The organism is Pseudomonas sp. P65(2024) (assembly GCF_057480955.1).
Genome location: NZ_JBLIYX010000003.1, coordinates 330,658 through 443,241 on the forward strand (window position 1 = coordinate 330,658; position 112,584 = coordinate 443,241).

The following is a 112,584-nucleotide window of genomic DNA, read 5'->3' on the forward strand; positions in this document are numbered from 1 at the left end:
CCTGGTCATGGCCGTGCCGTTCGCCTACGACGCACTGCGCATCGGCGGTGCGCTGTACCTGCTGTACCTGGCCTGGCAGGCGCTGCGCCCGGGTGGACGCTCGCCGTTCCAAGTCCGCGACCTGCCGGCGGACAGCCCGCGCCGGCTGTTCATGATGGGCTTTCTGACCAACCTGCTGAACCCCAAGATCGCGGTCATGTACCTGTCGCTGATGCCGCAGTTCATCGAGCCCGGCCACGGCAGCGTGCTGGCGCAGTCGCTGGTGCTGGGCGGCACGCAGATCGCCATCAGTGTCACGGTCAACGCGCTGATTGCGTTGATGGCCGGCTCCATTGCCGTGTTCCTGGCCGGCAGGCCGGTGTGGCAGCAGGTCCAGCGCTGGCTGATGGGCACGGTGCTGGCGGCGCTGGCGCTGCGCATGCTGGCCGAAGGGCGCCGCTGATCGTCGGCGTCAATCTGATGGAACGTTTTGCCAGCGGGCGATTTCTTACCCTCATAGGAAAGAAAACGTGCCCGGGACTGCCGAGACATGAAAGTGCGCCAGCAGAGCAAGACCGTCAACCTGCAAGCACTGCCGAGCTTTCTGGACGGCGGTGGCGAAGTCAGCTGCCTGTTGCAGGCGATGGACTGGCGGCAATCCCCGCTCGGGGCGCCGGACAGCTGGTCGCCCGTGCTGCAGTCGGTGGTGGCCATGCTGCTGCCGGCGCAGGCGCAGATTGTGTTGTTCTGGGGGCCGCAGTACATCGCGCTGTACAACGATGCCTACGGGCCAACCATCGGCAGCAAGCATCCCGGGGCGCTGGGCCGGCCTGGGCAGGAGCATTGGAGCGAACTGTGGGACGATCTCGAGCCGCTGTTGCGCGGGGTGCGTGAAACCGGCATAACCTTTTCGGCGCGGGACCGGCCGTTCTATATCGAACGGCATGGGTTGGGTGAAACCGCCTTTTTCGACGTCTCCTACTCCGCTGTGCGCGAGGCTGACGGTGGGGTGGGTGGTGTATTGTGCATCGTCACCGACACCACGGAGCGGGTACGTTTCCAGCAACGCCAAGCGTTTCTCCAGGAGCTGCGCCAGGCCTTGCCAGGCCTGGGCGAGGCCGAGCGCATCGAGGCCCACGCGGTGCGCCGGCTGGGTGAGGAGTTGGGCGCGGCGCGGGTCTGTTTCGGTGAGGACCTGGGCGATGGCCGGCGCTACCGGGTCGCCCAGGAGTGGGCCACCGAGGTGCCCTCGATGGTCGGCTTGAACCGGTATTCGGCCCTGGACCCGGTGTTGCACGAGGCGCTGCTGGCCGGTCAGGCGGTGCAGCGCAGCTATGAGCCAAGCAAGAGCGCACCGGCACGGTTCAAGGGCTTGTGTGCGACACTGCACGTGCCGGTGCTGCGCGCCGAGCGCCTGGAGGCGGTGCTCGCGGTGCATTTCCATACCCCCCATGCCTGGGCCGAGAGCGAGTGCCTGCTGGTCCAGGAGGCCGCCCGCCAAGTCTGGTCGGCGGTCACCCATGCCCGCGCCGAGCGCGCCTTGCATGCACTCAACGAAAACCTGGAAGACCGGGTGGCCAAGATGCTTGCCCAGCGCGAAGCGTCGCTGTCGCTACTGCACGAAGCGCGCAAGATGGAGATGATTGGCCAGCTCTCCGGGGGCATCGCCCACGACCTCAACAACATGTTGACGCCGATCATCGCCTCCCTCGAACTGCTGCGCCGCCATCCTCAGTCGGAGCGCGCCGAGCGCCTGATCGATGGCGGCCTGCAGGCGGCCGAGCGGGCGCGCAACCTGGTCGGGCGCCTGCTCAGCTTTGCCCGGCGCCAGACCCTCAAGCCCACGACGGTATCGCTGGCGGCGCTGGTGGAGGAAATGCGAGAGCTGATCGTCCGCTCGTTGGGGCCTACCATTGCCATCGAGGTCAGTGTCGAGGCGGCGTTGCCAGGCGTGCTGGTGGATCCGCACCAGCTGGAGCTGGCGTTGCTGAACCTGGTGGTCAACGCCCGCGATGCCATGGGCGAGGGTGGCAAACTGACCATACGTGCCGGTCTCGACGGCGACGGTACGCCGAGGCCACCCGGCCTGCAGACAGGCCCGTTGGTGTGGCTGCAGGTTGCCGATAACGGCTGCGGCATGAGCGAGGACGTGCTGACGCATTGCATCGAGCCATTCTATTCGACCAAGGGCGTCGGCCGCGGCACCGGGCTGGGGCTGCCCATGGTGCAGGGCCTGGCGTTGCAGTCCGGTGGTGGCTTTGGCATTCGCTCGCGGGTAGGCGGGGGCACCGAAGCGACCCTGTGGCTGCCGGCCAGCGAGCAGGACGCGGTAGATGAAGTGGCCATGCCGGTCGAGGTCTCGCGGGCGCGACGCCCGACGCGCGTGCTGCTGGTGGATGACGAGCCGCTGGTGCGCCAGGCCACGCTCCTGCAACTGCGTGCCCTGGGGTACGAGGTGACCGAGGCCGAGGGCCCGGCCCAGGCCCTGGCGTTGCTGGACAAGGGGCTGTTGCCCGATGTGCTGCTGACCGACCATGTCATGGCCGAAACCACCGGCGTGCGTTTCGCCCAGCAGGTGCGCGAGCGGCTGGCGCAACTGCCGGTGTTGATCATCACCGGCTACGCCAACCTGACGCCACACGAGCTGCATGGCTTCGAGGTGCTGCGCAAGCCATTTCGCCAGGACGAGCTGGGACAGAGCCTGGCGCGACTGCTCAAGTCCTAGCCAACACATCCCCGAGCATCTGGCACACCTGTTCGGCCGAATAGGGCTTGGCCAGGAAGGCGAAACCCTGGTGGCCACCCTCGGCGATCGCCTCGCTGTAGCCGGAGGTGAGGATCACCGGTAGCTGCGGCTGGCTGTGACGCAGCTCCCTGGCCAGGGCAAGGCCGCCCATGCCCGGCATGACCACGTCGGAGAACACCGCATCGAATCCGCCCCGGGCGGCCGCGAGCTGGGCCAGCGCGTCCTCGGCCGAGGTCGCCCAACTGATCTGGTAGCCATGGTCGCGCAGGATCTGCGCGGTGAAACTGCCGACATCCGGGTTGTCCTCCACCACCAGGATGCGCTTGCGGTCGCCCTGTGGCGCCAGCTGCGCGGTCACGCCGGGCTCCTCGGTGTCAGGCTGGGACACCTGTGGCAGGTACAGGGTGAAGGTGGTGCCTTGTCCTTCGACGCTGACCACCCGCACATCGCCACCGGACTGCTTGACGAAGCCGAACACCTGCGACAGGCCCAGGCCGGTGCCCTGTCCGGAGGCCTTGGTGGTGAAGAACGGGTCGAAGATGCGCTCAAGCAGGTGCGGGGCGATGCCCACGCCGCCGTCGATCACCGAGATCGCCGCGAAGCGGTCGTCCTGTGCCGGCTGGCCGCGAATCTCAGGCAAATGCTGGTCGCCTTCAAGGCGCAGGCGCAAGGTGCCGACCCCGGCCATGGCGTCGCGGGCATTGATCATCAGGTTGATTACCGCGGTTTCCAGTTGGCCGAGATCGGCATGCACATGGCAGGGCGTGTCGGGCAACTCCAGGCTGACCTGGATACGTGCGCCAGTGGCGGTGTCGAGCATCTCGGCCATGGCCTTGAGCTGTGGGCCAGCATCGAACACCTGCGGGCTGAGGGCCTGGCGCCGGGCAAAGGCGAGCAGTTGCCCGGTGAGCTTGGCGCCGCGGTCGACGGTGTCGGACACGATCTTGAAATAGCGGCTGCGGCGCGTTTCGTCGAGATCCGGGCGCTGCAGGAAGTGGAGGGAAGAGCGAATGATGGTCAGCAGGTTATTGAAATCGTGGGCCACGCCTCCGGTCAGCTGGCCGATGGCCTCGAGCTTCTGGGCCTGGCGCAGCACGGCCTCGGTGTGCAGGAGCTGCTCGGTACGCTCCTCCACACGTTGTTCGAGGGTGGCGTTGAGCGCCTCCAGGGCCGTCAGCGCCTCGCGCACCTGTGCGTTGGCCTGGACTCGCTGGATATGTGCCCAGCAGCGTCCGGTCACCTCGTTGAGCAGGGTCTGTTCGTAGCGGGTCCAGGTCCTTGGCAGCTTGTCGTGGATGGCCATCAGTGCGGTCAGGCGGCCTTCCTTGATCAATGGCATGCAAAGTGTCGCGGTGATGCCGATGGCCTGGAACGTCGCCGATTCGCAGGCCGGCAACTGCGTGAGGTTGTCGTTGATCACCAGCCCCAGTCCGGCGCGCAGGCGGCTGACGGCCAGCTCGCCGAAGTCGCCCAGGCGATATCGGCCGAGCTGGCGTGGTGAGCCAGGCGCGACCCAGTCGCCGCAGATGGTGAAGCCGTCCTGGTCAGGGTCCATAACGGCGTAGGCGCAGCTTGAAAGGTGCAGGTGCTCGCCCAGCAGGCGCGTGGTGATAGCCATGATCCGCTCCGGATCTGTGGCATTGGCCGCCGCTCGGCTGAGGGTGTCAAGAAAGTTCAGGCGTTGGTTGGCGACCACGCTGGCGGTGGTCTCGGTGACCGTGTCGATCATGCCGACCACCTGGCCGTCATGGTCGCGAATGGGGCTGTAGCAGAACGTGAAGTAGGCGCGCTCCGGGCTGCCGTGGCGCTCGATCAGCAGGGGAAAGTCCTCTATGTACACGGCTTCGCCATCGAGGGCGCGTTGTGCCAGGTGGCGGATATCGCTCCAGGCTTCCTGCCAGACCGCGCTGAAGGGGCGGCCCAGGGCCGAGGGCTTGTTGCCGAGGATCTCGCTGAAAGCATCGTTGTGCAGGGTGATCAGCTCGTCGCCCCAGAGCACGGCCTGGGGAAAGCGCGAGGCCAGGCACAGGGCGACCGTGGTCTTGAGCACGTCAGGCCAGCTGGCCAGGGGGCCCAGGGGGGTAGACGACCAGTCGTGGTTGCGGATGCGCTCGGCCATGAGGCCGCCGCCGTCGAGCCATTTCGCCATGTGCGGTGCGGGTCCTTGTGCGTGAGAGCATCAGGGTGCACCGAGACGCGGCGCTTGGCGAGGGATTTTGTATGGGCCGTGCTGGCCCGCTTCCACTGATGCCGGCGTTCAATTGTGGGAGCGGGCTTGACCCAAGAGGCTATTCAGACCTTGAACTGCGCGATCAGGCCGTTCAGCTCCAGCGCCAATTGCGACAGGTCCTGGGCCGAGGCGCTGGTCTGGTTGGCCCCGGTCGTTGTCTGCAGCGCCAGGTCGCGGATGTTCACCAGGTTGCGATCCACTTCGCGCGCCACCTGGGCCTGTTGCTCCGTGGCACTGGCGATCACCAGGTTGCGCTGGTTGATCGAGGCGATGGTCCGGGCGATGAGCTCCAGGGCCTGACCGGCCGCTTGCGCCACCTCCAGGGTACCGCTGGCGCGGCCCTGGCTGCTGTGCATGGCGCTGACCGCACGCTCGGTGCCGCCCTGGATACCCCCGATCATCTGCTCGATTTCGGCGGTCGACTGTTGGGTGCGATGTGCCAAGGCACGCACCTCGTCGGCAACCACCGCAAAACCACGACCGGCCTCACCGGCGCGAGCGGCTTCGATGGCGGCGTTGAGGGCCAGCAGGTTGGTCTGTCCGGCGATCGAACCGATCACATCCAGTACCCGGGTAATCTCGTTGGCGCTGTTGGCCAATTGTTCGATCTCTTCCGCCGTGCCGGTGACATCGTCGACCAGGTGCTGGATCGAGGCGAGTGCCTGGTTGACCTGGTCTCGGCCTTCACGGGTGGCCTGGTCGGCGCCCTGTGAGGCCTCGGCAGTGCTCACGGCATTGCTTGCCACTTCCTCGACGGCGCTGGTCATCTGATTGACCGCTGTGGCGGCCTGGTCTATCTCGGTGCTTTGCTGCTGCAGGCCGCGGCTTGTGTCCTCGGTGACGGTGTGCAGCTCTTCGGAGGCCGAAGCCAGACGATCGGAGGACGCGGCGATCTTGCCGATGGTCTCGCGCAGGCTCTGTTGCATGCGCCGCAGGGCGTGCAGCAGCATCGCCGGCTCGTCGTGGCCGACCACCGCGATCTTTTGGGTCAGGTCACCGGTGGCGATACCCTCGGCCACGGCAACGGCCTCGGTCAGGGGCGCAACCAAACTGCGGGTGAACAGCACGGCGATGACGACCAGTACCAGGATGATCAGCACCAGTGAAACGACGAGTACGCGGAAGGCATCGTCGCCGACATCGCTGCTTCGCTGTGAGGCGGCTTGCGCACCTCGGTAGTTGAAGGCCACCAATGCCGCCATTGTCTCCATCATCTGGTCGGCCCGCTGGAGCAGCGGGCCGCTGATCTGCCGCCTGGCTTCAGCCATGCGGCCCTCGCTGATGTGTCCCAGTACCTGCTGCTGCAGGTCGGCGTACCGTTTGCGCGCCGCGATGAAGGCATTGAACAGGGCACGGTCCTCTTCGCCGTCGATAGTCGCCTCGTACGCCCGCAGGCTCTGGCGCAAAGCCTCGTCGATGCGGTTGAGCAACTGGATGCTAGCCCCCTCGCTGGTGCCATCCTCCAAGGCTGTGCGCAGGGTGGCGGCGCGTTCCTGGGTGAGGCTGGCGCCGACCTCGTTGAGTGCGATCACGGCCGGAAGCCAGTTGATACGGATTTCGTCGGTGGCGCTGTCCATCTGCTGGGTCTCATAGAGCGCGACGCTTCCCATGGACAGGACGAGAGCAGCCAGTAGGGTGAACAGGCAGGCTGCCCGTTTGCCGATTTTCATGTCTCGTAGAAGCATTGATGTTCCTTGATGTAAGAGAAATGCGTACATCAAGAGCATGATGGGATCTTGTGGGGGGCGAGTAGTCGGCGGGTATCACACCGTGTAACGGTTTTTTCCTATTTCTCACTCGCGTGAAACCCGCTGTGGGCGTGATCGCGGGACCCGCCGTCGGGGCCCGCGATGCTGTCCGAGACGCTTCAGACCTTGAACTGCGCCACCATCGCGTTCAGTTCCACCGCCAGGCGCGACAGGTCCTGTGCCGCCGCGCTGGTCTGGTTGGCGCCGGCCGAGGTCTGCATTGCCAGGTCGCGGATGTTCACCAGGTTGCGGTCCACCTCCCGCGCCACCTGGGCCTGCTGCTCGGAGGCGGTGGCGATGACCAGGTTGCGCTGGTTGATGGTGGCGATCGCTTCGGCGATCAGCTCCAGCGCCTGACCGGCCGACTGCGCCACGGCCAGGGTGCCGCTGGCGCGACCCTGGCTGTTGTGCATGGCGCTGACTGCGCGTTCGGTGCCAGTCTGGATGCCGTCGATCATCTGTTCGATTTCAGCGGTGGACTGCTGGGTGCGATGGGCCAAGGCGCGCACCTCGTCGGCGACCACGGCGAAGCCGCGGCCGGCCTCACCGGCGCGTGCAGCCTCGATGGCAGCGTTGAGTGCCAGCAGGTTGGTCTGCCCGGCGATGGCGCCGATTACATCCAGCACCTGGCTGATCTGGTTGGCGTGGCTGGCCAGTTGCTCGATCTCCCCGGAGGTACCGGTTACGTCATCGACCAAGTGCTGGATCGAGGCCAGCGCCTGGTTGACCTGGTCGCGACCATCACGAGTGGTGCGATCTGCGCCCTGGGAGGCGTCGGCGGTGCTCACGGCGTTGCTCGCTACTTCTTCGACGGCGGCGGTCATCTGGTTGACCGCGGTGGCGGCCTGGTCGATCTCGGCGCTCTGCTGGTGCAGGCCGCGGCTGGTGTCTTCGGTGACGGTGTGCAGCTCTTCGGAGGCCGAGGCCAGCTGATCGGAAGACGCGGCAATCCTGCGCAGGGTGTCGCGCAGGCTATGCTGCATGCGGCTCAGGGCGCCCAGCAGCAAGGCCGGCTCGTCGCGGCCGAGCACGACGATCTCGCGGGTCAGGTCGCCGGTGGCGACCCGCTCGGCCACGGCAACGGCGTCGGCCAGGGGCACGACGATACTGCGGGTGAGCAGGGTGGCGATGCCGATCAGCGCCAGGGAAATCACGGCAATGGCGGCGATGATCAGGCTGAAGGCTTCGTCGGAGGCCGCGCTGCTGCGCAGCGAGGCTTGCTCGGCGCCCTTGGTGTTGTAGTCGACCAGCGCGGCCAGGGCTTTCATCATGCTGTCGGCGTACTCGGCCAGCGGGCCGTTGACCAGGCGTCGGGCCTCGTCCAGTCGGTCATTGCCGGCGGCGGCGCGGATGGCTTGCTGCAATGCGTGATAGCGTTCGCTCAGGCCCATGAAGGTGTCGAACAGGGCGCGGTCATCCGCAGCGTTGATGGTGCGCTCGTAAGCCTTGAGGTCGCTCTCGAGCTGCTGGTTGATCTGGACGATCTTGTCCAGGGTGGCGTGGCGGGCGCTGCTGCTGTCCTCCAGGACACTGCGCAGGGTCAGGGCGCGGGCCCGGCCGAGGTTGCTGCTGACCTCGCCCAAGGCGAGTACGGAGGGCATCCAGGTGAGACGGATTTCGTCGGTGGCGCTGTCCATCCGCCGGGTTTCGTAGAGGGCGATCAGGCCCAGGGCCAGGACCAGGACCCCGAGCAGGGTGAACATTCCTGCTGCCCGAATACCGATCTTCATGTTCCGTAACTGCATGCGACGCTCCTTGACGGTGGCTGGCAGGCGTCAAGAGCGCGGACTGACCGGGCTCGGCTGGAAAGGCTCTCGATGCACTGCGAAAGGGGTTATATCCTCACGGTTCATGTTGTTTTTTCTGAATGATGACATAACGCCACTATTATTGACCAGTCGTTCAATGTAATGACGCATGCAGACAGGCCCGTCACTTCTGGGACGGGCCTATTATTTTCGTTCATGCGACGATCGGAATCAGCGGGTCAGCCGCCGCCAGGGCCTGGGCGCGGTCAGCGGCTGGTGGGTAGATCCATACCGAGTTGATCTGGCGCTTTAGGTCCTTGCCTTCCTGGCCCTGCAGCTTCAGTTCGCGGGTCCAGCCTTCGCTGTACGCGGCGCCCCAGTCGCCAAGATCCAGGCAGGTGACGTACTTGGGCTGGCGGTACGCCACCGGCGCCACGCCCAGCAGGTCGGCCATGGCGTTGTTGCCGCTGTGGCGGCCCATGGGGATGGCGTGCTGGCAGGTCATCAGGGCGTGGTTGCCCAGTTCGTCCACCGCGGCCCAGGCCATGTCGCCGGTGGCGTAGATGTGCGTCTGGCCGATCACCTTGAGGTGTTCGTCGACCCGCAGGCGACCGAAACCGTCACGCTCGCCGGCCACCTGCGCGGTCAGCGGGCTGGCCTTGACGCCGGCAGTCCAGATCACGGTCTTGCTGGCGATGTACTCGCCGTTGTCCAGGGTCACGCCGCCAGCATCCACCGCCATCACCGAGGTGCCGGTCAGCCATTCGACACCCGCCTGTTCGCTGGCGGCGACAATGGCCGGGGTGATTCCGGCGCCGAGGGCGGCACCGACGCTGGCGCCACGGTCGATCAGCACCACGCGGGCATTGCCTTCACCGAGGATGGCGCGCAGGCGCGACGGCATCTCGGTGGCGGTCTCGATGCCAGTGAAGCCGCCGCCGCAGACCACCACGGTGTTGCGTGCCGGCGAGGCGGGGAGGCTGGCCAGGCCGTGCAGGTGCTGTTCCAGGCGCATGGCCGATTCCATCTGGTCGACATCAAAGCTGTGCTCGGCCAGGCCCGGCACGGCGGGGCGGGCCACCTGGCTGCCGGCGGCGAGAATCAGACGGTCGTAGGCGAGCTGCTGCGGCAGGCCATCGGCATCGCGATAGCCGACCTGGCGGGCAGCACTGTCGATGCTGTCGGCGGTGCCATGGATGAATTCCACGCCCACCACGTCGAACAGTGCCTCCAGCGGTGCCTGCATGGCGTGGACAGCGGCTTCGTAGAAGCGTGGACGGATGCGCAGTTGCGGCTGTGGGGCGAGCACGCTGATGCGCACGTCGTCGCGCTGGGCCTGGTCAAGCAGGCGGGCGGCGCTCAGGGCGCTCCAGACACCGGCAAAGCCGGCACCGATGATCAGGATACGAGAGGTCATGTAGGTGCTCCGCAAGGGTAGGAAAAAGGGCTTCGATGAGGCGTTCACTGCCCGCCGCATAACTACGACTTTATTGGTCGTAGTTTGATTCGGCAAGTGTTTTTTCCCGGGGCGTGTTTTCGCAAGCGTTGATGTATCGGCTGTAGCTAGCGTGTTTATTGGCTTATGTGGGGGTGTTGATGTACTTGCGCGGCGACGACCGGCTTTGCCTGTCATCAATGAAGAGCGTACTATTTGCGACAGATTTGGTCGGAGATTGATATGTCCCTTTACAGCGCCGGCGTCGAATACGGCATCCACTGCCTGCTATTTTTGGTGGACGAGCGCGGCGATAGTCGCGAGTCCAGCGTGCGCGACCTGGCTGAGTTGCAGGGCGTACCCCAGGAATACCTGGCCAAGGTTTTTACCAAGCTGGCTCGTGCCGGACTGGTGGCGGCGACCGAAGGCGTGCGCGGTGGCTTCCGTCTGGCGCGACCCTCCGACGAGATCACCGTGCTGGATATCGTCACGGCTATCGACGGGCCGAAGAAACTCTTCGATTGCCGGGAGATCCGCGAGCGTTGCGCGGTGTTCGAAGGCACCGCGCCGACCTGGGCCACCGAAGGCACCTGCGCGATCCATGCGGTGATGCTGGGGGCGCAGAAGCGCATGGAGGAGGCGCTGGCCCAGCAGACCATCCTCGACCTGGCGCGGCGTTTCGGGCGCAAGGCGCCCGCCGAGTTCGGGCAGAAGGTCAATGACTGGATGAGCGAGCGGCGCGACGGCAAGGGCGGTGCCGGGGAGATTCCGTTGCAGACCGTCTGACGACTGGGGTCGGTTTGGCGGCGCAACGGAAAATTATACTCAACCTCAAGGTAAATCCTTGGCTGGGCGATCGGCGCGTAGGCGTCAAGCCGAGGTAAGCTGGCAGAAAAGATCCCGCGAGAGGTCAACGTGGCTTCCTATACCTTGCGCCAACTCAGATACTTCGTCACCACGGTGGAGGCCGGCAGCGTCGCCGAGGCCTCGCGCCAGCTGTATATCGCCCAGCCGTCGATTTCCACTGCGATCAAGAGCCTGGAGGAGAGCTTCGGCGTGCAGCTGTTTATCCGCCATCACGCCCAGGGCGTGTCGCTGACGCCCAGCGGCAAGCGCTTCTACGCCAAGACCCGGGCCCTGCTGCAAATGGCCCATGAGTTCGAGCAGAACGCCTTGGCCGACAACGACACGGTGGCCGGGCAGATCGACATCGGCTGTTTCGAGACCGTGGCGCCTTTGTACCTGCCGCGGCTGATCGCCGGTTTCCGCCAGCGTTATCCGGGGGTGGATATCCGCCTGCGCGACGGCGAACAGCAGGACCTGATCCAGGGCTTGACGGCGGGCACTTTCGATCTGGCGTTCCTCTACGACCATGATCTGGACGGCACCATCGAAACCGAGCCGCTGATGCCGGCGCAGAAACCCTATGTGCTGCTGCCGGAAAAGCACCGTTTTGCAGGGCAAACCCAGGTATCGCTGCGCGACCTGTGCCCGGAGCCGATGATCCTGCTCGATGTGGCACCAAGCCGCACCTACTTCGTCAGTCTGTTCAATGAGCTGGGACTGACGCCGAACATTGTCTTCAGTTCGCCGTCCATCGAAATGGTCCGGGGCATGGTGGGGCAGGGCTTCGGCTTCTCGTTGCTGGTGACCCGGCCGCACTCCGAGTTTACCTATGACGGGCAGCGCCTGGTGACCCTCGACATCACCGAGCCCGTGGCCCTGTCGGGCTTGGCGGCGGCGCACCTCAAGCGGGTGCAGCTGACCAAACCGGCGCAATTGTTCGTGGAGTTCTGCCGTGAGGAGCTGGCGCAGCTGTAGGTGGCGACCACCCGTCGCGAAATTGACGTTGACGATCGAACGTCGACCTGCCGGTGCTTTCTTCCACTAAGGTGCTAGAGGTACTTCGACGAAGTCATTGCCTGGGCGAATGGACCTGTACCCAGGCATGGGCAATATCAATTGGCGACACGCTAGTCGAGGGCGTACCACACCCAACAGGCCATCCAGTACAGAGAGGGTCGTACCATGTCGTTGATTGGCGTTTCAATGCTTGAGATGCGGCAGATGATCGAACAGGCCTGCCTGCCTGACCGCTGCGAGGTGAGCTGCCCGGACGGCGAACACCTTACCATTCGCCTGGGACAGGGCGAGAGCCTGGACAGCTGCCTGACCGTGACCGGCGTGCCTGTGGCCAGTCTCAATTCCTGCCATGATTTGTTGGGATTGGTCGCTCGTGTGAAAGCACAGCGTGACGTTCAGCCAAGTGTGCGTAAGGCTATCGCTTAGCGTAAGGTTTATTGCAGCTCAAGTAGCAGGTTGATTCCGCCATCGCCGCATTTGACGGAGTCGCGGACCAATCCGCGGTAGCTACGCCCCTCCCAGGCGAAGGCGACACTGTGGGCCTTTTCCATCTTCACCGGCAAAGGTGGTTGGATATGCAGGCGCAAAGCTGCGCGGCCTTGTAGATTGATGGCCGCCAACTGAACCTGGCATTCGGCGCGCTGGGCCATCGGTCCGAACAGGGTATCGCGGACGAAGTCCAGTTCCAGCAAGACGCAGGGGGCGCGGCAGGGCATCTTCATGGTGGCTTTCCGGGGGCAGAGGCATACCTCGAACGTTGGAAGCTTAAAAGCACAAGACGTTCAAAATATTTCAGCCTGTGCCTTTGCTGGACGCCGAGGAGCGGCCTTTTGCCGACGGCGATCCGCTATGGCGCGCCGAGAATCTCCAGCACTTTATCGCGCAGCTGATCGATGCTGAACGGCTTGCCAATCAGGTGCATGCCCTCGGGCACAGTAAAGCTCTCGGCATAGCCGCTGGCGAACAGCACCGGCAGCAGGGGCCGGACCTCGCGCACCTTGGCGGCCAGTTCCTCGCCGCGCAGGTCGGGCAGGCCGACGTCGGTCATCAACAGGGCCAGGGGCTGGTCGGGATCCTCGATGATCTTAAGGGCCGCGCCGGCGCTGTCGGCCTCGATGGCGGTGTAGCCCAGTTCGTCGAGCACTTCGACTATCAGCATACGTACGATGTCGTCGTCTTCGACTACCAGAAGGTGCATGGTGCGGGTCCTGTTTCGATGGATTGTCTCTACTCTGTGCGCAAGGCGATGGCAGAAGTTCCCAAGCTTAACGGCATGGGCAAATAGATGGAACGATTGCTGCAGACAGGCTTCAAATACTGGCTAAATGCCCTGCCAGATCCACCAAAGCTGGTTAGACTCGCTGTATTCTCCGGCCAGTCTGGCACAGGCAGTATTTACAAGACGTAGCCGTCGGACTGTTCAATGGATTTTTTTCACTCGGGCACTTTCAGATGATTCAAGCAGCCTCGATGGACCAACGCAGCTTTCGCAAACTGCTGAGCCGCAACGTCGGCCTGCCCCTGGGCGTGGGGCTACTCGGTGCCGTGGCGTTTGTCGCGGTGATCAACTACCTGCTCTCGGCCATGCAGTGGGTCGAGCACACCGACCGGGTGATCGGCAATGCCAACGAGGCGATCAAGCTGTCGATCGACATGGAGACCGGCATGCGCGGCTTCCTGCTGACCGGCGAGGAGCGCTTTCTGGACCCTTACGAGGTGGCCAAGCCACGTATCCTGGGTAGCCTGGACACGTTGAAGGTGATGGTGGCGGACAACCCTCAGCAAGTCGACCGTATCGACCGCATCGCGGCCTTGCAGCGCGAGTGGAACACCTTCGGCAACGAAATGATCAGTCAGCGCCGCAACCAGGGCGACGTAACGTCGTCGATCGGTCGTGGGCGGGGCAAGCGCCTGACTGACGAGATCCGCAGTGAATTCGACGCCTTCATCAACTCCGAGCAGCAATTGCGCACGACGCGCAACGAGACGGTGAGCACGGTTACGGTCACGGCGATCTCGGCCTTCATATTGTTCATCGTCACGCTCAGCGCCTTGCTCGCCTACCTGGGGCGGCGCGACCTGCTGGCATTGTCGTCCAACTACGTGGCGAACCTGGAGGCCCAGCAACGCGCCGCCGAGCGCCTGGAACACCAGGCCTGGCTGCGCGCCGGACAGACCCAGCTGGCCGAGCAGGTACTGGGGCAACTGACGTTGCCCATGCTCGGCGACAATATCCTGCGCTTCTTCGCCGGCTATCTGGGCAGCGTGGTCGGCGCACTGTACGTACGCGACGAACATGGCCAGTTGGTGCGCGTCGCCACCTATGGCCTGGACGCCGAACAGCAGGGTAGCGAGCCGCGCCTGGGCGATCATGCCGGCTTGTTGGGCGAGGCGGTGGTTCAAGGGCGCATGATGCGCCTGGACGCGTTGCCCGAGGACTACTACCGTTTGAGCTCGGGCCTGGGCCAGGGCCTGCCACGCAGCGGCGTGCTGGTGCCGTCCCACGACGATGGGCGGGTCAATGGTGTATTGGAACTGGGCTTCCTGCGCGCGCTGCAGGACCGAGACGTGGAGCTGCTGGAGCGGATCACCGAGAACCTGGGTATCTCCATCGAGAGCGCGCGCTACCGCCAGCGCCTGCAAGAGGTGCTGGCCGAGACCCAGCAGCTCAACGAGGAACTGCAGGTGCAGCAGGAGGAGCTCAAGACCGCCAACGAAGAGCTCGAGGAGCAGTCGCGGGTGCTCAAGGAGTCCCAGGCGCACCTGGAAACCCAGCAGGCGGAACTGGAGCAGACCAACGAGAAATTGGCCGAGCGCACCGAGGCCCTGGACCGCAAGAACAGTGAGCTCAACCAGGCCCAGGTCGAACTGCAGGCCCGTGCCGACGACCTGCAGCGTTCGAGCAAGTACAAGTCTGAGTTCCTCGCCAACATGTCCCATGAGCTGCGCACGCCGCTCAACAGCTCGCTGATCCTGGCCAAGCTGCTGGCCGAGAACGCCGAGGGCAATCTCAGCGGGGAGCAGGTCAAGTTTGCCGAGTCGATCTATTCGGCCGGCAACGACCTGCTGAACCTGATCAACGATATCCTCGATATCGCCAAGGTCGAGGCCGGCAAGATGGAGGTGCGCGCAGAGAGCACCCCGCTGGAACGCCTGGTCGAAGGCCTGCGGGGCATGTTCCAGCCGTTGGCCCAGGACAAGGGCCTGGGCTTCGAGGTGAAGCTCGAGCAACCTTTGCCGGCGACCTTGTTCACCGATCGCCAGCGCCTGGAGCAGATTCTGAAGAACCTGCTGTCCAACGCCATCAAGTTCACCGAGCGCGGCCAGGTCAGCCTGGACATCAGCCACCAGGCCGGCCTGGGCATCGTCTTCGCGGTGCGCGATACCGGTATTGGCATCGCCGCCGACCAGCAGAAGGCGATCTTCGGCGCCTTCCACCAGGTCGACGGCACCAGCAACCGTCGTTACGGCGGCACCGGGCTGGGCCTGTCGATCTCCCGCGACCTGGCGCACCTTTTGGGCGGGCAGATCAACGTCGACAGCAGCCCGGGGCAGGGCAGCGTGTTCAGCCTGATCCTGCCCGAGCACTTCGAACCGTCGGCGCAGCAGGTCGAGGTGCACAGCCTGCGTCCGGCGGTCGATGAACTGCCGCCGGCACCGCCGGTACCGGCGCCGGTGCACACCGAGCGTCCGGCCCCGACCTTCGCCGACGACCGCGCCCAGGCGCCGTTCGACAACCGCTGCATCCTGGTGATCGAGGACGAGCCGAACTTTGCCCGCATCCTTTTCGACCTGGCCCACGAACTGGGCTATAGCTGCCTGGTCGCCCATGCCGCCGATGAAGGCTTCGAGCTGGCCGCGCAGTACCTGCCCGACGCCATCCTGCTGGACATGCGCCTGCCCGACCATTCCGGGCTCACCGTGCTGCAGCGCCTGAAGGAACAGGCCGCTACCCGGCATATCCCGGTGCATATCATCTCGGTCGAGGACCGCGTCGAGGCGGCCATGCACATGGGCGCGGTGGGCTACGCGGTCAAGCCCACCAGCCGTGAGGAGCTCAAGGCGGTGTTCGGTCGCCTGGAGGCCAAGCTCACGCAGAAGCTCAAGCACATCCTGCTGGTGGAGGACGATGACCTGCAGCGCGAGAGCATTGCCCGCCTAATCGGCGACGACGATATCCAGATCACCGCGGTGGCCATGGCCCAGGACGCCCTCGCATTGCTGCGCGAGAACATCTACGACTGCATGATCATCGACCTCAAGCTGCCTGACATGCTCGGCAACGAGCTGCTCAAGCGCATGACCGCCGAGGATATCCGCAGCTTCCCGCCGGTGATCGTCTATACCGGGCGCAACCTCACCCGCGAGGAGGAGGCCGACCTGCTCAAGTACTCGCGCTCGATCATCATCAAGGGCGCCCGTTCGCCCGAGCGCCTGCTCGATGAGGTGACGCTGTTCCTGCACAAGGTCGAGTCGCAGCTGTCCAACGAGCGCCAGCGCATGCTCAAGACCGCGCGCAGTCGCGACAAGGTGTTCGAGGGGCGCAAGATCCTGCTGGTGGACGACGACGTGCGCAACATCTTTGCCCTGACCAGCGCCCTGGAGCACAAGGGCGCCATCGTTGAGATCGGCCGTAATGGGCGCGAGGCCATCGAGTGCCTGGAGGCCAACGACGACATCGACCTGGTGCTGATGGACGTGATGATGCCGGAGATGGACGGTTACGAGGCCACCCGCCTGATCCGCCAACAGCCACGCTGGCGCAAGCTGCCGATCATCGCCGTGACCGCCAAGGCGATGAAGGACGACCAGCAGCGCTGCCTGCAGGCCGGGGCCAACGACTACCTGGCCAAACCGATCGACCTGGACCGCCTGTTCTCGCTGATCCGGGTTTGGCTGCCGCAATTGGAGCGAATCTGAAATCTTGACCAGTGAACGCAACACCGATATCGAGATCCGGCTGCTGATCGAGGCGATCTACCTCAAGTACAGCTATGATTTTCGCGATTACTCCGGCGCCTCAATCAAGCGCCGGATTCTCCACGCCGTGCGCCAGTTCGACTGCCGCACGGTGTCGGCGCTGCAGGAGCGGGTGCTGCACGACCCGGGCATGTTCCTCGAGCTGCTGCAATACCTGACGATCCCGGTCAGCGAGATGTTCCGAGACCCTGGTCATTTCCTCGCCCTGCGCAACGAAGTGGTGCCATTGCTGCGCACCTGGCCGTCGCTGAAGATCTGGATCGCCGGCTGCAGTACCGGCGAGGAAGTGTACTCAATGGCTATCCTGCTGCGTGAGGAGGGCCTGCTGGAACGCACCATCCTTTACGCCACCGACATCAATCCGCACTCGCTGGAGCGCGCCAAGCAGGGCATCTACTCGATGCAGGTCATGAGCGAGTATGAGGAGAACTACCGCAAGGCCGGTGGTCGACGGGATTTCTCCGAGTACTACACCGCCGCCTATGGCAACGCCATCATGGACTCCAGCCTGCGTGACAACGTGACCTTCGCCGACCACAGCCTGGCCACCGATAGCGTGTTCTCCGAGACCCAGCTGGTGTCGTGCCGCAACGTGCTGATCTACTTCAACAAGGGCCTGCAGGACCGTGCCCTGGGCCTGTTCCACGAGTCGCTGTGCCACCGCGGCTTCCTGGTGCTGGGGAGCAAGGAGTCGGTGGACTTCTCGGCCTACAGTGAAGGCTTCGAGCCGCTGGTGCGGCCCGAGCGGATTTACCGCAAGACATGAACGGTGTGCGCGCAATCGTCATCGGCGCCTCGGCGGGCGGCGTCACGGCGCTGTTCAGCGTGCTTGGCGCGTTGCCGGCGGATTTCGCCATTCCGGTGCTGTGCGTCTTGCACCTGCCGGACGACCGCCACAGCCAGCTCGCCGAGGTGCTGCAGCGGCGTCTGCAGCGGCCGGTGCACGAAGCCCTCGACAAGGCGCGGATCGAACCGGGCCAGATCTACGTGGCGGGACCGGGCTATCACTTGTCGGTCGAGCGCGACTTCAGTTTCTCGCTCAGCCAGGAAGCGCCAGTGCATTTTTCGCGTCCGGCGATCGATTTTCTTTTCGAGTCGGCCGCCGATGCCTATGGCACGGGCCTGCTTGGCGTGCTGTTGACCGGGGCCAACGAAGACGGCGCCCGCGGACTGTTGCACATCAGACAAAGCGGAGGCCGGACAGTTGTCCAGGACCCCCGCGACGCACAGGTCGCGTTGATGCCGGAAGCCGCACTGGCCCTGCACGACCCCGACCATATCCTTTCCCTTGGCGGTATCGGGCAGCTGCTCGCTACCCTGGAATCCAGCGCATGCTAAGCCACATTACCGCGAAACTGCTGATCGTCGACGACCTGCCGGAGAACCTGCTGGCCCTCGACGCCCTGATCCAGGGCGAGGACCGCGAGGTGCACCAGGCGCAGTCAGCCGAGCAGGCCTTGTCGCTGCTGCTCGAACACGAATTCGCCCTCGCCATTCTCGATGTGCAGATGCCGGGCATGAATGGCTTCGAGCTGGCCGAGCTGATGCGCGGCACGGAAAAGACCCGCAACATCCCCATCGTCTTCGTCAGCGCCGCCGGGCGCGAGATGAACTATGCCTTCAAGGGTTACGAGAGCGGCGCCGTGGACTTCCTGCACAAACCGCTGGAACCCCTGGCGGTGAAGAGCAAGGTATCGGTGTTCGTCGACCTGTTCCGCCAGCGCAAGGCCCTGGATCGCCAGTTGCAGGCCCTGGAGCAGAGCCGCCAGGAGCAGGAGCTGCTGCTGGCCCAGCTGCAGCTGGCGCGTGGCGAGCTTGAGCGCGCGGTGCGCATGCGTGATGACTTCATGTCGATCGTCTCCCACGAGGTGCGCACGCCGCTCAACGGCTTGATCCTGGAAACCCAGCTGCGCCGCCTGCACTTGTCCCGTGGCAACTTGGCGGCGTTCAGCGAGGACAAGCTCAAGGCCATGGTCGAGCGCGACGAGCGCCAGATCAACAGCCTGATCCGCCTGGTCGAGGACATGCTCGATGTCTCGCGGATCCGTACCGGCAAGCTGTCGATCCGCCCCCGGACCTTCGACCTCGGTCAGCTTGTACGGGGGCTGGTGGAGAACTTCGCCGCCCAGGCTGGCGCGGTGAACACCCCTCTCGAACTGCAGCGCTGTGACGCCCTGCAGGGCGAGTGGGACGAGTTTCGGATTGAACAAGTGGTGGCCAACCTGTTGTCCAATGCCTTGCGCTATGGCGATCGCAAACCGGTACAGGTGCGGGTGTTCGAAGAAGCCGACATGGCCTGTGTGCAGGTGCAGGACCATGGCATCGGCATCGATGCCCAGCACCTGCAGCGGATCTTCCAGCAGTTCGAGCGCGTCGCCGCGCAGCAGGCCACGGGCGGTCTGGGCCTGGGCCTGTACATCTCCGAGCAGATCGTCCTGGCCCATGGCGGGCGGATCCAGGTCGACAGTCAGGCCGGTGTCGGCTCGACCTTCACCGTGCATCTGCCGCTGTCGGCACAGTCGCAACAATGTGACCCCGCCCGCGCAACCTCTGCGTAGCGCTGGGGTCTGATGGCCAACCTGTTGAATTTGAAGGCGTTGTCATGAGTGAAGATGCACAAGATGTAGTACTGGTGGTCGAGGATGAGCCGGCTATCCGCATGATCCTGCGCGATTACCTGGCCGGCGAGGGCTACCACGTGCTGGTGGCCGAGGACGGGGAGGAGGCGTTCGCGATCCTGGCGAGCAAGCCGCACCTGGACCTGATGGTCACCGACTTCCGCTTGCCTGGCGGGATTTCCGGGGTCGAGATCGCCGAGCCTGCGGTGAAGCTGCGCCCGGACCTGAAGGTGATCTTCATCAGTGGCTACCCGGCGGAGATCGCCGAGTCGGGCAGCCCGATCGCGCGCCAGGCACCGATCCTGGCCAAACCGTTCGACCTTGATACCTTGCACGAGCAGATTCAGGCGTTGTTGCGCTAGGCCAGGCACTGGGCATCGGCGTTGCCGGTGTTCGCGGGCAAGTCTGCTGCAACGGGGAGCGTAGGACAGCCGCCCTCAGGCGAAAATGCATGCGTCTGGGGGAGCCGGCTTGCCGGCGAAAGGGCCGCAGAGCGGCCCCATTGCGACAAGTGGTGCCTCAACCAACCTGCGTGCGCAACAGCGCCATGGCCCGGTCGACCTGCTGCTCGTCATTGAGCAGGCTCGGCGCAAAGCGGATTACCGGCCCGACATCGCGGTCCACGGCATCGACCATGACCTTGTTGGCGTTGAGATAAGCCGCCACGGCGTCGGGGTCGCGGTCCTTGATACGGAAAAAGGTGAAGCCGGCGGAGAACTCGCGGCTGGTAGGCGTCACCAGCTCGATGGCGCGGTGCTCGGCCAGGCGCGCCTTGAGGTAGTCGTTGAGCTGGTGGATGCGCGCCTGGATATCGGCCTTGCCAAGCGCCAGGTGCAGCTTGAAGGCCTCGCCTAGCGCCCAGCGGTGCTCGAAGGCGTGATAGCCGCCCGGCGTCATGATGGTGCCGAAGTCTTCGTTGCGCGAGAAGGTGGCGAAGGTCGGCGTCAGGTGCTGCATCTGCTCCGAGGCTGCGCAGATGATTCCCGTGCCCCGCGGGCCAAACATCCACTTGTGGGTGCCGGCGATAAACCAGTCGCAGTTGAAGTCGGCAAAGCGCACGTTTTCCACGCCAAAACCATGCACGCCATCGACCACGTAGAGGATGCGCTCGGCCTCGTCGCGGTTGCGGTTGTGCTGGCGTACCAGCTCGCCGATGGCGCCCACCGGCAGCTTGACGCCGCTGCCCGAATGTACCCAGGTCATGCCCAGCACCCGAGTCTCGGGGCGGATGCTGCGGTCGATCAGGCTCAGTACGCGGTCGGTGGAAACCTCGCCGGGCTTGTCGAACAGGCGCAGCTTGCGCACCTGGGTACCGTGCTGGCGCTGGCGAAACGCCAGGCAGTTGTGGGTCGAGTAGTGCTCGTGCTCGGTGGTGAGGATCTCCTGGTGCGGCGCCACGTGCAGGCCGCCGTAGATCATGCCGAGGCCCTCGGTGGTGCTGCCGGTCAGGGCGATCTGGCGCGGGCGCACCTCCAGGTAGCGGCCTGCCCATTCACGGACCTCATCCTCGCGCTGCCATTCGTACTGGCTTTCCCAGTCCATGCACAGGGCCGGGTTGCGGTCCAGGGTGGCGCGATGACGGTTGATCGCCTCCTGCACCGGGCGTGGGTGGGCGGTGATCAGGAAGTTGGCGAAGTGCGCGACATCGGGCGCCAGGGGGAACAGTTGGCGCAGTTGGCGCCATTTGTCCGGGCCTTGCAGTGTCGGTGACGTCGGATCGGCGGCCAGGGCGCTGGGCAGCAAGGGCAGGCTGGCCGCCAGGGCGGCGGCCTGCTTGAGGAAGGCGCGCCGGTCAGTCATGGCGGGCTTCCCGGTTTTTGTCAAGCAGGGCCACCGGGTTGGCGGCTTTTTGCACCTGCCCCCACACACGCAGGAAGTTGCCCGCCCAGAGCTTGGCGATATCGGTTTCGGAGTAGCCGCGGGTCAGCAGCTCCGCGGTCACGTTGCGGATCTCGCCGACATTCATGAAGCCTGTGACGCCGCCGCCATCGTTGAAGTCGGAGCTGATGCCGACATGGTCGATGCCCATCTTCTTCACGGCGTAGTCGATGGCGTCGACGTATTCCTTGAGGCCGGCGCGGGGCTCCTCGTCGACGATGGCGTAGAGGCTGCTGGCATATTCGCCGAAGCGCGCCTCGGGCCAGATGGCGATGATCGGATCGCCCGGCATCAGCGCGTTGGTCAGGCCTTGCAGCGGTTGCAGGTCGAAGCGTGCGCGCAGGGCCTCGAGTTTTTCCAAGGTCGGCTTGCTCAGCGGCTTGAGGTAGGTGGTGAAGGCCACGACTTGCAGCACGCCGCCGCTGTCCTTGATCAGCTGCATCTCCTTGTCGGAGAGGTTGCGAGGGATGTCCACCAGCGCCCGCGGCGCCGAATGCGAGGCGACGAACGGCGCGCGGCTCAGGCGGGCCACATCTTCCAGGGCAAGGGTGGACATCTGCGAGACGTCGATGATCACGCCCAGGTCGTTGAGCCGCTTGACCGCCTGTTCGCCCAGGGGTGACAAGCCGCCGAGGGCGTCGGGGGTGTCGTTGAAGAACGGTAGCGGGCGCGACGAGTCGGCCCAGGCGTTGTTGCCGGTGTAGCTGAAGCCGAACATGCGCATGCCGCGCTTGCTCCACAGGTCGAGCTGAGACAGGTCGCTGCCTAGCGGGTAGGCGTTGAGCATGCTGATGAAGATGGCGAACTTGCCTTCGCCGTTCAGGCGGCGGAAGTCGTCGGGGGTGTAGGCGATGCCGACCTGATTGGGGAAGTCGCGCACGATTCCGCTGATGATCTTGTAGCGCACTTCCTGCTGGTTGCGGGCCTCGTCGACGAAGCCCGGGGTTGGGCGGTGCGGCGCGTTCGGGCCGTTCCACAGCTCGGGCCAGCCGAAGATGGTCAGTGCCGCGCCCGACAGCCGACCCTTGGCCGCTTTGGCCAGGTCGAACTGGCCACGACCGTCCTTGTCTGCCTCGTAGCCGTCGCTGCCGTAGCCCAGCGGCACGGTGACATGGCTGTCGAAGGAAAGCATATGTTCGTGCAGGTCGTTGGCTTGCTGCACGATCGCACGGGGATAGCCGCTGTCCTGCTTCCAGAAGTAGTAGCCGGCGGCTGCGCCCAGGGCGGCCACCAGGGCCAGGGGCAGGCCGATGTACAGGGCTTTGCGGGAACGGGTCTTGGTCATTGCCATCTCGTTGCGGGGCTGATCGGGTCGGTCTGCCGGCGGGGCAGGGCCTGGGTATCAGGTGGACGAACGAGTGGTGGGCAAATTTACTTCGAGAGGTGAGCGCCGCAGGTCAGGCCTGTTTTCACTGATTGATGATTTAAGAACGAGGAGGCCTGGCCGATAACTGTCATGTAAGAATTCACCTCAAGGAAGGTAAGAAATGGTTGGAATAACCGCAGCCAATCTCAACATCCCCAGCGTTGCTGGCGCCACGTCTTCGGGCGCATCGGCCAACTCGAACGCCTCGCCCGGCACACCCTCGGTCGACGAGCGGGGCGGCCTGGTGTTCAAGGGCGACACATTCAAGAACGAGACCAAGGCCGCAGAGATCGAAAGCAGCCTGGAAAGTAATGAAGATCCGGCCATCAAGGAGCAGCGCGAACAGATCAAGCGCCTGCAGAAGCAGCTGGCCGAAGAGCAGAAACAACTGGCCCAGTTGATGGAACAAGCCAGGCGCGACCCGTCCAAGATGGCGGCGGTCACGGCCAAGCAGGCCAGTATCGCCACCCTCACCGGACTGATCATGGCGGCTACCGCGCAACTGCTCGAAGCGCTGCGCCAAGCCGGGGGCACCAGCGCCGGCGGCTCGGTCGACACCAGCGCCTGAGGCGAGGGTCAACGCTACAGGGGCTGCCTTGCAGCCCCCTGGTCAGGTCTTCAGTCCACCGCCACGCGGGCGCGGTTCTGTCGCTCGCTTTTGTACTGCATGGCCACTGCCGGCGCCGGCTTGGCCGCGCCGGTCTCCAGCCACTGACGCATGCGGCTGGCGTCGGCGAAGTGGGTGTACTTGCCGTAGGCGTCGAGAATCACCATGGCCACCGGACGGTTGTCCATCTTCGTCAGCAGCACCAGGCAATGCCCCGCTTCGTTGGTGAAGCCGGTCTTGGTCAGGGCGATGTCCCAGTTGCTCTTGTTCACCAGATGGTCGGTGTTACGGAAGCCCAGGGTGTAGTTAGGCTTACGGAACGCCACGGTCTTCTCGCGGGTGGTCGACAGCTCGCTGAGCATCGGGTACTTGCGCGAGGCCATCAGCAGCTTGGCCAGGTCCTGGGCGGTGGACACGTTCAGGGTCGACAGGCCGGTCGGCTCGACGTAGCGGGTGTGGCTCATGCCCAGGCTGCGGGCCTTGGCGTTCATCGCCTTGATAAACGCGCCATAGCCGCCGGGGTAGTGGTTGGCCAGGGTATTGGCCGCGCGGTTTTCCGACGACATCAGGGTAATCAGCAACGTCTCGCGACGGTTCAGCTCACTGCCAAGGCGCACCCGCGAGTACACGCCCTTCATCTCCGGGTTGTTGGCGATGGTCATGCTGAGCATTTCGTCCATGGGCAGCTTGGCGTCAAGCACGACCATCGCGGTCATCAGCTTGGTGACCGAGGCGATGGGCCGCACGCGATCGGCGTGGCTGGCGTACAGCTCCTTGTTGGTGTTGAGGTCGATCAACAGGGCGCTGCCGGAGGCCAGGTGCAGCTTGCTGGGGTCGCGCTGGACCTGGGCCGGGGGTTGTGCAGCAGCGGTCGACGGTAGGGTCGCGGTTCCTGTGAGCAACAGCAGCAGGCTGAGGATGGACAGGGAAGTTTTCACGTTGAGGCTCACTAAATGTTGGTATGTCGTTGGCTGTGCAAGGGTTTTCCCCCAAAAAACCGTTGCATTCTGGAGTATGGCTCAGCGGCTGTCGAATGCCTTATATCTAAAGGGCGCAACGTGAACGAAATTTAATCCTGTACCAATTACCGCTGCCTCAAGCTTGGCCAGCTCGGACCAATCATTCGCTGAATTCAGCCACTTCGCGTAAGTGGTGAGTAGGACCTGGACAGAGTGCCCGAGCTGTCCGGCGATGAAGGCCGGGTTCATTCGCTTTTTAGAAGGCAATCGCTGAGGTAGTTGCTACCGCTCGGTGGTGGAGATCGGACTGAACTGCACACTAATCAAATGCGTCCGCTCCTCATCGTTCCTATCGGCCAAGGCAACAGATGCACCTCCACCCATTTTTTTGGCTTTGATCGAGAGCTCGACTGTTTTGTCTTCGGAGAAGGAGGTATTTTCCTTGAGCTCAATCGATGCCTCGGTGCATCCACCGTGCTCTCTCGCAAAAACGACTGCTCGCCAGGAAGGCTCAAACGCTAGCCAGAAAAATGCGTTGCGATCAACTTGCTGTGATGCATTCCAAGGGCATCCGCTAAGAGTGAATACTCTTGTGTCGGTAGTTGCAGCTGTCAGTTGGGAATTGGCTTTGTAGCCTGCTTCAGCAGATGCTATCGGACCCACGTTCAGGGAGCCGCCTGCCTCAGAGCGAGTTCCTTGGCTACCGGAGGTCATTTTGGTGATGCTGATCCGAGTCGCGCCGAGGGAGACCAGAAGCCTGATCAGCTCCGATTCGCGCTCTTCCATGACATGTGAGTCATAGCTTTCGCTTGGTATGTAGAGATTTTCCGTTTCCGTGATCGGAAAGTCGGCCAGGGGGTGGCGTCTGTACGACTTTCCCGCCATCGGATGCCCAGGTTGGAATCGATATCCAGAATCTTTGGCCTGCTTCGGCGAGAAAGTCGCACGTTCTACAAAAGCGGCAAGCAGACGTTCTTTGTCAGCTCGATCATTCTGATCTTCTCCACTTTCACCGGTTACTAAGCTAGCCAAGGAAGGGATGTTGGTGATGGCGGCCTGGACAAGGGAGGTTGGTAAAAACCAAAGAGCTTCCTCTGTGACAGCGACTGCTATAGCCCCCACCGGATTTCCAGCGGAACCACGCCCCGGCATCGTGAAGTTTTGACCGGTGGACTGATCCTCCTTCTGCTTTGGTTTGGCTAGGTACTCATCGATGATGTGAATGGTGTCAAGCACAGTAACACTCCAATTCGATTGACGAGGTTGCAGGCCAGAGGGCCGGATCGCTAGCTGGTATTGTGTTGCAATGATATCGGCAGCAAAGGCATGGCCTTGATGCCGGCCTTCATCAGCCCGTATCGCTGGCTACAAAAAATTATCCTCGCTAGCTGCCTTTATGCGCAGCTAGGCGCAAGAACATCTTCGGGCTGCGTCGAATAACTCGACTAGGAATTTGCAGGCCTCAATCTGGCCTTTTCTTCTAGGAACCACTCATGGCCGAACCAGCAAGCACGACTGCCGGCGTCCTGCTGGTGAAGTACGGCGTGATCATTGGTGGCTTCGCAGGAGCGATTCTCTCGCTTACCTTCCTCCGCGGGCTCACCCTTCGCCAGGCAGTCGCCGCCTTCTTCAATGGACTTTCCACCGCAGTATTCTGCACCCCGGGAGCTCTGGCAGAAGAAGTTGAGCGCTTGCGGCTAATTGCGCAGCCCTCATTCAAGGCTGTTTCTGATTACCAGCTCTACGCGCTTGGGCATCAGCCTCTGATTCGTCACTGAGCCGGCTCTATCAGCGTTGCTCCCTGGTTTCGCACGTTGCCCACGGCTGTTCCAACGCGGTACCACTCGAACGTCTCTGCCGGTTCACCCAGGTTCAGCACCAATTGTTCCGCGTGCTCGCTGGGCATGCCTGCTGCGATCCACTCGACCGCCAGAGCAGGCGACAGCACAACCGGTCGGCGGTCGTGCACATCGACCAGGCCGCCCTGGGCGTCTGCAGTGATCATCACGAACCCGTCGTGCTCATTGCCGGCGAACTGACCTATCGAGGCGCACAGGGCAGGGCGCCCATCTCGCCGGCGGATGTAATACGGCTGCTTCTTCTGACCGCCTTCATCCGCCCACTCATACCAGCCATCCACGGGGGTGATAGCCCGGTGTGGCCAGATCGCCCGGAAGAAGGGGCCGTGAGCCACCTTCTCGACGCGGGCGTTAATCGGCGCGGCACGGTCGGTCGCCCAATGCGGCCGCCATCCCCATTTCACCAGGTCTGCCCTCGGGCCTGCGTCATCTACCCGGAGCACGGCGACCTGCGTGGTCGGCGCGACATTGTACCGCCCCAGGTCCTGGTCCCCGACGTTGTTACGCCAGGCCTCCGGCATGCTCAGGGCCTCCACGAAGTCATGGATACCGCGGTACTGGCTCAGCCTACCGCACATTTCCCATCCCTCCCGCTCGAACTGAAAGGATAGCCCGCCAAGCGGTACTGGCCTGACCATCCGTTTGGATGCTCAAATACTGTATCAATATACAGTATTGGTGCCGTATGTACTTCCTTCTCTGCCGCCGCCGTGAGCTCGGCGTAGCCATCCCCAACGAAAAGCTCGCGAAGGTCACATCGGGCTGCTCACGGATGAATCTGCAGAGGAGTGGGAGAGGGACGAGCCAGGACGGATCGGGGTCGGTAGATCGCCGCATGGCTCAGCGGCTGTCGAATGCCTTATATCTAAAGGGCGCAGCGTGAAGTAAATTTAATCCGGCGCGTTTTGCGCCTCCTTCCTACGTGGTCAACCGGACGACCTGTCATGACGCTCACGATCGATTTCACCGACCAGGCCACCAGCCTGCATTACGATGCGATTCTCAAGCCTTTGCGCGCTTTCAACGACACTGTGATCGGCTCCCCCGAAGCGGCTACCGTCGCCTGGACGCTGCGCGATCCCGCCAGCGATGAAATCGTCGGCGGGCTGTATGCCAGGCTTGGCGGGCGCTGGTTATTCGTCGAGCTGCTGGTGGTGCCCGAGCGGATGCGCGGGCAGGGCACCGGGCGCGAGCTGATGGCCCAGGCCGAGGCGCTGGCGAGGGAGAAGGGCTGCTGCGGAATCTGGCTGGATACCTTCAGCTTCCAGGCGCCGGACTTCTATCGCAAGCTGGGGTTCGAGGTGTTTGGCGAGCTGGCCGACTTTCCGCCTGGGCATACCCGCCATTTCCTGCGCAAGCGGCTGGCTTAGCAACTTTAGACGCAGGCCTGCCCTGGCGTTGCGAGCTGAGGGGGGGCTCAGCCAACCCGCAACCAGATCGCCGAGGCATCGTCGCTCATCTTGAACCGCGGGTAGCGCAGGCACGCGGCATCGTCCTGCTCGATACCGCGCAGTGTCCGTGCCAGGTCATCCAGGCCGTGGCTTTGCAGGCGCTTGAAGAAACCTGCCGGCTCATAGGCCCGATAGGTGTCGAACAACGCCGCGAAGCCATCGCTCATCAGCAGGACATCATCCCCCACGGCCACCGGCGCATGGCTATAGAGGGTGCCCTCGCGGGACAGGTCGGCATCGACGCCGAGCACGGCCCGGGGGCGCTCGCGGGAGGCGCGGCGATCGGCCAGCACGGCCGGGGTACGTACGCCATGGGCACCGGTACCAGGACCGAGGGCGGCGGCCTCGGCTTGCTCGGCCTCGCGGTCCGGCTCTGGGGTGAGGAAGCGGATACCTTGCGCGCCGCGATGCAGCACCACGCAGTCGGCCAAGTGCGCGCAGACCAGTTCCTCGCCCTCGATGGCCACCGCGGCAAAGGCGGCGCGCGGCAGTTCCCAGGTGGCCACGGGCTCGCGTCGGCGATCCTGCCGGTAGGCCTGGGCGATTGTGTCGAAGACCGTCTCGCAGACCTCGCGCAGTGGCCCCGAGGCATTGGCGAAGGCGCGCTGGGCCGTGGCCGAGAGCCAGGCGGCGCCGCCGCGCTCACCCAGCAGGCCGGGGGCGCCGAGGTCGGTGGCGCCGTCGATGACCCAGGCGTGGCGGTCGGCACTGCCGATACGATCGTCATTGGGCACATCGTGCTTGCCGGCCAGGCTCAGGGACTGGATCAGGTCGAAATGCATGTCGGGCTCCGGTTCGGTGGGATTCACCGACCTTGACCGTTGCGGCGCCCGGCGTCAAATGTCACGGCTTGGGTGCGCGGTCCCAGCAGTCACTGTCCAGGGCGCAGACACCGAATTGCCGATCCATCAGCGCCATGCGCCGCAGGTGGGCGTCGATGATGTCGCGGTTCACTTCGCTGTCGATGATGTAGCGGCTGTAGCGGTCGATCAGGCGGACCTTCCAGGCCTCGCGGGTGGCCGCATCCAGGGCGTCGGGCGCATTTGCCAGGCGTTGCAGGGTCAGGTCGTCGGCGCGCTTGAGCTGATCGGTGAAGGTGGTGATGTAGTGGGCACGCTGCGCTTCCTTGTGGCGCGCGGCGTCGGCATCGAAGGCGTCGAGGTTGTGTTGCCATTGCGCCCAGTAGGCGTCCGGCAACTGAAGATCGCGCTGCTGGCGCAGCTTGGCGACGACTTGCGCGTTGCTCTGACGCGGTGGTGGCTGGCGGTTCTGGCTGGCCAGCGGGTCCAGGGCGAGGGCCTGGGCGATCCAGGCATTGCGCGCCTCGCTGTCCGGCAGGATCGGGCCCAGCGGCGGGGCGTCTTCGCTGGTCGAGCGGGGCAGGCCCTTGCAGCCGGTGAGCGAAAGGAGCACTGACAGCACCAGCAGCGCAGGGAGGTTGTGACGCGGCATAAGTCTTCCTTGAGTAACTGCACAAGCGTGCATCCGGATGGATGCATGAGGGCTATCGGCGCTCGCGCGGCTGACTTGAACGCTCAGCCGAGTGTCTTGGCCATTTCCGCGGTCGGCGCCCAACCCAGGCCGGCATATACCGGTTGCCCAGCCTCGGTGGCGTGCAGCACCGCGAAGGCCAGGCCGCGCCGGGTGAACTCCGACTCGGCCAGACGCATCAGTTTCGAAGCCAGGCCCTGGCGGCGATGGGACGGCTCGACATAGACATTGAGCACATAGCCGCGCTGGTCCTGGCAGGGGTGGGCCGGATGCGGCGGCCAGTCGATCGCCATCAGGCCGATTGCCGCCACCGGCAGCGCGTCGTCCAGCAGCACGAAGCCGTAGTAGCGACCGTCCGCCAGTCTTGGCCGCAGCCAGGGGCCGAAGTGCTCGGTCATGCTTATGAGCCGCTGCGGGTCGCCGCCGGCTTCAAGGAACATGGCCTCGCGGTGGGCGCAGACCATGGCGTGGTCGCCCGGCAGCAGGCGGCGCAGGGTCAGGCCGGGAAAGTCGATCGCAGCTGGCAGGTCGTTCATGACGGGTCTCGTTGATCCAAGGCCTTGATCCTAGGGCCGCGCGGCGTCGGCGGTTAGATACAGATGGCCCGCAAACGCGGCATACAGCCCCTTGTCGCTCCCCAGGATTACGGCGATGATCCGCGGCAACCCGTTTGCCGACGAGGAGGCTTCGCATGCCCATTGCCCCGCTTTTGCGCTGCACCGACCTTGACGCCACCCGCCGTCATTACCGCGATGTGCTGCAGTTCACGGTCACCGACACCACGCAGTCGACCCTGACCGTGCAGTTGCGCGATTGCAGCCTGCTGTTCACCGAACAGGACCTGTGGCGCCTGCCGCCGGGGTGCGCCGGAACCTTCTACCTGGTGGTCGAGGACGTTGACGGCTATTACGCGCAAGTCCGCGAACTGGCGGATATCGCCTGGCCGTTGCACGACACGGAGTATGGTTCGCGGGAATTCGGCGTGCGTGATTGCAACGGCTATTACCTGGCCTTCAGCCAGCGGCATGGCGACGCCGTGCAAGCCGCACGGGTCGCCTCGTGATCCTGCGCGGCCCTGCGCTCCTGGCGATGTTGCTGCTTGCCGGCCCGGCCGTGGCCATGGACGGCAAGGGCAACTCGACCGATCACTTCACCGTCGGCTCGAGCCTCGCCACCGCCGCGGTGAGCGGCTCCACCAGCCATCCGGCGCGTACTTACCAGGCCGCCCGCGACGATGCGTTGCTGTTCATCGCCAGCGACGGGCGCCTGCGCGGCGCGCGACTGGAGCAGGCACTGGGCGAATACCGCCAACAGCACCCGAACAGTTCGCTGAACGACCGTGACCTGGCCCAGGCAATCGCCTGCCGCTGATCGCGCGTTTGCGGGCATGCCAGGACAGGGGGCTAGACTCGTGGTCAACGAGCTGGTTCCCAGGAGTCTGACATGACCGCCAAGAACACCATTTGCCTGTGGTATGACCACGATGCCGAGGACGCGGCGAACTTCTATGCCAGCATATTCCCCGACAGCCGGGTGACCGCCGTGCACACGGCGCCCGCCGACTATCCCTCGGGCAAGGCAGGCGATGTGATCACGGTGGAGTTCACCGTGATGGGCATCCCCTGCATCGGCCTCAATGGCGGCAAGGCGTTCAGCCACAGCGAGGCGTTCTCGTTCCAGGTGGCGACCGACAGCCAGGAGGAGACCGACCGCTACTGGGATGCCATCGTTGGCAACGGTGGCAGCGAGAGCGTGTGTGGCTGGTGCAAGGACAGGTGGGGCCTGTCCTGGCAGATCAGTCCGCGGGTACTGACCCAGGCGGTCGCCAGCCCCGATCGTGCCGTGGCGAAGCGGGCGTTCGAGGCGATGCTGCAGATGGGCAGGATCGACATCGCCTCCATCGAGAAGGCCATCAAGGGCTGAAGGCGAGAGGCCTCAATGCACGGTCTTGCGTTCCCTGACGCACACCCGTGCCTGCTCCGTCAGCGTGTCCAGTCGCTCGTCGCGCAGGCGCTCGGCGTCCATCATCGCAGCCTCGCCCTGTTGCTTGAGCAGGTAGGCATGGATCTGCCGGACCTCCACGGTCTGGTAGATCGGTGCGATATCCAGCCGCCCGATCAACGCACCGCTGGCTTGGCCGGTGCTGCTCATCAGTACCTGCGGTCCGGTGCTGGCGACCACCTGCAGGCCCATGTTCTCGAACCACGGCACCTGCTGGGCGAAGGTGCTCAGCTCGACGCAGGCATAGCGTTCACGGGCTGCATTTAGCAGGCCACGGGCAATGCCCTGGCGGCGGTGGTCGGGAGACACTGCAAGGTAGGCCAGGGCACAGGCCTGCGGGTTGTCCTGGGCTGGCAGCACCAGGGCGAAGCCGAGCAACTGGTCCGGCGCCTCGGCATCCAGGGCCAGGGTCAACTCGACGGCCAGGCCGCGGGTGCCGTCGAGCGCCATCAGGTACTGGTGCACCTCCAGGCCGACGCCGTACTGGTACAGCGGGTAGAGCGGATTGTCCGGGCTGATGGCGACGCTGCTGAGCTGGCCGACATGGTCGATCACCAGCTGGCGAATCTGGTTCTGGAAGGATTCGGGCGGCACGCCGTCGAGGCGGCGGAGGATGAACATCGCGGGTCGGGCTCCGGCAGGATTGAAACACACGCCCCGGAACGAGGCGGGTGATCATTCTACCCGGTGAGGCTAGCGCAGCCCAGCCAGCATCAGGTCGAGGTTCTGCACGGCGGCGCCCGAGGCGCCCTTGCCCAGGTTGTCGAACACTGCGGTGAGCAGCACCTGGCCGTGCTCGGGGTTGGCGTACAGGGCCAGGCGCAGGTCGTTGCTGTCGTTCAGCGCCTGCGGATCCAGCGCCGCCGCCGGGCCGTGCTGGTGCAGGGGCATCACTTGCACATGGCGGGCGCCCTGATAGTGCCGCTCGAGGCAGGCCTGCAACTGATCGGCGTCGACCCCGGGCAACAGGCGCAGTTGCAGCGGGATGCTCAGCACAATGCCCTGGCGGTAGTCGCCGTAACCGGGCACGAATACCGGGCGCGCGCTGAGCCCGGCGTGCTGCTGGATCTCCGGCACATGCTTGTGCGCCAGTTCCAGGCCATACAGCTGGAGGGTCGGCAGGTAGGCGTCGCTGCGCTGCTCATGGCGCTCGACGGCGGCCCGGCCACCCCCGGAGTAGCCGGAGATGGCGTGGATGCTGAGCGGGTAGTCGGCCGGCACCAGGCCGGCCTTGACCAGCGGATGCAGCAGGGCGATGGCGCCGGTGGGGTAGCAGCCGGGGTTGCTCACCCGGGTGGCCCGGGCGATGTGCTCGGCCTGTTGTTCGTTCAGTTCCGGCAGGCCGTAGACCCAGTCGGGCGCGGTGCGGTGCGCGGAGCTGGCGTCGATCACACGTACCGCCGGATTGTGCAGGGTGGCCACGGCCTCGCGGGCGGCGTCGTCGGGTAGGCAGAGCACGGCGATATCGGCGCTGTTGATCGCCTCGCTGCGCCGTGCCGGGTCCTTGCGCTCGGCCTCGGGCAGGGTGAGCAGGCGCAGGTCCTGGCGGCCTTGCAGGCGGGCGTGGATCTGCAGGCCGGTGGTGCCTTGGTCGCCGTCGATGAATACGAGGGGGTGGTGCATGTCGGTGGTCCGCTGATGGGGAAGGATTGCCGTATCCTCGTCGTTCGCTGGGCGAAATAAAATTTGAATATAATGATCGCCGTATTCAGGAATTCTGAACTTGAGCGCATTGTCCCATGGGAGATCGCCCAGCCCTGTGGGAGCGGCCTTGCGTCGCGAAAGGCTGCTCCCACAGGGTCCAGCTAAACCCGTGAGTTACCGAGATCCCATGCGAGAAATCAGCCTCGACCGCTTGCGCACCCTGGTGGTGATCGCCGAACGTGCCTCTTTCGCCGATGCCGCCCGCCAGCTCAACCTGGCGCCCCCCACCATCAGCCTGCACGTGGCCGAGCTGGAGGCGCGCATCGGCGCGCCCTTGCTCACCCGCACCCGCGGCCAGGTGCGGCCCACCGCAATCGGCGAGACCTTGCTGACCCGCGCCCGGCGTCTGCTGGTCGACGCCGACCAGGCCCTGGACGAGGTGCGCCGCCAGGTCGAGGGCCTGACCGGCCGGGTGCGGCTGGGCGCCTCGACCGGCGCCATCGCCCACCTGTTGCCCCAGGCCCTGGAAACGCTGCGGGTTGATCATCCGGGGATCGACGTGCAGGTCCAGGTGCTCACTTCGCAGGCATCCCTGGCGCGGTTGCGTGAAGGCACCCTGGACATCGGCCTGGTGGCGCTGCCGCAGGTGGCGGGCAAGGGCTTGCGGATCACCCCGTGGCGGCGCGACCCGATCATGGCCTACATCCCTGCCGACTGGCAGCCACCGGCACGGGTGACGCCGGCCTGGCTCGCCGGACGGGCGCTGATCCTCAACGACAGCACCACGCAACTGTCGCGGGTGACCTCGGAGTGGTTCGCGGCAGCAGGGCTGTACCCTGAACCGCGGATCGAGCTGAACTACAACGATGCGATCAAGCGCCTGGTGGCCGCCGGCTACGGCGCCACCTTGCTGCCGCAGGAAGGCGAGGTTCATCCGCCATCGCCGCGTATCACCCGGCGGCCGTTGCGGCCGGGGTTGTGGCGTCAGTTGGGGATCGCCTGTCGCGAGGGGGCGCTGGAACGGGCGACGGGGCATGTGCTGGAAGCGTTGGGAAGGTTGCGGCAATAGACGGGGCTGAGCCTGTGGGAGCGATGCTGGCCCACTCCCACGGCGTCTGTCATTGGTTGCGTTCGCGTGCGCGCAAGGCTGTCACCGTCTCGCCGCCGACACCCCAGTTGTCAGTGGCTACTTCCTCGATCACCACGAAGGTGCTTGCTGGCGGTTTGTTCAGTACCTGCTCCAGCAGGCGGGTGGTGCCTTCGATCAACTGACGCTTGTGTTCTGCCGTGACCCCTTCATCGGTCACGCGGATATGGACATAAGGCATGTGCGTCGCTCCAGGTTCAGTGCCAGGTGCCGGCGGTGCTGCCACCGTCGACGGGCAGGATGACACCGCTGACGAAACGGGCGTCGGTCAGGTACAGCACGGCGTCCACCACATCCTCGGGCGTGCCGGTGCGCCCGCTTGGCGACAGCGCGCCGAGCCCTTCGGTGTGGCCGCCGTGCAGCGGGGTGTCGATGATGCCAGGGGCCACCGCGTTGACCTGCACGCCGCTTGCTGCCAGCTCCAGGGCCAGGCCCTTGACCGCCTGGTTGAGCCCGCCCTTGACCAGCACCGGTAGAAGTGCCGGGACGCGGGTGTCCGGCTGCAGGGCCACCGAGGCGGTGATGGCGACGATATGCCCGTGCCCTTGGGCCTTCATGACCCGGGCTGCGGCCTGGGCGGGGTAGAAAAAGCCCTTGAGGTTGGTGCCGACCAGCGCGTCGACATCGGCCTCGGTGTAGTCGGTCACCGGCTTGGGAATGAAGATGCCGGCGTTGTTGACCAAGATGTCGACCCGGCCGAAGGCCTCCAGGGCGGTGGCGAACAGCCGTTCGGCGGTGGCTTTCTCGGCGATGTCGCCAGCCACGCCGATGAAGCCGGCCGGGTTGCCCAGGCGGGCGGCGGCCTCGTCGAGGCGGGCCTGGGTGCGGGCATTGCCGACCACGTTGTCGCCACGCTCGAGGTAGGTCTGGGCCAGGGCGAAGCCCAGGCCGCTGGAGGCGCCGGTGATGATGACGGTTCTTGCGTTGCTCATGGGAGGATCTCCGATCGTGCGAGGTGTTGCTCGGGTATGGAGTCACTGTAAGTTGCAACGACAGCTTGAAAAATGAGGCGTATGGCATTTCAATCAATACATCATGTAATTAATCGAGCCCGCCATGACCCGCCATTTCGATGACCTGCAACTGGGCAGCCTGGAGCTGTTCTGTCTCGCCGCCGATGCTGGCAGCTTTACCGAGGCGGCCACCCTGGCGGGCGTCACGCCAGCGGCGGTGAGCCGCTCGGTGGCGCGCCTGGAGGAACGTCTGGGCGTACGCCTGTTCGTGCGCACCACCCGGCAGATGCGCCTGAGCGAGGCCGGCCAGGCCTATTACCAGCATTGTCGCCAGGCGCTGGGCCAACTGGTCGAGGCCGAGCGCCAGGTCACCGGTGGCCAGCTCGAGCCCGCTGGCCGCTTGCGCATCAGCGCGCCGACGCCCTATGCCCATCACCGCCTGTTGCCGCTGCTGCCACGTTTTCGCCAGCGTTATCCCGGGGTGCAGGTGGATGTGCATGTCAGCAACCGCAACGTCGATTTCGCCGACGAACACTTCGACCTGGCGATTCGCGGCCGGGCGCCGGCCGATTCGCGCCTGGTGGCCCGGCGCCTGGAGGACGCCGAGCTGGTGGTGGTTGCCACACCCGGCTACCTGGCCCGTGCCGGTACGCCACGGACCCTGGAGGACCTGGCTGGGCACGAGTGCATCCAGTTCGAGTTGCCCAGCAGCGGCAGGCGGCCGACCTGGAGCTTTCGCCGTGACGGACAGCTGGTCGAGTTGCAGACCCAGGGTGCGTTCACCTGTCTGGGTGATTTCCTCGCCACCACGACCCTGGCGCGCCACGGTGGCGGCCTGATGCAGGCCTACCGTTTCACCGTGCAGGATGCGCTGGACAGTGGTGAGCTGGTCGAGGTGCTGGCCGGGCATGGCGGGACGTCGCGGCCTTTCATGCTGGTGTATCCGCAGGTCTGGCACATGCCGTTGAAGGTGCGGGTGTTCATCGACTTCCTGGTCGGCGAAGTTGCACTACCGTTGGGCTGAAGCCCCGGCGGGCGCGCGCTGGCGAACTATGCTCTGTGCTGCATCGGTTTCCCAGGAGAGCACGCCATGAAATCCATGACATTGTTAGCGATCACCTGCGTACTGAGTTTTGCCGCCCACGCCGAGGATGGCCCGGCGACCAACTGCGATGCCAAGATCAATGATCTGGAGAGCATCAGCAAGACCGATGGCCAGGCGTTGCACGGCGGCATGGCCCACGACTATCACGAGCTGCTCAAGCAGGCCAAGGACGCCCGGGACAAAGGTGACATGGCCAAGTGCCAAGCCTCGGCCGACCGCGCCAAGACCATCTACAACAAGGCGCGGGGCAAGTAACGCCCGGTACAGCTTTGCAGGACCGGGCTTGCCCGCTCCCTGAGGTATTACCCAGCGCTCTGGTGTAAGCTCTTGCGGACCTTTCCACGAGACCGCCGCATGACCTCGCCCAGCCCGCGCCTCGACAGCCTGCTCACCGGCTGCGCCCGACCGTTTACCCGCCCGGGTTCGCACAGCGCCATCGACAAGCAACCTCGTCAAGGCCCGTTGGCGGTGACCTTCCTCGGCATCGCCGGCGACGAACAGGGCGATCTGCGCGTACACGGTGGCGTCGAGAAGGCCATCCACCATTATCCCCTTGAGCACTATTCGGACTGGGCCGCCGAACTGGGCGAGCACCCCTTGCTGACCCGGCCCGGCGCGTTTGGCGAGAACTTCAGCAGCTTCGGTTGGCGTGAAGCCGATGTCTGCCTGGGCGACCGGATCCGCGTCGGCACGGCATTGCTGGAAATCTCCCAGGGGCGGATGCCGTGCTGGAAGCTCAATGACCGCTTCGACGTGGCGCAGATGGCGTTGCGCGTGCAGCAGAGCGGGCGCACTGGCTGGTACTACCGGGTGCTGGAGGAGGGCGTGGTCGAGGCGGGCGATGCCCTGCATCTGGTCGAGCGTCCCCACGCCCAGTGGTCGGTGGCACGGCTCTCGGCGGTCCTGTTCGACAAGCGGCTGGAGCCCGAGCTGTTGCGCGAATGCCTGGCGCTGCCGCTGGTGCCGAACTGGCGCAGGACACTGGAAAAGCGCCTGGAGCAACACCAGGTCGAGGACTGGACCTCGCGCCTGCAGGGCCGCAGCGAAGGCTGACCGGCGTCGCGTTCAACATTTATCAAGACAAGGAAAGCCCCATGGCCTTCGAACTGGATGATCGCCTGGTCATCGGTGTCGCCTCCAGCGCCGTGTTCGACCTCAGCGAATCGGACGCGGTGTTCCGTCGCGAGGGCGAGGCGCAGTACCGCAAGTATCAGGAGCAGCACTTGGACGTGCCGCTGGGAAAAGGCATCGCCTATCCCTTCATCAAGCGCCTGCTTGCGCTCAATGACCTGCGCGGCGATCCCGAGGACCCGCTGGTGGAGGTGGTGCTGCTGTCGCAAAACGATCCGGACACCGGCATGCGGGTGATGAAGACCATTGGCCACTATGGCCTGAACATGACCCGGGCGATCTTCACCCAGGGCCGTTCACCCTACGAGTACATTCCGGCGCTGAACATCGCCCTGTTCCTGTCCGCCGACAAGCAGCATGTCGACGCCGCGATCAAGGCCGGCTATCCGGCGGGGCAGGTGCTGGACTCGAAGTTCGACGATGACGAAAGCGATGACAACCTGCGCATCGCCTTCGACTTCGACGGTGTGCTGGCTGGAGACGAATCGGAGGCGGTGATGCAGTCGGGCGGGTTGGACAGTTTTCATGCTCATGAAGTGATCAACGTCACCCAGCCGCACAACCCCGGCCCGCTCAAGGAGTTCTTCGTGCGCATCGCCCGTATCCAGGCTGCCGAAGAGCAGCACAAGCTGGCGCATCCCGGCTATGAGAACCGCCTACGTGTGTCGATTGTCACGGCGCGCAATGCGCCATCCCATGAGCGGGCGCTCAACACTCTGAAAAGCTGGGGAGTGATGGCCAATGACGCGTTCTTTCTCGGGGGCATAGAGAAGCGGCGGGTGCTGCAGGTGCTCAAGCCGCACATCTTCTTCGACGACCAGTCGGGGCACCTCAAGAGCACCAGCACGGTGGTGCCTTCGGTGCATGTTCCGTTCGGAGTGACCAACCGGGCGCGCTGAGCCACAGGGGCCGCGCAGCGGCCCCTGTTTTCCTGCGATCAGTGATCCGCCAATCCGTCATCCTGCGACAGCAGCGCCCTGGCCAGCTCCTCGTCACTGGCTTGCAATCCGGGATTGGCCTGGCGGACCTGCGCCAGCGCCGACTCCAGGTAAGCTCCGCGAATGGCGCCGCCGCTGGCGACAAAGGCCGACAGTTCGTCACGGGCGGGAATGATCCGTTTGTCGTCCTTGAAGGTCGAGTACAGCGAGGCGGACACCCCGGCCGAGGTAGCGACGTCACCGGCGTCGACACGGGCCAGGGCGGCACCGGCGGGGAGCAGGAGCAGCAGCGATGGGATGAGCAGTAAATGACGCATGGTGAGTCCTCCGCGAAGGTGAAGCCCAAGGGTGTTACTGCATGATGTTAAGAGCGCTGTGACGCGCTGGGAGTTCCGGCACGCTTGTGATATTGCGCCTGCAATACTGAGCCACGTTGTATTTGACCTACAACCCTCGCGCATGATCTTCTCGCAGTCCTGCCGTCCGTCAATCAAGGGAATGTGATGCCATGACCGAATACACGCTCCACTGCTTCGCCGAATCCGGCAACGCCTACAAGGTTGCGCTGATGCTGGAGCTCACCGGCCAGGACTGGGCGCCTGTGTTCGTCGATTTCTTCAACGGCCAGACCCGTGGTCAGGACTGGCGCGACGCGGTCAACGAGCAGGGGGAGGTGCCGGTGCTCGAGCATGCCGGGGAGAAACTCACCCAGTCGGCCTTGATTCTCGACTACCTGGCCGAACGCACCGGCCAGTTCGGCCCGCGCGACGACATCGAGAAGCGCGAGATCTGGCGTTGGATGCTCTTCGACAACCACAAATTCACCAGCTACTACGCGGCGTTGCGGTTCATCTTTTGCCTGAAGCAGATGGGCGAGTCGGATGTCACCCGTTTCCTGCGCGAGCGGGCCAGGGCGGCCTACCAGATCGTCGATGCACACCTGGCCAAGACGCCGTTCATGGTCGGCGGGCGCCTGACCATAGCCGACCTGTCCCTCGCAGGGTACGTGTACATGCCCGAGGACACGGGGTTGGCGCTCAGCGAGTTCCGTCATGTCGAAGCATGGAAGGCGCGTATTCAAGAAGTGCCGGGATGGAAGCATCCTTACGACCTGATGCCTGGAACCGCTGCTTGATCCCACTCAGGGCCAGTAGCGCGGGTTAACCTGCGATCACCGACGCAGCCGCTGCAGCGTATTGGGGCCGTTGTGCTGAAGGCGGCTCCTATCACAAGCGCGCCCCCCCATGAGACCGGGGCCGCGCCTGTGTCGGTCTAGGAGTGTGGGATGCTCCTGGCCTGCGGCACGCCGGCATACTGCGCCTTCAAATGCCCCTGCTCATCCAGCAGGTACGCATCCATCACCTCACGCACCACCGGCCCGGCCACCCGACCACCGGCCTCGCCGTTCTCGATCATCACCGCCACCACCATCGCCGGGTGCTCGGCCGGGGCGAAGCCGACGAACAGGGCGTTGTCGCGGTGGCGCTCGAGGGTCTTGTCGCGGTTGTAGCGTTCACCCTGCTTGATCGCCACCACCTGCGCCGTGCCGCTCTTGCCAGCGATGCGGTATTGCGCGCCGGCGGCGGCGGCGCGGGCGATGCCGCGCGGGTCGTGCATGACCATCTGCATGCCCTGGCTGACCTGGTCCCAGGCGTGCTTGTCGTGCAGCACGATGTCCGGCATCGGGTTGGGGTCGACCGGAGCCTGGCCACCGATGGTCAGCGCCAGGTGCGGGCGGTGCCACGCCCCCTTGCTCGCCAGCAGGCTGGTGGCCTGGGCCAGCTGCAGCGGCGTGACCTGCATGTAGCCCTGGCCGATGCCGAGGATCAGCGTCTCGCCGGGGAACCAGGCCTGGCGCCGGGTGGCGCGCTTCCAGGCCTGTGACGGCATCAGCCCCGGTGCTTCCTCGAACATGTCCAGCGAGACCTTCTGGCCCAGGCCGAACTCGGCCATGTAGTCGTGCAGGCGGTCGATGCCCAGCTTGTGCGCCAGGTCGTAGAAGTAGGTGTCGTTGGAGCGCATGATCGCCGTGTACATGTCCACCCAGCCATCGCCCGTGCGGTTCCAGTTGCGGTACTTGTGGTCGTAGTTGGGCAGCTCGTAGTAGCCGGGGTCGAAGACCCGGCTGGCGGGGCTGATCACGCCGCTGTCGAGGCCGGCGATGGCCACCTCGGGCTTGACCGTCGAGCCGGGTGCGTACAGCCCGCGCAGCACGCGGTTGAACAGCGGCCGGTCAATGGAGTCGCGCAGGGCGGCGTACTGCCTGTAGCTGATGCCCTTGACGAACAGGTTGGGGTCGAAGGCCGGGTTGCTGACCATCGCCAGTACGTCGCCGTTGGCCGGGTCGAGCACCACCACCGCGCCACGCCGATCGCCCAGGGCCTTTTCGGCGGCCTGCTGCAGGTGGGCGTCGAGGCTCAGCACGATGTCCTTGCCCGGCACCGGGTCATGGTGGTTGAGTACGCGCATCACCCGGCCCTGGGCATTGGTCTCGACTTCCTCGTAGCCCACTTGGCCGTGCAGTTCGTTCTCGTAGAAGCGTTCGATACCAGTCTTGCCGATCGACTGGGTGCCGCGGTAGGCGGTACTGTCGAGGGTCTTGGCTTCCTTTTCGTTGATGCGCCCGACGTAGCCCACCGAATGGGCGAAGTGCTCGGCCAGTGGGTATTCGCGTATGAACTGCGGCTCGACCTCCAGCCCCGGCAGGCGGAACTGGTTGACCGCGATCAGGGCGATCTGCTCTTCGCTCAGGCCCACCAGCAGGGTCACCGGCTCGAACGGCTTGCGTCCGCGGCGCAGGTCCTTGTCGAACTGGTGGCGGTCGTCCTCGGACAGACCGAGGATCTGCGCCAGGCTGTCGAGCACCCGTGCCGGATCGCCGGCCCGTTCGCGGGTCATGGTCAGGTTGAAGCTGGGCTTGTTGTCGGCCAGCACCACGCCGTTGCGGTCATAGATCAGGCCGCGCTCGGGCGGGATCGGCAGCACGTGCACGCGGTTGTTTTCCGATACCGCGCTCTGCTGGTCGTGCTGCAGCACCTGCAGCACATAGAGCCGGCCCACCAGCACTGCCACCAGGCTCATCACCAGCAGGGCACAGGCCAGCAGCCGGCGGTTGACCAGATGCTTTTCCTTTTCGTGGTCCTTGAGGGGAATGGGCTGGGGCATGGACGTCGTGGTGCTACGGATGGGGTCGCGATGCTACGCGGGCGGGCAGGGCGGCTCAAGGCGGGGCCGGTTGCCCCGCCGCTCCGCGATGCCCGCCGGCCCCGGTGCCAAGGGGCTGACGGCTAACATGAAGTTTCCTTCATGTGCTGGGTCAAAGGCTGAGCGTCAGGCTCACACTGACATTGCGCGGTTCGCCCGGCAGTACCCACGCGCTGTTGTAGGAGCGTTCGTAGTACTTGCGATCGAACAGGTTGTTGAGGTTCAGGCCCACGGTCACCTGTTCGCTGGCCTTGTAGTGCGCCAGCAGGTCGACCGTGCTGTAGGCATCCAGGGTGAAGTGGCTGCCGGCCTGGCCGGAACGCTCGCCGACATAGTTGAACGCCGCGCCGATGTCCGAGCCGCGCAGAGCGCCGTCCAAGAACTCGTACACGCCCATCACGCTGCCGCTGTTGCGGGCAATACCCAGCAGGTCGCTGCCCTTGGGCAGGGCCGCGTCGCCCTTGGTGACCTCGGCATCGATGTAGGCATAGGCGCCGATCACCCGTACGGCGTCGGTCAGTTGGCCGCTGAACTGCAGGTCCAGCCCCTGGCTGCGCGCCTTGCCGGCCGCCACGCTGTCGCCGAGCACGTCGGTGGTGATGACGTTCTCCTTGTCGATATGGAACAGCGCGATGGTCGCGCCCAGGCGGTTGTCGAGCAGGTCGAGCTTCAGTCCGGTCTCATAGCCCAGACCTTTCTCCGGCTTGTAGACCTGGCCCTGGGTGCCAATGGTATTGGGCTTGAACGACGTCGAGGCGTTGGCGAACACGCCGACCTGTGGGGTCAGCTGGTACAGCAGCCCCACGCGCGGCGTGGCGACGTCCTTTTCCTGGCTGTCGCTGGCACCGGTGGCGCGGTTCTGCGAAATCTGTTCGATGCGTTCCAGGCGCACGCCCACCAGCCCGCGCAGGCGCTCGGTGAAGGCGATCTGGTCCTGCAGATTGAGGGCATGGCTTTCGGTGTGCTCGAAGAAGTCGTTGGGCCGGGCGATGGCCGGCTTCGGCTTGCCGTATACCGGGTTGTAGATGTCCAGGCCATAGCCCGCCGAGGTCGCGCTTTGCGGGTATTTCTGGCTGTTGCGGTAGTTTTCGTATTCCAGCCCGATCAGCGCCTGGTGTTGCCAGCCCCCTAATTCGAACTGACCGTGCAGCTCGGCCTGGGTGATGTTGTCGTTCCATTCGAAATCACGTTCGCGATAGAAACGGGTGATCGTCGTGCCGACCAGGGCCTGGGGCTCGGAGCTGTTGCCCTTGAGCGTGCCCTGGGTGTAATGGTTGGCCAGGCGCAGTTTCCAGCTGTCGTCGAGAAAATGTTCCAGCGCCACGTCGAGGGTCTGGTTGTCGTTGCGGATCTTGCCGTCGTTGGGCTCGCCGAGAAAGGTCGAGCGCTTGACCGAGCCCATCTCGCCATTGACTGCCGGAATGCCTCGGTCAAACACCGACTCGGTGCGGGAGAACTCGGTGTCGATCAGCAGCCGGGTATCGGGCGACAGCTGCCAGCTCAGGGACGGGCTGACGATACGACGCTCGCTGCCGACATGGTCACGGAAGCTGCCGTTGTCCTCGACCGCCAGGTTGATCCGACCCAGCAGATTGCCTTGGCTGTCCAGCGGCGAGTTGGCATCCAGGGCGGTGCGGTAGCGGTCCCAACTGCCCGCGCTCAGGCTTAGGGTGCTGAAGGTTTCGGCCTGGGGGCGCTTGCTGACGATATTGACCAGCCCGCCAGGGTCGCCGCGGCCATAGAGGCTGGCGGCCGGGCCCTTGAGCACTTCGATGCGCTCGATGCTGGAGGTGTCCGGGGAACTGTAGCTGCCGCGGTTGATGGCGAAGCCGTTCTTGTACAGCTCGCCGGTGGTGAAGCCGCGCACACTGTAGTTGAGGAAGGTCAGGCCACCGAAGTTGTTCTGCCGCGACACGCCGCCGGCAAAGTCCAGGGCGCGGTCGATGCGGGTGGTGTTGAGGTCCTTGATCACCTGGGCGGGCACCACCTGGATGCTCTGCGGGGTGTCGCGGATATCGCTGTCGGTGCGGGTGGCGGTGGCCGAGCGGGTGGCGCGGTAGCCTTGCACCGGGCCGTCGGCGCGTTCTTCGAGGTAGGCGTCGGTGATCGAGGTTTCTTCCAGCAGCAGGGGTTGGGCTGCCGAGAGGGGTTGGCCGAACAGGCCCAGGGTGAGGCCGGCCAGAAGCGGTGCGCGAGGGTTCACAAGGGATCTCCAAATAATATGTAATAACGTAGCATTTATCGATGCGCTGACGCCATAGCGAAATGAGATCTGAGGAGTGATTGGCAGATGAAAATGATTCGCGTTATTGTAATGTTATTACGTAGCCGGAGGTTCCTATGCAAGTACTGTCCTCACTCAAGCAAGCCAAGCGTCGTCATCGTGACTGCCAGGTGGTCAAGCGTCGTGGCCGGATCTATGTGATCTGCAAGTCCAATCCGCGGTTCAAGGCCCGGCAGGGCGGGGTGAAGAAGAAGCGGGGGTAGCCTGTAAGGTGAGCGAAGGGGGCCGCTTTGCGGCCCCAGTGACGTTAACGAAGCGTCCTGCGCAAACGCCGCCAACCCAGCACCACGCCACTGAGGGCAATCACCAACCCACCGCTGCTCAGGACGATGATCAGCCCTTCACGCAGCAGCGGCCGCGCCAGCAGCGGTTGCCAGTCCCAGCTGTGCAGCAGGTTGAACAACCAGCGCCCGGTGCGTTGCGCCCGGTCATGGTTGGCCACCATCATGCCGCTGGCCGGGTCCAGGTAGACCCAGGTAGCGGCCGGGTCATCGAAGCGCAGGCGCAGCACGGGCAATGGGCGGGATTGGAAACCGTACATGCTCTGCGGGTCGCGGGCGAAGTAGTGGAAGTCGTAAGCGCTCTGCCAGTCGTCTTGCACCGCCATGCCTGGGGCCATGGCCTGCGCGGCCGCCAGCAGCCGTTGCCGGGCAAACGCCCGGGTCGGCGGCGCGCCGTCTTCGAGGATACGGCTGTCGCCGTTGGCATTACGCGCCACCATGTAGGTGACGTCGGCCAGGCGCTGCCACTGCAACTCGACGGTGTTGAAACCTGCCTCCTCGCGCAACCGCGCCAACGCGGTGGCAACCGGCAGCTTGAGGTCGGCGGCGTGCAGCGGGCCGGGTTGCAGGGCGATCTGCGAACGGCTGTCGGTCAGGCCCCAGGGGCGCATCGACATCAAGCCGCTGAACACCCACAACACCAGTACCCCACCGAACAACAGCCCACCGATGTGGTGCCAGCGCAGCCAGCCTCCGGGGTAGGGGCTGCGCGAGCCGCTGCGATAGCGCTTGCGCAACCGCAGGCGCAGGATGCCCACCGCCATGCCCAGGATCGCCATCAGCGTACCGAGCACGGACAGGCCGATCACCAGCGTGCGCCAGCCGTTGTCGAAGCCGAACCCGCCGCGCAGGGGATAGAGCCAGTGCAGCCAGGCACCGACCCAGTTCCAGGCGCGTTCCTGCGCGGTGGCGTCGCGCACCACTTCACCGCTGCGCCCGGACAGGTACAGCCAGGTGCCGGCGGCATCGTCCACCCGCACCCGATGCAAGGGCCGGTCAGCGTCCAGGGCCCGGGAGTGGGTCCACATGTCCTCGTCCACCGTGCCTTGATAGGCCAGTGCCGAGTCACCGGCGTACTGCCGCGCATTGGCCAGGGCCCAGGCGGCATCCGCATGAACCAGGGGCTCGCCGCTGGTGGCATCAAGGGTGACGCGGCGACCGTCGGCCAGTTCCAGCAGGTAGTGTGCTTGCCCGCCCAGGCTGGTCAGACGCAGCGCCTTCAACGGCTGTTGCGCCCACTGCGTCGGCAGTTCGGCGCAGCATCCCGCCGGCAGTGCCGGCAGGTGGGCCAGGCGCTCGGCCGGGGTCAGCTTGGGGTAGCCGACATACAGCATGACCACCCCGGAGACGAACCACAGCGCCATGAACAGGCAGGCGACGATGCCCAGCCAGCGGTGCCACAGGTACAGCTGGCGCTTCAGGCCCATCAGTAGCGCCATTGCACAGCCACTTCCAGGCTGCGCGGCTCACCCAGGTAGTACTGGGTGTTGGTCTGGTGGATGAAACGCGCATAGACCTCGTCGGTGAGGTTGCGCAGCCGCGCGCTGAGCTGCACGTGCTTGTCCAGGTCGTGGGTCATGGACAGCCCATAGACGGTGTACGACGGCACCCAGGCGGTGTTGGCGGTGTTGGCGTACACCGACGACACATAGCGGGCGTCGGCGCCGACCTGCCAGCCCGGCGCCAGGTCGTAGGTCAGCCACAGGTTGGCGACCCGGTCGGGGATGTTCACCGGGTGCTTGCCCTTGCGCGAGTACACCACGCCGCCGATGGTCTCGTTGAACTCGTCGTACTCGGCGTTGACCCAGCTGAAGTTGCCCGCCGCCAGCAGCTTGGGCGTGACCTTGAACGAGGCCGCCAGCTCGAGGCCGGTGGAGGTCTGCTGGCCCGCCTGCTCGGTGGTGTTGGGCACGGTCGAGGAGGGCACCGAGATGTTCTTGCGCACGATGCGGTAGGCCGCCGCGGTGGCCGAACCGCGCCCGTCGAGGAAGTCGAACTTGCTGCCCACTTCCACCTGGCGCCCGGTGCTCAAGTCGAAGTCGCCGACCTGGCTGAGCGAGGCGCCAGTGAGCGAGCCGCCCGGCGGCTCGGCCGAGGTGCTGTACTGGGTGTACAGGCTGACATTGGACGTCAGGTCGTAGACCAGGCCCAGGCGCCCGGTGAAGGCGTCCCAACGCCGGTCCAGCTTGGCCCGGCTCACGTGGTCGACCACGTCGAAGTCGATATGGTCGTAGCGCAGTGCCGATATCAGCGACAGTTGGTCGGTCAGGCGGGTGCGGTTCTCGACAAAGCCCGCCGTGGTGTCGGTGGTAGTGCTGCGGCCTTTGGCGCGCGGCGCGTCCATGCCGGGGATGTCGAGGAAGTGGTCGGGCTGGAAGCCATTCGGGTCGATGATGTCGAAGGCACCTTTGGACAGCGGATAGGCGGTCTGCTGGTTGCGGCTGTAGTCCACGCCGAACGCCCAGTCGCTGGCCAGACCGAACAGTTGGCCTTGATGGGTCAATTCGGTGCGATTGCCGTTGACCTCCTGGTCGTGGCGCTGGCGGTAACCGCCGGAGCGGGCGATGTTGGTGTTGCTGGCGTTGTAGCGGTACACCTCGAGGTTGCGATAATCGCGCTGGCCGTTGTAGTGGTAGAAGGTGTTGCGCAGCTGGTTGCTGTCGTCGATGCGGTAGTCGGTGATCGAGCGCAGCCAGCGGGTGCGCTGCTCGTAGCGGCCGTCCTCGACGTTGTAGTTGTTGAAGCGATTGTGTTTGTCGATGTGCAGGGTGCCGACCGCCGGCTGCAACACCGGCGTGCCCCAGTACGGGCTGTCTTCCTTCTCTTCCAGGTACTCGATGGCCAGGGTGTGCGAGAGCTGCTCGTTGATGTCGCTGAGCAGCGAGAAGGCCAGGTTGCCGGCACCGTTCTCCTGGCGGTCGATGTAGCCATTGGTATTGGTACGGCTGTAGTCGAGCCGCGCGTAGTGGCGCGGGCCGTCGCCGCTGTTGAGCGCCTTGTTGAAGCCGACCGAGGTTTCCAGGGTGTCGTAGCGGCCGTAGCTGACGCGGCCTTCGAAGCTGTCCTCATCGCGGTTGGCCAGTTTGGTGATCATGTTCAGGCTGCCGCCGACCGCGCCACTGCCGTTGAGGAACGACGAGGGGCCGCCGAGCAGTTCGACGCGGTCGTAGATCCACGCGCCAACCGGGCGCGCCGTGGCGCCGTACTGCAGGTTGATGCCGTTGAACAACTGGCTGATCTGGGCGCCGTTGAAACCACGGTAAGACACGTAGCCGCCCCAGCCGGGCGGTGCCGAGGCGTTGACCCCGGGCAGGGCGTTGGCGGCGTCCTGGAAGTTGCGCGCGCCGATGCGCTCCATGGTCTTGCGGTCGGCAACGCTGACCGAGGCGGGGTTTTCGCGGGCGCTGAGGTTCAGCCGCGAGCCGCTTTCGATGGGGCGGTCAAGATCGAGCGTGGTGGCTTCTTTGGGTTGGTCGGCGGTGGCCGTGACGTTGCTGGCGGGCAGGGTCAGGGTGTCATCCTGCGCCCAGGCGCAGGTTGCGCTGCCTACGAGCAGCGCCAAAGTGGTCATGCGGAACATGCAAGGCTTCCTGGCTGAAATCGGTGGGCGCACGCCCGCTGCCGATCAGGCAGTAGTACTTGGGCGTGGCGATGTCAGAACGCGAGAAGCGAAGCGGGGGAGGCGCGCGGATTGACCAGGGGCCAGCGCTGCTTGGGCAGGGGCGGCGCGGGTTGTCTGGGTAAGGGTTTGCTCGACTCCCCGGCGAGCAGGGCCAGCAGGCCGAAGAACACCGCCAGCAGGGTGGCGCTGAACAGGCTGGCGATCACGCAGTCGCCGCCGGCAGGCAGCACCGGGTCGGTGATGTCCTGGTCGCCCTTGAACACGCCGCTGCTGTCGGCCGCGCACCAGGCGGCGTCATCCAGGCCGGCCAGGCGCAAGCCTGCCATCTGTCCATGGCCCATGGCGCACAGCAACGAGCCGAACAAGATGCTGAAATACAGCACCCAGGCGACTTGCGATCGTGTGTGGCGGGCCAGCTTCATCGGCAAAGCTCGAAGGGAATGGGTTGGGCGTGCGGATTCTACAACTTTTGACACATCTGCCTAGAGTGTTCCTGCGATAAAAAGCATTCGAAACGATACGCCTGCCTGGCTTGACGCCTCTGGGCCCCAGGTGTTCAGATGCCGACCGATTTCAGGTGTCCCATGCCGCCGCGCATGGGGTTAAACGGGAAACCGGTACGAGTCCGGTGCTGCCCCCGCAACGGTATGCAAGTGATGCCTTCGACAGACCACTGTGGCCAATGCGCCATGGGAAGGTGAAGGCGTCTAGTCTTGCGAGCCCGGAGACCGGCCTGGAATGTGGTAGGCAAACTCCTGCGGTGGGCGGGCATGGGCCGGTATTGGCGTGTGCGCGATCCGTGCTCCTGCGTGCTTCTGCGAAAGTCACTTTCGAGAAGAGCATGATTGCTGTGATTCACTCCCGACGTTTATCCCCCAAGGCCCGGACCCTGCTTCTGGGATGCCTGGCCAGCCCCCTGGCACTGGCCGAAAACACGCCCCTGGTCCTCGACCAGCAGATCGTCGTCGCGCCTTCGGTGGAGTCGACCAACGTCGCCGCCATGGCCCAGTACGGCAGCAAGGTCGAGATCGTCAGCCGTGAGCAGATCGAGCGCGCCGGCCCCGGCGCCGACATCACCCGGGTGATGCAGATGTTCATCCCTGGCTTCTACGTCGCGCCGAAGAACGGCCCGTTCGACTACGGCACCTATTCGCTGCTCGGCGGGCGTAACGACGACACCCTGATCCTGCTCGACGGCGTGCGCTTGAACAACCGCCTGTACGGCGGCCTGTACCTGGACACCCTGCCGGCCAACGCGGTGGAGCGCATCGAGGTGCTCAAGGGCGGCCAGAGCCTGTTATTCGGTACCCAGGCGGTGGCCGGGGTGATCAATATCGTCACCCGCAGCCCGCAGAGCCGCGAGGCTTCGGGTGAGGTCAACCTGGGCCTGGACAGCTTCGCCGGCAGCAGCAAGGACGCCCGCGTCGAGCGGATCTTCAGTAACGGCTTCGGCGACCTGGGCCTGCTGGCCTATGTCAGCCACAACGTCTCCGACGGCTACCAGCCGTTTCGCAACCGCGACTACAGCGGCAACGTCAGCGACAAGAAACGCGGTTACGAGGTGACCACCTTCGGCGGCAAGGCGGTCCAGGCCTTCGGCGACGATGCGCGGCTGGAACTGTTCTACCAGTACACCGACGCCAACCTTGATTTCGCCCGGCCAGTGAACAACTACAAGACCACCAATGACCGCGTGCAGCAGATCGCCACGGCGACCTTCGAGCAGCGCCTCAACGAGCGCCTGAGCTACTTCATCAAGGGCCACGTCAACGATTGGACACCCGCTACACCCGCATCAACAACCGTGACGATGGCAGCCGTAACGTGGTCAACCACAACGACTACTGGGGTTTCACCGACTGGGGCGTGCAGGCCGAGGGCAAGGCCGAACTCGACGGCGGCCATGTGCTGGTGTTCGGTTCCGACAACCAGTGGTTCAAGGGCCAGGACGATGTGCTGGTGATCGACGACAACAAGGCCCAGGCCAATGCGCTGTATGCCCAGCTGCGGCCCAGGATCGAGGCCTTGCCGGACTGGCACCCGAGCCTTGGCGTGCGCCACGAGGCCATGAGCGGCGGCGACAGCGCCACCGTCGGCATGCTTACCTCGCTGTACGACCTGAACGACAACTGGCAACTGCGTGGCCAGTACGGCAGCGCCTACAAGCTGCCCAACGCCGAGCAGCTGTTCGTCAACGAGCCCGGCGACGAGATCGGCAACCGCGACCTCAAGCCCGAGAAGAGCCGCAACGCCGAGCTTGGCCTGGACTACCACGGCCTGCTGCTGGCGCGCGAATTCAGCGTCAGCGTCACCGTGTTCCGGCGCAAGATCACCGACCTGATCACCCTGGACGGCAGCCAGTGGGTGAACGGCCAGGGCCAAGTGCAGATGCGGGGTTTCGAGGCCGATGCACGTATCCAGCTCGACGACCAATGGAGCCTGCAGGCCGACATGACCCGTAACCTCACCGAGTCGCGCACCGGGGCGACGATCAACGACGTGCCGAGTTTTTTCGCCCGCTCGCGGCTCGGCTACGAATCGGCGGACCGCATGTGGGGTGCCGGAGGGGCCATTCGCTACATTCGCGATGTGGTCAGCTCCAAGGGCGTCGAGTACGGCCATTACTCGGTGGTCGACGTCGATGCCTACCGCTACCTGGACGGTGCCCGCCAGCACCGGTTGAGCCTGCTGGTGGAGAACCTGTTCGACCGCGACTATGTCACCAGCCGGGCGAGTAACGTCGACAATCTCGGACGGCCGTTCACCAGCGAACTGCGGTACACCTACACCTTCTGAGGGGCGTGAGCATGGACTACCAGCGCGTGTTGTTCGTCGGCCCTGGCCTGGGCGTTGGCTCTGCGGCCGAAGCCTTTGGCGCCGAGGTCCGCGACCTGCGTGGCCGCGAGGCGGGCCGGGATATCGTAGATACCCTGGAGGGCTTCGATGGGCTGTGGGTGGTTATCCGCGAGGCCCTTGACCAGGGTGTTGAGCGCTTGCTGGTAGTGGACCTGGAACCCACCTCGGACAGCGCCTACCTTGACTGGCTACGCGATGAGCTGGGGCGTCTGGCGCAAGGTCGGGCCGGTGTCTGGGTCACGGCCCAGGCCTTGGGCCGTCGCGGCCTGGACGCGCGGGCGGCCTGTGCCAGCATCGGTGAGCACACCCGCCACCTGCCGTGCGATCAGGTCAACGCGGTGGCCAGCGATCCGGACTGGTCGCGTGTGCCCGAGCATGCCCGCCAAGTGTTCCTGTGCACCGGCCCGCGCTGTGTGCGGCGCGGTGCCTTGCCGTTGTGGAAACGCCTGCGCCGGCGGCTGCTGGACCATGACTTGATCGAGACGCCGGGCGGCGTGCTGCTGACTCGCACTGGTTGCCAGTTCCCCTGCAACCTGGGGCCAGTACTGACGGTGCACCCGGACGGCTGCTGGTATCGGGTACGTGATGATCGGGAGGTGGAGGAATTGGTGGAAATGCATCTACAGGGCGCAAGGATCGCCGAAAGACTGCTGATCAAAGGAGGGGCTGGCGATGCGTAGCGCCTGGCTGCTGTCGTTGGTCTTGTGCTGTGGCACACCGGTCCTGGCCGACAGCTATCGCAACTGTGGGCAGGACTGGCAACGGCCCGCTGCGGCGCCTGCGCGTATCGTCGCCCTCAACCAGCACGCGGCCGACCTGCTGCTCGCCCTCGGCGCCGGGCCATCGATGGTCGGCGTGGCCTACCTGGACGACAACGGCGCCGCCTACACGCAGGGCCGCTACCAGGGCGTGCCGGTGATCGCCCGGGAGTACCCGGCCAGCGAGGTGCTGTATGCGCAAAGGCCTGACCTGGTGGTCGGCGGATTCGCCTCGGCCTTTGGCGACGGGGTCAGCTCGCGAACTCGGCTGGCCGGCAACGGGATCTCCAGCTATTTGCTTGAATCGGCCTGTGCCGGCCATTCGCTGGATTACTACGCCCATGTCCGGCGTGACCTGACCCTCCTCGGCGAGCTGCTGGGCCGGCAGGCAAGGGCCCAGGCGCTGATCGAAGCGATGGACGCGGACCTGGCGCGGGCCAGGGCGATTGTTGCGAACGGCAGGCCGTTGTCGGTGTTCTACCTCGACAGTGAGGTCCGGGGGCTGGACAGCGAAGGCGGGCGGGGTTTCGTCACGCCGTTGCTGGCCGCCGCCGGAGCGCGCAACGTGCTCGGTGGGCTTGACCAGTATCGCGTGACAGTCAGCCGCGAGTCGCTGCTGAGCAGCGATCCCGATGTGATCGTGCTGGCCGACGCCCTGTGGTCGCCGGCCAGTCGCAAGCGTCAGTTGCTGACCCGCGACCCGGTGCTCTCGAGCCTGCGGGCGGTGCGCGAGAACCGCTTGATCGATATCCCATTCACTGAGTTGGTGCCGACGCCGGCCAGCGGGCGGGTGGCCCTGGAGCTGGCGCAGCGGCTCAGGGAAATGGCTATTCCATAGCTGGCCTACTCGCCGATGACCAACTGTCGCGCCAACTGGTTGTGACGCTCCAGCACCCGCGGCAGGTCGACGGTGGTGATGCGTCCGTCCTGCACCACCACGCGCCCGTTGATCACGCTGGTGTCGACATGGGTCGGGGTACAGAACACCAGCGCTGCCAGCGGGTCATGCAGGGCGCCGGCATAGGCCACATGACCCAGGTCGAAGGCCACGAAGTCGGCGACCATGCCTGGGGCGAGGGCGCCGATATCGTTGCGGTTGAGTACCTTGGCACCGCCCAGGGTGGCGATCTCCAGCGCCTCGCGGGCGGTCATCGCATCTGGCCCGAAACCGACCCGTTGCAGCAGCAGCGCCTGGCGCACCTCGCCGATCATGCTGGCGCCGTCGTTGGACGCCGAACCATCGACCCCCAGGCCCACCGGCACGCCGTGGTCGCGCATCTTGCGGATAGGCGCGATACCCGAAGCCAGGCGCATGTTCGAGCACGGGCAGTGGGCGACGCCGGTGCCGGTGCGGGCGAACAGCTCGATGCCATGCTGGTCGAGCTGCACGCAGTGGGCGTGCCACACGTCGTGGCCGACCCAGCCCAGGTCCTCGGCGTACTCGGCCGGGGTCATGCCGAACTTCTCGCGGCTGTAGGCGATGTCGTTGACGTTCTCCGCCAGGTGGGTGTGCAGCGACACGCCATACTGACGGGCCAGCACCGCCGCCTCGCGCATCAGGTCGCGGCTGACCGAGAACGGCGAGCAGGGCGCCACCACCACACGCAGCATCGAGCCGTGGCGGGCATCGTGGTAGTCCTCGATCAGACGCTGCGACTCCTTGAGGATGTCGCTTTCCTTCTCTACCACCGAATCCGGCGGCAGGCCGCCCTGGCTGCGGCCGACGCTCATGCTGCCGCGGGCGGCGTGAAAGCGCATGCCGATCTGCTCGGCGGCGTGGATGCTGTCGTCGAGCTTGCAACCGTTGGGGTAGATGTACAGGTGGTCGCTGGAAGTGGTGCAGCCCGAGAGGATCAGCTCGGCCATGGCGGTCTGGGTCGATACCGAGATCATCTCCGGGGTCAGCCGCGCCCAGATCGGGTAGAGGTTGGTCAGCCAGTTGAACAGCTCGCCGTCCTGGGCCGCTGGCACCACGCGGGTAAGGCTCTGGTACATGTGGTGGTGGGTGTTGACCAGGCCAGGGATGACCACCTTGCCGGTCATGTCGAGGATCACGTCGGCGTGCTGTGGCAGGGTATCGCTGGGGCCGACCTGCTTGATCACGTTGTCTTCGATGTAGAGCCCGCCGCGTTTGATCTCGCGGCGCTCGCCGTCCATGGTCACCAGCAGTTCGGCGTTCTTGACCAGTAGTGTCTTGGGCATGAGGGTCCCCTCCCGGTTGGGGTGTGTTTTCTGAGTGTAGGGAGGCACCCGGCGTTCGCACCGGGCGCGACTGAGCTGTCAGGCGCGGCGAGGCCGGGCGTCGAAAGCTGGGGCGAACGATGTGCCGTGCACGCGTAGCGCCGGTGAGGGCATTGGCAGCGTGTGGGCAGACGGTAGCAGGACGGATGCGGCGTTCAGGACGCACGGCATTCGAGCAGGAAACCCGATGAGGGTGGGCGGTAGCGGATGTCGCATGGCTTGTGCCTGTCGCAATACGCAACGGCGATGACCGTTGTCGTAGGCGCCGCGTAGTGTAAACAGAATTGCTTTTTTTTGTATACGGGATATTTGCTGGCGAGCCCACGAGTGCCATGAAGACGGCGTGGGCGATGGGGCACTGCATGCTTGATGCCGATATGCCAGTATGCGACTGTCTCGCTGCCGACTACGCTGTGGCCGGCATGTTCGCATTGGCTGATTACACTGTGGAAATCACCACACGGGGAGTACCTGGAATGGGCTGCGCGTTGATCGAGCATGCGCCAAGGCGGGTGTCTGCGGGGGGCAGGCATTGATGAACAACCATGGCCGGAGTATTTCCCTGCAGTGGCTGGTGGCGCTGGCGATCATGCTGGGCATGCTGGCGCTTGGCTCGGCCCTGGCCTGGCAGGGTTACCTGGGTGTGCGCCAGACGCTGGTGGCCGCCGCTGGTGATGCCGCCCAGCAGGTCGGCAGGACCATCGACGAGCGCGCCCGGCGCCTGGTCGATCCGGTGCAGAGCAGTATCCGCCTGCTGGCCTTCGATGGCTCTGCGGGCACAATGGCGCAGCACCTGGAGCGCCTGCCGCAACTGGTCGAGACCCTGCGCGCCAATCGCATGCTCAGTGCTGCCTACCTTGGTTATCCCAATGGCGAGTTCCTGCTGGTCCGTCGCCTGCGTGATCCACAGTTGCTTCAGCGCTTCGCGGCCCCGGCGAATACGACGTTCCTGGTGCAGACCGTCAGCCTTGGCGCAGACGGTGCGTTGCACGGCGAATGGCGTTTCTATGACCAGGCAATGACCCTGCTGCTGCAACAGCCCAAACCGGATTATCGCTACGATCCGCGCCAACGGCCTTGGTTCGTCGAAGCCTCGGCGCAATCCACCACTGTGCTCACCCGCCCTTATGTGTTCTTCACCACCCGCGAGATCGGCCTGACCATGGCCCAGCGTAGCGTCGATGGCGCGGCGGTGATTGGCATGGACGTCTCGATCACCGACCTGGCCAGCGAGAGCCGCGACCTGCGCATGACCGCCGGCACCGAGATCGCCGTGGTCGATGACCAGGGCAGCGTGGTGGCTTATCCGGACCTGCAACGGGTGATCGTTCGCGAGGGCGACGCGGTGCGTCTGTCGCGCATTGATGAGCTGGGTATTGCCAGCCTTGCGCGGGTCCACACCGATGCTCTCCAAGGTACGCGTCCACAGGCGTACCAGGTCGAGGGGAAGACCTGGTACGGCATGCGCGTGCCGCTGACCACCGTGGCCGGGCAGGACCTGCAGCTGCTGATCGCCGTGCCGGCCCATGAGCTGCTAGCCGGAGCGCGCCAGGTGCTGTTCGAGCAACTGCTCTGGGCCGCGGCGCTGGCGGCCGTGCTGTTGCTGCTTGGTGGCTTGCTGGGCCGGCGTATCGGTCGCCCGCTGCGGCGGCTCACCGAGCAGGTGCAGGGCCTGGCCGGTTTTGATTTCAGCCGCGAGGTGGGGGTGCTCTCGCGGGTCTCGGAGGTGCGTGAGCTGAGCCGGGTGCTGAGCCGCATGTCCGGTACCATCCGCAACTTCCAGGCGATCACACTCACCCTCAGCCGCGAGACCCAGCTCGAACGCATGCTCGACAGCGTGCTCAACCATCTGGTGGCCGCCGCCAGCGCCAGTGCCGGTGCGGTGTACCTGTACGACGCGGACAACGCTCGCCTGCGCCTGGCCGCGGCCTGCCGGGCACAGGACTATCCGGGAGAGCTGGCGGTCCACGAAGAGGATCATCAGGATCTGGCCAGCGCCGTGACCCAGGCCCTGTCGTTGCAGGGGCGCAGCCTGGCGGTGGTACTCAACGACCGTGGCCAGGCGCTGCTCGGCATCCTGGTGCTGCAACTGGAGAACGAACATGCAGGGCAGGCGTTCCGGCGTTTCGTCGACGAGTTGTCCGGCGCCGCCGCCATGGCCATCGAGACGCGTCAGCTGATCGAGTCCCAGCAGCGCCTGCTGGATGCCATGATCAAGCTGCTGGCCGATGCCATCGACGCCAAGAGCCCCTATACCGGCGGCCATTGCGAGCGCGTGCCGCAGCTGGCGCAGATGCTCCTGGACCAGGCCGTTCAGGCCGACAGCGGCCCCTATGCCGCCTTCACCATGAACGAGGCCGAGCGCTATGAGTTTCGCGTGGCCGCCTGGCTGCACGATTGCGGCAAGATCACCAGCCCCGAGTACGTGGTGGACAAGGCGACCAAGCTCGAGACCTTGTACAACCGCATCCACGAGGTGCGGATGCGCTTCGAAGTGCTCTGGCGCGACAGCGAGATCGCCTATTGGCAAAGCGTGGCCAATGGCGACGACGAGGCGGTGCTGCGACGCCAGCTGGAACAAAGCCGGGCCGAGCTGCAGGACGAGTTCGCCTTCGTCGCCAACGCCAATATTGGCGGCGAGTTCATGCAGGAGGCCGACATCGAGCGCCTGCGCCTTATCGGCCAGCGCCGCTGGCTGCGGCACTTCGACAACCGCCTGGGCATCTCCCGCGACGAGGCCGCGTGCTTCGCCGACACGCCACCCGCGCCCTTGCCGGTGGAGGAGCCGCTGCTTGCCGACCGCGACGAGCACCAGGTGCCCTGGGGACCGCGCAAGCCACCGGTGGCCAAGGACGATCCGCGTAACTGCTGGGGCTTCGATATGCACCTGCCGGCCCATGCCAGCAACCACGGCGAACTGTACAACCTGTCGATCCGCCGGGGCACGCTCAACGACGAGGAGCGCTTCAAGATCAACGAGCACATCGTGCAGACCATCATCATGCTCAGCGCCTTGCCGTTTCCGCGTCAGCTGCGGCGTGTGCCGGCGATTGCCGGCAACCACCACGAGAAGATGGACGGCAGCGGCTATCCACGCCGGCTCGGCCAGGACGCGCTGGGCATTCCCGAGCGGGTGATGGCGATCGCCGACATTTTCGAGGCGCTGACGGCGGCGGATCGGCCGTACAAGGCGCCCAAGACCTTGTCCGAGTCGGTGAAGATCCTGGTCTTCATGGCGCGTGACAACCATCTCGACGGGCAGTTGCTGCGGCTGTTTCTCAGCTCCGGCGTGTACCGGCAGTATGCCGAGCAGTTCCTGCGCCCCGAGCAGATCGACGAGGTGGACGTGGCCTACTGGCTGACGCAACTGTAGGCGTTGCCGGGCCTGTCAACGCAGGCGCCGGTTCCAGTCGCCCCCGTGATCGCGCCAGCAGGCTTCCTCGCTGTCGAAACGCACGTGCCAGGCCACATGATCCAGCACGATTCCAGCATCCGCCAGCGCCTGGGCCGTCAGCGCGATCATCCGCGCCTTGTCCGCGCCGGCCAGGGCCCGGGCCTTGTCGGTGTCGTCGGTGAAGACCCAGGTGATGCGCAGGCTGGCGGGGAAGTCGTCGAGGTCTACCTGGTGGGTGAGCCAGGCGAAGCCGACGATCTCGCCCTGGGCGGTGGCGCAGGCTTCGGTCAGGCAGGCGACCATTTCCCGCTCCAGGCGCGCCAAGGCACGTTTGCCTGTAGCCATCAGACGTTGTCGATCTGCTGGCAGAAGCGAAGTCGGTTGCCGAACGGGTCGACCACCTGCATTTCCAGGCCCCAGTCGACCGCCTCGGCTTGTGGGCGCGCATAGCCATAGCGCTTGGCCATGAGCTCGCCCTCCAGGGCCTTGAGGTCCTCGACCCGGGCGAACACCGCCGCGCCCGGCGTAGCGTCGCCGTGGTGCTCGGACAGGTGCAGGATCAGGCCGTCGCGGTGAACCTGCATGTACAGCGGCAGGTCCGGGGCAAACCGGTGTTCCCAGTCGAGCTGGAAACCGAGGAAATCGAGGTAGAACTCCCGGGCTTTGTCGACCGAGAAGATCCGCAGGATCGGAATGGCGGGGGCGAATTGCATGAGGGCGTCCTTGGCTCGAAAAAGGGCAGGGTGGTCACTTTAGCGCAGTTCGCCACGGAGGCTGGCACTTGAATTGCGCACCGGGGCGTAGCCGCTCTGGGCCGCAGCCTCGCGGCGTGACTGGCGGTCCGAAAGTTTCATCATCGTTCATCTGCGCAGTTGGCCCGTTCCCTGCTATATCCCCTCAGCGAATATTGATCGAGCGGTCAGCCCGGCGTGCCCGAAAGCCCCCCGCGCTTGACCCTCAATCCGGCCGCCAGGCCACGGATTTCAGGGGTTCCAGGATGTCGTTGGCGCAACAGATCGACCCACCGCAGGCAGACCCGGGCTGGAGCGCCCATCTGCAGTTGCGCTTTGTCCAGCGTGAAGGCGTGACCCGCCTTGGTGCGCGCCGTCATGTCGGACCTCTTTTGGTGCAGCGGCCGTTCTATCCGGAGGGCGCACCGTGCCATGTCTATGTGCTGCACCCGCCCGGGGGGATCGTCGCCGGTGACCGGCTGGAACTGGACATCCACCTGGAGGCCGGCAGCCACGCCTTGCTGACCATGCCAGGCGCCAGCAAGTTCTACCGCAGCATCGGCCCCACCGCACGGCTGGCCCAGCGCTTTCACCTCGCCGCCGGCAGCACCCTGGAGTGGCTGCCCCAGGACAGCATTTTCTTCAACGGCGCCCGAGCCCGCCTGGACAGCCGTTTCACCCTCGAGCCCGGTGCCCGCTTGCTGGCCTGGGAGACGCTGTGCCTGGGCCGCCCGGTGATGAACGAACGCTTCGAGCAGGGCGCCCTGGACAGCCGGCTACTTATCGAATTGCCTGGTGAGCCCGGGCTGCACGAGCGCCTGCGTATCGAAGGCGGGCAACTGGACAAACTGGCCGGGCACCCGCTGGTCGCCACGTTCTGCGCCGCGCCGGCCGACCAGGCGCTGCTTGAGCAGGTACGCCAGGCCCTCGACGAACTGGCCACGCCCGCCGGCGCGACCCTGCTCGGCCCGCTGCTGGTGATCCGCCTGCTCGACCACGACAACCAACACCTGCAACGCAACCTGCAGCGCCTCTGGCACCTGCTGCGCCCGGCCGTGCTCGGCCTGGCGCCGTGCCCGCCGCGCATCTGGGCCACCTGAAGAGAGCCGCCATGGAGCTGACCCCGCGAGAGAAAGACAAACTGCTGCTGTTCACCGCCGCCTTGCTGGCCGAGCGGCGTCTGGCCCGTGGCCTGAAACTCAATTACCCGGAAGCGGTGGCACTGATCAGCGCCGCCGTGCTCGAAGGCGCCCGCGATGGCCGCACGGTGGCCGAGCTGATGAGCCTGGGCCGCGAGGTGCTGGTGCGCGAGCAGGTGATGGCTGGCGTGCCGGAGATGCTGCACGACGTCCAGGTCGAGGCGACCTTCCCCGACGGCACCAAGCTGGTGACCGTGCATGAACCCATCGTTTGAGGAGGCCGGCATGATCCCCGGAGAAGTCCAGGTCGCCGAGGGCGACATCGAACTCAACGTTGGCCGCCAGACCCTCAGCGTGAGCGTGGCCAACCATGGCGACCGTCCGGTGCAGGTGGGCTCGCACTATCATTTCTACGAAGTCAACGACGCCCTGGTGTTCGAGCGCGAGCCGACCCGTGGCTTTCGCCTGGATATTGCGGCCGGCACCGCGGTGCGCTTCGAGCCGGGACAGGCCCGCACCGTGCAACTGGTGGCCTATGCCGGCAAGCGCGAGGTGTACGGCTTTCAGGGCAAGGTGATGGGCGCGCTGGAGGGCAAGGCATGAGCCGTATTTCCCGTCGGGCCTACGCCGACATGTTCGGGCCCACTGTCGGCGACCGCGTGCGCCTGGCCGACACCGCGCTGTGGGTGGAGGTGGAGAAGGACTTCACGATCTATGGCGAAGAGGTCAAGTTCGGCGGCGGCAAGGTGATCCGCGACGGCATGGGCCAGGGCCAGATGCTGGCGGCCGAGGCCATGGACCTGGTGCTGACCAACGCGTTGATCATCGACCACTGGGGCATCGTCAAGGCCGATATCGGCGTCAAGCACGGCCGTATCGCCGCCATCGGCAAGGCCGGCAACCCTGATGTGCAGCCCGGCGTGACGGTGCCGGTAGGGCCGGGCACCGAGGTGATCGCCGCCGAAGGCAAGATCGTCACCGCAGGCGGCATCGACTCGCATATCCACTTCATCTGCCCGCAGCAGGTGGACGAGGCGTTGACCAGCGGCGTGACCACCTTCATCGGCGGCGGCACCGGGCCGGCCACCGGCACCAACGCCACCACCTGCACCCCCGGCCCCTGGTACCTAGCGCGCATGCTCCAGGCCGCAGACTGCCTGCCGATCAACATCGGCCTGCTGGGCAAGGGCAACGCCTCGCGCCCCGAGGCCCTGCGCGAGCAAATTGCTGCCGGCGCCGTGGGCCTCAAGCTGCACGAGGACTGGGGCTCGACGCCCGCCGCCATCGACTGCTGCCTGGGCGTGGCCGAGGAGATGGACATCCAGGTGGCGATCCACACCGACACGCTCAACGAGTCGGGTTGCATTGAGGACACCCTGGCCGCCATCGGCGAGCGCACTATTCACACCTTCCACACCGAAGGGGCAGGTGGCGGCCACGCGCCGGACATCATCCGCGCGGCGGGGCAGGCCAACGTGCTGCCGTCCTCGACCAATCCGACGCTGCCCTACACCGTGAACACGGTAGACGAGCATCTCGACATGCTCATGGTCTGCCACCACCTGGACCCGAGCATCGCCGAGGACGTGGCTTTCGCCGAGTCGCGCATCCGCCGCGAGACCATCGCCGCCGAGGATATCCTCCACGACATGGGCGCCTTCGCCATGACCTCGTCCGACTCCCAGGCCATGGGCCGGGTCGGCGAGGTGGTGCTGCGCACCTGGCAGGTGGCGCACCAGATGAAGCTGCGCCGTGGCCCGCTGGCGCCGGATGGCGCCTACAGCGACAACTTCCGGGTCAAGCGCTACATCGCCAAGTACACCCTCAACCCGGCGCTGACCCATGGCATCGCCCACGAGGTCGGTTCGGTGGAGGTGGGCAAGCTCGCCGACCTGGTGTTGTGGGCGCCGGCGTTCTTCGCGGTCAAGCCGGCGCTGGTGCTCAAGGGCGGGATGATCGCCACGGCGCCAATGGGCGATATCAACGGCTCGATCCCGACCCCGCAACCGGTGCACTACCGGCCTATGTTCGGCGCCCTGGGCGCGGCGCGGCATGCCACGCGCATGACCTTTCTGCCCCAGGCCGCCCTGGACCGTGGCCTGCCCCATGAGCTGAAGCTGCAGAGCCTGATCGGCGTGGCCCATGGCTGTCGGCGGGTGCGCAAGGCCGACATGGTCCACAACACCCTGCAACCGCTGATCGAGGTCGATGCCCAGACCTACCAGGTGCGCGCCGACGGCGAGTTGCTGGTGTGCGAGCCGGCCCACGAGCTGCCGCTGGCGCAGCGCTATTTCCTGTTCTGAAGGAGCGAACATGATTGTCCTCACCCGTCGCATCACCCAAGCCGGCGCCATCACCGGCACCGTCACCCTCGATGTCGACAGCCGCATCAAGAGCCGTCTGCGCGTCACCCTCGAGGATGGCCGCGAGGCCGGATTGATGCTCGAGCGCGGCCATCTGCTGCGTGGCGGCGAACTGCTGAGCGACGCCGAAGGCACTCAGGTAATCCAGGTACTGGCCGCGCCGGAGGCGGTGTCCACGGTGCGCTGCGCCGACCCGCACCTGCTGGCCCGCGCCGCCTACCACCTGGGCAACCGCCATGTGCCGCTGCAGATCGAGCCGGGCCTGTTGCGTTACCAGCACGACCATGTGCTCGACGACATGCTGCGCGGCCTGGGGCTGGAGGTGGTCGCCGAACAGGCGCCGTTCGAGCCCGAGGCCGGCGCCTACCAGAGCGCGCCACACGGACATTCCCACGGCCACGCCCATCCGTTCGTTCGTTTGCCTGCCCATTCCTGACCTCACCCTGGAGCCCACAATGAAAAAGACTTTCGCCCTGGTACTGCTGATGGTGGCCCTGCCGGCCTTCGCCCACCCCGGCCACGACGCCAACCCGTTGCAGGACGGCCTGCTGCACCCGCTGACCGGCCTCGATCACCTGCTGATGCTGCTCGGTACCGGCGTGCTCGCCGCCCTGACCCGACGCAACCTGGCCCTGCCGTTGGCGACCCTGGCGGCGATGTTTGGTGGCGCGGTGTGCGGCCATCTGTTCGGCGACGTGGTTGGTATGGAGCAGATGATCCTCGGCTCGCTGCTGGTGGCCGCCGCCGCCATGCTGCTGCCGAGCCGCCAGTTGCTGCTGTCGCTGATCATGCCGGTGTTCGCCCTGTTCCACGGCTGGGCCCACGGCGTGGAAGCCACCCCCAGCGCGTTCTGGCAGTTCAGCGCCGGCTTCGTCACGGTCAGCGGCCTGCTGCTGGCGGTGGGCTTCGGCGTCGGCTGCCTGCTGCGTCGTCATGCCGGCCTGCAGAAAGCCTTTGGCGGCGGCCTGCTGGCCGGTGCCGCCCTGGTGCTGGCCGGCTGATGACCAGCGACCTGGCGTTGCTGCGCCTGTTGCAGCTGGCCAGCCCCGGCCTGCCCGTGGGCGGCTTCACCTACTCGCAAGGCCTGGAGTGGGCCGTGGAAGCCGGCTGGGTGAAGGGTGCCAAGGGCTTCGCGGCCTGGCAGCGCGAGCAGTTGCGCGACACCCTCGGCCATCTCGATTGGCCGCTGCTGGCACGCCTTTACCGGGCATGCCAGGCAGACGATGCCGATGCCTTCGCCCACTGGAGCCTGTTCCTGCTGGCCAACCGCGAGACTGCCGAACTGCGCCTTGAAGAGCGCCAGCGCGGCAGCGCCCTGGCACGCCTGCTCGATGGCTGGCAACTGGCGCAGGCTCCGGCCTGGCGCGCCAGCCTCGAACTCAGTCAGTTGGGCGGCATGGCCTGGCTCGGCGCGCATTGGTCGATTCCTCTGCGCCAGCTCGCCCTGGGCCATGGCTTCGCCTGGCTGGAAGGGGCGGTGATGGCGGGGGTGAAGCTGGTGCCGTTCGGCCAGCAGGCCGCCCAGACCTTGCTGCGTGACCTGGGCGAGGAGCTGCCCGCGGTGCTCGATCATGCCCTGGCCCTCGACGACGACCAGCTCGGCGGCGGTCTGCCGCTGCTGGCCATCGCCTCATCGCGTCACGAAACCCAATACACCCGTTTGTTCCGTTCCTGAGGACTGCCTAGATGGAAAACTACCAGCAACCCTTGCGCGTCGGTGTCGGCGGCCCGGTCGGATCCGGCAAGACCGCGCTGCTCGAGTGCCTGTGCAAGGCCATGCGCGACCACTACCAGATCGCCGTGGTGACCAACGACATCTACACCAAGGAGGACCAGCGCATCCTCACCGAGGCCGGGGCCCTTGCACCCGAGCGTATCGTCGGCGTCGAGACCGGTGGCTGTCCGCACACCGCCATCCGCGAGGACGCCTCGATGAACCTGGCCGCCGTCGAGGCACTGGCGCGCAGGTTCGGCAACCTCGAAGTGATCTTCGTCGAGAGTGGCGGCGACAACCTCAGCGCCACCTTCAGCCCGGAGCTGGCCGACCTTACCATCTACGTGATCGATGTGGCCGAGGGCGAGAAGATCCCGCGCAAGGGCGGGCCGGGCATCACCAAGTCAGATTTCCTGGTGATCAACAAGACCGACCTGGCGCCCTATGTCGGTGCTTCGTTGGAGGTGATGGCGCGTGATACCCAGCGCATGCGTCCGGAGCGGCCATGGACGTTTAGCAACCTGAAGAAGGGTGAGGGATTGCAAGCGGTGATCGACTTCATCGTCGAACGAGGGATGCTGGGAGAAAGAGGTTGTAGGAGTAATGGGGTGTGAGCGATTTTCTTAACTGATTTCCTACCGCTCTGATGAGGATTTCGTGCGGCATGGTGGGCTTTTCCTAAAGCTGTAGGGCCCGGCTGACAGATAAAGTCTGTCGGGCTGCAGGGGAAAGATTTCGCCAGCGGTAAATGAAATCAGGATTTACTCAAAGGACACCGTATGAAAAAAGTCGTATTGGCAGCGTTCTTGGCATCTGCAGGCTTGATCCAGGCTGCGCATGGTGATGAGCAGGCAAGCGCTGTCGTTGCCAAAGCGCATTCGCCGTTCAGTCGCGACGACGCTGCCGAGCAGAGGCTGCAGCTTGCCGCTGCATACCTTGGCGATACGGGGTGTGGGGCATGCCCACAAGGAACGGCGCGGACACCGGCCGGGAACTGTCAGCCGCCTTTCGATTTCGATTGATCGCAAGTTCTGAGTCTACCGAGCCAGCGCCTGGTTCGGCTTGTAGAACAGGAAGTGTGTGGTCTCGGCGGTCTTGCGGTAGGCCTTGGCCCACTCCGGGTTCACATTGCGGTCATGGAAATAAAGCGCGCCGCCGGTCGGGTCCTGCAACTGCTGGTTGAGGGCCTTGCGAGCGATTTCCTTGGCTACCGCGTAACGTTGCGCTTCTTCCACCTGGTCGGGGCGCCCGTCGCACCACCAGGAAAACTGGCAGCTCTTGCTCTCGACGCCCTGCTTGACCACCCCACAGATGCTGTCGGGAAAGCCCTCGTGGCCCAGGCGGTTGAGCACCACGCTGGCCACCGCGCTCATGTCCTTGGTGTCGGCGCCCTTGGCCTCCCAGTAGATGGTGCGCGCCAGGCAGGTGATGCTGTCGTCCATCGGCGCCTGGCCGGCTGGGTCGACGGCCTGGACTTCACCGGGGGTAAGGGTTTCCTGCTTTTTCGGCGGTGGCGCATCCTCGACCACCTTTTCTTCCAGCGCCTGTGCCTTGTCTTCGGCGACCGCGGCCTTCTGGCTGTCGGCGGCAGGGAGGGGGCCTGTAAGTAGGGTCAGGGACAGGCCGAACAGCATCCACGATAAGCGCATGATCGAGTTTCCGCAGGGTGGGCTGTCCACAGTCTAGCCGTATCGCATCAACTCAACGTCAAAGTCAGCATCAGCGGCAGGGTTGCGGCGGCGACGACGGTCTGCAGGGCGATGATGGTGGCCATCAGCGGCGCGTTACCGCCCATTTGCCGCGCCATCACGTAGGACGACGAGGCGGTGGGCAGCGCCTGGAACAGCACGGCTACCACCGCGGCCTGGCCGCCCAGCCCGAGCACCCGGCACAGGCACCAGGTGGTCAGCGGCATGACCAGGAATTTGAACAGCGACGCGGCCACCAGCGGTTTGACCTGCTGGCCCAGGCGCGCCCCGCCCAGCGCCGCGCCGACGCACAACAGGCCCAGTGGCAGCGCCGCCTGGCCCAGGGCCTTGACCGTGGGTTCCAGACCGGCCGGCAGGCCCAGGCCGGTCAGCCGTAGCAGCAGCCCAGCGGCGCAGCCGATGATCAGCGGATTGGCGAAGATCGCCTTGAGCACGGTGGCGGGTGAACTGTGGCGTGCGCTGAAGCGGGCGAAGACCAGCACGCAGAGCAGGTTGACCAGTGGCACGATGGCGGCGTTGGCCACCGCCGCCAGGGCGATGCCGGCCGTGCCGTAGATTCCGGCGGCCAGGGTTGCGCCAATATAGTTGTTGAAGCGCACGCCACCCTGGAACACCGAAGTGAAGTCGGCGCCGTCATGACTGGCCGCGCCCTGGTAGAGCACCAGCAGCAGGGCGCCGAGCAGCGTCGAGAGCATCAGCACGCCGACCATGCCCAGGACCGGCACGCCGTCGAGGTTGGCGGTGGCCAGGCCGTGGAGGAACAGCGACGGCAGCAGCACGTAGTAGCTCAGGCGCTCGGCACCGGGCCAGAAGGTTTCGGCGAGAAAGCCACGCAGCCGCAGCCAGGTGCCCAGGGCGATTAGCAGGATGATCGGAACGAGGGTGGTGAGCAGCAGATGGAGCATGGGCGCGGGTCCATGGTCGGGTACGGCCACAGACTAACGGAGTCGAGTGAGCAGAAAAAACGCTGTTTTCTTTAGCGACTGTTGAGGAAAACTGCATGGATCTGTGGCTGCTTCGCAGCCCTTGGGAGTCATGCCTCGAGCGCAGTCTTGAGTACGGCGCTTAAATGCCGGCGCTGACTCTTCTCGTGTTCCAACAGCACCATGCGCCGGGTCAGCTGTGGCTCGCCGAAGGGCAACACGGTGGCGGCCGGCAATCGTTCGAGGTCATCGTCGCTCATGGGAATGACCGCCACACCCAAGCCCATGGCCGCCATCCGCGCCAGGGCCTCCTGGCTGTCCAGTTCCATCTGCTCGTTGACCTGCAGGCGCTGGCGGCGCAGTTCCTGTTCGATCTGCCGACCGGCCCAGGCGCGCTTGTCGAAGCGCAGGAACGGCTGGTTGGCGAGCAGTGTCGGCAGGCTCTGACCGGCCAGGTCAGGGCTGGCGATGGCCCAGAAACGGTCCTCGAACAGCGGCGTGTACTGCAGGCTCTGCGGGTACGGACTGACGGGCTCGGTAGTGATGGCCGCGTCCAGTTCGCCATCCTCGACCCGGCGGGCGAGCTCCGCCGACATGCCCGAGACCACGCTGACATGCAGCTCGGGATGGTGCGCCTTGATCCACACCAGCGCTCTGGGCAGGCGCCGGGCAAGCACCGTGTGGATCGCGCCGATGCGCAGGCGCCCGCGCAGGCTCGGGCCACTGGCCAGGGTGTCGGCCAGCTCGTCGTAGGCAGCCAGGATGCCTTCTGCGCGCGCTACCGCCAGTTGCCCGGCCTCGGTCAGCACGACTTGCCGGCGGCTGCGGTCGAACAGGGCGACCTGCAGCTCGTCTTCCAGGGTCTTGATGTGCAGGCTCACCGCTGAAGGGGTCAGGCTCAGCAGGTCGGCGGCGCGGGCGAAGGTGCCATGGCGGGCGATGGTGACCAGGGTGCGCAGGGCTTTGAGGGACACGCGTGGCAGGCTCCGGATGCTGGCAGGGCTCGGGTACGATACGCGAATGTGGGACTCAGCGCCCGGGGCGACCATAGGCCTGGCTGATGCGGTCGATGACCATCGCCAGGGCGACGATCGCCAGGCCCGCTTCGACGCCCTGGCCGACGTTCAGGGTCTGGATCCCCGCCAGCACATCCTCGCCCAGCCCGCGGGCGCCGATCATCGAGGCCACCACTACCATCGACAAGGCCATCATCACCGACTGGTTGAGCCCGGCCATGATGCTCGGCAAGGCCAGCGGCAGGGCGATGCGTCGCAAGCGCTGCCAGCGGCTGGCGCCCAGGCCGTGAGCGGCCTGCAGCAGTGACGGGTCGATCTGCGCCAGGCCCAGGTCGGTCAGGCGCACCAGCGGCGGCAGGGCGTAGATGAGGGTGGCGAACACCGCAGGCACCTTGCCCAGGCCGAACAGCATCAGCACTGGAATCAGGTAGACGAAGGCCGGCAACGTCTGCATCACGTCGAGCACCGGCAGGATCAGGCGCCGGGCCAGGGGGCGGGTGGCCAGCAGGATGCCCAGCGGCACGCCAACCAGCACACACAGGCCGGTACTCACCAGCACCAGGGCGAGGGTCTGTAGCAGCTTGTCCCACAGCCCGAGCATGCCGATCAGCGCCAGCAGCAGCGGCAGCACCACTGCCCGTGCCAGGCTGCGGCTGGCGTGCCAGGCCAGCAGCCCGACCAGCAGCAACAGCAGCCACCAAGGCAGCAGCCGGAGCAGGTTTTCCAGGCCCACCAGCAGTTGCAGCAGTTGATCGGAGATGCCGCGCAGGTGATCGCCATAGTGCAGCACCAGCCAGTCGACCAGGCGGTTGACCCAGCCGGCGAAGGAGAATTGCAGGGCTTCGGGGAAGCCGCCGCTCACAGGCCGGCCTCGACCTTGGCGGCGTTTTCGGCGGGCAGCCAGGCCTTCCAAACCGCAGGGTTTGCACGCAGGAAGGCGATCGCCGCGTCGCGGGGTTTCTGTCGGGTTTCGCTCATGTCGGCGAGGGCCTTGTTCAGAGTGTCGATGGGCAGGTCGACTTTCTCGAACACGGCGACCAGTTCCGGGTGGGCGTCACGAAACGCCTTTGACACCCCGATCGAGAGCTTGGCCGGCAGCGAACGGCTGCCTTTGGGGCTGGGGTTGGCGGCATCGGTGAGGGTGGCCCAGGCGGTTGCATCGAACGGGGGTTCTTCGAGGCGTACCAGGTCGTAGCGGCCCATCAGTGGAGTAGGGCTCCAGTAGTAGAACAACACAGGCTTGCCGAGCTTGATCTTGGCGGCGATTTCGGCGTCGAGGGCCGCGCCGGTGCCGCTGCGGAAGTTGTTGTACAGCCCGTCCAGGCCATAGGCCTTGAGCTTCTGGCTGTTGACGGTCTCGGAAGTCCAGCCGCTGGGGCTATTGAGGAAGCGGCCCTTGCCGGGCGCCTCGGGGTCGTCGAATACCTGGGGGTAGCGCTTGAGGTCGTCGACGCTGCGCAGGTCCGGAGCCAAGGGCTTGAGTTTGCGGGCCGGGTCGCCCTTGATGACGTAGGCCGGTACCCACCAGCCTTCCTCCGCGTTCTTCACCGTGTCGCCCAGGGCGAACACCTGGCCGGCCTGCTCGGCCTTGACCCAGGCCGGGCTGCGCCCGGCCCATTCCTCGGCGATCACTTGCAGGTCGTTGCGTGCCAGGGCCACTTCCATGCTCACAGTGCTGCCGGGCAGGGTGTCGGTGGAGTAGCCGTAGCCACGTTCGACGATCAGGCGCAGGATCTCGGTGGTCAGTGCGCCGCTTTCCCAGCCGATGGCGCCGAAGTGGATAGGGGCGGGTTGTTCGGCTGATGCGGCGCTGTCGGTGCTGGCCAGGCCTATGGCCAGCAGCAGGCCGGCCAGCAGGGTGGGGACTTTCTTCATCGGGGCCTCTTCGGTTGCCGGTCCTTGGGTTCCGGCAGAAGTGTAGACGACGAGGTTGCCGGGGCTGCTTCGCAGCCCTTTCGCGACGCAAGGCCGCTCCCACAGGGGAACGCGCCAGCCTGGGAAATCGGGGCTGGTAGCAGCCCCGGCGGGGTGGACTCAAACGCGGAACTGATCCATCAGACCCTGCTGCTGGTTGGCCAGGCTGTTGAGCGACTGGCTAACCCGCGCCGATTCGTTGGCCTGGCCGCTCAGCGACTCGGTCACGTCACGGATGGTGGCGACGTTGCTGTTGATCTCCTCGGCCACCGCGCTCTGCTCCTCGGCGGCGCTGGCGATCTGCAGGTTCATGTCGGTGATCACGGTCACTGCCTGGCCGATGCGCTGCAGCGCGGTGACGGCCTGGCCGACCTGCTCGACACCGCCCTGGGCCTGGCGGTGGCTGCTGTCCATGGCGCCGACCACTTCCTGGGTGCCAGCCTGCAGGGCCTCGATCACCTGGCGGGTTTCCTCCACCGACTCCTGGGTGCGACGGGCCAGGTTGCGCACTTCATCGGCGACCACGGCGAAGCCACGGCCAGCTTCACCGGCGCGGGCGGCCTCAATGGCGGCGTTGAGCGCCAGCAGGTTGGTCTGCTCGGCGATCGAACGAATTACCTCGAGCACCGAACCGATCTTCTCGCTATTGCGCGCCAGCCCCTCGACCTGGGCCATGGCGCCGCTCATGTCGGCGGCCAGAGTGTCGATGCTGGTAGTGGTGCGGTCGATCACCGCCAGCCCTTCGCGGGTTGCCTGGTCGGCCTCGCGCGCGGCCTGGGCAGCCTGGGCCGCGCTGCGGGCGACGTCCTGGGCGGTGGCGCTCATCTCGTGGGAAGCGGTGGCCACCTGGTCGACCTGGCGGTACTGCTGCTCCATGCCGGCGCTGGTCTCGGCGGCGATTGCCGCCGACTGGTCGGCGGTGCTGCGGGCGGCCTGCACCGAACGTTTCACCTCGGCGATGGTCGGCTGCAGCTTGTCGAGGAAACGGTTGAACCAGCCGGCCAGCTCGCCCAGCTCGTCCTGCTTGTCGTACTGCAGGCGGCGGGTCAGGTCGCCTTCGCCGCTGGCGATGTCCTTGAGCATGGCGGCCACGCCGAGGATCGGTTTGGTCACGCCGCGGGCCATCAGCCAAACCAGCAGCAGGCCGGCGATGGCGGCGGCCAGGCCCAGGCCCAGTTCGAGCAGGGTGCCGCTGGTGTTGAGGGCGTCGAGTTCAACCTTGAGGGCCTCGGCCGGGCCGGTCAGGGCACTTTCCGGCACATCCAGCAGCACGCCCCAGGGCTTGCCGCCGGGGATCGGCTCGAAGGCGGCCAGCACCTTCAGGCGCTGCTGGTCGTGGAGAATCTGCAGCTTGCCGTCGGCGAGTTTTCGAACCAGTTCCGCGCCCTGGGTCCGGTCGACCTGGTCGAAGCGCTGGGCCAGCTTGCCGGCATCGGCGCTGTAGCCGGCCAGCAGGCCCACGGGGCTGAGGATGCCGACCGTGGTCTGGCCTTCGTAGAGACTGCGGCTGGCGGTCTGGCTCAGGGCCTGGAGGCTGTTGAGGTTGATGTCGATGGACAGGGTGGCGATGACCTTGTCGCCCGCCTTGAGCGGGAACACGATGCTGGTCATCAGCACGCGCTGGCCGTCGATGTCATAGAAGTACGGCTCGACCACGCATACCGTGCCGGTGCTGCGCGGGCACACCCACCAGGTGTTGGCCGGCTGGCCGCTGGGACCGATCTCGGTGTTGGCCATGTCGTGCTCGGGCAGGGCCATCGAGGTCAGCTGGCCGACCCGTGGCTGCGACCAGTACAGGGCGAAGCGCCCGGTCTCGTTGCTGCCCAGCTCGCTCTGGCCGGTGAACAGCTTGTCCTTGCCATCCAGCGCGCCCGGCTCGAACACCAGCGACAGGCCGAGCAGGTCGGGGTTGGCCTGCAGCGCGGCACGCACCTGGGCGGTCATGTCCTGGCGCAGGTCGTAGGCGTCGAGGAAGCGTTTCTCCGCCTGTTCGCGCAGGAACAGTACCTGGCGGGCAAAGCCGGCGCCGTACTGGTAGGCGTCCATGAACTGGCGGCGGATGTTCAGGGCCTGGACCTCGCCCTGGGACTCGATTCGCGACTGGGCCGAGTCGGAGAGCATGCGCATGCTGCTGGCTTTCACCAGGTCCGAACTGTGATCCATGCGGTACAGCGAAAGGCCGACGAGCAGGGTGACGATGGCCGCCAGGCACAGGCCCGCCAGCAGGGTGATCTTCCATTGGATGGAGAGTTGTCGCAGCAAAGGCATGGGGAAAATCCCTTGTAATAGGTTTGATGCTGCCGACTGTGTCGGCCTGTTCGGAATTTTCTTTATTCAAACGTTCAATTAAACCCTGCGACTTTCGTCTATTTCCTACGCGATGTTGCGGCGCAGACGCTTTTGACTTCTGCCGGCCTGTGCTTCAGAGTGTGCGCCCTCCATAACAACATCCCCTGGTCCGGCCACTGCCCGTGTGCAGTCTGTCGCCGGAATGCCCGCTTTTTGTCTGTCGTAACGAGGTTCGCACACCATGAATGCAGTGATTGCCGCGGTCGGGCTCATGCTGATCCTGAGCCTGTCCCGCGTGCATGTGGTCATCGCGCTGATCATTGGCGCCCTGGCCGGAGGCCTGGTCGGTGGACTGGGTATCGAGGGCACGCTCAAGGCCTTCAACGGTGGCCTGGGTGGCGGTGCCACGGTGGCCTTGTCCTATGCCTTGCTTGGAGCCTTCGCGGTGGCCATCGCCAAGTCCGGACTGGCCCACGCCCTGGCCGACCGGGCTCTGGCGATGATCGATCGCCAAGGGCATGCCGACGGTGGCAAGGTCAAGTGGCTGCTGGTCGGCCTGATGCTGGTGGTGGCGGTGTCGTCGCAGAACATCCTGCCGATCCACATTGCCTTCATTCCCTTGCTGGTGCCGCCGCTGCTGTATGTGCTGACGCGCCTGCGCATCGACCGCCGGCTGATCGCCTGCGTGATCACCTTCGGCCTGATCACCCCGTACATGTTCCTGCCGGTGGGCTTCGGCAACATCTTCCTCAACGAGATCCTGCTGGCCAATGTCAGCCGCGCCGGGGTGGATGTCAGCGGCGTCAACGTGACCCACGCCATGGCCATCCCGGCGGCGGGCATGCTCGCCGGCCTGTTGCTGGCAGTGTGCTTCAGCTACCGCAAGAAACGTGACTACGACCTAGAACGCATCGAGCAGGTCGAGCAAGTCAGTGTGCAGTACAACCCAGTGACCCTGCTGGTGGCTGGGGTGGCGATCGGTGCCGCGTTCATCATCCAGCTTTGGCTGGACTCGATGATCATCGGCGCGATGGTCGGCTTCCTGATCTTCTCGTTGTCGGGCATCGTGCGTTGGAAGGACACCGACAGCCTGTTCACCGAAGGCATGAAGATGATGGCGATGATCGGCTTCATCATGATCGCCGCGTCCGGCTTTGCCGAAGTGATGAAGGCCACCGGTGAAGTGAAGAGCCTGGTGGAGGCCTCGGCCCAGTGGATCGATCACAGCAAAGGTGTCGGTGCGCTGCTGATGCTGCTGGTGGGGTTGCTGGTGACCATGGGCATCGGCTCTTCATTCTCCACCGTGCCGATCCTGGCGGCGATCTTCGTGCCGCTGTGCGTGCAACTGGGCTTCGATCCGCTGGCCACGGTGTGCATCGTCGGTACCGCAGGCGCGCTGGGCGATGCCGGCTCGCCGGCGTCGGACTCGACCCTGGGGCCGACTTCGGGGCTGAACGTGGACGGGCAGCACCACCACATCTGGGATACCGTGGTGCCGACCTTCATCCACTACAACCTGCCGTTGCTGGCGTTTGGCTGGTTGGCGGCGATGACGTTGTGATCGGCGACTTGTCCTGATATCACCGGGGGCCGCCCTGCGGCCCCAGATCGGGGTTTCAGCCGCGGGTCGGCGCAGGGACGATGCGGTTGAGGACGGTGCTGCCGTCCTTGCTGCGGGTCAGGTACACCGGCAGCACCTTGGGCAGGGTGTCGACGAGGCGGGCGACCTCGCGGGTACTGTAGACGCCGCTGATGCGGATGCTGGCGGTGCTGTCGTCGGCCAGCATGAGCGGCTTGTCCAGGTAGCGATTGATCACCGGCAGTGCTTGGCCGAGGCTCAGGTTGTCCAGCACCAGCTTGCCGCTGCGCCAGGCCAGGCTGTTGCCGTAGTCGTCGCTCTGGTTCAGCTCGGGTTCGAAGTCACCCTTGTGGTAGCTGGCCTGCATGCCCGGGCCAAGGCGATAGCCGCCGGCGTTGCCGCTGGCGCTGACCAGCACCGAGCCTTCCACCAGCGTCACCTTGACCTGGTCCTCGTACTTCCACACGTTGAACTGGGTCCCGGTGACACGGGTCTGGCCGTTGGCGGCGTGGACGATGAACGGGTGACTGCTGTCGTGGGTAACCTTGAAGAACGCCTCGCCCTTGACCAGGGTGACCTTGCGCTCGTCCTTGTAGTTGAGGAAACGCAGTTCGCTGTGGAGGTTCAGCTCGACGCTGCTGCCGTCGCTCAGACGCACCTGGCGCAGATGGTCGGTGGCTTCGAAGTGCTGGTAGCCGTTGGGCAGCCAGCCCTGCTCCCAGCCGACCCAGCCTGCCAGGGGCAGGGCGAGCAGGGCGATGGCTGCGGCGGAGGCGAACGGCCGCCAGTGGCGCGTCGGCGCCGCTGGCCGGGTGGCTAGCGGGATCACCTGGGCGCTGCGCGGCAGCAGGTCGGCGGTGTCCCAGATTTCCAGCATTGCCTGGTATTCCTCGGCATGCCGCGGGTCGCTCGCCAGCCATTGGCCGAATGCCTCGCGCTCGGCCGCCGTGCAGTCGTCGGCGTGCAGGCGCATGCACCAATGCGCGGCGGCATCGGTGATGGCATCTTCTTCGCTTGGAATGTGGCGGTCCTGGTTCATCGCGGCTCCCGGTTTTGCGGCATTCTACCCCCGGGCGGGTGCTTCCGAGAACGAGTTAATGGCGAATGACTATCAATTGTGTAGTTTTTCGTCGTATCTGCGGTTGTGTTTCATCTACAACAGGGCAGGGGGCTGCGTGGGAAGACAAGGGAGGTAACACCAAGCCTTGACTTCTTCTCACGCCACACGCTAGTTTCCCACCCCATGAACCTATTCCCGCAGCGTCGCGCCCTCAGCATTATTACCGCCATTATCAGTTTGGCGGGCTAGCGCACACATGCACTGAACCCGCCCTGGAGGCGGGTTTCTTCTCTCTGACTCCTGGGCACTACAAAAAACCAGGAGTCATCGATGACCAGCTTCAGCGCCACCCTGCGTACCCCGGCAACGCCCCAGCAACTGCTGTCCGAGCAAGTACGCCGGATTCTTTCGGCCCCGGTGTACGACCTGGCCATCGAAACCCCCTTGCAAGCGGCGCCGGCCCTGTCGGCCAGCCTGGGCAACCAGGTCCTGCTCAAGCGCGAAGACCTGCAACCGACGTTCTCATTCAAGATCCGCGGCGCCTACACCCGGCTGTCGCGCCTGACGTGCGCCCAGCGCGAGCGCGGCGTCATCACCGCGTCGGCCGGCAATCATGCCCAGGGCGTGGCCCTGGCCGGCTCGCACCTGGGCATCAAGACCACCATCGTCATGCCCACCACCACCCCCTCGCTCAAGGTCGAAGGCGTGCGTTCACGGGGTGGCCATGTGGTGCTGCACGGCGAAAGCTTCCCCCACGCCCTGGCCCATGCCCTGCAACTGGCCGATCGCGACGGCGCGACTTTCGTGCCGCCGTTCGACGATCCTGACGTCATCGCCGGGCAGGGCACCGTGGCCATGGAGATCCTTCGCCAGCACCCCGGCCCGCTGCATGCGATCTTCGTCCCGGTCGGCGGCGGCGGCCTGATCGCTGGCATCGCCGCCTACGTCAAGTACCTGCGCCCCGAGATCAAGGTGATCGGCGTCGAGCCGGAGGACTCCAACTGCCTGCAGGCCGCCATGGCCGCCGGCGAGCGGGTGATCCTGCCGCAGGTCGGCACTTTCGCCGACGGCGTGGCGGTGGCGCAGATCGGCGCGCACTGCTTCGAGCTGTGCCGCCACTTCGTCGACGAGGTGGTGACGGTCAGCAGCGACGAACTGTGCGCGGCGATTAAGGACATCTATGACGACACCCGCTCGATCACCGAACCCTCCGGCGCCCTGGCCGTGGCCGGCATCAAGCGCTACGTGGCCCGCGAGGGCCTGCAGGGCCAGGCCCTGGTGGCCATCGACTCCGGCGCCAACGTCAACTTCGACCGCCTGCGCCATGTCGCCGAGCGCGCCGAGCTGGGCGAGCAGCGCGAGGCGATCATCGCCGTGACCATCCCCGAGCGCCCCGGCAGCTTCCGCGCCTTCTGCCTGGCCCTGGGCAAGCGCCAGATCACCGAGTTCAACTACCGCTACTACCCGGGCAAGGAGGCGCGCCTGTTCGTCGGCGTGCAGACCCACCCCCTGCACGACCCACGGGAGCAACTGCTAACCAGCCTGCACGAGCAGGGCTACCAGGTGCTCGATCTGACCGACAACGAACTGGCCAAGCTGCACGTGCGCCACACCGTTGGCGGCCATGCGGCGCCGGGCGCCGGCGAGCGGGTGCTGCGCTTCGAGTTCCCCGAGCGTCCTGGGGCGCTGCTGGGCTTTCTCGAACGCCTGGGCAAGCGCTGGAACATCAGCCTGTTCCACTACCGCAACCACGGCGCGGCGCAGGCACGGGTGTTCGCTGGGTTGGAGGTGCCGGACGACGAGCTGGCCGGGCTGCCGCTGGCGCTGGACGAGATGGGCTATCAGTACTGGGACGAGACGGAGAACCCGGCGTATCGGCTGTTCATGGGGTAGGTTTGCCCTGGATCAACTCGCCCACGCCCAATTCGGCGGATGCTCAAAGCCTACCGTCAGCTTGAGAGGATCCGGCCATGAGCAGCACGTTCTTCATTCCCGCCGTGAACATCATGGGCATCGACTGCCTGGAGGAGGCGATGACCGCGATCGCCGGCTACGGCCTGCGCAAGGCGTTGATCGTCACCGATGCCGGGCTGGCCAAGGCCGGCGTCGCCGAGCGCATCGCCGGGATGCTGGCCATGCGCGACATCGATTCGCGGGTGTTCGACGGCGCCAAGCCCAACCCGAGCATCGCCAACGTCGAGGCGGGTCTGGCGATGCTGCGTCGCGAGGGCTGTGACTGCGTGGTCTCGCTGGGGGGCGGGTCGCCCCATGACTGCGCCAAGGGCATCGCCCTGTGCGCCACCAACGGTGGGCATATCAGCGATTACGAAGGTGTGGATCGCTCGGCCAAGCCGCAGCTGCCGCTGATCGCTATCAATACCACGGCGGGCACCGCCAGCGAGATGACCCGTTTCTGTATCATCACCGACGAGGCGCGCCACGTGAAAATGGCCATCGTCGATCGCAACGTCACGCCGATCCTGTCGGTCAACGACCCGGCGCTGATGGTCGGCATGCCCAAGGGCCTCACCGCCGCCACCGGCATGGACGCGCTGACCCACGCCATCGAGGCCTATGTCTCCACCGCCGCCACGCCGATCACCGACGCCTGCGCGCTCAAGGCCGTGAGCCTGATCAGCGACAACCTGCGCCAGGCGGTTGCCGACGGCGGCGACCTGGTGGCGCGGGAGAACATGGCTTATGCCCAGTTCCTGGCAGGCATGGCCTTCAACAACGCCTCGCTGGGCTACGTGCACGCCATGGCGCACCAGCTGGGTGGCTTCTATGACCTGCCCCATGGCGTGTGCAACGCGGTGCTGCTGCCCCATGTGCAACGCTTCAACGCCAAGGTCAGCGCCGCGCGCCTGCGTGACGTGGCCAAGGCCATGGGGGTGAAGGTCTGCGGGCTGGACGCGGAGCAGGGCGCCGGGGCGGCGATCTCGGCCATCGAGCACCTGGCGGCGGCCATCGGCATACCGGCCGGGCTGGCGGAGCTGGGGGCCAAGGTCGAGGATGTGCCGGTGCTGGCGGCCAATGCGTTGAAGGATGCCTGCGGGCTGACCAATCCGCGGGTGGCCAGCCAGGTGGAGATCGAGGCGATCTTCAAGGCCGCGTTCTAGTCCGGTCGCGTCATTGCGGGGCAAGCCCGTTTCCATGAGGGTCGCGAAAAACGACCCTGATGGGGCTTGCTCAGCGTTCGCGCATGAAGAACCCGGCCACGTACTTGCGGAAGGTCTCCAGGCTCTTGAAGTCGGCGTAGCGCTTGAAGTTCTCGGCATCCGGCTCCGGCCCGATCGGTTGCTCCAGCAACGACACCGACAGCACCCGGTCCTGGTCCGAGGTCAGCACAAGCTCGTCCATCACCTGGCCGCCGATCACCGGGCGGCGCATCAGTACCTTCACCCCTTTGCTCGCCATCCAGTCGATCAGCGACACCAGCGCCTTGAGCGGCTCGCGCTCTTCGTCGCGGTACACCGGGAACAGGTGCGCGCGCGAAAGCACCGGCACGCTGGCCACATGGATCAGCTCGTAGAAATGGCTGCCGGCGGTGGCCGGCGAGTACAGCGCCAGGGCCAGCAAGGGGCCTGAGGCGCGGTTACCGCCCCAGTAATGGTGATGACCTTGGAAGTCGAAGCCGTCCTCGCTGCGGTTGTTGAACAGCTTGCGGCCCTTGATCTGGTCGACGCAGTCGAGCAGCAGGCCATGGCGGCGATGGTTGCCGAACACCGTGGCCTCGCGCAGGCGCGCCTTGAGCATCATCATGTGCTTCATGTCCAGACGTGTTTCCAGGTAGTTGCTGGCCGGCACCCGCTCCAGCAGCGGATAGCGGCTGGCGACGCCGCGCAGCTCGGCGAACTGGGCGGTGAGATCCTTCTTCAGGTGGGTGGCGTAGACGTTCAGGCCGCTGGCCTCGATCCAGGTCAGCAGCAACGACAGCAGCCGCTGCTGCTCGCGGCGCTCGCCGGGGTCGCGTGGTCCGGCGGTCGTTTCGCCATCACTGGCACGGCGGTAGTCGCCAAGCAGCCGCAGCGGCGCATCCGGTGCCAGCCAGGCTGCGGGAGGCGTGTTGTCCTCGGCGCTTGCGCCGGTCTCGCGCTCGTCCTTGCTGAACGGGCAGCCCGGGGTATGTTCGGCGGTATCGGGATTGTTGCGCAGGAACAGGGTGCCGGTGTTGCCGTTCAGCGACACGTTGAGCACCGGCAGGGCATCCTGGCGGCAATCGCAGGCCAGCCACTGGTTGGCGCTGCGCACCTTCATCAGCCACTGGTTGGCCTGCAGCAGGCGGGGGCCGGCCAGGGTGCCGGTGGCAAAACTGGCCAACAGTTCCTCTTCGGCCAGGGTCAGGCTGCGCACCTGCGCGCCAGATTTTTCGATGATACGCATTGAGAGGCAGCTCCAAGCTACAAGCCTCAAGCTTCCAGCAAAGCGCGATGGCTTTCAACTTGAAGCTTGCGGCCTGGGGCCCGCCGCTCACTGGCCGCTGAACAGTTTGGCGGCGCGGGCGCGGATTTCCTCGGGGGTGAGGTCTTCCTTGTGGGTAGAGACGAACCACAGGTTGTTGAACGGATCCATCAGGGTGCCGCTGCGGTCGCCGTAGAACTGGTCCTGCACTTCGCGCACTGGCGTCGCGCCGGCACGCAGGGCCTGGGCATAGATTGTGTCGCAGTCCTCGACATACAGGTGCAGGCCGACGCCGGGGACCTCGATGTCCTCGCTGGGCTTGAGGCCGCCCTCCATGTCACAGGGTGAGCCGAGCATCAGTGACGAGTCACCGATTTTAAGCTCGGCATGGCCGACGCTGCCGTCAGGGCCTTCGAGGCGGAACATCTCGATGGCGCCGAAGGCCTGCTTGTAGAATTCGATGGCCTTGGCGGCCTCCCTGATGCCGAGGTAGGGGGTGATGCTGTGCTGGCCTTCGGGGATGGGTTTGACTGCCATTTGCGTAAGCTCCTTTCACGTGGGTTGTTGTTTGCAACAGCCTGGTGATTAGAGTCGTCTAGGCGGATGGAAAATCGACAGTCGAGTTATATCGATTGTCTATAAAAAACCTGTTTTGTGGCTGTTGCGGTCGGTGTAGGAGCGGCCTTGTGTCGCGAAAGGGGCGCGTAGCGGCCCCAGGATTTGATGTTGATGCATCAATCGCCGGGGCTGCTACGCAGCCCTTTCGCGACACAAGGCCGCTCAGGGAAGTGCGTGAAACTTTAGAAAATGTAATCAGTCGTCAGAAAGCTCGACTGCCGGTTACGGATGATCTCGCTGATCAGCTCCTTGTTCGCTTCCTGGAACTTGGTCGCCACCAGGGTACGGATGGAAAACACCCGCAGCGCATCATGCACCGACAAGGTCCCCTCGGCGCTGTTCTTGCGGCCGTTGAACGGATAGGTGTCCGGCCCGCGCTGGCACTGGGCGTTGAGGTTGATCCGGCCGACCTGGTTGGCGAAGGTGTCGACCAGGGCGCCGACGGTCTCGGGGTCGTTGCCGAACAGGCTCAGTTGCTGGCCGTAGTCGGAGTCGAGCACGTAGTCGATCACCGTCTGCAGGTCGCGGTAGGGCACCACCGGCACCACCGGGCCGAACTGTTCCTCGTGGTAGACACGCATGTCCTGGCTGACCGGGTAGAGCAGGGCGGGGTAGAAGAACGAACCTCGACTCTGCCCGCCGCCTTCGTTGAGCACTCGCGCGCCCTTGGCGGTGGCGTCCGCCACCAGGCCGTCGAGGTAGTCGACCTTGCCCGGTTCCGGCAGCGGCGTCAGTGCAACGCCCGGCTCCCAGGGCATGCCCGGTTTGAGTGCGGCGAGCTTGCGCTGGAACTTGTCGAGGAAGGCATCGACCACGTCCTCGTGCACGAAGAGGATCTTCAACGCCGTGCAGCGCTGGCCGTTGAACGACAGGGCGCCAGTAACGGCCTCCTCGACGGCGTTGTCCAGGTCGACCTGGGGCAGGACGATGCCGGGGTTCTTGGCGTCCAGGCCCAGGGCCGCGCGCAGGCGGTGCGGGCGCGGGTGGAGTTTCTTCAGGTCGCTGGCGGCCTTGTGGGTGCCGATGAAGGCGAACACGTCGACCTTGCCGCTGGCCATCAACGCGCTGACGGTTTCGCGGCCGCGCCCGTAGATGACGTTGATCACCCCCGGCGGGAAGCTGTCGCGGAAGGCCTCGAGCAACGGACGGATCAGCAGCACGCCGAACTTGGCCGGCTTGAACACCACGGTGTTGCCCATGATCAGCGCCGGGATCAGCGTGGTGAAGGTCTCGTTGAGCGGGTAGTTGTACGGGCCCATGCACAGCGCCACGCCCAGCGGCGCCCGGCGGATCTGCCCCAGGGTGCCCTGTTCGAGCTCGAAGCGGCTGGAGCGGCGGTCGAGGTCCTTGAGCGCGTCGATGGTGTCGACGATGTAGTCGCAGGTGCGGTCGAACTCCTTCTCCGAGTCCTTGAGGTTCTTGCCGATCTCCCACATCAGCAGCTTGACCACCGCCGCGCGCTGCTCGCGCATGCGCGCCAGGAAGGCTTCGACATGCTGAATGCGCTCGGCCACGCGCATGTTCGGCCAGGCGCCGCGGCCCTTGTCGTAGGCGGCCACAGCCGCGTCGAGGGCGGTGAGCGCGGTGTCGGCATCCAGCAGCGGGGCGCTGCCGAGGATCACCTGGCGTTTGCTGTCGCCTTCCTTGAGCCATACCGGACTGCGCACGGTGGCCAGCGGGCCGTCCCAGCGGCGCAGCTCGCCACCCACCAGGTAGTCGCGTTGCTCCAGCGGCGCGCCCAGGCGCCAGGCTTCGGGGATGTCCTCGGGGGCGGGAAACAGCGAATCGAGCAGACGGTCCATGGGTACTGCACCTCTCAAATCCGGATGATGAAACGCTTCAGCTTGCGAGCATGCGCCGACCGGCTGAAAATTGCCAGCCTGGCGCAGCCGCTGGCGGTCATTCCTCGAAAGGCGGCGGGAACACCTCGTCGTCCAGCAGCCTCATCGCGCCGATCGACAAGCCATAATCCATGGCCCGCGGGTCGGCGAACGTGCGCAGGCGCCGCCACAGCCGCGGCTGAGTGTAGTCCGGCAAGTCCTGCAGTCCACGCAGTTCACGACGATACTGCAGGGGCAGATCGTTCCAGATAGTCCAGTCGTCGACATCGGTGTCTGCCAGCATCTCTTCATAATCGGCGTCGGCCACCAGCAGATCGATGTTATTTCGCTCGTAGTAGGATTGGATCTGCTGGGTGACGCGTTCGCTGAGTTCGGCGCTCTCCAGCCACAGCGCCTGGGCCGCGATCCGAGACAATTGCAGGTTGTCCGGCAACTGGGTAAAGCGGTTGTCCCGTAGATCGAACACGACGGGGCGCCAATCGTCATCGCTACGGATACCGGGGGGCCAGTCGGTGAGCTCGCAACTGTTGAGGTTGAGCATGTCCAGCGCATTCTGCCGGCTCAGGTCAGGACTGCGGGCCAGTGGATTGTGCGACAGGTCCAGCAGGCGAAGATTGTCGAGGCGATCCAGAGCAACCTGGTTGGCGTCGTTCCAGAGGATGCTGTTGCCTTGCATATCAAGCCATTCCAATGTGTGTGGCATGGCGACCGCAGGGATCTGCTCGAAGCCGCAGTTTGTCAGGTGCAGGCGTTGCAACTGGGGAAACCGTTCGAGGAACTCTGCGGGCAGTTCGCTCAAGGCGGGGTTCGCGGCCAGGTCGATCCGCTGGATATGGGTGAAGCGGTCAGGCAGCGCCAGCGAGGCGAGGTCATCGTTGGTCAGGCCCAGGTCGGCCAGGTTGATCATGTGGATGAGCTGGCCTTCTTCCTGCGAGTATTCCGATATCCGTTGCCAGTTGCTCATCAGCCTGCGCGCGGCAGCCTGGCGCAGCGGACTCTCACCTGCCCAGGCACGTACCCGGGCACGGAACGCCAGCAGTTGCTGCTCCAGTTCGGTGAGTTGCTGCATGGGATCCAGGCCAGCCTCGAACCATTGACTCAGTTGCTCGTTGACCTGGAAATCGGCGGACTCGGGGTAGAGCGCTCGGTAGCGGCGCCAGAACGTGCCGACATCGATACGCCGAGCGGGTGGCGCAGGCTCGTCCATGCCGCCGCGCAACTGGCCGCGGTTGCCCCAACCTGGCGCCGAGTCTGTCAGTAGACTTCGGACCATGGCAGGGTCCGAGCGGGCCAGGTCGTTGATCTGTTGGCGCAACCCATCGCCATTGGTGCTCGTCAGACCCAGGGCTGCACGGTCGTTGGGAGACAGCGCTTGCACGACCGCACGGCAGAGATCGTGGTCTTGTTGTAGAGGGGCTGGTCGTTCGCCAAGGTAGGCTTCGTAGCCCTCGGCTGACTTGAGCACGGTACAGACACGACTGGTGTCCTGGCCACCGGCGACAAGCAACAGCGGGCCTTGGGGGGACGCGGCCCGCAGTTCCAGGCGCAGTTGCTCCGGCCAACCAGGCAGCTGTGGCATCGCGTTGATGATCAGGCGCTCGCTCAGCAGGCTGGCTTGCTCGGGGAGATACAGCCCCTTCAGGGCGTTCTTCAGGATGCTCTCGTCACGCTGATCGACGCGTCGCAGGCGCTGGCTGCCGTCTTCGAGGGTGACGGGTTCGAGGCTTTCCATCAGTGAACTGCTGGCGAGGCGTGACATGGCCTTGCCGGCCAGATGCAGCCCGCCGATCAGCGCCAGGTTCAGGCCTACCGACCTGAGGTGGGCCATGGCCTGCGCGCGGTCACCGACCTGCCAGGACTCATAACCTTCGTAGGCTTCATCGAGCAGTTGGTAGGCAATCACCGCGGTCATGACCGTGCCCAAGGCGGGGACGAACATGCCGGCAATCATCAGCATGTCGAGACCGGCGCTGGCCCAGAGGGCCTTGCGCGTCTTGAGCGCCTGTTCGTCGGCCTGCGCGGTAGGCACGGCCAGTTGCCGGGCTTCGTGCTTCAGGCGTGCCACGTGGTCGTCGTGGAGGAAGTCGAACAGGTCTGCGGCGATGGGCAGGGGGCGCAAATGCAGGTCGCCACCGGCATTCTGGCGCAGGCGGCTGGCGAACTGGCCCTGCTGCTCGCTTGGCACATAAACCATGAAACCCTGGCGAAACGGCTCCTGCTGCAAGTCGCTGCGCAACTGGCTATGCAGCGCTTCGAGGTTGTCGAAGGCGCGCAGGCTGTCTGTCTGTCCCGGCAGGTACAACACGATGCCTGAAGTACCGGTATCGATCAGGGTCGCCTCGTGCAGGGTGATGCCGAACAGGCTCAGTTGGCTGCAGGGCAATGCTTCGCCATTTTCCGGCAAGGTCTGCAGCGCATCCCATCCCGCACCACTGAGGCGGTTGCGGACTCGCGCCAGGTCAGCCGCCAGACGCAGGCTGTCCTGGTGAACGCGCAGCGCCGCCGGGCGCACGCCGGACGCGGCGAAGGCGGTATCGAGGTGATCCTGGTAAGCCTGCCCGAGGTCCAAATCGCGACAGGTTCTGGCGAACACTTCGGGTGTCAGTGCCAGGGGCTTGATGCGGATCTGCTCCGAAGGCAGGTCGATGTCGACTTCGGTCTCGCTGTCGCCCAGGGTCGTCTTGCCCGTGATCACGGTCTGGCTGACATGCCAGTCGCTGTCCAGGGCGAGGGCGCTGTCGCGGCTGAAGGTCACGGTGTCGCTGAAATTGTGCAAGGCGGCTTCGAGCAGGCTGCGGTGTTCGTGGTGGGTGAGGTAGACCTGGAAGCTGTAGAGGTGCTTCACCCAGACCAGTGATGTACTACGCAGTGGCGCACTGAGTCCGTGTTGCGTGCGCAAGCGTTCGGTGAGCAGGGGCTCGGCGAATTCGTTGATGTTCTTTAAACCGCGCAGGTGCCGTGCCATCGCGCGTTGCGCCCGCATCAGGCGTACCTGGCTGGTCTGGACCGCTTCGCGCAGGTGCGGCGCGGCATTGGCGAACCAGGCCGCCTCGGCGCCGGGCAGGCCCTGCGCCGGCAGGATGGCGTCGCTCAGTTGCTGCCAGTGCCCTGCGCTGGCCTCCCGGGCCCAGACGGGCAGCTGGCGTTGCACAAGGGCATGGTGTGAGTGGGGGATATTCGCTGTCATCTGTGGCTCCTTGCAAAGCGCACATCAGAGCAGCCGTGACGGAGCTGCCGGTGGTACATGGTTGTACCGGCAAAACGAACCTCAATATTGGCCGCGCAGCGCCGATAAATGCGTAATCGACTGCCATCGCCTGCCTATGATCACTCCCCAGCACTCTCAAGAACCCACGCCAGCGCCAGTAGGGACGTTGCGCCAATCGCTCAATCGCCTGCTGCCGGTCGGCCTCGCCCTGGTGGGGATCGGCCTCTCGGTCGCCCTGGGGCATCTGGATGCACAGCGCGAGCGCACTGAGCAGCTGGGCAACCTCGCCGCCCGGCTGGCGGGCCTGCGTGGCGCGCTGGAAGCCCAGCTGGGCGCGGCGTTTGGCCAAGCCGAGGGTATCGCCCAGCTGATCACCGCCGATGGCGGCATCAGTGAGGCGCACTTCCACGGCATGGCCCGTGATGCCCTGCGCGCTGTGCCCTACATGCGTCATATCGCCCTGGCCCCGGGGGATGTCATCCGAGATGTTTACCCGATGGCGGGCAACGAGCGGCTGATCGGGCTGGATTACCGCCAGCTGCCGGACCAGTTCCCGCTGGTGCGATCGGCCCGCGACCATGCCCAGCCGGTGCTGGCCGGTCCCCTGCAGCTGTACCAGGGCGGTCGGGCGTTGATCTACCGGCGCCCGGTGTTCGTCACCGGCAAGCGGGGTGTGCGGTTTTATTGGGGCAATGTGTCGATCGTCGCCGATATCGACCGCCTGCTGCTGTCCGCGGGGCTGCGCCTGGACACCGAGTTCGAGCTGGCCGTGCGTGGCAGCGACGGCAAGGGCGCCGAAGGTGCGCTGATCTGGGGCGATCCACGGTTGTTCGAGGCGCCGCAGGTGATGATGACCGTGGCGGTGCCGGGCGGTGCCTGGCAATTGGTGGCCGTGCCTCGGGGCGGCTGGTCGGGGCTGGACCTGTTCGGCTCGCCGCTGTTCCTGTTCGCCCTGAGCTGCACGGGGCTGTTCAGCCTGTTCGTCGCCCAGCTCAACCGCAAGCAGCGGTTGCTCGAACAGCGCAACCGCGAGCTGCAGCGCTACCAGGCCCAGCTCGAGCGCCTGGCCCACTACGACACCATCACCGGGCTGCCTAACCGGATTTTGTTCCAGCAGCAGTTGGGTACGGCGATCCTGCAGGGGCATGGGCTGGCGGTGCTGGTGCTCGATATCGACGGCTTCAAGCAGGTCAATGACAGCCTCGGCCATCCGATGGGCGACCTGTTGCTGCAGCAGGCGACCGCGCGCTTCTTGCAGGAGCTGGACAGCCAGGACCGCCTCTGCCGTCTGGGCGGTGACGAGTTCGTGTTCATGCTGCAAGGTGCCCAGGGCCAGGTGAACCACCAGGTCCGTGCCTTGCTGCGCTGCCTGCAGCGGCCGTTCGACCTGAACGGCAATGCCGCCCTGGTCACCGGCAGCATCGGCCTGGCCTGGTGTCCGCAGCATGGCGAGGACGCCGACAGCCTGTTGCGCCATGCCGACACTGCCATGTACGTGGCCAAGGAAGCCGGGCGCGATGCCTGGCGTCCCTATCACCCGGACATGACCGAGCGCCTGCAGCAGCGCCTGGAGCTGGAGCGCAACTTGCGCCGGGCCCTGGAACACAACGAATTCGAGCTGTGGTACCAGCCCAAGGTCGATCTGTTCAGCGGCCAACTGGAGGGCGTCGAGGCCCTGCTGCGCTGGCGTGACCCTGAGCATGGCCTGGTCTCGCCAGGGGAGTTCATACCCCTGGCCGAGCGCACCGGGCTGATCATTCCGCTCGGTGAGCGGGTGCTGGAGCTGGCCTGCGCGCAGCTGGCCGAATGGCGTGCCGGCGATGGCCTGCCCGGACCGTTGGCGATCAACGTCGCAGCCCTGCAGATCGAACGCAGCGACTATGTCACCAGCCTGGCCTCGGCACTGGAACGCCATGGCCTGCCGGCCAACCTGCTGGAGGTGGAGATCACCGAGAGCCTGCTGATGGAAAGCCAGCAGCAGGCCTGCGCGGTGCTGGCGCAGTTGCAGGCCATGGGCGTGGCCACGGCGGTGGACGACTTCGGCACGGGCTATTCGTCGCTGGCCTATCTGCGCACGCTGCCGATCGATCATCTGAAGATCGACCGTGCCTTCATCAAGGATCTGCCCGGGGACGACGACGCGGTGGCCATCGCCAGGGCGATCATCGACCTGGGCCATGCCCTGGGTTTTCGCATCACCGCCGAAGGCATCGAAACCCAGGAGCAATACGATTTCCTGCGCCATGCCGGTTGCGACCAGGGCCAGGGCTTCCTGCTCGGGCGGCCGATGCCGGCCGAGGCGCTGCGCCGCTGGCTGGCCGACAACCACGAACGGCGGCATCGCCCACCGGGGCGTTAGCTTGCTTCGTCTACGCCCAGGCTCGCATACCCCACCCGTGGCACCTGCCCCAGGCGCTGCTCGACCAGTGCCAGCAGCGACTCGCCGCTGGCCAGGTAGGCATCGCCGAAGTCATGCCCGCCCAGCGCGCTGGGGTGGGCCACCAGCTCCAGCACGCCATGCGCGGGGGCCAGGCCGGCCTTGAGGTCGGCCGGGGTGCAGACGAAGTCGGCGGTGCTCCCGGCGAGCTGACGCAGGCGCCAGTTGAGCAGGGTCTTGAACGCACGCTTGGCCGGTCCGATGTTGTGCCCGAGGTTGCGCGCCAAGCGTACCGGCACGCCCTGGTCGCGGGCGAAGCGGGCGACGACGGTGCCCACCGGCCAGATGTTGTGCACGTGCTGGTGCGAGTCCAGGTGACTGGGCATCAGGCCATGGTCCAGGCAGTGTTTCCACTGGGCCTCGAGTTCCGCTTCCACCGCGGCACGTTCCCGGCGCGACAGACGCAGGGTGCGTTGCTTCAGGCGCAGGTCGAACTCGCCGTGGGGCGTGCAGAAGCGTGGCTCGGCAAGGATCGCCTGGCTCAGCGGCCGGCCGTAGGTGAGGTTGAAGTGCAGCCCGATACGCCCCTTGAGCAGTGGCTGCTGGGCCAGCGCGCAGGCGGCGGCAAAGGCTGGCATGTTGGCCATGGCCGTGGCCGAGCTGATCAGCCCGGCCTGGAAGGCGTGCAGGATGACCGCGTTGGTGTGGGCACTGAGGCCGAAATCGTCAGCGTTGACTATGACCTGGGATGGCATCCGGGCGCTCCTGTGGCGGGGTGGGGGCGACAACATCGGCTTCGTAGCGCGGCGAGCGTCTGCGCAGGCGCGGCTTGAGCCAGCGCCAGCAGCGCTGCGCCAGGCCCAGCAGCACGCCGTCGGGCCGCCAGCTGTAGCTGCTCAGGCGCCACTGTTCGAGCTGGCCGGTCATGCGTTCGTGTAGCTGGTGGCTGGAGTTGTCCAGGCTGACCCGCGAGGCGTCGATCCATTTCCAGTCCGCGTCCAGGCCCCAGTGGATCCACTCCTCCAGCAGCACGCGGCCGCTGCCCAAGTCACGGTGTTCGGGCATGAAGGCGAGGTTGTAGTCGTAGACCCGGCCGCGCTCCACCAGGCCCAGGCGGTAGCTGATGCAGCGCCCGTCCAGCTCCAGCAGCACCAGGCAAACCAGGCCTTCGCCAGCCAGCGCGGTGAAGGCTTGGTACATCCACTGGCGGCGCAGGGGGCCGGAGAAGATACCAACCTCGTCGTCGCCTTTCCAGCTTGCGGCCTCGACGGCGCTGATGGCGTCGAGCAGCTCACTCATGTTCTCGGCGCTGGCCGTGACCCGACGCACGCTGGCGCCACAGGCCTTGATCCGTTTGCGTGCGCGGCGCAGTTTGTAGCGCGGGTCGCCGCTGACCTCCTGGCGATCCTGTTCGTTGATGCGGTGCACCGGCACGCGGCAGGTCAGGCGCTGCTGCCAGGTGGAACTGGCACTGGCCCACTGGCGCAGCCAGCCTTCGTGCTCGGCGTTGTCGGGCACCTCGTTCAGTTGCAGCAGGGCATGGGGCAGGTGCTTGCGGATGGCCTGCAGGACTTGGTCGGCGTATAGCGCCGGCAGGTCGATGAGCAGGGCGATGCGGTCGTTCAGCGGATAGCCCAGGTGGCGCACCACCGGGGCGAACAGCGGGCCGAAGGGCTCCCGGGCGCGGACCAGGGGCAGGCACAGGCACAGGCGTTGGTCCTGGTAGCCGAGCAGCACGCCGAGCTGTTGGCCGGGCAGCAGGGCGGCCTCGGCGGCGCACAGCCAGCCGAGGTGGTTGAACGGCGTGCTGCCGGGCAGGCGCCTGCGCAGCGCCTCGTAGTCGGCGGCGGGGAAGTCGTCGCTGCGCAGCGAGGCGCACCAGCTGAGCTGCAGGGTCATAAATTCAGCCCGCCGAGGCCGATGAGGCCGGGACCTCAGGCTTGCGCAGCGGTTCCAGGCGCGAGGTGGTGTAGCGGCTCTCGCGGTAGAGCCTCCAGCGGCCGAACAGGCAGTACACGTTCGTGATCCGTTTTTGTTCCTGGTAGCCCATGCGCAGGTGCAGCTTGAGCGCCGGGATGTTGTGCTGTTCGCACACGTCCACCACCTTGGTGCAGCCCCGGGCGGCCATGGCCTTCCACAATGCCAGCTGCAGGTCCACCGACAGTTCGGTGCCCCAGTACTTGCGGATCAGCTCGCCGCCGAACTCGAAGAACTCGCCTGGCCCGACCGGGAACCAGCACCCGTAGTAGTGGCGGTCATGGTAGTGGCGGTTGCTGCCCCAGATGAACGCCACGGCGTCGTTGTCGTCGTCGAGGAACATCAACCCGGTGTGGCCCTCGGCGGCCAGTTCGCGCATGGTCTCGACCCGGTCGCCGAAATGGCGGGCGAAGGCCTGCACGTTATGCACGGTGATGCTTTCGACGCGCAAGGTGCCGTAGGGCTTGAGCCGGTGCGGCGGTACCGGGCTGTCCAGGTCGCGCTCCATCCACAGCAGTTCCCAATGGTAGAAGACGTAGTGCCGGAAGGCGCTACCGAGGGTGTCACGCAGTCCCTTGCGCTTGATGCGGTCCTGGATCTTGGTAAATGCAGTCATGGTGCCTCCTGGGCATGGCTGAGCGAGATGCGTCTCATGACGCGCTCCAGGTCAGGGCGAACACGGTCTGCCCTGGCAGTTGAAAACGGACCTGGCCATCGGCGCAGCTGAAGCTGGCGCGGCGGCTCTGGTTGTCGGGGCCGAACAGTTCGAGCTGGCCGGATGGGCAGTCGCCCAAGGTGAGCGCCACCTGTTGCAGGCGCTCGGCTTTGTTCACTCCCAACAGGCTGCGCTGGTGCTGACGGGCCATGGCCAGGGCGTCGACCTCGAAAGCGTCGTTGTCCAGGGCCAGCACCTGGTCCAGCCAGTGGCGTTGGATGAACTGCTGGGCCAGGCCCACCGGCTTGAGTTCGTAGCGCTGGTCGCCGGCATCGCGCAGCATGCCCTTGGGCCATTCGGGCTCGTCGGCGACATGGAACCAGTTGAGCATGTCGAGCAAGCCATCACCGGCGGCATTGATCACCACCGACGTCCACCACAGGCCGGCGTAGTGGGTGTTCTGCTCGTAGGGGCTAAGGCTCGAGCCGCTGGACAGGTTGGTCTGGTCCAGCAGCAGCGCCTTGCGCGGCCGGCCCTGGCCGTCCAGGCCGACCAGCTCGGCGGCCTGGCGCACGCTGTCACGGTAGCTGCGGGTGGCGAGCAGGTCGCGGACCATCCATTCGTGCCAGGCCAGGGCGTCGATCTGCGCGCCCTGTTCGGCGAGCAGGCGCCGTGCCCAGTCGATGCCACGGCGTTGCTTGCCATCGTCGGTGAAGGGGCCGCCGAGCAGGCGCGAGGAAGCCGGCATGGCGATGCGCACGCCGGCCTCGCGGGCGCCGGGGTATTCGCGCACGCGCCTGGCCATGGCCTGGAAGAAGTCGCGGTAGCTGGCGTAGTCGCGATAGTTGAGGTTGGGCTCGTCGGCAAAGGCCAGGTAGTGGGTGCCTTTGCCGCCCAGGGCCTTGGTCGCCTCGAGCCAGGCGTCAAGGCCATCGCTGCTGGTGCGGTCGCTGCGCAGGTCGGCGACCCGGGCGCTGCCGGCCAGCAGGGTGATGTCCTGGAGGATGCCGAAACGTTCCTGGTAGAGCTTGCGCCAGGTGTTCTCGAAGTCGGGTTGCCGTTGCAGCACGTCGACGAAGCTGTAGAAACCGGCGGCCTGGGGGCGCAGGGCATCCAGGGCGTTAAAGCTCGAGGCCGGCGGCAGCACATAAGGCAGGGCCACCCCTAGCCTCGGCGTGGGGCCGAGTACTTTGCTGCCCAGGGCCAGGCGCACCTGGCCTGGTTGCTGGGGCAGGTCGCCCAGGTCGTCAGTACGCTGGGCGAACAGATTGGTGGTGCCGTCGAGCCAGAATGCCGCCTTGCCGCTGCCCTGCAGGCCCAGGCGCCAGGTCTCGTCGCGGGTACTGACCGGCAGTGGCAACTGGTCGAAGCGCCAGTAGGCACGGTAGGGCTTGAGCGGCAACTGCACGCGGCGGCCGTCGCCGAGGCGTTCGGCGAACAGCCCGTGGACGCCGCCATGGTGCTTGCCGGCCAGCACCGCCCGTTCGCCGGCCTTGACCCGGAAGTACAGCTCGACACCCGGCCCGACCTCGGCGCTGAAGTGCACCTTGGACGGAGCGAACAGTGCACGGGTGCTGGCGTCGTGCTGTATACGGTAGTCGCGAAAGCTGTAGCCGGGCACTTCCAGGCGATAGGCGCCGCCAGCCGGTGTCAGCGGCCAGCGCTGCTCGCCGCGCACCTGCGTGGCGTCAATGCGCCGCTCGCCGGCCAGCCGGCCCTGTCCATCCAGCAGGTACAGGCGCTCCGGGTTGGCGTCGGCCTGCCAGGCCGGACGCCACTGGATGCGCAGCTCGTCGGCGCGGGCCGGCAGCAGGTACAGGCTGCCATCGCGGATCTCGCCCCATTGCACGGGCGCGGCGAGCGCTGTCTGCGCCAACAGCGTGGAGCACAGCAGCAGGGCTTTCATGCCGCCCTCCGTTGCAGCATCTGGCGCAGCGGCGCCAGGTCGGCGGGCAGGATGATCAGGGTCTGGCCCAGCGGCACGCCGCTGAGGCGGCAATACAGCACCAGCATGGCCACGGTGACTGCCAGGTAGGCAATGGATGAGGCCGCCGCCGCGCCGACGATCCCCCAGGTCGGAATCAGCGCCACGTTGAGCACCAGGTTCAGCGCGGCGCCCGCGCCCATCAGCAGCGACACCGTGCCGGGACGGTTCTTGCCCAGCAGGTCCAGGCGCAGGATGCTGGCGTAGCACAGGCCGAGCAGGCCCGGCAGCAAGGCCAGCAGCGCCGGATAGGCCGGCGCGTAGTCAGCGCCGAACAGGGTGACGATCAGCCACTGGCCGATCAGCGCCATGCTCAGGCAGGCGCCGAGCATCACCGTGGCCGTGAGGCGCAGCGCCAGGGGGGTCAGGCGCTCCATGCCGGCGTCCTGCTGCAGCAGGCGTTTCATCAGCGGCGTGGTCACCGCCTCGGGGACGATCAGCAGCAGTTCGGCGGCGGCGCTGGCCATGGCGTAGTGGCCCAGGGCGGTGCTGCCGAGCATGGCGCCGATGAACAGGTAGTCCGAGCGCAGGATCACCTGCTGGAACAATAGGTCGGGGTGGCTCTTGGCGCTGTAGCTCAGCAGCTCGCGCTGCCCGCCGCGATCCCAGCGCAGGGCCAGCGGGTGCTGGCGGCGCAGCCACCACAGGCCCAGCACCAGCACCAGGGCGATGCCGCACAGCCAACTGATCAGCGCGGCTTCTAGGGCCTCGTCGCGCCACATCCAGAACAGCCCGAGAAACAGCAGCAGCGGCGCCAGCGATTCGGTCAGGCGCAGGGCGTTGAAGGCGCCGACACCGCCGCTGGCGTTGTGCAGGGTCAGCAGACCGCTCTTGAGCACGGTCATCGGCACCGCCAGCAGCAACAGCCAGGCCAGCAGGCCCAATTGCACGGTAATTTCCAGATTGGTGCCCAATTCGCGCACCAGGAACACGCAGACCAGGGTCAACAACCCGGCCAGCAGGCAACCGTAGACCAGCACCTGGGTCAGCAGCAGGCCCATGTCGCGCTGCTTGGCCGCCTGGTAGCCCACCGCGCTGTTCAGGCCGCCGCTGGTGGCGGCGCTGATCAGGTCGGGCAGGGTGCTGAGCAGGGCGAACAGGCCGCGCTCGCTGGGCCCGAGGATGCGCGCCAGCAGCACGTTGCGCAGCAGGCGCAGAGCGATCATCGCAAGCTTGGTGCCCATGCTCAGCGCCAGGTGGCGCAGGTAGCTGTTGCGGTTCATCAGCGTTCTCCGCGGCTGATGCGCCAGGCCAGCAGCGAAGGACGGCTGGCATTGCGCTGGCTCACGCCGATGCGCGGTAGCGCCAACGGGTCGTCGTGGCCCTGGCAGATGCCCGGGCGGGTGCTCAGGGCGTAGGGGTAGCGGTGCGCGGCGACCCGCGCGCGCACGCGTTCGTCATGGTCGCCATTGGGGTAGCAGTACACCGGCAGCGGTTCGCGGCAGCCTTCGTTGAGCGCGGCGTGGCTGCGTTGCAGCTCTTCGTTGAGGCGGTGATCGTCCAGGTAGGGCAGCAGGGCATGGCTGGCGCCGTGGGGGCCGAAACGCACCAGGCCGGAGTCCTCCAGGGCGCGCACCTGCTGCCAGTCCATGGCCTGGGGCAGCGACTCCGGCGGGCAGGCGTCGGTCAGCACATGCAGGGCCTGGGGGCTGAGGCTCTTGAGGGTCTGCAGGTAGCGCGCCAGCACCAGGCTGCGGGCCTTGCTGTGTTCGTGCATGAAGTAGGCCGCCGGCAATGGCCGGCCAAGCTTGCGCAGGCGTTCGATCAGTTGCCGGCGGGCGTCCTCGCCATGGCTGCCCCAAAGGGTCTCGCCGACGCTCTCCCACCAGAAGCGCTGGCGGCTGCCGATGTAGTCGGTGGACAGGAAGATGCTCGCCGGCACCTGGTGGCGCTGCAGCAACGGGAAGGCGTTGACGGCATTGTCGCGCCAGCCGTCGTCGAAGGTCAGGGCCACCTTGGGGCGGGTATCGCCGCGGGGCTGCTCGTGGCTCTTGAGCAGGTCCATGAGGCTGACGCAGTCGAAATGGCGGTGCAGCCAGCGCAGCAGCCCTTCGAAGGCCCGGGGGCCAACGCACAGCTCGTTGCGATGGGGCAGGGCGGCGCTGGCGTCATCGGCCAGCACCCGGTGCAGCATGAGGATCACCCCGGCGCCGCGCAGCTCGGCGCGCCCGCGCGGCGACTTGAAATAGAACCAGCCACTGGCCTGCTTGATTTGAGTCTTGATCGGCATGTCCGTCGCTCATCGATTCTGGTCGGGGTTCCATTGGCTGTAGCTGTGCCCGCGCAGGAACTGCCACAGGCCCACGCTCATGCCGGCGAGGGTGACCAGCACGAAGGCGGCCAGGCGGAACGGGCGTGGCAACCGGCGGCGGGCGTCGAGCAGGCCGGCGATGGCGGCGGCATAGCCGAGCAGCTGCAGGGCCAGGGTCAGGCGGTAGAAACCGGGTTCGATGGCCAGCCACAGGTTGGCCAAGAGCAGCGGCAACAGCAGTACCGGGGCCAGGCGGCGGACCAGCTTGTGGCTGATCAGCGCGATGGCGTACAGGCCGTGGCGAGCCGGATTGAGCAGTTCGCGGCGCGCGGCCAGGCTCAACAGGCCACCGACGGTGACCCGCTGGCGGCGACGGAACTGCTTGTCGGCCTCGTCCACGCCCTGGTCCAGTACCACCGCCTCGGGCACGTAGACGATGCGCAACCCCGCGGCCGGGGCGCAGGTGCTGATGAAAAAGTCGTCGTTGACCTGCTTGGGAATCGGTTGATACAGCGTCCGGCGCAGGGCCAGCAGGGCACCGTCGGCCGAGACCATGCAGCCGGTGCGGTTCTCCACCTTGCGCACCCAGGCTTCGTAGTGGCGGTACAGGCTGTCGCCGATGCTCAGGCCCTTGCCCGGGTCGGGGATGATCATGTGCCCGGCGGTACCGCCGACCTGCGCGTCGGCGAACGGCGCCAGCAGCAGGCCGAGGGTATCGGTCGACCATTGGTTGTCGGCGTCGGTGAACACCAGCAGGTCGCCCGTGCACACCTGCACCGCACTGTTCAGCGCCCCGGCCTTGCCCAGCCGCGGCAGGTCCAGCACCTGCACCCGTGAGTCGCCCAGGGCCCGGGCCAGCGCCACGGTGCGGTCGCTGGAGCCGTCGCTGGCCACCACTACCTGCAATTCGGCGGCCGGGTAGTCCTGGCCGAGCACGCTGGCGAGCTTGGCTTCGATATGCCGCTCTTCGTTGTGCGCGGCGATCACCACGCTCACCCGCTGCGCCGGCAACGGCGAATGCGTGCGCCGGGCGAAGAACGGCGCGGCCAGGGTCAGCAGCAGCGGATAGCCGAACCAGGCATACAACGGCAGCAACAGGCATAGCCAGAAGATGAACTCAGCCACGGGCGGGCCTCCTTGCGGTGCGGTTGAACAGGCTGAGGATGAACGCCGCGCCGGCCAGGTGCAGGCGCAGCCAGTGCAAGCCCCAGAGTTGCAGGGTGAGCAGCGGGTCACGGTGCCGGCGGCTCTGGCGCAGGCTCAGGAACAGCGCGGGCAGGGCGCCGACCAGCAGGAAGAACAGGGCCGCATGGGGGAAACCGTCGAGCAGGGCCGACAGGGCTATGGCATCCAGTACCCAGGCCCCCACCGAAAGCAGCGGGAAGCGCAGCAGGCGCAGGCTGACGCCATGGCTGCGCAGCAGTTGCAGGTGGCTGCCCTGGCGCCACATTTCCTTGCCCAGCCATTCGCGCCAGTTGGCCTCGTAGCCCCAGTGCAGCACCGCGGGCTGGCGCAGCACCCGCAGGCGGGCGCCGGACTCGTGCAGGCGCAGGGTGAAATCCTTGTCTTCGCCGGTGCGCAGGCGCTCGTCGAAACCGCCGATCTGGTCGAACCAGCTGCGGCGCATCAGCAGGTTGGGGGTGGGCAGCCAGGTGCAGTCCTGCACCGTCTGCCCGGTGCGCAGGGTACGCCGTTGCCAGGCCTGGGCGAACCACGGGGCTTGGCGCGGGGTGTCGCAGTCCAGGGCGAAGACATCGCCTTCGCCGCGGCGCTGCAGGTCCAGCAGCAGGTCGAGCCAGTGCTCGGGCACCTCGATGTCGGCGTCGAGGAAGGCCAGCCATTCGCCGTGGCTGGCGGCTACGCCGGCGTTGCGCAGGGCGCCGATGGCCACCCCGGGCAGGCTCAGCACCTGGGCACCGTGCTCGCGGGCGATCCGCGGGCCGTCGTCACTGGAGCCGTTGTCCACCACGATCAGCTCGCAGGCCAGGCCCGCCGCGCTGGCCGAGCGCCGGGCGGCATCCAGGGTGCGGCCGATATGGCGGGCCTCGTTGAACATCGGGATGACGATGCTCACCCGGCTCATCGGGCCACCTCCACCGGCTGTTGTTCACGGGCCTGGCCCAGCAGCACGCTGGACAGTGCCAACATCAGCCACAGGTACTTGTGGCTGGGGGCGCTGAGGAACATCAGGAACAGGCCGATGGCCAGCATGCTCATGGTCAGGTGGGTCATCAGGTCGGCGCGGTCCGGGTCGCCGGCGGCGCGGAAGGCGGCGCGGGCCCGCCAGAAGTTGCGCAAGGCCAGGGCGATCATGCCGACGAACAGCAGGCCCGCCGGCAGGCCGACCTCGCTGAACAGCTCCAGGTAGGTGTTGTGGGCGCGGCGGTAGAGGTCGGTGGTCTTGCTGTTGACCGGGGCGAAGGCCTTGGAGAAGCCGGTGTCGGCGTAATGCAGCGGGAAGGTGCCGGGCCCGGTGCCGAGCAGCGGGCTGTGGCTGATCATTTCCTTGCCCACCACCAGGTAGGAGGCGCGCCGACCCAGCGATTCGTCCTGGTGCGCGTTGACCCCCGACTTGAGCAGCATCAGCGACTGAATGCGGTCGGCGTAGCCTGCCGGCATCAGGGCCACGCCCAGGGGCAGGACGATGGCCAGGCCGAGCATGGCGAAGCCCAGGTGGCGCGGACGGATGCAGGTCAGTTGTTCACGGTAGTTGTACAGCATCATGCCCAGGCTGATCAGCAGCACCACCAGCCCCGAGCGCGATTCGGTCTTGGTCATGCCCACTAGCAGCAACAGGCAGCAGCCGGCCCAGAACAGCTTGACCGGGATCTGCCGGGCCTTGATCGCCAGCCACAACCCCAGCGGCATGGCGATGGTGATCAGCAGGGCGAAGGCGTTGGGATCGAGCATGGCCGAGGCGCGGCCCTGCTCCTGGTACTTGGTGGAGAAGATCGCGAACAGGCAGGTCACGCACACGCTGACGGTGATCAGCCGGGCCAGCATCGGCAGGTTGAGGTCGCGGCCGACCAGCAGGGTGATGACGAACACCACCAGGCCCACCAGCAGCTCGCGCAGGTGTCCGCCCGACAGGGCCAGGTCGTCGCTGGTCCACAGGCTTAGCAGGTACAGGGCCATGAACGGCAGCAGCAGGCGCCACTGGTTGCTGCGCAGGCGCTCGCCGGGCAACTGGCGCACCGCCAGTTGCAGGCTGAGGATCAGCACCAGGCCGATGCCCACCAGCTTGGCGCCGGACACCAGGCCGTCCTTGAGCAGCCCCTCCAGCGGCACCAGGGTGGCGATCGCCAGCAGGCCCCAGGCCGGCTTGCGGTACAGCACCAGCACGCCGGCCAGGCCGATCACGCCGCCGGGGGCCAGGTACGGGTAGGGGCTGGCCAGCAGCCCCAGGCTCAGCAGGGCCACCAGGGCCACCAGCGACAGGGGAATGATCATGCGACAACCTCCTCGGCCGTGCCCCGGTACACCAGGGCCCAGCGTTGTGCCAGGGTCGGCAGGTGGTAGCGTTCGCGTTGCGTGCGGCGGGCGCCGGCGACCAGCTCGGTGGCCTGCGCAGGATCCTGCAGCAGGGCCTCGAGGTGCGCGCCGAGCTCGGTGCTGGCCATGGGCGCGGCCAGCAGGCCGTTGCGACCGTGCTCGATGACATCGGGGATGCCGCCGACGCCGAAGGCCACCACCGGCACGCCATCCTGCATGGCCTCGAGCAGGATCATCGGCGTGCCTTCGGTGCGCGAGCTGATGACCAGGGCGTCCAGGCGCTTCATCCAGGCGCGCATGTCGCGCTGGAAGCCCGGCAGGGTGATGCGCGCGGTGAGGCCGGCGGCGTCGATGCGGGCCTGCAGGGTGTCGCGCTCGGGGCCTTCGCCGAGCATCACGGCATGGACCTGTGGGTGGCGCTGGCACACCGGGATCAGGGTGTCGAGGAACAGGTCGGGGCCTTTTTCGCTCGACAGGCGGCCGACATAGGCGGCGAGCCAGGGTTTTCTATCGCCTTGGCGAGGAGCAGACGTGGGAGCAGGCTTGCCCCGCGATTCACTGTTGTGTTCGGCATCGCCATCGCGGGGCAAGCCCGCTCCCACGCCTGCGGTCAGGTCAACCTCCTGGTGCTCGGGCAACCCGTTGGGAATCACCCGCAACTTGGCCTCGGGTACGCCGGCATCGCGATGGATGCGGGCGATGCTCTCGGCCACGCACACCACCGTGTCCACCGTCGGCGTGCGGCACAGTTGCAGGCTTAGCCAGGTATAGAAGCGCTGCTTGCGGCTGCGCGGGGTGAAACCATGCTGGGTACTGACCATCGGCAGGCGCCACAGGGTGGCGCCGATCCAGCCGAACAGCTGGCCCTTGAAGTTGTGGCTGTTCACCAACGGACGTTGCCCGCGCTGCGCGCCGAGTACCTTGAGCACCGCCCCCAGCCCCTGGCAGGTGTCGCACTCGACACCGGCTTCGCGAAAGCGCGCCACCAGCTCCGCCGGGGCATCGAGGAACAGCACCCGATGCTGGCCGGGGGTGGCCTGGCAGTGGTCCAGGAGCATGCGCTCGGCGCCGTAGAATCCGCCACTGCCGAGCAGGTGCAGGATCGGCCGGCCGGCGTGCAGCGCGGCGTTCAATTGCGCACCCAGTGCCACAGGCGTGGCAGCGACCAGCTTTTGTGCGGGTTGGGCAGCGCCGGGGCCTGGTCGTTGATCACCAGCAGCACCGGCAGGCCCAGCTCGTGGCTGATCTGCGCCGGATGCTTGAAGCGGTGGTCGAAGAACTCCCTGACGTAGACCACGGCGATCGCCAGCAGCAGGCCGGTGATCAGGCCGAACGGAATGATCAGGCCAGGTTTCGGGAAGCTTGCCGCGGTAGGTTCATAGGGGGCGCTGAGGATCCGCGCGTTGGACTGGCTGCCGTCGAGCAGGCCCTGGCCACGGCTTTCCTCGTAACGCTGGGCGTAGGTGGAGAAGGCCTTGTGCAGGGCATCGATCTCGGTATCCAGCTGGCGGGTCTTGCTCTGGGTCTCGCGCAGCTGGAGGATGCGCTTGCTGTAGTCGGCGATGCGCTGGGTCTTCTGCTCGATCACCTGCTGGGTCACCGCCAGGTCCTGCTGGCGCTCACGGATGCGGTTCTCGACGATCTTGAGGAACTGCGCGCGCAACTGGGCGATCTGCTGGCGGGCCATGACCATCTGGTCGGAGCCCGGCTGGAACACCGTGGCGTCGCCGTTGTAGCGGGCCAACTGAGTGGTCAGTTGCTCACCGAGTTGCTTGATCTCGCGGTCCTCGAAGGCGATGTTGTCGACCGTGGTGGTGAAGGTGTAGGGGAAGGCGTAGTCGGCCATCTTCGCCTTGTTGGCCGCGGCCAGGCTGCTTTGCAGGTAGTCGAGCCACTTCTGGTTCTGCAACTGGCGGTCACGTTGCAGGTTGAGCGCCTGCTCCTCGGTGTTGATGGCATTGAGGCGGAAGGTGATCTCTTCCTTGGGGTCCGACGAGCCGATGGCGGTCAGCAGCCCCAGGCGCTGGCTTTCCAGGTCGCCCAGCCGTGCCTGGTAGTGCAGTTTCTTCTGCTCGTAGAACGCTTCGGGCAATTCGTTGGACTGCAGGTCCTGGCGGTTGGTCAGGAAGTTTTCCAGCAGGCGGCTGACGAACAGCGTGCCCAGCTTCGGATCGTTGGCGCCGTAGGTGATGGAGATCACGTTGGAGCCGGGCAGGGTCTCGACCTTGAGGTCCTTGACCGCCTGGTCGGTGAGGGTCTCGAGCTGGGTGTCGCGGTCATCGGCGACGGTGTTGCCGAACAGCCGGTGCAGCGGGTCGAGCACCGCGTGGCGCAGCGGGTCGAGCACGGTACGGCGCAGCAGGCCGGGCTCGTCCGGGTAATGGCCTTCCTTGCGCAGCTCGCCGATGGTCTGGCGGATCAGGGTCGGCGAGCGCAGGATGTTGCTCTCGGTCTCCATGTCGGCCAGCGACGGCGGGATGAACTGATCGGCCTGCTGGCTGAGCGCCGAGGTGGTGTCGCTCTGCGAAAGCTTCTTGGACTGCACGATGACTTCGGCGGTGATGTCGTAGCTCTGCTTGAGCACCAGCGGCAACAGCACGGCGATCACCGCGAACACCAGGAACACCCGTTTCACCAACTGGCGGTTGGCAAAGAAGATGCGGAAGAACTCATGCACATAGTTTTCTTTGGGTTGCGTGGTCATGGTCCGTCCCCCGGTCAGTCGTTGCTTTCTTTGTTGTCGACGCGGTAGCTGAAGCTGAAACCGAAGCCCTGGAACAGCACCACGTCGGCCAGTTGCCGGGACAGCTCGGCGGCGCTGGCCAGCTTGGTCTTGGGCACGTAGAGCATGTCCTCTGGCTGCAGGTAGGCGAGCTTCTGGCTGCCGCCGGACAGCGCCTGGTCGACGTCGTAGTTGACTGCGTGCACGGTGTTGCCTTCACGGCGCATGATCACCACCGAACCGAGCTTGGCCTTGAGGGTCGGGCCGCGGGCCAGGGTCAGGGCCTCGAGCACCGATACCGGGCGGCGGATCTGGAAGGCGCCGGGTTGGCCGACTTCACCGAGTACGTAGATCTCGTTGGCGGCGGTGGACTTGAGCAGTACGTCCACGCTCATGCGCCCGGGCAGTGTGGCGTAGCGCTCGTTGAGGTAGTCACGCAGCTGGTTGACGGTCATGCCCTGCAGCGGCACCGAGCCAATTTCCGGGAAAGTGGCGCGGCCGTCGTTGCCCACGGTGATGTCGCGGCTCATGCCGGTGCCGGGGTGGTTGAGGGCGTTCTTCAGGTTGACCTCGTCGGTCATCGGGCTGATCACCCGCACGGTGACCTGGTCACGGTTGGGCTTGAACACCCGCTTGTCCTGGTAGGCCTGGCGGATGGCGCTCTCGGCCTCGCCGGGGGTCATGCCCTCGACGCGCACCGCGGCGTTGGTGCTGGGCAGGGTGATGGTGCCGTCAGGCTGCACCAGTTGGTTGCCGTTCAGACCGCTGGCGGCCATGAAGTTGAGGTCCAGGGTGTCACCGGACTGGATGCGGTAGACCCCGGCCGAGCGGTTGCTGACATGGAAGATCACCTCCAGCACGTCCTGCGGGCGCAATACCTGTTCGCGGCGGGCGACTTCGGTGGCCTGGCTCTCGGCCGGTGGCGCGGTGAGGATCTGCACCGGCATCTGGCGGTCTTCCTGGCTGGCGCAGCCGGCCAGGGCCAGCACGCACAGGGCTATCGATGGGTATCTCATGGCGTTCATCCTGTGCGGCCTCTCAGAGATTTTCGTACAGCCACTTGGGCATGTAGTACTTGCGTTTGTTGAACACGCTGCCGATCAATCGCGCGCCGGCCTGGGTCAGGCGCTGGCTGGCCGCCTGGGCGACCTCCCAGCGGGTCTCCTCGGCGCATACCACCAGGATCACGCCGTCGACCAGGGTGCCGATCACCAGGCTGTCGGCACTGGCGTAGATGGCTTCGCCGTCGATCACCACGAAGCGGTACTGGTTGCTCAGCTGGTGCAGCAGTACGCGCAACTGCTCGTGGTCGAGGCGGTCGCGGCCGCGTTTCCAGGTGCCCACCGGCAGCACGTCGAACGGCTGGTCGGACAGGCGCACGATGCAGTCCTGGGCCAGCGGCGGGGTGTCCTGGTTGAACAGCAGGTCGCTGTAGCCGCGCAGCTTGCCCAGGCCCAGTTGCTGGCTGAGGCCGCCGGGGCTGAGGCTGGCGTCGATCAGCAGCACGTTGCCCGCGCTCATCAATGCCAGTTGGCTGGCGAAGGCCAGGGCGCTGGTGCTGGTGCCGCTGCCGGTGTTGGCCGCGGTCAGCAGCAGGGTGCGCTGGTCGAGGTCGAGCACGGTGGCGGTCAGGTTGGTCTCGCTTGGGGTAGCGATCGTCAGGCTTCTCGAGGATGAACCGTCCATCTCAGCTTGCTCCGTGGCCAGTGAAGACTTTGAACGGGGTCTTGAGCAGGATCTTCAGGTCCAGCATCAGGCTCTGTTCGTTGATGTAGCTCAGGTCCAGCTCTACGCGTTGGTCGAAGTCGATGTTGCTGCGCCCGGAGATCTGCCACAGGCCGGTCATGCCCGGGTAGATCGACAGCCGTGCCAGGTGGTTGTCGTGGTAGCGGTAGGCGTTGAATGACGTGGGGCGCGGGCCGACCAGGCGCATGTCACCGGTGACCACGTTGATCAGGTTGGGCAGCTCGTCCAGGCTGCTGCGCCGCAGCCAGCCGCCCACCGAGGTGATGCGCGGGTCCTTGTCGATCTTGAAATCGATGGATTCGGCGCCGTGCTTGTTCAGGTGGCGCAGCGAGTCCTTGAGCGCCTCGGCGTTGGCCACCATGGTGCGGAACTTGTACATGCCGAAGGCGCGGCCACGGTAGCCGGTGCGTTTCTGCACGAAGAACACCGGACCCTTGCTGGATAGCTTGATCAGCAGCGCCAGCACCAGGAACACCGGCGACAGCAGCAGCAGCAGGGTCAGCGCGGCCAGGCACGACAGCACGCGGTTGGTGCGCGACAGCGTCCAGGGCCGGCCTCCGGCGCGACCGGTGATCCAGCCACGACCCTGCATGTGGATGGCGGCATCGATGCGCTGGCGGTGCGCCGGATCCATGCGTTTGTCCTGATACAGCGCCTGCAGTTGCGCGCTCTTGGGTTGCCCTGTCATACCGCCCTCCGTTTATCTGGCTGCTCGCCCAGGGGCGCCGCTTCGCTGGCGGCGGGCGAGTGGTAGCTCTTGAACCAGGCGACAAAGCGCCCGAGCCCTTCATCAAGGCCTATCTGTGGGGTGAAACCGGTGACCCTGGCCAGCGCGCTGGCGTCGGCGCAGGTGGCCAGCACATCGCCTGGCTGCAGCGGCAGCAGCTCGATCACCGCGTTGCGCTGCAGGTGTTTTTCCAGCAGGGCCAGGTAGTCGAGCAGCTCCACCGGGCGCTGCCCGCCGATGTTGTACAGGCGCCAGGGCGCGTGGCTGCTGGCCGGGTCCGGGGCGAACGCGTCCCACTGCGGGTCGGCGACCGGGGGCAGGGGGATCAGCCGCACCAGGCTTTCGACGATGTCGTCGATGTAGGTGAAGTCGCGCTGGTGACGGCCATGGTTGAACAGCTGGATCGGCCGGCCTTCGCTGATCGCCTTGGCGAACTGCATCGGCGACATGTCCGGGCGGCCCCAGGGGCCGTACACGGTGAAGAAGCGCAGGCCGCTGCAGGGAATGCCATAAAGGTGGCTGTAGCTGTGGGCCATGGCCTCGTTGGCCTTCTTGGTGGCGGCATACAGCGACAGCGGGTGGTCCACTGGGTCCTCCACCCGATAGGGCGTCTGCTGGTTGGCCCCATAGACCGAGCTGGAGGAGGCGTACAGCAGGTGCTTGACCGGGTGGCGGCGGCAACCTTCGAGAATGTTGAGAAAACCGGCCAGGTTGCTGTCCAGGTAGGCCTGAGGGTTCTGCAGCGAGTAGCGCACGCCGGCCTGGGCCGCCAGGTGCACCACCACCTCCGGGCGCTCGCTGGCGAACAGCCGGGCCATGCCGTCGCGGTCGCCCAGGTCCAGGCAGTGCAGCGGAAAGTCGCCGACAGTCTGCCGTACCCAGTGCACGCGGGCGTGTTTGAGCGCCGGCTCGTAGTAGTCGTTGAAGTTGTCCAGGCCCACCACCTGGTGCCCCTCGAGCAGCAGCTGGCGGCAGGTGTGGGCGCCGATGAAACCGGCCGCGCCGGTCACCAGCACCTTCATGGCGCGTCCGCCTGCGGGGCGATTTGGCGCAGGCCGATGCCGCTGTAGTGCAGGCCGTGGGCGGCGACCTGCTCGGGGTTGTACAGGTTGCGGCCATCGACGATCACCCGCTCGCGCAGCTTGCTGGCCAGCATCGAAAAATCGACCACGCGGAAGTTCTTCCACTCGGTGCAGATCACCAGGGCGTCGGCGTCCTGCAAGGTGTCGTCGCGGGTGGCGCACAGTTGCAGGTCGTCCCGGTAGCCGTACAGGCGCCGGCATTCATCCATGGCCTCGGGGTCGTAGGCGCGCACCGTGGCGCCTTCGGCCCACAGGGCTTCCATCAGGTAACGGCTGGGGGCCTCGCGCATGTCGTCGGTGTTGGGCTTGAAGGCCAGGCCCCACAGGGCAATGGATTTACCGGCCAGGCCAGCCAGGCGCTGCTTGAGCTTGGCGAACAGGATGCGCCGCTGTTGATCGTTGACCTCGTGGACGCTTTGCAGCAGACGCAACGGCATGCCGCTGTGGGCAGCGGTGTGTAGCAGGGCCTTGATGTCCTTGGGGAAGCATGAACCGCCGAAACCGCAGCCCGGATAGATGAAGTGGTAGCCGATGCGCGGGTCGGAGCCGATGCCGCGCCGCACCGCCTCGATATCGGCGCCCAGGTGTTCGCTGAGGTTGGCCAGCTCGTTCATGAAGCTGATGCGGGTGGCGAGCATGGCGTTGGCGGCGTACTTGGTCAGCTCGGCGCTACGGTTGTCCATGAACATCAGTTTTTCGTGGTTGCGGCAGAACGGCGCGTACAGTTCCGCCAGCTGCTCATGGGCCACTTCGTCGAGGGTGCCGACGATGATCCGGTCCGGGCGCATGCAGTCGGCCAGGGCGCTGCCTTCCTTGAGGAACTCGGGGTTGGACACCACGCGCGCGTGCAACTGGCTTTTGCCCAGGCGCTGCAGTTCGTCGCGGGCCAGGGCCATGACCTGATCGGCGGTGCCCACCGGCACGGTGGACTTGATGATCAGGGTATGGTCGGTCTCCATCAGCGCGGCGATCTGCCGGGTGACGTTGAGCACGTGGCTGAGGTCGGCCGAGCCGTCCTCGTCGGGCGGCGTGCCGACGGCGATGAAGATCAGCTCGGCGTGGCTGACCGCGTCGCTGGCCTGGGTGCTGAACAGCAGGCGGCCTTCCCTGATGTTGTCCTCGAGCAGGTCCGACAGACCCGGCTCGCTGATCGGCGGCACGCCCTGGCGCAACTGGTTGATCTTGTGGGTATCGACATCCACGCACAGGACCCTGTGACCGACGTCCGCCAGGGCTGCTGCCTGTACCAGTCCGACATAACCGGTGCCAAAAACGCTCACGTCCATGCGCGGTGCCTCGTATGGATGAGTAAGGGAGATGAAACAGTGGTGTGAATTGGGTATAGCTCAGCCCGGTGGAATTGCGTCAAAGCAATGGCATGTTTCGTCGAATTTACAGACCCTGGTGAAACGGGCGATCTGCCACCAACCCGTTGCCAATCCGTGTGTTAGCGCGCATAGCTAGTGGCAATTGGCCGTTCGATGAACCGATGAACGGTTCAATGCAGCGGAATAAGCGGGTTTCAGGCGATAGAGAGAATCAACAGCAACTTGCGTTAGGTGCCAGATTCCGGTGTCGGTATGTCGTCGGAATTTTGACTTTTTTGCGTTGTGGTTTGTTTCACAGCTGCTACGGTTTGAGAAGATTTCCATGACTGGAGTGGCCGAAACATGCGCGGATGGATCAAGCTCTTGCTGTTGCTCGTCTATCTGGCCAGCTTTCATGCCTATTACCGCGAACGCATAGAAGCGCTGGGTATTGGCCTGCCCCTTGTGCTGTACCTGGGGGTGTTCGCGCTGTTGGCGCTGGCCCTGCTGCTGACGGCGTTCACCCGCCCCGGCTGGTTGCGCTGGGCGCTGGCGCTGGCGTTTACAATCAGCGCGATCTTTCTCGACGCTTATAACCGCATCACCGACGCCTATCTGACCTATAGCGCATTCGTGTCCATGGTCTATGCCGGCGCTTTCGTCCAGGAGGCCCTGCAGCAATACCACTACGCAATTACCCTGGCCGCGGCGCGAGCGCTGTTGCTGCTGTTTGGCCTTGGCTTGCGTCCGGGGCCGACCCCGTGGTTGCCAAGGTTGTTGCCACCCGTGGCGCCGGTGCTGGGCCTGCTGGTACTGATCGCCATCCTGTTCGTGCGCGCCGGCGAGGGCGCACGGGGTCTGCCGGTGATGTACACGCCGCTGGCCTACCTGAGCCTGTTCGGCTACGAGACCCTGCACGACCATGTCGGGCCGCGCCAGCCAGTGAGTCTGGCCCAGTCGGGGCCGGCGATGGCGCGGGATATCGTGCTGCTGATCGACGAGAGCATCTCGGGTAACTACCTGGACCTGAACACTCCGGCCGGGGTCACCAGCCACCTGGCCCAGGCCCAGCCGGGCGTTTCCATCGTCAACTTCGGCTATGCCGCGTCCATCGCCAACTGCAGCGCCGACACCAACGTCACCCTGCGCTACGGTGGCACCCGCGGTGATTACCTGCGCATCAACTCGACCCAGCCGTCGATCTGGCAGTACGCCAAACGCGCGGGCCTGGGAACGGTGTACATCGATGGCCAGCGCACGGGCGGCAACCTGCAGAACCTGATGACCGAGACCGAGAAGCGCGATATCGACCAGTTCATCCAGTTTGACGACACCCCCGTGGTGCAACGCGACATGGCGGCGCTGGAGCGGCTGGTGGCGCTGCTCAAGGACGGCAAGCCGCAGCTGATCGTGGTGAACAAGGTCGGCGCCCACTTCCCGGTGCACGACAAGTACCCGGACGACTTCCTCAAGTATCAGCCGGCCTTGCCACGGGGGCGCTACGTCGATATCGCCGACACTGGCACCCGCGATGGCTTCGATGGCCGGGCCCAGGACTGGGTGCTGTACCGCAATGCCTACCAGAACACCGTGTTGTGGAATGTCGGCGAGTTCTTCCGCCGGCTGTTCGCCGAGGGCGACCTCAGCCAGGCCGTGGTGCTCTATACCTCAGATCACGGCCAGGATTTGCATGAGCGCGGCAACCCCGGCCTGAACACCCATTGCGACAGCGATCCGGTACCCGAAGAAGGCCTGGTGCCGTTGGTGGTGATCCAGGGCGAGGGCCTGCGCACGCTGGACTGGCAGGCTCACCTGCCGGCCAACCGCAACGCCTCCAGCCATTACAACCTGTTCCCCACGCTGCTCAAGCTGATGGGCTATGACGGCACGGCCGTGAGCGCGCTCTACGGCCGTTCGCTGGACATGCCGACGGATGACCCGTTTACCTTCAACGTGCGCTTCAATGCGCGGTTGGGGGCCAAGCCGGACTTTCGCCATATCGACCTCGGGCAGGTGGTCACGCCCGCCAGTGTCCTGGCGGGGCAGCCGATGCCGGTGGGCAAGGCTGACTAGGATCAGAAGTCGATGCTGGCGGAGACCTGCACCGTGCGTGGCGCCCCCAGCCCCAGGCTGGTGAGCAGCGGCATGCCCCAGTAGGCCTTGTTGGTCACGTTCTCCACCGTGCCACGGAAGGTCACAGGATGGTCGGCCACCTGCAACCGGTAGCGGGCACCGACGTCATATATCGTGTAGCCGGGGATCGACTGGCTGTTATCGTCGCTGATGTACTGCTTCGATACGGCGGTGGCATTGGCGGTCAGGGTCAGGCCATCGAGCAGCGGGGTGTCCCATTCCACACCCAGCTTGCCCTGCAGTTTCGGCTGGCCGGTGGCGGTCTTGCCTTCCTCGGCGGGATTCTCGGCCTTGGTCACCTTGGGGTCCAGGCGAGCCACGCCGCCCATCAGGCGGACATCGCTCAGCGGGGTACCGAAGAAGCTCCATTCGAGGCCGCGATTACGTTGTTCGCCACCGAAGGAGAACACTTTGGTCACCGGGTCAGTGAAGCTGCTGGGGCGTTCGATCTGGTACAGGCTCAGGGTGTGGGCGAAGTCGCCGAGGTCGAGCTTGATGCCGACTTCCCTCTGCTTGGACTTGTAGGGGGCGAACACCTGCCCTGCGTTGGGCGCGGTAATCGGGGCGATGGCACCCTTGCTCAGGCCTTCGATGTAGTTGGCGTACAGCGACACTTCGTCGGTGAGCTTGATCAGCACCGCCGCTGCCGGCGTCGTGGCGCTTTCGTTGTAGCGCGTGGTGTGCGCGCCGGTGCTGACGTTGAAACTGTCGCTCAGCACCTGCTGGCGGCGCACGCCCAGGGTGAATTGCAGGCGCTCGTCGAGGAACGACAGGGTGTCGGCCACTCCGTAGCTGCTCAGGCGCGACTCGGTATGGGCGATGGCTGGGTAGCTCCTGGCGGCCTCCGGTCCCCAGACCGGGTGGTAGATATTGTTGATCCACTCGGCCCCCGGGACGTTGCGCCGGCCATAGTCGCGTTGCTTGTCGGAGTAGTGCGTGGCGTTGAGCGACCACTGATGGCCCACGCCGAAGGTGTCGAAATGGCCGCGCACGCCGGCTTCTCCCGAGGTCTTCTTCAGGTCGATCTTCAACTGGCCCATGTTCGTCTCCATATCCCCGGCGGTGTTGAACACTTCGGCGAGCATGGTGCCGCTGTAGGCATAGTCGGTCTTGCTGGTGCCGGCCGCGGCATAGGCCGTGAGGTTGTCGTTGAGGTCATATTCGCCGCGCACGATCACGCCCTTGTCGCGGGTCTGGACGAAGCCCCAGTCCGGGTTGAGCAGGGTCTCGGACTTAGGCGGCCTGGGCACCGGCACGCCCGCGGCCAGGCCGATGCCGCGGTTCTGGCCCCTGACCCGGTCCTCGCTTTCGTACAGGTCGGCGGACAGGCGCGCCCGCTCGCCGCGCCAGTCGAGGCCCAGGGCATTGAGCTCGGCCTTCATCCGCTGATGGTCGGTTGCTGTATCACCGTCGCGATAGACGCTGTTGAAGCGCACGCCGAACTGCTGCTGCTCACCGAAGCGGCGGCCGACGTCGAGGTGACCGCCGAACTGTGCGTCGGACATGTAGGTGGTGGTGATCCGCGTCAAAGATTCGGCACCCGCGCGCTTGGGCACCAGGTTGATGCTGCCGGCCACCGAGCCGCCCGGCGGCATGCCGTTGAGCAGGGCGGAGGGCCCTTTGAGCACTTCGATGCGCTCGTACATCTCCGGCGAGATCCGGTAGTAGGGCGCCATGCCGTACAGGCCGCCGATGCTCACATCGCTGATGTTGGAGTTGAAGCCACGGATCGAGTAGTTCTCGCTGTAGGTACCCTTCAGGCCGTTGCTGAACACGGCGGGATCGGTCGCGGCAATCACGTCGGTGATGGTCTGCGCCTGGGTGTCCTGGATGTATTGGTCGGTGTAGCTGATGGTGCTGAACGGCGTCTCCATGAAGTCCTTGTTGCCCAACAGGCCGACCCGTCCGCCCGAGGCCACCTGGCCGCCGGCATAGGCGGGGGGCAATGCGCTCGGGGCGTCGAGGTTGCCCTCGACCCGGGTCTCGGTCAGCTCCAGGCTGCCATTGGTCTGGCCCTGTTGGGTCTTTTCCACTGCCTCGGCCTGCTCCACGGTCTGCGCCGCGGTCACGCCCATGGACACGCCGCCCAAGCCGAGGAGCAAGGCCATGTGCACGGCGGTGAAGGTGCGATTGAGGTCGAAGTGGGGCACAGCCGGCTGCTGCACCGGGCTGACACGCTGTTGCGACATGCTGGAGTCCTTTCGATTCGCAAGTGAGTGAAGGCATTCACTAGGGATTCCGAATCAGAAGGGAAAAACCTCAATGAAAATCATTGGCATTTGTCGCGTGTCGACGATTACCCCGGGAGTGCCAAGGGATGCAGGGCGCGGAATCCCAACGCTTCTTCCACCAACCAGTCATGCACCGCCCGCGCGCCAGGCTGGCTCAGCCCGCCCGGCGGATACAGCAGTACATAGCGCTTGTGGTTGGCGATCGGCACCCCGAACGGCACGATCAGCGCGCCGCGCTCCAGCTCGTCGTTGAGCAGGGTGCGTCGGGCGATGGCCACGCCGACACCGGCAATGGCCGCTTCGATGGTCAGGTGGTTGCGGTTGAAGGTGTGCCCACGACGCACATCCAGCCCGCCAGCGCCGATACCGTCAAGGTAGAACTCCCATTCGGCGTACTCCGAGCTGCCACGCCAGGCGGTGATGTCGTGCAGCAGCGGGTAGTGAGCCAGGTCCGCCGGCCCGTGCAGGGGCGGGCGGCCGCGCAGCAGGGCAGGTGAGCAGACCGGGAAGATCTGCTCATCCAGCAGCGGGGTGGAGAGCATGCCCGGGTAGCTGCCGTCATTGAGGTCGATAGCCAGGTCGAAGTCTTCCGGGTGCAACGCCTGGTTGCTGTCCTCGGCCACCAGGCGCAGTTCGATATCCGGGTAGCGCTGCTGGAAGCGCGGCAGGCGCGGTGTCAGCCACTTGGCCAGGAACGACGGGATCGAGCGCAGGCGCAGGGTGCCGCGGATTTCGCCGGCATCCAGGCGCAGCAGCTCGGCCTCGATGCTGCCGTAGGCCTCGGCCACGGTCTGCGCCAGGCGCTGGCCTTCGGCCGACAGCTCGACGCCGCGGGCGCGGCGCAGGAACAGGCGAAAGCCCAGGCGCTCCTCGAGCTGGCGCATCTGCTGGCTGACCGCGCCGGGGGTGATGTGCAGCTCCTCGGCGCAGCGGGTGAACGACAGGTGCCGCGCCGCACAGGAGAACACGTGCAGCCAGACGAACACCTGGCCGTTGAGTGGGCCTTTCATCGTTTAGTCCTGCTAAAGGCTTGTGTAGGAAGTTTCGTTGGTCAAGCTGGCATGAGCGCGGCAGTATCGCGCAACTTGGCAATAACGCTCAAATTTTCCAGAGAGCCGTGGCACATCGTAAACGGTTGTCACGGCCAGGCATTAGCATGGCTATCAGTGTTTTCGACCTTTTCAAGATTGGCATCGGCCCATCCAGCTCCCACACCGTCGGCCCCATGCGCGCGGCGGCGACCTTCGCCCAGGCCTTGCGTGAGCGCGGCCTGCTGGCCCAGGTGCGGCGGGTCGAGGTGCGTCTCTACGGCTCGCTGTCGGCCACCGGTGTCGGTCACGCCACGGACCGTGCCTGCCTGCTGGGGTTGATGGGCCAGTGGCCGGATCGCATTGATCCCCACAGTATCGAGCCACGCATCGACCAACTGATGCAGGAGCGGTGCCTGATGCTCGATGGCAGCCAGCCGATCGAGTTCCAGTACAGCCGTGACATGCGCCTGCTCGACGAGAGCCTGGCCTATCACCCCAACGCGATGACCCTGGAGAGCTTCGACGGGCAGGGCAGCCAGTTCAGCCAGACCTACTTTTCCGTGGGTGGCGGCTTCATTGTCGAGGCAAGCGAGATCGACGCCCCGCAGGACGGTGCCAGCCAGGTCGCCTTGCCTTACGAATTCTCCAGCGGCGCCGAGTTGCTGGCCCTGTGCAAGGCCCACAACCTGAGTGTCAGCCAGTTGATGCTGGCCAACGAATGCGCCTGGCGTCCGCAAAGCGAGGTGCGCGAAGGCCTGCTGAAGATCTGGGCGGCCATGGGCGAGTGCGTCGACAACGGTCTGCGCAACGAAGGCATCCTCCCGGGCGGGCTGAAGGTCAAGCGCCGGGCGGCGCGCCTGCACCGCAGCTTGCAGGAGGTCGGCAAGCCCAACGTGATCGGTTCGACCCTCAGCGCCATGGAGTGGGTCAACCTGTTCGCCCTGGCGGTCAACGAAGAGAACGCCGCCGGCGGGCGCATGGTCACCGCGCCCACCAACGGCGCGGCCGGGATCATTCCGGCGGTGCTGCACTACTACATGAAGTTCAATCCCGGCGCCTGTGACGACGACGTGGTGGCGTTCCTCCTGGCCGCCGCCGCGGTGGGCATCCTGTGCAAGAAGAACGCCTCGATTTCCGGTGCCGAAGTGGGCTGCCAGGGCGAGGTGGGCTCGGCCTGTTCGATGGCCGCCGCAGGCCTGGCCGAGGTACTTGGTGCCACGCCGCCGCAGCTGGAGAACGCGGCCGAGATCGCCCTTGAACACAACCTCGGACTGACCTGCGACCCGGTTGGCGGGCTGGTGCAGATCCCCTGCATCGAGCGCAACGCGATCGCCGCGGTGAAGGCAATCAACGCCGTGCAGATGGCCCTGCGCGGTGACGGCGAGCATTTCATCTCCCTCGATCGGGTGATTCGCACCATGCGTGACACTGGCGCGGACATGCACGCCAACTACAAGGAAACCTCCCGCGGCGGCCTGGCCGTCGCGTTCGTCGAGTGCTGACACACAAGCGCTTTCCTGGGCGGGACGGCTTCGTGAGAGCGGGCTGTTCCCACAATCCTGATTGAACCTGCAACACCCGCTGTACCTGCGACAAAAACAACTACAAGGCGATACCCAATGACTGATGTACAAAGCACCGCGAGCGTTCGTGCGGATTCGGCTGCCCTGGCTTCGACCAGCGGCTCGACCACCTGGAACCGCCACGACACCACCTGGGCCCTGGGCCTGTATGGCACGGCGATCGGCGCCGGCACCCTGTTCCTGCCGATCAATGCCGGGGTCGGCGGTTTCTGGCCGCTGCTGATCCTGGCGCTGCTGGCGTTCCCCATGACCTTCTTCGCCCACCGGGCGCTGACTCGCTTCGTGCTGTCCGGGCGCAAGGGCGGCAACGAGGACATCACCGAGGTGGTGGAGGAGCACTTCGGCGTCGGTGCCGGCAAGCTCATCACCTTGCTGTACTTCTTCGCGATCTTCCCGATCCTGCTGGTCTACAGCGTGGCGCTGACCAACACCCTGACCAGCTTCTTCGAACACCAGCTGCACATCGGCGCGCCGCCACGGGCGCTGCTGGCCTTGCTGCTGATCTGCGGGCTGATGATCGTGGTGCGCTGCGGTCAGCAGATCATCGTCAAGGCCATGAGCCTGCTGGTGTATCCCTTCGTCGCCTCGTTGCTGTTGCTGGCCCTGAGCCTGATTCCCAACTGGAACGGCGCATTCTTCGCCCAGGCCAACGAAGGCATCAGCGCCTCCAAGCTACTGCTGACCCTGTGGCTGGCGATCCCGGTGATGGTGTTCTCGTTCAACCACTCGCCGATCATCTCGGCGTTCGCCGTCGACCAGAAGCACCGTTATGGTGTTGACGCCGACCGCAAGAGCGGCCGCACCCTGGCCACCGCTCACGTGATGATGGTGCTGACGGTGATGTTCTTCTGCTTCAGCTGCGTGCTGGCGCTGAGCCCGGGCGACCTGGCCGCGGCCAAGGCGCAGAACATTTCGATCCTGTCGTACCTGGCCAACCACTTCCAGACCCCGGTGATTGCCTTCGTCGCGCCGCTGATCGCGCTGGTGGCGATCACCAAGTCGTTCCTAGGCCACTACATCGGCGCCAGCGAGGGCTTCCAGGGCATGATCGTCAAGAGCCTGCGCGGACGCGGCAAGACCTGGCCGGCCAAGCGTCTGGAGCGCGTCACGGCGTTGTTCATGCTGCTGACCTGCTGGGCGGTGGCGACCCTGAACCCGAGCATCCTCGGGCTGATCGAGAGCCTGGGTGGGCCGGTGATCGCCTGCTTGCTGTTCCTGATGCCGATGTATGCGGTGCAGAAGGTACCGGCGTTGCGCCAGCACTCGGGCAAGCTGTCGAATGTGTTCGTAGTAGTGATCGGGCTGATCACGCTGTCGGCGATCGTTTACAGCTTCATGGCCTGACCGATGATCGCGGGGCCAGCCCGCTCCCACGCATTCAGGTGGGAGCGGGCTGGCCCCGCGATCCGTTCAGGTCAGACGCTTTCCAGGTGCTTGATCGCAGCCTTCAGGCGCTCCGCGGGTTGCGGCTGGTCCTGGTGGGTGATGTCCGGCGCCTTGCGCACGCGACCATGCTGGTCGACCCAGTGGCCGTTGATGAAGTAACGGTAGCTGGCGGTGCCGGCGTTCCAGCCCTGGTCAAGCAGGCCCTGCAGATGGAAGGTCTGGGCGATCTGGCTGAGCGGGCCGCTTGGGCTGCCATCCAGGTGCAGGACGATCGACGGGCTACCAGCGGGCGCGAACGGCAGCTCGCTGTAGCCGCCCCACACCTTGGCCTGGAACACCTGGACCGGGTGCGTGGTCTGGATGATGGAGGCCCTGCCGGTGACCTTCTTCTGCACGGTATTCACCAGCAGGTCGAGGGTCAGGATAGGGGCGCCGAGCAGCCCGTTGCTGACATTCAGGCGGGTATGAAAAAGTCCGAAGGACATGCTGATTCTCCTTGTCTGCTCAGGCTTTCTTGGCGGCCTTGGTGGCCGGGCTCTTGGTCGAGGCGAGGGCTTGGTCCAGGGCTTTGCCCACGGCGCCGCTGGCCAGTTGCTTGAGTTGCGCGACGTCACCGGTGGCGATCACTGCCTCCAGGGTGGCGTTGTGCAGTTCGGTCGTGAGGTCGACGTTCGCCAGTGTCTGGATGCGTTTGAGTTCAAGCACGACGGGTACGTTGTCCACTTCGATCCAACGCTGGCCGTTGTAGTAACGGTAGCTGGCCGTGCCTTTCTGCCAGTCCAGGTCGAGCAATGCGCGCAGTTCGAACTGCTCCGGCGAATTGGCGTGCGGGCCGCCCTGGTTGCCACGCACCGTCAGCAGGATCTTGCCTTCGCTGG

Annotated in this window: 101 protein-coding genes, 3 pseudogenes and 1 riboswitch (3 of these 105 running past the window's edge); of the genes and pseudogenes, 43 read left to right on the forward strand and 61 right to left on the reverse strand. The window is 65.8% G+C overall.

The annotated features are described in order from the left end of the window. On the forward strand, positions 1–442 hold the 3' portion of the coding sequence (locus AC25MA_RS06925; RefSeq protein WP_062364300.1) for a LysE family translocator. The gene continues 191 nt to the left of window position 1, outside the view; the window shows 442 of its 633 coding nt (coding positions 192–633); the start codon falls outside the window, past its left edge; it ends in the stop codon at positions 440–442. Positions 443–529: 87 nt separating this feature from the next. Beyond that, the gene (locus tag AC25MA_RS06930; protein ID WP_463402053.1) at positions 530–2,704 is read left to right on the forward strand and encodes an ATP-binding protein; all 2,175 of its coding nucleotides are present in this window, start codon (positions 530–532) and stop codon (positions 2,702–2,704) included. Here the strand turns inward: AC25MA_RS06930 and AC25MA_RS06935 are convergent. The 4 genes from AC25MA_RS06935 to AC25MA_RS06950 all read right to left on the reverse strand — a co-directional run bounded on the left by AC25MA_RS06935 (position 2,694) and on the right by AC25MA_RS06950 (position 9,868). Next, positions 2,694–4,874 carry an ATP-binding protein gene (locus AC25MA_RS06935; RefSeq protein WP_349738543.1) on the reverse strand — a complete coding sequence of 727 codons (2,181 nt, stop codon included), beginning with the start codon at positions 4,872–4,874 and terminating at the stop codon, positions 2,694–2,696. The two genes, AC25MA_RS06930 and AC25MA_RS06935, sit on opposite strands and share 11 nt — an antisense overlap. Positions 4,875–5,017: 143 nt before the next feature. After that, positions 5,018–6,640: a methyl-accepting chemotaxis protein gene (locus AC25MA_RS06940; protein WP_028689394.1), complete on the reverse strand. Its 1,623-nt coding sequence runs from the start codon at positions 6,638–6,640 to the stop codon at positions 5,018–5,020. A gap of 182 nt (positions 6,641–6,822) precedes the next feature. Next, a complete protein-coding gene (locus AC25MA_RS06945) occupies positions 6,823–8,448 on the reverse strand; it encodes a methyl-accepting chemotaxis protein (protein WP_062364292.1) in 1,626 nt (541 codons plus the stop codon). Between the two features lie 217 nt (positions 8,449–8,665). Beyond that, positions 8,666–9,868, reverse strand: a complete 1,203-nt coding sequence (locus AC25MA_RS06950) for an NAD(P)/FAD-dependent oxidoreductase (protein ID WP_028689396.1) — start codon at positions 9,866–9,868, stop codon at positions 8,666–8,668. 261 nt (positions 9,869–10,129) lie between these two features. Here AC25MA_RS06950 and AC25MA_RS06955 point away from each other — a divergent pair, with 261 nt between their 5' ends. From AC25MA_RS06955 to AC25MA_RS06965, 3 genes are all read left to right on the forward strand, one after another. After that, the gene (locus AC25MA_RS06955; protein ID WP_028689397.1) at positions 10,130–10,672 is read left to right on the forward strand and encodes an RrF2 family transcriptional regulator; all 543 of its coding nucleotides are present in this window, start codon (positions 10,130–10,132) and stop codon (positions 10,670–10,672) included. Positions 10,673–10,801: 129 nt separating this feature from the next. Further along, a complete protein-coding gene (locus tag AC25MA_RS06960) occupies positions 10,802–11,707 on the forward strand; it encodes a LysR family transcriptional regulator (RefSeq protein WP_028689398.1) in 906 nt (301 codons plus the stop codon). 207 nt (positions 11,708–11,914) lie between these two features. Next, positions 11,915–12,175: a DUF1652 domain-containing protein gene (locus tag AC25MA_RS06965; protein WP_028689399.1), complete on the forward strand. Its 261-nt coding sequence runs from the start codon at positions 11,915–11,917 to the stop codon at positions 12,173–12,175. A gap of 8 nt (positions 12,176–12,183) precedes the next feature. Here AC25MA_RS06965 and AC25MA_RS06970 read toward each other — a convergent pair whose 3' ends face one another. Further along, on the reverse strand, positions 12,184–12,471 hold the full coding sequence (locus AC25MA_RS06970; protein ID WP_028689400.1) for a hypothetical protein: 288 nt from the start codon (positions 12,469–12,471) through the stop codon (positions 12,184–12,186). 125 nt (positions 12,472–12,596) lie between these two features. Then, positions 12,597–12,947: a response regulator gene (locus AC25MA_RS06975; RefSeq protein WP_028689401.1), complete on the reverse strand. Its 351-nt coding sequence runs from the start codon at positions 12,945–12,947 to the stop codon at positions 12,597–12,599. Between the two features lie 254 nt (positions 12,948–13,201). Here AC25MA_RS06975 and AC25MA_RS06980 point away from each other — a divergent pair, with 254 nt between their 5' ends. Genes AC25MA_RS06980 through AC25MA_RS07000 form a run of 5 tightly spaced genes read left to right on the forward strand, consistent with a single transcriptional unit; the run spans position 13,202 to position 19,709 of the window. Further along, positions 13,202–16,669, forward strand: a complete 3,468-nt coding sequence (locus tag AC25MA_RS06980; RefSeq protein ID WP_069017735.1) for a response regulator — start codon at positions 13,202–13,204, stop codon at positions 16,667–16,669. Between the two features lie 4 nt (positions 16,670–16,673). Beyond that, entirely contained in the window at positions 16,674–17,495 is an 822-nt protein-coding gene (locus AC25MA_RS06985) for a CheR family methyltransferase (protein ID WP_028689403.1), read from the forward strand. Beyond that, entirely contained in the window at positions 17,492–18,067 is a 576-nt protein-coding gene (locus AC25MA_RS06990; protein WP_028689404.1) for a chemotaxis protein CheB, read from the forward strand. Before AC25MA_RS06985 ends, AC25MA_RS06990 begins: the two co-directional genes overlap by 4 nt. Further along, on the forward strand, positions 18,061–19,287 hold the full coding sequence (locus tag AC25MA_RS06995) for a hybrid sensor histidine kinase/response regulator (protein ID WP_463402055.1): 1,227 nt from the start codon (positions 18,061–18,063) through the stop codon (positions 19,285–19,287). The genes AC25MA_RS06990 and AC25MA_RS06995 overlap by 7 nt, the downstream gene beginning before the upstream one ends. Before the next feature lie 44 nt (positions 19,288–19,331). Next, the gene (locus AC25MA_RS07000) at positions 19,332–19,709 is read left to right on the forward strand and encodes a response regulator (protein ID WP_028689406.1); all 378 of its coding nucleotides are present in this window, start codon (positions 19,332–19,334) and stop codon (positions 19,707–19,709) included. Positions 19,710–19,866: 157 nt separating this feature from the next. Here the strand turns inward: AC25MA_RS07000 and pvdN are convergent, their stop codons facing one another. Both pvdN and pvdM read right to left on the reverse strand, forming a co-directional pair. Beyond that, positions 19,867–21,147 (reverse strand): pyoverdine-tailoring periplasmic protein PvdN, encoded by a 1,281-nt coding sequence (pvdN, locus tag AC25MA_RS07005; protein WP_028689407.1) that lies wholly within the window; start codon positions 21,145–21,147, stop codon positions 19,867–19,869. Beyond that, on the reverse strand, positions 21,140–22,510 hold the full coding sequence (gene pvdM, locus AC25MA_RS07010; protein WP_036985841.1) for a pyoverdine-tailoring dipeptidase-like protein PvdM: 1,371 nt from the start codon (positions 22,508–22,510) through the stop codon (positions 21,140–21,142). The genes pvdN and pvdM overlap by 8 nt, the downstream gene beginning before the upstream one ends. A 202-nt stretch (positions 22,511–22,712) precedes the next feature. Between pvdM and AC25MA_RS07015 the strand changes: the two genes are divergently transcribed. Beyond that, the gene (locus AC25MA_RS07015; RefSeq protein WP_028689408.1) at positions 22,713–23,159 is read left to right on the forward strand and encodes a hypothetical protein; all 447 of its coding nucleotides are present in this window, start codon (positions 22,713–22,715) and stop codon (positions 23,157–23,159) included. 50 nt (positions 23,160–23,209) lie between these two features. Here AC25MA_RS07015 and pbpG read toward each other — a convergent pair whose 3' ends face one another. The 3 genes and pseudogenes from pbpG to AC25MA_RS07030 form a co-directional block, all read right to left on the reverse strand. Further along, complete coding sequence (gene pbpG / locus AC25MA_RS07020; RefSeq protein WP_028689409.1) at positions 23,210–24,136, reverse strand: D-alanyl-D-alanine endopeptidase; 927 nt, start codon at positions 24,134–24,136, stop codon at positions 23,210–23,212. An 81-nt stretch (positions 24,137–24,217) separates the two neighbouring features. Next, a pseudogene (locus AC25MA_RS07025) lies at positions 24,218–24,406 on the reverse strand (hypothetical protein); the annotation flags it as partial. A 33-nt stretch (positions 24,407–24,439) separates the two neighbouring features. Next, the gene (locus tag AC25MA_RS07030) at positions 24,440–25,393 is read right to left on the reverse strand and encodes a hypothetical protein (protein ID WP_028689410.1); all 954 of its coding nucleotides are present in this window, start codon (positions 25,391–25,393) and stop codon (positions 24,440–24,442) included. Positions 25,394–25,650: 257 nt separating this feature from the next. Here AC25MA_RS07030 and AC25MA_RS07035 point away from each other — a divergent pair, with 257 nt between their 5' ends. Further along, positions 25,651–25,935 carry a hypothetical protein gene (locus AC25MA_RS07035; RefSeq protein ID WP_486971903.1) on the forward strand — a complete coding sequence of 95 codons (285 nt, stop codon included), beginning with the start codon at positions 25,651–25,653 and terminating at the stop codon, positions 25,933–25,935. On the opposite strand, the gene AC25MA_RS07040 is transcribed toward AC25MA_RS07035, so the two are convergent. Next, positions 25,929–26,594 (reverse strand): SOS response-associated peptidase, encoded by a 666-nt coding sequence (locus AC25MA_RS07040; RefSeq protein ID WP_028689411.1) that lies wholly within the window; start codon positions 26,592–26,594, stop codon positions 25,929–25,931. The genes AC25MA_RS07035 and AC25MA_RS07040 overlap by 7 nt on opposite strands. Before the next feature lie 366 nt (positions 26,595–26,960). On the opposite strand from AC25MA_RS07040, the gene AC25MA_RS07045 reads away from it, so the two are divergent. Further along, positions 26,961–27,386, forward strand: a complete 426-nt coding sequence (locus AC25MA_RS07045; RefSeq protein ID WP_486971904.1) for a GNAT family N-acetyltransferase — start codon at positions 26,961–26,963, stop codon at positions 27,384–27,386. A gap of 47 nt (positions 27,387–27,433) precedes the next feature. Here AC25MA_RS07045 and AC25MA_RS07050 read toward each other — a convergent pair whose 3' ends face one another. The 3 genes from AC25MA_RS07050 to AC25MA_RS07060 form a co-directional block, all read right to left on the reverse strand. Then, positions 27,434–28,249, reverse strand: coding sequence for a protein phosphatase 2C domain-containing protein (locus AC25MA_RS07050; RefSeq protein WP_028689413.1), 816 nt, complete (start codon positions 28,247–28,249; stop codon positions 27,434–27,436). 61 nt (positions 28,250–28,310) lie between these two features. Next, positions 28,311–28,919, reverse strand: a complete 609-nt coding sequence (locus AC25MA_RS07055; protein WP_028689414.1) for a hypothetical protein — start codon at positions 28,917–28,919, stop codon at positions 28,311–28,313. An 83-nt stretch (positions 28,920–29,002) separates the two neighbouring features. Further along, a complete protein-coding gene (locus tag AC25MA_RS07060) occupies positions 29,003–29,494 on the reverse strand; it encodes a GNAT family N-acetyltransferase (protein ID WP_028689415.1) in 492 nt (163 codons plus the stop codon). Positions 29,495–29,649: 155 nt separating this feature from the next. Between AC25MA_RS07060 and AC25MA_RS07065 the strand changes: the two genes are divergently transcribed. From AC25MA_RS07065 to AC25MA_RS07075, 3 genes are all read left to right on the forward strand, one after another. After that, complete coding sequence (locus AC25MA_RS07065) at positions 29,650–30,021, forward strand: VOC family protein (protein WP_051555631.1); 372 nt, start codon at positions 29,650–29,652, stop codon at positions 30,019–30,021. Then, positions 30,018–30,329, forward strand: a complete 312-nt coding sequence (locus AC25MA_RS07070; RefSeq protein WP_028689416.1) for a DUF2388 domain-containing protein — start codon at positions 30,018–30,020, stop codon at positions 30,327–30,329. The genes AC25MA_RS07065 and AC25MA_RS07070 overlap by 4 nt, the downstream gene beginning before the upstream one ends. A gap of 72 nt (positions 30,330–30,401) precedes the next feature. Beyond that, the gene (locus tag AC25MA_RS07075; RefSeq protein ID WP_028689417.1) at positions 30,402–30,881 is read left to right on the forward strand and encodes a VOC family protein; all 480 of its coding nucleotides are present in this window, start codon (positions 30,402–30,404) and stop codon (positions 30,879–30,881) included. Between the two features lie 12 nt (positions 30,882–30,893). On the opposite strand, the gene AC25MA_RS07080 is transcribed toward AC25MA_RS07075, so the two are convergent. After that, entirely contained in the window at positions 30,894–31,580 is a 687-nt protein-coding gene (locus AC25MA_RS07080; protein WP_028689418.1) for a GNAT family N-acetyltransferase, read from the reverse strand. A gap of 72 nt (positions 31,581–31,652) precedes the next feature. Further along, positions 31,653–32,582, reverse strand: a complete 930-nt coding sequence (gene argC, locus AC25MA_RS07085) for an N-acetyl-gamma-glutamyl-phosphate reductase (protein WP_069017721.1) — start codon at positions 32,580–32,582, stop codon at positions 31,653–31,655. 208 nt (positions 32,583–32,790) lie between these two features. Here argC and AC25MA_RS07090 point away from each other — a divergent pair, with 208 nt between their 5' ends. Continuing rightward, positions 32,791–33,672: a LysR family transcriptional regulator gene (locus AC25MA_RS07090; RefSeq protein ID WP_062364264.1), complete on the forward strand. Its 882-nt coding sequence runs from the start codon at positions 32,791–32,793 to the stop codon at positions 33,670–33,672. 49 nt (positions 33,673–33,721) lie between these two features. Here the strand turns inward: AC25MA_RS07090 and AC25MA_RS07095 are convergent, their stop codons facing one another. Together AC25MA_RS07095 and AC25MA_RS07100 are read right to left on the reverse strand one after the other, a co-directional pair. Further along, positions 33,722–33,931, reverse strand: a complete 210-nt coding sequence (locus tag AC25MA_RS07095; RefSeq protein WP_028689421.1) for a tautomerase family protein — start codon at positions 33,929–33,931, stop codon at positions 33,722–33,724. A gap of 16 nt (positions 33,932–33,947) precedes the next feature. Beyond that, positions 33,948–34,682, reverse strand: coding sequence for an SDR family NAD(P)-dependent oxidoreductase (locus tag AC25MA_RS07100; RefSeq protein ID WP_069017716.1), 735 nt, complete (start codon positions 34,680–34,682; stop codon positions 33,948–33,950). Positions 34,683–34,806: 124 nt separating this feature from the next. Between AC25MA_RS07100 and AC25MA_RS07105 the strand changes: the two genes are divergently transcribed. The 4 genes from AC25MA_RS07105 (at position 34,807) to AC25MA_RS07120 (ending at position 37,838) form a co-directional block, all read left to right on the forward strand. Next, positions 34,807–35,727, forward strand: a complete 921-nt coding sequence (locus tag AC25MA_RS07105) for a LysR family transcriptional regulator (protein ID WP_088852084.1) — start codon at positions 34,807–34,809, stop codon at positions 35,725–35,727. Positions 35,728–35,793: 66 nt separating this feature from the next. Beyond that, the gene (locus tag AC25MA_RS07110) at positions 35,794–36,063 is read left to right on the forward strand and encodes a hypothetical protein (RefSeq protein ID WP_028689424.1); all 270 of its coding nucleotides are present in this window, start codon (positions 35,794–35,796) and stop codon (positions 36,061–36,063) included. Between the two features lie 99 nt (positions 36,064–36,162). Next, positions 36,163–36,861: an MOSC domain-containing protein gene (locus AC25MA_RS07115; protein ID WP_028689425.1), complete on the forward strand. Its 699-nt coding sequence runs from the start codon at positions 36,163–36,165 to the stop codon at positions 36,859–36,861. A gap of 41 nt (positions 36,862–36,902) precedes the next feature. Then, the gene (locus AC25MA_RS07120; protein WP_028689426.1) at positions 36,903–37,838 is read left to right on the forward strand and encodes a 5'-nucleotidase; all 936 of its coding nucleotides are present in this window, start codon (positions 36,903–36,905) and stop codon (positions 37,836–37,838) included. A 38-nt stretch (positions 37,839–37,876) separates the two neighbouring features. Here the strand turns inward: AC25MA_RS07120 and AC25MA_RS07125 are convergent, their stop codons facing one another. Then, complete coding sequence (locus AC25MA_RS07125) at positions 37,877–38,194, reverse strand: DUF2388 domain-containing protein (protein ID WP_028689427.1); 318 nt, start codon at positions 38,192–38,194, stop codon at positions 37,877–37,879. A 191-nt stretch (positions 38,195–38,385) separates the two neighbouring features. Here AC25MA_RS07125 and AC25MA_RS07130 point away from each other — a divergent pair, with 191 nt between their 5' ends. Beyond that, positions 38,386–39,012, forward strand: a complete 627-nt coding sequence (locus AC25MA_RS07130) for a glutathione S-transferase family protein (protein ID WP_028689428.1) — start codon at positions 38,386–38,388, stop codon at positions 39,010–39,012. A 137-nt stretch (positions 39,013–39,149) separates the two neighbouring features. Here the strand turns inward: AC25MA_RS07130 and mrdA are convergent, their stop codons facing one another. Continuing rightward, positions 39,150–41,042: a penicillin-binding protein 2 gene (mrdA, locus tag AC25MA_RS07135; RefSeq protein ID WP_028689429.1), complete on the reverse strand. Its 1,893-nt coding sequence runs from the start codon at positions 41,040–41,042 to the stop codon at positions 39,150–39,152. Between the two features lie 151 nt (positions 41,043–41,193). Continuing rightward, complete coding sequence (locus AC25MA_RS07140; RefSeq protein ID WP_028689430.1) at positions 41,194–43,284, reverse strand: TonB-dependent siderophore receptor; 2,091 nt, start codon at positions 43,282–43,284, stop codon at positions 41,194–41,196. A gap of 137 nt (positions 43,285–43,421) precedes the next feature. Between AC25MA_RS07140 and ykgO the strand changes: the two genes are divergently transcribed. Beyond that, positions 43,422–43,568, forward strand: a complete 147-nt coding sequence (gene ykgO, locus AC25MA_RS07145) for a type B 50S ribosomal protein L36 (RefSeq protein ID WP_023632134.1) — start codon at positions 43,422–43,424, stop codon at positions 43,566–43,568. 44 nt (positions 43,569–43,612) lie between these two features. Here the strand turns inward: ykgO and AC25MA_RS07150 are convergent, their stop codons facing one another. The 3 genes from AC25MA_RS07150 to AC25MA_RS07160 form a co-directional block, all read right to left on the reverse strand. Further along, positions 43,613–45,067, reverse strand: a complete 1,455-nt coding sequence (locus AC25MA_RS07150) for a PepSY domain-containing protein (protein ID WP_028689431.1) — start codon at positions 45,065–45,067, stop codon at positions 43,613–43,615. Between the two features lie 5 nt (positions 45,068–45,072). Next, positions 45,073–47,226 (reverse strand): TonB-dependent receptor, encoded by a 2,154-nt coding sequence (locus AC25MA_RS07155; protein WP_213882825.1) that lies wholly within the window; start codon positions 47,224–47,226, stop codon positions 45,073–45,075. 74 nt (positions 47,227–47,300) lie between these two features. Next, on the reverse strand, positions 47,301–47,690 hold the full coding sequence (locus AC25MA_RS07160; RefSeq protein WP_028689433.1) for a DUF2946 family protein: 390 nt from the start codon (positions 47,688–47,690) through the stop codon (positions 47,301–47,303). A gap of 136 nt (positions 47,691–47,826) precedes the next feature. Then, positions 47,827–48,019: riboswitch (cobalamin riboswitch) on the forward strand. A gap of 90 nt (positions 48,020–48,109) precedes the next feature. On the opposite strand from AC25MA_RS07160, the pseudogene AC25MA_RS07165 reads away from it, so the two are divergent. The 3 genes and pseudogenes from AC25MA_RS07165 (at position 48,110) to AC25MA_RS07175 (ending at position 51,720) form a co-directional block, all read left to right on the forward strand. After that, positions 48,110–50,064, forward strand: a pseudogene (locus AC25MA_RS07165) (TonB-dependent receptor plug domain-containing protein). An 11-nt stretch (positions 50,065–50,075) separates the two neighbouring features. Then, the gene (locus AC25MA_RS07170) at positions 50,076–50,804 is read left to right on the forward strand and encodes a hypothetical protein (RefSeq protein WP_036985845.1); all 729 of its coding nucleotides are present in this window, start codon (positions 50,076–50,078) and stop codon (positions 50,802–50,804) included. Then, positions 50,797–51,720, forward strand: a complete 924-nt coding sequence (locus tag AC25MA_RS07175; RefSeq protein WP_280093145.1) for an ABC transporter substrate-binding protein — start codon at positions 50,797–50,799, stop codon at positions 51,718–51,720. The genes AC25MA_RS07170 and AC25MA_RS07175 overlap by 8 nt, the downstream gene beginning before the upstream one ends. 5 nt (positions 51,721–51,725) lie before the next feature. Here the strand turns inward: AC25MA_RS07175 and AC25MA_RS07180 are convergent, their stop codons facing one another. Continuing rightward, complete coding sequence (locus tag AC25MA_RS07180; protein ID WP_028689436.1) at positions 51,726–53,084, reverse strand: 8-oxoguanine deaminase; 1,359 nt, start codon at positions 53,082–53,084, stop codon at positions 51,726–51,728. A gap of 574 nt (positions 53,085–53,658) precedes the next feature. Between AC25MA_RS07180 and AC25MA_RS07185 the strand changes: the two genes are divergently transcribed. Further along, a complete protein-coding gene (locus AC25MA_RS07185) occupies positions 53,659–56,496 on the forward strand; it encodes an HD domain-containing phosphohydrolase (RefSeq protein WP_069017711.1) in 2,838 nt (945 codons plus the stop codon). A gap of 15 nt (positions 56,497–56,511) precedes the next feature. On the opposite strand, the gene AC25MA_RS07190 is transcribed toward AC25MA_RS07185, so the two are convergent. Together AC25MA_RS07190 and AC25MA_RS07195 are read right to left on the reverse strand one after the other, a co-directional pair. Next, positions 56,512–56,865, reverse strand: coding sequence for a hypothetical protein (locus AC25MA_RS07190; RefSeq protein WP_028689439.1), 354 nt, complete (start codon positions 56,863–56,865; stop codon positions 56,512–56,514). Next, the gene (locus tag AC25MA_RS07195) at positions 56,862–57,230 is read right to left on the reverse strand and encodes a glyoxalase superfamily protein (protein ID WP_028689440.1); all 369 of its coding nucleotides are present in this window, start codon (positions 57,228–57,230) and stop codon (positions 56,862–56,864) included. Before AC25MA_RS07195 ends, AC25MA_RS07190 begins: the two co-directional genes overlap by 4 nt. Before the next feature lie 284 nt (positions 57,231–57,514). Between AC25MA_RS07195 and AC25MA_RS07200 the strand changes: the two genes are divergently transcribed. From AC25MA_RS07200 to AC25MA_RS07240, 9 genes are all read left to right on the forward strand, one after another. Further along, a complete protein-coding gene (locus tag AC25MA_RS07200; RefSeq protein ID WP_028689441.1) occupies positions 57,515–58,348 on the forward strand; it encodes an urease accessory protein UreD in 834 nt (277 codons plus the stop codon). Positions 58,349–58,359: 11 nt separating this feature from the next. Then, the gene (locus AC25MA_RS07205) at positions 58,360–58,662 is read left to right on the forward strand and encodes an urease subunit gamma (RefSeq protein ID WP_038706005.1); all 303 of its coding nucleotides are present in this window, start codon (positions 58,360–58,362) and stop codon (positions 58,660–58,662) included. A 10-nt stretch (positions 58,663–58,672) separates the two neighbouring features. Next, positions 58,673–58,990, forward strand: a complete 318-nt coding sequence (locus AC25MA_RS07210) for an urease subunit beta (protein WP_028689443.1) — start codon at positions 58,673–58,675, stop codon at positions 58,988–58,990. Next, positions 58,987–60,690: an urease subunit alpha gene (ureC, locus tag AC25MA_RS07215; protein WP_028689444.1), complete on the forward strand. Its 1,704-nt coding sequence runs from the start codon at positions 58,987–58,989 to the stop codon at positions 60,688–60,690. Before AC25MA_RS07210 ends, ureC begins: the two co-directional genes overlap by 4 nt. Before the next feature lie 10 nt (positions 60,691–60,700). After that, positions 60,701–61,186, forward strand: coding sequence for an urease accessory protein UreE (ureE, locus tag AC25MA_RS07220; protein ID WP_028689445.1), 486 nt, complete (start codon positions 60,701–60,703; stop codon positions 61,184–61,186). Between the two features lie 19 nt (positions 61,187–61,205). Further along, complete coding sequence (locus AC25MA_RS07225) at positions 61,206–61,751, forward strand: HupE/UreJ family protein (RefSeq protein WP_062364237.1); 546 nt, start codon at positions 61,206–61,208, stop codon at positions 61,749–61,751. After that, positions 61,751–62,425 (forward strand): urease accessory protein UreF, encoded by a 675-nt coding sequence (locus tag AC25MA_RS07230; RefSeq protein ID WP_028689447.1) that lies wholly within the window; start codon positions 61,751–61,753, stop codon positions 62,423–62,425. The genes AC25MA_RS07225 and AC25MA_RS07230 overlap by 1 nt, the downstream gene beginning before the upstream one ends. 11 nt (positions 62,426–62,436) lie before the next feature. Beyond that, complete coding sequence (gene ureG / locus AC25MA_RS07235; RefSeq protein ID WP_207851318.1) at positions 62,437–63,078, forward strand: urease accessory protein UreG; 642 nt, start codon at positions 62,437–62,439, stop codon at positions 63,076–63,078. Between the two features lie 165 nt (positions 63,079–63,243). Next, complete coding sequence (locus AC25MA_RS07240; protein ID WP_069017704.1) at positions 63,244–63,486, forward strand: hypothetical protein; 243 nt, start codon at positions 63,244–63,246, stop codon at positions 63,484–63,486. Between the two features lie 15 nt (positions 63,487–63,501). Here AC25MA_RS07240 and AC25MA_RS07245 read toward each other — a convergent pair whose 3' ends face one another. The 7 genes and pseudogenes from AC25MA_RS07245 to AC25MA_RS07275 form a co-directional block, all read right to left on the reverse strand. Then, positions 63,502–64,113: a cell wall hydrolase gene (locus AC25MA_RS07245; protein WP_028689449.1), complete on the reverse strand. Its 612-nt coding sequence runs from the start codon at positions 64,111–64,113 to the stop codon at positions 63,502–63,504. A 47-nt stretch (positions 64,114–64,160) separates the two neighbouring features. Then, positions 64,161–65,078, reverse strand: a complete 918-nt coding sequence (locus tag AC25MA_RS07250) for an AEC family transporter (RefSeq protein ID WP_062364231.1) — start codon at positions 65,076–65,078, stop codon at positions 64,161–64,163. A 128-nt stretch (positions 65,079–65,206) separates the two neighbouring features. Further along, positions 65,207–66,070, reverse strand: a complete 864-nt coding sequence (locus AC25MA_RS07255; RefSeq protein ID WP_062364478.1) for a LysR family transcriptional regulator — start codon at positions 66,068–66,070, stop codon at positions 65,207–65,209. A 55-nt stretch (positions 66,071–66,125) separates the two neighbouring features. Further along, positions 66,126–66,974 carry an ABC transporter permease gene (locus AC25MA_RS07260; RefSeq protein WP_028689452.1) on the reverse strand — a complete coding sequence of 283 codons (849 nt, stop codon included), beginning with the start codon at positions 66,972–66,974 and terminating at the stop codon, positions 66,126–66,128. Next, positions 66,971–67,987 (reverse strand): ABC transporter substrate-binding protein, encoded by a 1,017-nt coding sequence (locus AC25MA_RS07265; protein ID WP_062364229.1) that lies wholly within the window; start codon positions 67,985–67,987, stop codon positions 66,971–66,973. Before AC25MA_RS07265 ends, AC25MA_RS07260 begins: the two co-directional genes overlap by 4 nt. 159 nt (positions 67,988–68,146) lie before the next feature. Further along, positions 68,147–68,902 carry a methyl-accepting chemotaxis protein gene (locus tag AC25MA_RS07270; protein ID WP_371041468.1) on the reverse strand — a complete coding sequence of 252 codons (756 nt, stop codon included), beginning with the start codon at positions 68,900–68,902 and terminating at the stop codon, positions 68,147–68,149. A 102-nt stretch (positions 68,903–69,004) separates the two neighbouring features. Beyond that, a pseudogene (locus AC25MA_RS07275) lies at positions 69,005–70,294 on the reverse strand (methyl-accepting chemotaxis protein); the annotation flags it as partial. 262 nt (positions 70,295–70,556) lie between these two features. Here AC25MA_RS07275 and AC25MA_RS07280 point away from each other — a divergent pair. Beyond that, the gene (locus AC25MA_RS07280; RefSeq protein ID WP_028689455.1) at positions 70,557–71,876 is read left to right on the forward strand and encodes a Na+/H+ antiporter family protein; all 1,320 of its coding nucleotides are present in this window, start codon (positions 70,557–70,559) and stop codon (positions 71,874–71,876) included. A gap of 55 nt (positions 71,877–71,931) precedes the next feature. Here AC25MA_RS07280 and AC25MA_RS07285 read toward each other — a convergent pair whose 3' ends face one another. Then, entirely contained in the window at positions 71,932–72,933 is a 1,002-nt protein-coding gene (locus AC25MA_RS07285) for a FecR family protein (RefSeq protein WP_028689456.1), read from the reverse strand. Positions 72,934–73,284: 351 nt separating this feature from the next. Between AC25MA_RS07285 and ilvA the strand changes: the two genes are divergently transcribed. Beyond that, positions 73,285–74,847 (forward strand): threonine ammonia-lyase, biosynthetic, encoded by a 1,563-nt coding sequence (ilvA, locus tag AC25MA_RS07290; RefSeq protein WP_463402062.1) that lies wholly within the window; start codon positions 73,285–73,287, stop codon positions 74,845–74,847. A gap of 77 nt (positions 74,848–74,924) precedes the next feature. Further along, a complete protein-coding gene (yiaY, locus tag AC25MA_RS07295) occupies positions 74,925–76,073 on the forward strand; it encodes an L-threonine dehydrogenase (protein ID WP_088852072.1) in 1,149 nt (382 codons plus the stop codon). 70 nt (positions 76,074–76,143) lie between these two features. Here yiaY and AC25MA_RS07300 read toward each other — a convergent pair whose 3' ends face one another. The 4 genes from AC25MA_RS07300 to AC25MA_RS07315 all read right to left on the reverse strand — a co-directional run bounded on the left by AC25MA_RS07300 (position 76,144) and on the right by AC25MA_RS07315 (position 83,001). Then, positions 76,144–77,337, reverse strand: coding sequence for a hypothetical protein (locus AC25MA_RS07300; RefSeq protein ID WP_028689459.1), 1,194 nt, complete (start codon positions 77,335–77,337; stop codon positions 76,144–76,146). Between the two features lie 87 nt (positions 77,338–77,424). Continuing rightward, positions 77,425–77,892 carry a VOC family protein gene (locus tag AC25MA_RS07305; protein ID WP_069017692.1) on the reverse strand — a complete coding sequence of 156 codons (468 nt, stop codon included), beginning with the start codon at positions 77,890–77,892 and terminating at the stop codon, positions 77,425–77,427. Between the two features lie 263 nt (positions 77,893–78,155). Next, positions 78,156–79,775: an NADP-dependent glyceraldehyde-3-phosphate dehydrogenase gene (locus AC25MA_RS07310; RefSeq protein ID WP_028689461.1), complete on the reverse strand. Its 1,620-nt coding sequence runs from the start codon at positions 79,773–79,775 to the stop codon at positions 78,156–78,158. Positions 79,776–79,872: 97 nt separating this feature from the next. Beyond that, positions 79,873–83,001, reverse strand: coding sequence for a dermonecrotic toxin domain-containing protein (locus AC25MA_RS07315; RefSeq protein WP_280093143.1), 3,129 nt, complete (start codon positions 82,999–83,001; stop codon positions 79,873–79,875). A gap of 136 nt (positions 83,002–83,137) precedes the next feature. Here AC25MA_RS07315 and AC25MA_RS07320 point away from each other — a divergent pair, with 136 nt between their 5' ends. Further along, positions 83,138–85,381 carry a putative bifunctional diguanylate cyclase/phosphodiesterase gene (locus AC25MA_RS07320; protein ID WP_425049157.1) on the forward strand — a complete coding sequence of 748 codons (2,244 nt, stop codon included), beginning with the start codon at positions 83,138–83,140 and terminating at the stop codon, positions 85,379–85,381. On the opposite strand, the gene AC25MA_RS07325 is transcribed toward AC25MA_RS07320, so the two are convergent. Genes AC25MA_RS07325 through AC25MA_RS07400 form a run of 16 tightly spaced genes read right to left on the reverse strand, consistent with a single transcriptional unit; the run spans position 85,378 to position 103,321 of the window. After that, the gene (locus tag AC25MA_RS07325) at positions 85,378–86,154 is read right to left on the reverse strand and encodes a ChbG/HpnK family deacetylase (protein WP_028689464.1); all 777 of its coding nucleotides are present in this window, start codon (positions 86,152–86,154) and stop codon (positions 85,378–85,380) included. The two genes, AC25MA_RS07320 and AC25MA_RS07325, sit on opposite strands and share 4 nt — an antisense overlap. Then, complete coding sequence (locus AC25MA_RS07330; protein ID WP_028689465.1) at positions 86,126–87,298, reverse strand: GNAT family N-acetyltransferase; 1,173 nt, start codon at positions 87,296–87,298, stop codon at positions 86,126–86,128. The genes AC25MA_RS07325 and AC25MA_RS07330 overlap by 29 nt, the downstream gene beginning before the upstream one ends. 4 nt (positions 87,299–87,302) lie before the next feature. Continuing rightward, positions 87,303–87,992, reverse strand: a complete 690-nt coding sequence (locus AC25MA_RS07335) for a GNAT family N-acetyltransferase (RefSeq protein ID WP_486971905.1) — start codon at positions 87,990–87,992, stop codon at positions 87,303–87,305. Between the two features lie 34 nt (positions 87,993–88,026). Beyond that, a complete protein-coding gene (locus AC25MA_RS07340; RefSeq protein ID WP_247284460.1) occupies positions 88,027–89,937 on the reverse strand; it encodes a hypothetical protein in 1,911 nt (636 codons plus the stop codon). Then, complete coding sequence (locus AC25MA_RS07345; protein WP_062361780.1) at positions 89,934–91,238, reverse strand: oligosaccharide flippase family protein; 1,305 nt, start codon at positions 91,236–91,238, stop codon at positions 89,934–89,936. Before AC25MA_RS07345 ends, AC25MA_RS07340 begins: the two co-directional genes overlap by 4 nt. Next, entirely contained in the window at positions 91,238–92,245 is a 1,008-nt protein-coding gene (locus tag AC25MA_RS07350) for a polysaccharide deacetylase family protein (protein WP_028689469.1), read from the reverse strand. The genes AC25MA_RS07345 and AC25MA_RS07350 overlap by 1 nt, the downstream gene beginning before the upstream one ends. 9 nt (positions 92,246–92,254) lie before the next feature. Continuing rightward, the gene (locus AC25MA_RS07355) at positions 92,255–93,391 is read right to left on the reverse strand and encodes a glycosyltransferase family 2 protein (protein ID WP_028689470.1); all 1,137 of its coding nucleotides are present in this window, start codon (positions 93,389–93,391) and stop codon (positions 92,255–92,257) included. Then, entirely contained in the window at positions 93,384–94,349 is a 966-nt protein-coding gene (locus tag AC25MA_RS07360) for a glycosyltransferase family 2 protein (protein WP_486971906.1), read from the reverse strand. Before AC25MA_RS07360 ends, AC25MA_RS07355 begins: the two co-directional genes overlap by 8 nt. Next, on the reverse strand, positions 94,346–95,716 hold the full coding sequence (locus tag AC25MA_RS07365) for an O-antigen ligase family protein (protein ID WP_247284461.1): 1,371 nt from the start codon (positions 95,714–95,716) through the stop codon (positions 94,346–94,348). The genes AC25MA_RS07360 and AC25MA_RS07365 overlap by 4 nt, the downstream gene beginning before the upstream one ends. Next, positions 95,713–96,891 (reverse strand): glycosyltransferase family 4 protein, encoded by a 1,179-nt coding sequence (locus tag AC25MA_RS07370; RefSeq protein WP_028689473.1) that lies wholly within the window; start codon positions 96,889–96,891, stop codon positions 95,713–95,715. Before AC25MA_RS07370 ends, AC25MA_RS07365 begins: the two co-directional genes overlap by 4 nt. Next, complete coding sequence (locus AC25MA_RS07375) at positions 96,888–98,462, reverse strand: GumC family protein (RefSeq protein WP_486971907.1); 1,575 nt, start codon at positions 98,460–98,462, stop codon at positions 96,888–96,890. The genes AC25MA_RS07370 and AC25MA_RS07375 overlap by 4 nt, the downstream gene beginning before the upstream one ends. Before the next feature lie 14 nt (positions 98,463–98,476). After that, positions 98,477–99,496: a polysaccharide biosynthesis/export family protein gene (locus AC25MA_RS07380; protein ID WP_028689475.1), complete on the reverse strand. Its 1,020-nt coding sequence runs from the start codon at positions 99,494–99,496 to the stop codon at positions 98,477–98,479. Positions 99,497–99,518: 22 nt separating this feature from the next. Further along, a complete protein-coding gene (locus AC25MA_RS07385; protein ID WP_028689476.1) occupies positions 99,519–100,166 on the reverse strand; it encodes a CpsD/CapB family tyrosine-protein kinase in 648 nt (215 codons plus the stop codon). A gap of 1 nt (position 100,167) precedes the next feature. Then, entirely contained in the window at positions 100,168–100,914 is a 747-nt protein-coding gene (locus AC25MA_RS07390) for a sugar transferase (protein WP_028689477.1), read from the reverse strand. Next, positions 100,911–101,975 (reverse strand): NAD-dependent epimerase, encoded by a 1,065-nt coding sequence (locus tag AC25MA_RS07395; protein ID WP_028689478.1) that lies wholly within the window; start codon positions 101,973–101,975, stop codon positions 100,911–100,913. Before AC25MA_RS07395 ends, AC25MA_RS07390 begins: the two co-directional genes overlap by 4 nt. Beyond that, a complete protein-coding gene (locus AC25MA_RS07400; protein WP_028689479.1) occupies positions 101,972–103,321 on the reverse strand; it encodes a UDP-glucose dehydrogenase family protein in 1,350 nt (449 codons plus the stop codon). The genes AC25MA_RS07395 and AC25MA_RS07400 overlap by 4 nt, the downstream gene beginning before the upstream one ends. A gap of 384 nt (positions 103,322–103,705) precedes the next feature. On the opposite strand from AC25MA_RS07400, the gene AC25MA_RS07405 reads away from it, so the two are divergent. Then, positions 103,706–105,415 carry a sulfatase-like hydrolase/transferase gene (locus AC25MA_RS07405; RefSeq protein ID WP_028689480.1) on the forward strand — a complete coding sequence of 570 codons (1,710 nt, stop codon included), beginning with the start codon at positions 103,706–103,708 and terminating at the stop codon, positions 105,413–105,415. 2 nt (positions 105,416–105,417) lie between these two features. Here the strand turns inward: AC25MA_RS07405 and AC25MA_RS07410 are convergent, their stop codons facing one another. Further along, positions 105,418–107,664: a TonB-dependent receptor gene (locus AC25MA_RS07410; RefSeq protein ID WP_486971908.1), complete on the reverse strand. Its 2,247-nt coding sequence runs from the start codon at positions 107,662–107,664 to the stop codon at positions 105,418–105,420. Between the two features lie 107 nt (positions 107,665–107,771). Then, on the reverse strand, positions 107,772–108,716 hold the full coding sequence (locus AC25MA_RS07415) for a LysR substrate-binding domain-containing protein (protein ID WP_028689482.1): 945 nt from the start codon (positions 108,714–108,716) through the stop codon (positions 107,772–107,774). Positions 108,717–108,862: 146 nt separating this feature from the next. Here AC25MA_RS07415 and AC25MA_RS07420 point away from each other — a divergent pair, with 146 nt between their 5' ends. Both AC25MA_RS07420 and AC25MA_RS07425 read left to right on the forward strand, forming a co-directional pair. Next, positions 108,863–110,239, forward strand: coding sequence for an L-serine ammonia-lyase (locus tag AC25MA_RS07420; RefSeq protein WP_069017670.1), 1,377 nt, complete (start codon positions 108,863–108,865; stop codon positions 110,237–110,239). Between the two features lie 117 nt (positions 110,240–110,356). After that, positions 110,357–111,664, forward strand: a complete 1,308-nt coding sequence (locus AC25MA_RS07425) for a serine/threonine transporter (RefSeq protein ID WP_028689484.1) — start codon at positions 110,357–110,359, stop codon at positions 111,662–111,664. A gap of 71 nt (positions 111,665–111,735) precedes the next feature. Here the strand turns inward: AC25MA_RS07425 and AC25MA_RS07430 are convergent, their stop codons facing one another. Next, the gene (locus AC25MA_RS07430) at positions 111,736–112,191 is read right to left on the reverse strand and encodes a DUF1842 domain-containing protein (RefSeq protein WP_063630100.1); all 456 of its coding nucleotides are present in this window, start codon (positions 112,189–112,191) and stop codon (positions 111,736–111,738) included. Between the two features lie 19 nt (positions 112,192–112,210). Then, on the reverse strand, positions 112,211–112,584 hold the 3' portion of the coding sequence (locus tag AC25MA_RS07435; RefSeq protein WP_486971909.1) for a DUF1842 domain-containing protein. 10 nt of this gene lie beyond the right edge of the window; the window shows 374 of its 384 coding nt (coding positions 11–384); the start codon falls outside the window, past its right edge; it ends in the stop codon at positions 112,211–112,213. Continuing rightward, positions 112,561–112,584: the final stretch of a DUF1842 domain-containing protein gene (locus AC25MA_RS07440; protein WP_486971910.1), read on the reverse strand. It continues 222 nt past the right edge of the window; 24 of the gene's 246 nt are visible here — the last part of the coding sequence; its start codon lies off the right edge, out of view — the gene reads right to left on this strand; it ends in the stop codon at positions 112,561–112,563. The genes AC25MA_RS07435 and AC25MA_RS07440 overlap by 34 nt, the downstream gene beginning before the upstream one ends.

Bases quoted from the DNA above. Each gene is read 5' to 3' on its own strand.
- AC25MA_RS07090 (WP_062364264.1), top strand. From the start codon at position 32,791: ATGCGAGAAATCAGCCTCGACCGCTTGCGCACCCTGGTGGTGATCGCC.
- AC25MA_RS06955 (WP_028689397.1), top strand. From the start codon at position 10,130: ATGTCCCTTTACAGCGCCGGCGTCGAATACGGCATCCACTGCCTGCTA.
- AC25MA_RS07195 (WP_028689440.1), bottom strand. From the start codon at position 57,230: ATGCAATTCGCCCCCGCCATTCCGATCCTGCGGATCTTCTCGGTCGAC.
- AC25MA_RS07320 (WP_425049157.1), top strand. From the start codon at position 83,138: ATGATCACTCCCCAGCACTCTCAAGAACCCACGCCAGCGCCAGTAGGG.
- ilvA (WP_463402062.1), top strand. From the start codon at position 73,285: ATGACCAGCTTCAGCGCCACCCTGCGTACCCCGGCAACGCCCCAGCAA.
- ykgO (WP_023632134.1), top strand. From the start codon at position 43,422: ATGCAAGTACTGTCCTCACTCAAGCAAGCCAAGCGTCGTCATCGTGAC.
- AC25MA_RS07050 (WP_028689413.1), bottom strand. From the start codon at position 28,249: ATGCATTTCGACCTGATCCAGTCCCTGAGCCTGGCCGGCAAGCACGAT.
- AC25MA_RS06950 (WP_028689396.1), bottom strand. From the start codon at position 9,868: ATGACCTCTCGTATCCTGATCATCGGTGCCGGCTTTGCCGGTGTCTGG.
- pvdM (WP_036985841.1), bottom strand. From the start codon at position 22,510: ATGACCAAGACCCGTTCCCGCAAAGCCCTGTACATCGGCCTGCCCCTG.
- AC25MA_RS07205 (WP_038706005.1), top strand. From the start codon at position 58,360: ATGGAGCTGACCCCGCGAGAGAAAGACAAACTGCTGCTGTTCACCGCC.
- AC25MA_RS07425 (WP_028689484.1), top strand. From the start codon at position 110,357: ATGACTGATGTACAAAGCACCGCGAGCGTTCGTGCGGATTCGGCTGCC.
- ureE (WP_028689445.1), top strand. From the start codon at position 60,701: ATGATTGTCCTCACCCGTCGCATCACCCAAGCCGGCGCCATCACCGGC.
- AC25MA_RS07115 (WP_028689425.1), top strand. From the start codon at position 36,163: ATGACCTCGCCCAGCCCGCGCCTCGACAGCCTGCTCACCGGCTGCGCC.
- AC25MA_RS07095 (WP_028689421.1), bottom strand. From the start codon at position 33,931: ATGCCTTATGTCCATATCCGCGTGACCGATGAAGGGGTCACGGCAGAA.
- AC25MA_RS07230 (WP_028689447.1), top strand. From the start codon at position 61,751: ATGACCAGCGACCTGGCGTTGCTGCGCCTGTTGCAGCTGGCCAGCCCC.
- AC25MA_RS07315 (WP_280093143.1), bottom strand. From the start codon at position 83,001: ATGACAGCGAATATCCCCCACTCACACCATGCCCTTGTGCAACGCCAG.
- AC25MA_RS07345 (WP_062361780.1), bottom strand. From the start codon at position 91,238: ATGAACCGCAACAGCTACCTGCGCCACCTGGCGCTGAGCATGGGCACC.
- AC25MA_RS06940 (WP_028689394.1), bottom strand. From the start codon at position 6,640: ATGCTTCTACGAGACATGAAAATCGGCAAACGGGCAGCCTGCCTGTTC.
- AC25MA_RS06980 (WP_069017735.1), top strand. From the start codon at position 13,202: ATGATTCAAGCAGCCTCGATGGACCAACGCAGCTTTCGCAAACTGCTG.
- argC (WP_069017721.1), bottom strand. From the start codon at position 32,582: ATGCACCACCCCCTCGTATTCATCGACGGCGACCAAGGCACCACCGGC.
- AC25MA_RS07265 (WP_062364229.1), bottom strand. From the start codon at position 67,987: ATGAAGAAAGTCCCCACCCTGCTGGCCGGCCTGCTGCTGGCCATAGGC.
- AC25MA_RS07130 (WP_028689428.1), top strand. From the start codon at position 38,386: ATGACCGAATACACGCTCCACTGCTTCGCCGAATCCGGCAACGCCTAC.
- AC25MA_RS07380 (WP_028689475.1), bottom strand. From the start codon at position 99,496: ATGAGATACCCATCGATAGCCCTGTGCGTGCTGGCCCTGGCCGGCTGC.
- AC25MA_RS07280 (WP_028689455.1), top strand. From the start codon at position 70,557: ATGAATGCAGTGATTGCCGCGGTCGGGCTCATGCTGATCCTGAGCCTG.
- AC25MA_RS07075 (WP_028689417.1), top strand. From the start codon at position 30,402: ATGACCGCCAAGAACACCATTTGCCTGTGGTATGACCACGATGCCGAG.
- AC25MA_RS07170 (WP_036985845.1), top strand. From the start codon at position 50,076: ATGGACTACCAGCGCGTGTTGTTCGTCGGCCCTGGCCTGGGCGTTGGC.
- AC25MA_RS07250 (WP_062364231.1), bottom strand. From the start codon at position 65,078: ATGCTCCATCTGCTGCTCACCACCCTCGTTCCGATCATCCTGCTAATC.
- AC25MA_RS07210 (WP_028689443.1), top strand. From the start codon at position 58,673: ATGATCCCCGGAGAAGTCCAGGTCGCCGAGGGCGACATCGAACTCAAC.
- AC25MA_RS07385 (WP_028689476.1), bottom strand. From the start codon at position 100,166: ATGGACGGTTCATCCTCGAGAAGCCTGACGATCGCTACCCCAAGCGAG.
- AC25MA_RS07120 (WP_028689426.1), top strand. From the start codon at position 36,903: ATGGCCTTCGAACTGGATGATCGCCTGGTCATCGGTGTCGCCTCCAGC.
- ureG (WP_207851318.1), top strand. From the start codon at position 62,437: ATGGAAAACTACCAGCAACCCTTGCGCGTCGGTGTCGGCGGCCCGGTC.
- AC25MA_RS07035 (WP_486971903.1), top strand. From the start codon at position 25,651: ATGGCCGAACCAGCAAGCACGACTGCCGGCGTCCTGCTGGTGAAGTAC.
- AC25MA_RS07080 (WP_028689418.1), bottom strand. From the start codon at position 31,580: ATGTTCATCCTCCGCCGCCTCGACGGCGTGCCGCCCGAATCCTTCCAG.
- AC25MA_RS07175 (WP_280093145.1), top strand. From the start codon at position 50,797: ATGCGTAGCGCCTGGCTGCTGTCGTTGGTCTTGTGCTGTGGCACACCG.
- mrdA (WP_028689429.1), bottom strand. From the start codon at position 41,042: ATGCCCCAGCCCATTCCCCTCAAGGACCACGAAAAGGAAAAGCATCTG.
- AC25MA_RS07285 (WP_028689456.1), bottom strand. From the start codon at position 72,933: ATGAACCAGGACCGCCACATTCCAAGCGAAGAAGATGCCATCACCGAT.
- AC25MA_RS07125 (WP_028689427.1), bottom strand. From the start codon at position 38,194: ATGCGTCATTTACTGCTCATCCCATCGCTGCTGCTCCTGCTCCCCGCC.
- AC25MA_RS07245 (WP_028689449.1), bottom strand. From the start codon at position 64,113: ATGCGCTTATCGTGGATGCTGTTCGGCCTGTCCCTGACCCTACTTACA.
- AC25MA_RS07110 (WP_028689424.1), top strand. From the start codon at position 35,794: ATGAAATCCATGACATTGTTAGCGATCACCTGCGTACTGAGTTTTGCC.
- AC25MA_RS06930 (WP_463402053.1), top strand. From the start codon at position 530: ATGAAAGTGCGCCAGCAGAGCAAGACCGTCAACCTGCAAGCACTGCCG.
- AC25MA_RS07305 (WP_069017692.1), bottom strand. From the start codon at position 77,892: ATGGCAGTCAAACCCATCCCCGAAGGCCAGCACAGCATCACCCCCTAC.
- AC25MA_RS07040 (WP_028689411.1), bottom strand. From the start codon at position 26,594: ATGTGCGGTAGGCTGAGCCAGTACCGCGGTATCCATGACTTCGTGGAG.
- AC25MA_RS06965 (WP_028689399.1), top strand. From the start codon at position 11,915: ATGTCGTTGATTGGCGTTTCAATGCTTGAGATGCGGCAGATGATCGAA.
- AC25MA_RS06995 (WP_463402055.1), top strand. From the start codon at position 18,061: ATGCTAAGCCACATTACCGCGAAACTGCTGATCGTCGACGACCTGCCG.
- AC25MA_RS07405 (WP_028689480.1), top strand. From the start codon at position 103,706: ATGCGCGGATGGATCAAGCTCTTGCTGTTGCTCGTCTATCTGGCCAGC.
- AC25MA_RS07160 (WP_028689433.1), bottom strand. From the start codon at position 47,690: ATGAAGCTGGCCCGCCACACACGATCGCAAGTCGCCTGGGTGCTGTAT.
- AC25MA_RS07335 (WP_486971905.1), bottom strand. From the start codon at position 87,992: ATGACTGCATTTACCAAGATCCAGGACCGCATCAAGCGCAAGGGACTG.
- AC25MA_RS07240 (WP_069017704.1), top strand. From the start codon at position 63,244: ATGAAAAAAGTCGTATTGGCAGCGTTCTTGGCATCTGCAGGCTTGATC.
- AC25MA_RS07325 (WP_028689464.1), bottom strand. From the start codon at position 86,154: ATGCCATCCCAGGTCATAGTCAACGCTGACGATTTCGGCCTCAGTGCC.
- AC25MA_RS07065 (WP_051555631.1), top strand. From the start codon at position 29,650: ATGCCCATTGCCCCGCTTTTGCGCTGCACCGACCTTGACGCCACCCGC.
- AC25MA_RS06990 (WP_028689404.1), top strand. From the start codon at position 17,492: ATGAACGGTGTGCGCGCAATCGTCATCGGCGCCTCGGCGGGCGGCGTC.
- AC25MA_RS07045 (WP_486971904.1), top strand. From the start codon at position 26,961: ATGACGCTCACGATCGATTTCACCGACCAGGCCACCAGCCTGCATTAC.
- AC25MA_RS07180 (WP_028689436.1), bottom strand. From the start codon at position 53,084: ATGCCCAAGACACTACTGGTCAAGAACGCCGAACTGCTGGTGACCATG.
- AC25MA_RS07365 (WP_247284461.1), bottom strand. From the start codon at position 95,716: ATGATCATTCCCCTGTCGCTGGTGGCCCTGGTGGCCCTGCTGAGCCTG.
- AC25MA_RS07410 (WP_486971908.1), bottom strand. From the start codon at position 107,664: ATGTCGCAACAGCGTGTCAGCCCGGTGCAGCAGCCGGCTGTGCCCCAC.
- AC25MA_RS07015 (WP_028689408.1), top strand. From the start codon at position 22,713: ATGGTTGGAATAACCGCAGCCAATCTCAACATCCCCAGCGTTGCTGGC.
- AC25MA_RS07270 (WP_371041468.1), bottom strand. From the start codon at position 68,902: ATGGAGCAGCAGTACCGCCAGGTCGACCAGGTGGCCACCGCTTCCCAC.
- AC25MA_RS07340 (WP_247284460.1), bottom strand. From the start codon at position 89,937: ATGAAAGCCCTGCTGCTGTGCTCCACGCTGTTGGCGCAGACAGCGCTC.
- AC25MA_RS07200 (WP_028689441.1), top strand. From the start codon at position 57,515: ATGTCGTTGGCGCAACAGATCGACCCACCGCAGGCAGACCCGGGCTGG.
- AC25MA_RS07185 (WP_069017711.1), top strand. From the start codon at position 53,659: ATGAACAACCATGGCCGGAGTATTTCCCTGCAGTGGCTGGTGGCGCTG.
- AC25MA_RS07420 (WP_069017670.1), top strand. From the start codon at position 108,863: ATGGCTATCAGTGTTTTCGACCTTTTCAAGATTGGCATCGGCCCATCC.
- AC25MA_RS07375 (WP_486971907.1), bottom strand. From the start codon at position 98,462: ATGACCACGCAACCCAAAGAAAACTATGTGCATGAGTTCTTCCGCATC.
- AC25MA_RS07430 (WP_063630100.1), bottom strand. From the start codon at position 112,191: ATGTCCTTCGGACTTTTTCATACCCGCCTGAATGTCAGCAACGGGCTG.
- AC25MA_RS07400 (WP_028689479.1), bottom strand. From the start codon at position 103,321: ATGGACGTGAGCGTTTTTGGCACCGGTTATGTCGGACTGGTACAGGCA.
- AC25MA_RS06975 (WP_028689401.1), bottom strand. From the start codon at position 12,947: ATGCACCTTCTGGTAGTCGAAGACGACGACATCGTACGTATGCTGATA.
- AC25MA_RS07390 (WP_028689477.1), bottom strand. From the start codon at position 100,914: ATGACAGGGCAACCCAAGAGCGCGCAACTGCAGGCGCTGTATCAGGAC.
- AC25MA_RS07055 (WP_028689414.1), bottom strand. From the start codon at position 28,919: ATGCCGCGTCACAACCTCCCTGCGCTGCTGGTGCTGTCAGTGCTCCTT.
- AC25MA_RS07300 (WP_028689459.1), bottom strand. From the start codon at position 77,337: ATGCGTATCATCGAAAAATCTGGCGCGCAGGTGCGCAGCCTGACCCTG.
- AC25MA_RS06970 (WP_028689400.1), bottom strand. From the start codon at position 12,471: ATGAAGATGCCCTGCCGCGCCCCCTGCGTCTTGCTGGAACTGGACTTC.
- AC25MA_RS07225 (WP_062364237.1), top strand. From the start codon at position 61,206: ATGAAAAAGACTTTCGCCCTGGTACTGCTGATGGTGGCCCTGCCGGCC.
- AC25MA_RS07330 (WP_028689465.1), bottom strand. From the start codon at position 87,298: ATGACCCTGCAGCTCAGCTGGTGCGCCTCGCTGCGCAGCGACGACTTC.
- AC25MA_RS07310 (WP_028689461.1), bottom strand. From the start codon at position 79,775: ATGGACCGTCTGCTCGATTCGCTGTTTCCCGCCCCCGAGGACATCCCC.
- AC25MA_RS07395 (WP_028689478.1), bottom strand. From the start codon at position 101,975: ATGAAGGTGCTGGTGACCGGCGCGGCCGGTTTCATCGGCGCCCACACC.
- ureC (WP_028689444.1), top strand. From the start codon at position 58,987: ATGAGCCGTATTTCCCGTCGGGCCTACGCCGACATGTTCGGGCCCACT.
- AC25MA_RS06945 (WP_062364292.1), bottom strand. From the start codon at position 8,448: ATGCAGTTACGGAACATGAAGATCGGTATTCGGGCAGCAGGAATGTTC.
- AC25MA_RS07105 (WP_088852084.1), top strand. From the start codon at position 34,807: ATGACCCGCCATTTCGATGACCTGCAACTGGGCAGCCTGGAGCTGTTC.
- pvdN (WP_028689407.1), bottom strand. From the start codon at position 21,147: ATGACTGACCGGCGCGCCTTCCTCAAGCAGGCCGCCGCCCTGGCGGCC.
- AC25MA_RS07350 (WP_028689469.1), bottom strand. From the start codon at position 92,245: ATGCCGATCAAGACTCAAATCAAGCAGGCCAGTGGCTGGTTCTATTTC.
- AC25MA_RS07360 (WP_486971906.1), bottom strand. From the start codon at position 94,349: ATGAGCCGGGTGAGCATCGTCATCCCGATGTTCAACGAGGCCCGCCAT.
- AC25MA_RS06935 (WP_349738543.1), bottom strand. From the start codon at position 4,874: ATGGCGAAATGGCTCGACGGCGGCGGCCTCATGGCCGAGCGCATCCGC.
- AC25MA_RS07000 (WP_028689406.1), top strand. From the start codon at position 19,332: ATGAGTGAAGATGCACAAGATGTAGTACTGGTGGTCGAGGATGAGCCG.
- AC25MA_RS07415 (WP_028689482.1), bottom strand. From the start codon at position 108,716: ATGAAAGGCCCACTCAACGGCCAGGTGTTCGTCTGGCTGCACGTGTTC.
- AC25MA_RS07155 (WP_213882825.1), bottom strand. From the start codon at position 47,226: ATGTTCCGCATGACCACTTTGGCGCTGCTCGTAGGCAGCGCAACCTGC.
- AC25MA_RS07060 (WP_028689415.1), bottom strand. From the start codon at position 29,494: ATGAACGACCTGCCAGCTGCGATCGACTTTCCCGGCCTGACCCTGCGC.
- AC25MA_RS07100 (WP_069017716.1), bottom strand. From the start codon at position 34,682: ATGAGCAACGCAAGAACCGTCATCATCACCGGCGCCTCCAGCGGCCTG.
- yiaY (WP_088852072.1), top strand. From the start codon at position 74,925: ATGAGCAGCACGTTCTTCATTCCCGCCGTGAACATCATGGGCATCGAC.